Source organism: Arenibacter sp. S6351L, from assembly GCF_023016025.1.
GTDB classification, from domain to species: Bacteria; Bacteroidota; Bacteroidia; order Flavobacteriales; family Flavobacteriaceae; genus Arenibacter; species Arenibacter algicola_B.
Genome location: NZ_JALKBB010000017.1, coordinates 1 through 115,343 on the forward strand (window position 1 = coordinate 1; position 115,343 = coordinate 115,343).

The window sequence follows — 115,343 nt, forward strand, 5'->3', positions numbered from 1 at the left end:
ATAAATGGATTCACTGCGTGCATCCCAATTAGGCAATCCCGGGCAAGCATACAAACCATAACAAGCTGGCGCTTGTTGGTCTTTTGTTTCCTTCCGCCTCTTCGAAGTAAACTTCGGAGGCTACAGGAAACAAAAAACCCATAACTTTCGTTATGGGTTTCCTTTTGCGGAGAAAGAGGAACTGCAACCCATAACATAATATACTTGGTTTCAGTGTGTTACAAATTTAAAGAATACTAATACTCACCGATTTACGCACCTGGTAAATATTGATAAAAATTTGACATTCTATCAATTTACTAAAATCAATTTCAATTTTTGCAATCCTAGAAGTTCTATATTAGAATGGTTGATTATATTATGCTATCAGGAACTTCATTTGAAATATTCCGGTAATCTATGGGAAGCCAATGTGGATTAGAAAGGAATTCACAATAATCCATATTCATTGGTGCCAATACATTAAAGGAAGATAATACCTGTAACATTCACTTATGATATGTCTTCTTATGTCATAGAGATTGCCGTTAAAATCCGGACTGGATTTAATTCTAATGAAATTTATTTAAAAAACATTAGTTTTCTGAGGCTACATACGCAAAATGTAAAAGTATGTACACACGAAATAATTATTAGGGCTCGAAATTCTGTCCGTACAATGCCATCCAAGCAGTACGATAGATATTAAAAGGCAGATACTAATTGGCAAAAAAAAGGATATGGGAATTGAAGAAAGTAAAATCCTATCTGAGGAGGTATTTGTGGGGCCAATAGTCGAGTATTCTTTTAATTAAGATCAAAATTGTCTCTAACTTTGTATAAGATTATGAAGTATAAATTCCGGGTAAAACAATAAAGAATGTAGTCCTATTGATTATCTAGTTCTAGCGAAAATTGTGTGCGTGCATTGGTTATAGGTATCACAATCACTTTAGGGACATTTTAAACCACTTAATGCCCTTACTGCTACAAGACAATTTGAAACTTCTATTTACGATCTAACCTTATATACCAATGTCCTAAATACCATTATTATTCGTTGTTAAAAGATAAAACAATTAAATATTCTGATAATTTTGTCCGAAATATAAAAATGGAATATCTTTACCGTAAATTAAAAAAAAGAGTGTTTTCGAAAGCTTGTGAATATGGAATCAAAGCAACAGCTTATGTAGCCCAGCAATCATTGCAGAATAGAAGGGTAAGCTTAAAGGAAATAGCGGACGAAGTCGGTTCACCAATTGCATTTACGGCCAAGATACTTCATCAACTGGCAAAAAATAATATTTTAGATTCCACCAAGGGACCTTATGGTGGATTTCAGATTTCGAAGGAACGAATCGATGATATAAAATTGAGCGATGTAGTATATGCCATAGATGGTGATTCCGTATATATGAGCTGTGGATTAGGGCTTGAAAAATGTAATGCAAATAAACCTTGCCCTGTGCATAATAAGTTTGCGGCAGTCCGGGAAGGTCTTAAACAAATGTTGCAAGTTACAAGCTTATTTGAATTGGCAACGGGCCTGGAAAAGGGATTAACATTTTTAAAAAGGTGAAAATTTAATAATATTTAGGATAAAATGATCTTAATATCTGAAATAATAAAAGAATGGAAATTCCCCTCCGATTTCCTAACGACTGTCATTCCCAATTTTATCATAGTACAAGCCTCCCCTTTAAACTCCAATAACTGGGCTATGAGTCCCGGAATTATAGGGACATTGGTCTTGATCTTCATTGTACTGTTTGTTGCCTGTATTATATTCTTGGCAAAACTTAATGGTTATGTAGACTCTTTAAAAACGAAGCAGATTGAAAAGAAAAAACTAGCATTTAATGAAGAATTGTTAGCTCTGGAAGAAAGTGACATTGATCAAATCCTTGACAAACGCAAAAAGGCATTAAAGTATAAACTATCAGGAACCGAATTAGGAAGTCAGGAAAAGATTGTCGACGAAAAGGGCTTGGTCAATCGGGTTTCTCATGAACCAGAAAACCCCATGTTCGATGAGAAAAAAAAGACACCGCTAAGCATAGAGACACCAGAACGGCTTAAAAAAATTATTATATATTATCTGGGTGCAGCCGTATGCTGGCTTGTATTTGGTACATTGGTGGGCCAGTATGTGGGGATGAAATTTATTTGGCCAGAAATGGACAATTTATCCTGGCTTTCATTTGGCCGATTGCGTCCGGTACATACCAATGCCGTATTTTGGGGCTGGGCCTCGTTAGCAATGATAGGTCTCGGCTACTTTGTGATCGCACGTACCTCAAACACCATAATTCATAGTTATGCGATTGCATGGCGCGCATGGATATTGATCAACCTAACGGTATTATTGGGCACAATTTCATTAATGTCCGGTATAAACAACGGGGGAGGGGAATACCGGGAATATATCTGGCCGGTGATGCTACTTTTTGCTATAGGGCTGGTCATTACATTCTGGAATTTCTATAGAACAGTTGCCAGTCGCAAAATATCCGATATTTATGTTTCTAACTGGTATATCCTTGCGGCACTAATTTGGACGACCGTTCTAGCTATTATTGGATATCTACCTTTTTTTCAAAATGGGCTTGGGGAAACAATAATTCAAGGCTATTACATGCATCAAGGAGTAGGAATGTGGTTCATGACCTTTACCTTGGGGCTGGTCTACTACTACCTCCCGTCCGCTCTCAACAAACCTATATATTCCTATTCATTGGGAGTCTTGGCATTTTGGACGCAAATGCTGTTCTATACCATGATCGGTACTCACCATTTTGTATTCAGTCCATTGCCCTGGTGGCTACAGACCACCGCCATAGTATTTAGCGCTGGTATGTTTATTCCTGTAGTTGCGGGCACAACAAATTTTTTAATGACTATGAAAGGGAGCTGGAGCCATATTTCCAAGAGTTATGTACTGCCCTTTTTTTTGGTAGGGGTCATCTTCTATTTCGTGGGTTCTACACAAGGCAGTTTTCAAGCCTTCAGGTTCACGAACTATGTTTGGCATTTTACCGATTTTAATGTAGCACACTCACATATGACCATGTACGGTATAATCACCTTTATACTTTGGGCATGTTTTTATACTATTTTGCCGAAACTTACAGGAAAGGAACCTCCTCAGGTTTTTGTAGGAGCCCATTTTTGGCTGGCCTTTATCGGCCTCTTCGCATATATGATTTCTTTAATGGCGGGGGGTACCTATAAGGGCTTGAGTTGGATTGATGGCAATGCCTTTTTGGAATCGGTTATCTTAATGAAACCCTATTGGGTTTGGCGTGCCATAGGAGGTTCTCTGATGTTCATCTCCCATCTGGTCTTTGCATATAATTTTTATTATATGGTCCGGAAAAGGAAACCTATATTGACCTTGGATGCACCTATATTGGAACGTGTGAACAATTAATACCAAACAAAATGTTCGATTTTCATAAAAACCATAAAACCCTTGTTCTTGCAGCCTTTATAGGCTTTGTTACGCTGAGCTTGATCGTTGCCGTATTTCCCGCCTCGCAAATGCAGAATGTACAACCCTTGCCCAGTCAACCCTTGTTGACCGAGAACGAAAGGGAGGGCCTGAACATTTATATAAGTGAAGGTTGCGTTGCATGCCATACTCAACAAGTGCGAAATATAGAGATGGACAATGTTTGGGGAAATCGTCCATCCATACCTTCGGATTATTATTATAGTAAGAAACGTATGGATTTTTGGCGACAATCGCCCTCACTTTTAGGGAGTGAACGTACAGGCCCGGACCTCACGAATATAGGTGAGCGACAGTCAAGTAAAGATTGGCACTTGCTCCACCTTTACAATCCGCGTACTGTTGTTGGGGAATCAGTAATGCCCTCCTATCCTTGGCTGTTCGAGGTCGTTGACACCAACTCGGTAAAAGAAGGTGATGTGGTTGTCAATCTGCCCGAAATGTTTGCCACCACATCGGGCACAACAGTAATCGCCAAGAAGGAAGTATTGCAATTAGTAGCCTACCTGCAATCCTTAAAACAATTTGAGTTACCAAATGGAGAGAAAGGCCAATTTATTCCCCGTTTACGACAAATACAGACCGAGGGCTTTAATGGAGAGCAAAATAATACTGCTCTCAACGGGGGAAACCTTTACAAACAGACATGTGCCGTGTGCCATCAGGATAACGGAAAAGGAGTCGTTGGTGCTTTTCCTCCATTGGCGGGAAGTCCTATCGTCAATGACGAAAACCCTGAATTGATGATCAAAATAATCCTGCAAGGTTACGATGCCAGGAGCGAATTTGCTTCAATGCAACCTTTTGCCGATCAACTTTCAGACGCAGAAATAGCAGCTATCGCCACTCATGAACGTAACAGTTGGGGCAATAGTGCACCGGAAGTAAATGAAGAAGATGTAGCGAAAATTCGAGAATTCGTTGTCAACAACTTAAAACCTTGAGTAATGAAAAGAAACTTGTATTTGTATAGTATATTTTTTGCCTTAGGCCAAAAAGTTATGATGGCCTGCGATCTATGCAAAAAAAACCAGCCAAAAGGTTTCGAGAATATCACACACGGTGAAGGACCTTCCGGTAATATTGATTATTTTATCACATGGTCTGCCATTATATTAGTGGCAATTACCTTGTTTTTTAGCGTTAAATATTTGGTGCGCCCAAAAGAAAATCGTCCCGATCATATCAAGAACATTGTATGGGACAAAAATTTTAAAGAGCATGGAGGACAATAGAATCATAAAAGTGTATTTGGATGATGAGCCCAGACCCTTCGCCGAGTTTGCACCTCCTGTCAAATTTGTTTTGGACACTACCAAAATTCCTGATGGTAAGCACAAATTGAAAATTGTGGCCAGGTCATCTAGTAATGTAGAGGGAATGCGCACTATTCAATTTGAAGTGCGCAATGGACCTGCAATTTCCGTAGTTGGCCTCAAGGAAAATGAAGTTGTCGACACACAGATTCCTATTACCATCAATGCCTATGGCAGTGAGACCAAGGATTCTTTCGTAATAAGGGGCTCTGAGACCCCAAAAGCTATTCCGGCGTGGGTCTGGGCACTTATAATTGCTTTCGTGGGCTTTGCGATGTTCTATGTAATAATGTATTGGAATCCGGACCTTTATAAATCTTTTTTCTGATGCAAAGGGAATTACAAAATTTTGACGATATAATACTTTTGGTGGATGAATTCTATGCCAAAATACGTAACGATGAATTATTGGCACCTATTTTTAATAAAGTGATCCACGACCCTTGGCCCTTCCATCTAAACAAAATGTACACCTTTTGGCAAACGGTATTACTCGAAGAGCACACGTATTATGGCAATCCGTTTATGCCCCACGTCGATCTTCCTGTTGAAAAACAACATTTTGTACGTTGGATCGAGTTGTTTTATCAGACCTTGGATGAACATTTTGAAGGAGGAAAGGTTGATGAGGCAAAATGGCGGGCCGCGAAGATGGCCGAAATGTTCCTTTATAAAATTGAGCATTATAGAGACACCAATATTAGGCCTTTAATATGACCACAACTTTAAAATACCCGTTGGCATTGGCAGGCGTTTTCCTATGGATCGGTTTCGTGAGTGCCATCAGTTTTATGGAGGCATGGTTAAAATTTCGTGCACCAGGCGTAACTTTGACCTTGGGCTTAGGTATCGGCCGGTTGGTCTTTTCCGCCCTAAACAAAGTGGAGTGGATATTTGCTCTTCTTGTGATGGCCAATCTTCTAATGGGCAGGGAAAGTTTTTTGTCTTTAAGGACCGTCCTAATCCTTGTTCCATTATTCCTTCTCATTTTACAGACCTTTTGGCTTTTGCCTGCACTAGATGCTCGGGCCGAAATCCTTATCCAGGGAAGTGAACCTGCAAGCTCTAACCTACATTGGTATTACGTGGGTATGGAAATTGTAAAAGTTGTCTGTCTTTTTATATTAGGAATCCACCTCTTTAAAACATAGAATATGTTGAATAACAACAATAAAATAACATAAAAAAACCAAGAACTAGTTGGAAATTCGAAACTTACTTATTCCAACTCTATTACTTATTGGAGTTATATGTAAGTAGATACCCCACTTTTCTTTTAAAAACAGCGCACTCAATTTAGAGACAAAACTATCTTTATCACGTGCCTCCACGTCAAAGAACTGTAGCTTAATATGCGCAGCTCGAACTGGAATAGCTCTAAAAAGAAGATAACTTTACATAAGGCTTATTTGATACTATGTTAACTCAATTTATTTTTATAAAAAATGCAAACTCCCGAAACTGAAACACAAATTAAGCAAGAACTCGTAAACAGTATTATACATGGCTTTGGAATTATTTTTGGTATTACCGGTATTCCTATTCTAATTGCCTTTGCCATAAAAAGCGATAATACACCAGGTGTTATCGGTGCAGCTATCTATGGATTCTGTTTTATGCAACTTTTTACTTTTTCCACACTTTATCATGGCTTTCAACATGCACGGACAAAACGTGTATTGGAAATTCTCGACCATATCAGCATATATTTTCTGATATCTGGGACCTACACCCCATTTTTACTAGTTTATATGAATAATTCCTTTGGAATTACATTGTTATCGGTATTATGGAGCCTGACCGCATTGGGGATTGTTTTTAAGATATATTTTACAGGCAAATGGAAGGTTATATCTACACTGGTCTACACTGCTATGGGATGCATAATGGTGGTAGGCGGACGTACTTTTTTCGAAACTATTCCCGTCAGTGTAATGACCATGATTTTTATCGGAGGCACACTTTACCTCATGGGCATTATCTTTTATCTGTGGGAAAAATATCCGTACAACCATGCTGTTTGGCATTTTTTTGTATTGGCTGCTGCGGTCTGCCATTACGTTGCCATTTTGTTGGCGGTATAGCAGGTGGACATTATTTCACTGACCATCGTGTAAAATTTATAATTGAACCGACAATAAAATTCCTTTGGTATTGAGAATCTAAGTAGCACCTAACTGGTATTTAGACCAATACTTGAAGGAGGGAGTTGTAGTGTCCAAAGAGGTCACAAACGAAAATAATAATTTTGACCGATTTTAATTTCTGACAATTTTATCCGAATTAAAAAATTACGTATCTTTATGTACCAAAAAACGACAGAACAGGGAGTTATGGCCTGAGGAATCGATGATGGAAAAATTCAAAACAGAACCTTATATGGCTAATTAAACAAAAGTATAATAGTGGAAGTAGTGGCAAAAAGACCCAAACTCGTCCCCCTCGTCAAAGGAAATTCATTTAAGATATTACAAGTAAGGAGTTTGGCCGGAATGACAATGCCCAAGTATTACAGTATTAACGAAACCGTGATCCTGGTGCAGAAAAGTGAGGCACTATTGAAAAAGTCTAAGGGCGGAAATCTCCTAAAGTTGGGTTCTGTTTTAATCATAACCGGTGTAAGGAATATACCCTTACGATCCATGAAATCTTTAAGACCTTGGCCATTAAGGATGTCAATTCGCAAATCCAATTTGAATAAATAATATCATTATGAAACGTACAGCAAACGCCGTTTGGAGCGGCACATTAAAAGAAGGAGAAGGAAAAATAACAACCCAAAGTAAAGTTTTGGACCATTCACAATATTGTTTTAATTCGCGTTTTGGCAACGGAAAGAGCACAAACCCCGACGAACTCCTAGCCGCTGCACACGCCGGATGTTTTGCCATGGCCCTAAGCCTTATTTTGGGCGAGGAAGGATATACGGCGGATTCGCTAGATGTCACCGCAACCCTTGCCATGGATGTGGACAAGCTGGAACTTACCGATTCGCACCTGAAGCTTAAAGCTAAAATACCAAATATCAACAAAGCAAAATTCGAGGAATGTGCCAATACCGCCAAGGATAATTGTCCAGTTAGCAAGGCCTTGGGAATTAAGATAACCTTAAATGCAACACTTGAAGATATTTAAAGAAAAATTATAATATCAACGGCATGCACGATAAGATAATAGCACAAAAGAAAGCTGACTTGGCACCTAGGCAGATAGACGCTTGGCGAAATTTTAGTAAAGCGGTCTTTAAGGACGGGGTGTTGGACGAAAAGACGAAACAGCTCATCGCCGTGGCGGTGGCCCAAGTGACCCAATGTCCATGGTGCATCAAGGCGCATACCTCTTTGGCTATGCGCAAGGGCGCAAGCAAGGAGGAGATTATGGAGGCCATCTGGGTTGCTTCCGAAATGAGGGCTGGTGCAGCATATTCCCATGCCAACATTGCGTTGGAAGAGATGGAAAAACAGAGTTGATAAATCCAATTATGGACCTTACTGAAAAAATAGCGATCGTTACCGGTGCAGGAAAGGGATTGGGTACAGCAATTTCCACAGCCTTGGTTGCCAAGCGGGCCATAGTTTACGGATTGGGCCGTAATGGGGAAAAACTAAATGCACTTAAGTCGAAATTGGGCAAAAAGTTCGTGCCTATAACAATGGATGTTGGCGATCAAAAGGCGGTGGCTTCATGGGTGCAAGCCACTTTTTCCGATTCGTATATGCCCGATATTCTTATCAACAATGCGGGGGCGGGGTATTTTGGAAAGATTGACGAGTTGTCGTTGGATCAATGGCATGAGATGATCAATTCCAATGTGAACGGGCTTTTTTACGTTACCTCACAAATAGTGCCGTTTATGAAACTTAACAAAGACACTTGTCATATCCTCAACATAGGATCCATTCTGGGGAGAACGGGCAGATCCGAAGCATCGGCCTACTGCTTGACAAAATATGGTGTACAGGGATTTACCGAAGCTTTGTTTAGGGAATTGCGCACCAATAATATTAAGGTAAGTTGCATAAACCCGGGATCAATAGCCACTACATTTTTTGAGGAATCAGGTATCGAACCACATGACAACATGATCCAACCAAAGGACCTGTCGGATTTGATCGTGCATGTTCTGGAAACACCTGAAAATTTACTGATCGACGAAATTACGATACGGCCATTAAACCCAAAACCGCCACAATAAATGAGCTTTATTAATGAAAACAATAAAGATAAAACGCATTTACGAAGAGCCTTCTGGTGAGGACGGCTACCGAATCTTGATCGATCGCGTCTGGCCTAGAGGCGTTTCCAAAGAAGATGCCAAACTGGACGATTGGAAAAAAGAAATTGCTCCTTCAGAAAAACTCAGAAAATGGTTCAATCACGATCATGATAAGTTTGCCCGCTTTTCCCAAAAGTATCGTAAAGAACTTGAGGACAAAACAAAGGATCTTGATGCCATCCGTGTAAAAGCAAAACAAATGAGGGTTACGCTCTTGTATGGGGCGAAGGATACCGAACATAATCAGGCAGTGGTACTACAAGAAATTTTAATGAAATAGTGTTGGCTACCGGTTATGATCTGTCAGTACAAAAATGGATAACTTTAATAGCAAAGAGATGGACCACATTGAAAATTTAGTACAATTTTTCAAAAAATCCGAGAAGGAAACTAAGGGCAAGACACCTGAAGGCACATGCCCACTTTGTTGGGGCTATCAGGAATACGACCATAGAATACGTCGATTATTCAAGGATAGACAGATAGACGTGAACAATCATAGAGACAGTTATATGAAGATTCAAAAATTTATGGTAAAATATATTGATGGCATACGGTTAAAACAAGGAGAAATTGTCGAATGCCCGACCTGCGGCCATAAAGCAAAACCAGATAAGGATAAACATTCCGAAGTAAGTCCTGGGTCATGAAAGCTATAGTTGGCAAGAAATTAGAAAAATATATAAAATGAACGCTTTTAATGATTTCGGATACCACGAACAGGTGTCGGTTGGCCTAAGTACCTACGGACATCGATCCTGGCCATTTATTTGTTTAGGAATAGTAGCGACCAATTGATATTTAGCTGACATTTAAGATTAAAATTAATCAGTGATTAACCATTTTTTACTTCTTATTAAGGGTTTGTTTAAGCTACTTATTAAATGAATTTAAAGAGAATAATGATCAAAAAATAAGATTACAAACATGGGAAGACCGGCAACAAAGCCCACAAAATTAAGGGACGGATATTATATTGAAGTGCGGAACAGAAACCAAAGGTTCGGAATCAAGATTCACAGGGAAACCAAAGACAAATTGTTAATCGCTATTAGGGAATATGAAAAGAGTAAGGATGTAATCGTACTTGGTCATCTTAAAAATGGTACAATGGAAGAAATCGAGTTTTCTAACCTTTATTGAGAATGACAAGTTAATGGTGATTTGAATTTAAGCAGGCTTTATTATGATCTTCCATAGTTCTAGTTATTAATTAGGAAGTTTAATATGGAATTACATCTTATTGATTAAAAACAATTAAATATATACCAATGAATATAGCAATCAATGGAATGGGGCGTATAGGAAGAGCTGCCCTAAAAGTGATTTTTGAAACCGATGGTCTTGAATTGGTGGCTGTAAACGATATTGTGCCAATCGAAAATATCATATACCTGATAAAATACGATTCGGTATATGGAATTTATGATAGAGATGTCTCCCAAGACGGCCAGAGCATAATTGTTGATGGGTCTAAAATAAAATATTCGACCATTAGAAATCCCGAAGATCTGCCATGGAAAGAAATGGAGATTGACCTAGTTATTGAAAGTACCGGATTGTTTACTTCACAGCTGGATGCGGAAAAACATATCAAGGCTGGTGCCATAACGGTTGTTATTTCTGCACCTTCCAAAAGTAATGATACGCCCACCGTGGTCCACGGAGTAAATTCTGATGACGGTAAGGTTAGTGTGTTTTCCTGTGCAAGTTGTACCACTAATAATATAAGCCCTGTGGTGGAGATTTTGGGTCGTAGAATCGGTATCAAAAAAGCCATTATGACAACGGTACATGCCTATACGGCTTCCCAAACTATCGTAGACGGGCCATCCAAAAAGAACTTTCGCATGGGGCGTGCAGGTGCTACAAACCTTGTCCCTACGACCACGGGTGCAGCCATTGCAACGACCAGGGCCTTGCCTGAATACACAGGTAAATTCGATGGGGTAGCGATTCGCACGCCGATTCCAGTTGGTTCCATTTCGGACCTTGTTTTTGTGACGGAAAAACCTGTAACAGTAGAAGAGGTCAACGCTATTTTTGAAGAGGAGTCCAGAACCGATCGATATTCCAAGGTATTGACGACTACCCGGGATCCCCTTGTATCATCAGATATTGTAAAAAGTCCTTATGCCTCAACGATCGACCTAGGTATGACCCGTGTGGTCGATGGCGATCTACTTAAAGTAATGACCTGGTACGACAACGAATGGGGCTTTACCAACCAGATGATTCGTCAGATTCTTGAAATAAAGGGTAATTAAGGAGAATATACCAATTAATTTAAAAATCAAGTAAAATGGGGGAACATCTAGTTAAGATAAAAATGATGGAGCATGAAACACACAATGTTTTAAGAATCCAAACTGAAAAACCTAAAGATATGGACTTTGTGCCAGGGCAGGCCACCGAGGTTTCCATAGATAAAACAGGATGGGAAAATGAAGGTAGACCATTTACCTTTACCAGCCTTCCCAATCAAGATTTTCTTGAATTTATAATTAAGATCTATCCCGACCACAAAGGAGTCACCCATGAACTCTTGAAACTAAAAATAGGTGATAGGCTCATACTAAATGATATTTTTGGTGCTATCAATTATAAGGGAAAAGGAACTTTTATTGCCGGGGGAGCTGGAATCACCCCTTTTGTTTCAATCTTTAGGGATTTGAGGGCCAAGGGTGAGTTAGGTAACAATAAGCTCATATTTGCCAATAAGACCAAGGCAGATATTATTTTGGAAAAGGAATTTAGGGCAATGTTGGGCAATAATTTTATAAATATCTTATCGAATGAAAAAGTTGAAGATTATGCCCACGGATCAATCACCCAGGATTTTATCAAAAATAACAGCACTAAACTAAACAGTTATTTCTATGTTTGCGGTCCTCCACCAATGATGAAAGCCATTGACAAACAATTAACTAATTTGAAAATACCCAAAAAATTGATCGTTACAGAGGAATTTTGAGATTTAAAATACATAATTAGAATAATTCGCCTCCATTAAACAAATTGTCCGTTTCTAAACCCGCATACCATTCATAAGCCAAATATTAAAATTACGACTTTCCTAACTGGGACGTTTTTTCAAAATATTGTAATCAATGAAAAATAGACATCACTTATTAAATAAGCCCATTGGCCAAATAGTTGCAGAAGACTATCGTACGTCAGAAATCTTCAAAAAACATAACATTGATTTTTATTTCGAAGGAAATAGGAATATTCAGAAAGTCGCAGACCAACATAAACTGGATTTAAATTCACTTTTAAGTGAAATCGAAACTATCCTAGGCAGTGAAATAACAGAAAACATTTGTTTTCAAACATGGCCTCTGGATCTTTTAGTCGATTATATTGAGAAAAAGCATCATCGATATATTAAGAAAAAGGAATCTATTATAAAGACTCAATTAAGAAATCTTTGTACAATACATGGAGAAAATAATCCTGAATTATTTTTAATAATGGACGAATATAACGAATCTGTAAATAAACTTTCAAGTTATATGAAAAATGAAGAGTTATTTCTTTTTCCAACTGTTCGTGAAATGATTCGTGCTGAAAATGCTAGGGTTAAATTAACAAGAAGTATGTTTGGTAGTATTGAAAATCCAGTAAAAAAAATGATCGAGGGACATAAAATGGAAAGTCTTCGATTAAAAAGACTGGAACATTTAACCAATAACTATTCAATACCGGAAAATGCTAGTGTCACCTATATCACGACATTCAAAGCACTTCAAGAATTTATTGGGGATTTGAAGACACATATCCATCTGGAAAATAATATTCTGTTTATTAAAATAAAAAGTTTAGAAAAACAATTGAAAGATGAGTCATATATTTTGAATAAAAATTAAGGGTATCTTAGATTATCCATTCTAATTATTTTTGTTTTATTATAAATTCATACGGACCTATTTTTGAAAAGGCTTCCAAAAGGTCCATCTATCTATCTATCTATCTATCTATCTATCTATCTATGACATTTGCAAAAAAGTTTTAATTCCTTTAAATGATTGACATACATTAGACAACTACAAGACTGTTTACTATTTTTGTTGTCTACCTAACAAACGATCCTATGAAAGTCCGTGAACGTTTTATTCTTATCTCAACTTTAGGCGTTTTAGCCATCATCTGTTGTGCTCTTTTTTGGACACCTATTTTGTGGATTTTCATATTAGTTGGGCCATTAGTATTTATGGGCACTTATGACATCCTTCAAAAACGTCATACTATAAGGCGTAATTTTCCTTTAATAGGACGTTTTCGATATGTTTTGGAATCCATCCGACCCGAGATCATGCAATATTTTGTAGAGACAGATACAGAAGGGAGACCTCTAAACCGTATTTTAAGGTCAGTAATCTACAGAAGGGCAAAAGGTCAGACAGATACAGAACCTTTTGGTACACAGATGGATCTTTACCATTCGGGATATGAATGGATGGAACATTCCATGTATGCAAAGCACAATCCAAAGGATATAGGTGAGTTTCCCAGGTTGCTTATAGGGGGCAAGGATTGTAAACAACCATATTCTTCAAGCCTGTTGAATATTTCGGCCATGAGTTTTGGATCTTTGAGCAATAATGCTATAATGGCTCTTAACAAGGGTGCCAAAATGGGAAACTTTGCCCATAATACTGGCGAGGGAGGTATTAGTGACCATCATTTGAAATATGGTGGGGATTTGATATGGCAGATTGGTACCGGCTATTTTGGCTGTAGAAATGATGATGGTACTTTTAATGAAACCACGTTCCGTGAAAATGCCCTAAGACCTTCTGTAAAAATGATAGAAATCAAATTGTCGCAAGGGGCCAAACCAGGTCATGGAGGTATTTTACCTGCCATAAAAAATACCGAGGAAATCGCTAGGATAAGACATATAAAGCCAGGCATTGCAGTTCATTCCCCTCCATCGCATTCCGCATTTTCAGATCCGATTCAATTCATGTACTTTATTAAAAAACTGAGGGATTTGTCAGACGGGAAACCGATCGGATTCAAATTATGCATAGGTAGGAAACAGGAATTTATGGATTTCTGTGAGGCCATGATCCATACCGGGATAACCCCAGATTTTATTACCGTTGATGGGGGAGAAGGGGGTACAGGAGCAGCACCTGTAGAATTCTCCAACACAATGGGCATGCCCTTACGGGAAGGGCTAATTTTTGTTCATGACACCTTGGTCGGTTTCGGATTGAAAAAAGATATAAAGGTAATTGTGGCAGGAAAGATCATAACCGGGTTTCATATGGCACGAGCATTAGCACTGGGGGCAGATGGTTGCAACAGTGCCCGTGCCATGATGTTATCCATTGGGTGCATACAGGCCTTACAATGCAATATGAATACCTGTCCTACAGGTATAGCCACACAGAACAAATCACTTGTGAAAGGCTTGGTTGTTGACGACAAAGCGCCGAGGGCAAAAAATTATCACGAAGCCACTATCCATAGTTTTTTGGAATTAATAGCTGCAGCAGGCTTGGATGGTCCAGCAGATCTTAGAAGGGAACATATCAGCAAGAGGGTGGGTATGTATATTGTTAAGACTTATGATGAAATATATCCTTATATGAAAGAAGGTTGCCTTTTGGATATAGCGGACATCCCCGAAAACTATAACAAATATTTTCAGTTGACAAGAATTATGAAGTAGCAAATTTAGGTTCACTAATATAATAAATGTCACTAGATAACCGTCAAACCGTTCAATATTTCAAATTGGGTTGTTGGATACTGTTTACCGTTTCGTATCTAATCCTTTGGTACCGTTTGAAATAAAGGTGGGTTTGGTATCTACGACAATTAAACTTTTAGTGAAAAATACCTGTAATTCTTTTGGATACGATAAATATAGGTAAGTGTACTCTTTCACTGCTTATTGGGACGATAATGACCCATAGTGTTGGCCCACTTCAAAGGTTTGCCAAAAAGTGAATTTAACTGATCCAGAACATGGGGTCCAAGTTTGAACAATTTGCCGCTGCCATCAATGGGAGTCTCCGTGCTAGCTTTTTAACCAATTTTTAACGAATGCTGGTTTGGAAAGAAAACCTACAACTATTTAAAATATGAGAAGTGCATAGTAAACCCAACCAAAATCATATTCATTTAAAGATAATTTTCCGTTCTTTCTAACGGATTAATCGTGATTGGATTAGGCCCGCGGGAGTGTATTGGCTGTAAATTATATAACAAAAAACTAATCTGGTCCAATCCAAAATACAATTAATATTAAATTTTAGCTAAAAAATCTCTCAATCAGAAGATTATGGTTATGTTGCAGTAAATGTAATTAATCAAAACATTAAAAACCACCATTTCATGTTCAAAAGACTTGTAGGGATAGAACCTTTGGAATTGATTCCAACCGCAAATTTAAAATTAGAATCTTTTGCGGAAACGCTGATTTTATATACGGATCAGCCTTCCAGCGTGGATGAGATTGTGGAGCGTATTGGTGATGCTGATGCCGTTTTATTAAGTCATAGAACGAATTTAGGTCGCAATGTATTAGAGCGTTGCCCAAATGTGAAATATATAGGTATGTGTTGCTCATTATATTCTCCAGAAAGTGCCAATGTGGATATTAATTATGCAAATTCTCGTGGTATTACGGTTAAAGGAGTTCGTGATTATGGAGATGAGGGTGTTGTGGAATACGTTATTAGCGAATTAGTTAGATGTTTGCATGGTTTTGGAAACACACCCGATGGAAAACCAAGAAAACCATGGGATGGGATTCCAAGGGAAATTACTGGAATAAAAGCAGGTATTATCGGTTTAGGGAAATCTGGAGGCATGATAGCAGATGCCTTACACTTTTTTGGTGCTGAAATTTCTTATTTCGCCAGAAGTGAAAAAGAAGCGGCTAAGGCAAAAGGATATGAATTTTTGTCACTACAAGAATTACTTCTCAAAAATGAAGTTATCATTACTTGTTTGAATAAAAATACGATTCTATTACACGAGACTGAGTTTGAAATACTGGGCAACCGTAAAATATTATTCAACACTGGATTGTCTCCTGCCTGGGATGCGAAACCTTTTGAAAAATGGCTTAATTCAGGGAGTAACTTAGTGTATTGTGATACGTTAGGGGCCTTAGGTGACGAAAAATTATTAAAATATTCAAACGTAAATTGCTTGCAAGTATCTACTGGCAGAACCCAACAAGCATTTCGCAGATTAAGTGAAAAGGTTTTAGCCAACTTAAGAGAATATACTAAAAAGCAATTGGCGAAGTAATATTTCGCAATGTGTTAACCACACTCCAACCTGCGATTTGTGCTGTTTTGCTATATACATCAATTACGGCATGAATTTGAGCACTTTTAATTTCAATTCGATGGTCATCACCAACAAAATCAGGAATTGAGTCTATTGATACTTTAACATTTTCAGGACCCGTTGAGGCTAAAGAAGCTGCCACGGCAACGTTTACTTGTGTTGGAAAAAGCGCTATGGCTTCAATAGCATCACCTTCAAAAACCCTATGTGTTTCGGTTTGTAGTGCAGGGTGATAAACCACTGTGTTTTTTAAAGGATGTGGTCCTTTTTTAGTTTCAAAAGTTACATGGCTCTCCTCCATTAAGGATACGGTACGTAATACATCAAAGCCGCCAATGGCTCCTGAGGCAAGATGTACACGGGTACCATTTTCTAAAGCTGTTTTCTTTACCGTTTCATAAAATTCATTATCCGCAAAGGCACCTATAGAAAGTGTTACTATGGACGTCCCACTTTTTAAAGCTGGCAATGCCAATTCTCGCAACGAAGCCGGTGAGGCTGTTTCAACGATATAATTGGGTTCAAGCGCGAGCAATTGATCAATGGAACGGCAAGGTTCGCAAGAATAGCCCATGTTTGAACCATTAATATAATTTGCCATAGTTTGGGCTTTTTCAAAGGTTCTTGAATAGGTTCCAATAAGCTTATAATCGTTTAATAATCCTTTCGTAAAGGCTTCTGCAACAATTTTCCCAAGTTTTCCGCAGCCTACAATGGCAAGTGTTTTTGATTTCATAAGATGATATATGTAGAGAACATAATTTTAGACCGAATAGTCATGAAATAAGAGTTTCATTAGTGCGTTAAAATACGTAATTATTAAGCTGGAAATATGTTTTTTGCATCCCACGGCGACATGGTTACATTTTTATTAAATGTGGGATAGTGTCTTATTTCCCTCGGTGGCAAAATACTCAATCTGGTAGTATCAGTGAAACTGGATTAACATCAATTTACATTTACTTCGCAGTTTTTTAAGTTCCCTTGAATAAAATTATAGATCTCCGACTTAAGGCTTTTGAAATTATCTGTACAATCCAAAAGCTCCATTTCCAGGTCATCGTGTTTATGATAAAAATCGGTAACGACATTTTCAGTATTATTTTCCATAACCCTGCCAAGCTGCTTTTCATGGGTTGAAATTAGATGCATCAATTTATTTTTTCGTGACTTGTATGTCACCAGTCGATTTCGATAGTCATGCAGCTTTCCGAACAGGTCCGGTGTGTTCGATTCAAAAATAGGGGCGTTCAAAAGCCGTTCAATAAAGATAGTTTCATCTTTCATGAAATTCAAGTCTGATCTCCAATGCTGAACGTGCCAATGTAGCTTCTCAATTTTCTGAGGCCGGCTTAGGGTAGTGTTACTATTTTTCATTTTAATTAGATTATGTTTATAATTTGTATTGTTTCAATCAAAACAGATAACTAAGACTTAAAAAAGCACATTTTATTTCCGTTGACATACTACAACAACCTGAGCTTTATCTAAATAAAGTACCGTCAAAGGTATCCTGTCAACTTCATTTGCCCAGTGAAAACAAAAGGTACACTCGTTTCCAAATCAGACCCACTGTGTGCAAATGGCTTTGAAATCGTTCCTTGAAAATGGGCAAATAGTAATATCATTTTGTCCATAACGATTACTTTAGGTTAAAGGTCTAATTTAGGGTACTTTTATAAACTTTGAAATGACTATGGTCAGCCGCTAGCGGTACAAACATTAGAAAATAATTTTGTTACCTTGCCATTTCATTGTGGTCACTGAACTTGCCAAAGTGCACAAGGAAGATAATAGGAAGAACGATGGTATGGTACAAACCTGGTTGCGGGAATAGTGGAGTTTTTGTTTAAAAACTAAGTGCTTACGTCCATACTTCAAGAAGAACGTGTAAAATCTGAAATCACTCGAAACAACTTGAATGAACTATAATTGTACCATCTCCAAGAGGCACAATGTATTTTGCAACAATTACAATGTATGTTTTACTTAAGCGGTAAAATGTTGCGCCTGGCCGCATCAGTGAAACTGGGTTAATGCTAATCTACATTTACTATTATTTTTTCAATATTCCTAATAGAAGAACAGGAATATTTTTAGGCTAATGGACAATTACAAGTTTTCTATTTTTTAGTATATGATGGATAAGGAATGAATTCCGTTTCGTCTCCTTTAATTTTAGGAAATGATTGTGACTTCCATTTCTGCTTGGCTTGTTCAATTAGATCTTTGTTGGATGAAACAAAGTTCCAGTCAATAAATCGTTCTTCGGGAAAAGGCTCACCACCAAAAATATAAATGGTGCTATTTTCCTGAATTGTAAATTCGCAAAGGGTACTGTCTTTTGCCACTAATAACTGCTTAGGGTCATAAATGTTCCCTTCACTTTCAATGGCTCCTTCAAGAATGTATAAACCTGCTTCACCATAAAGCTCATTACCAATATTTACAACTTGTTTGGATCTGCTTTTTATTTCGAGCATAAACAATTTGCTAAAAACAGGCACTGGTGATTGTCTTCCAAACGCTTCTCCAGCCACCAGTTTAAATTGCAGGTCACCTTCTGTCCATCTTGGAATTTCTTTCTCTTCAATATGGGAAAATTGTGGTTCCATTTGTTCCAGAGCTTTTGGCAGTGCTACCCAGATTTGTAAACCGTGCATATATAGTTGGGATTTTCGCAAGTACTCAGGTGTTCGTTCTGAATGTACAATCCACTGTCCTGCTGTCATCCAGTTGACCGCACCTGGTTTTATTTCTACTTCGTTGCCCAAGGTATCCCTGTGCATAATACTGCCTTCAAATAAAAAAGTAAGGGTTGAAAGTCCAATGTGTGGATGAGGCAGCACATCAAAGTTGTCTCGTTCACTTAATTTAACTGGCCCCATGTGGTCTATATAAATGAAGGGTCCCACCATTCTTTTTTGTCTAAATGGCAATAAACGACCTACCATAAACTTCCCGATGCTTGCGGCTCTTTCTTCTATAATCAGTTTGATGTTTGACATAATTAAAATTACCTATTTGGTCTGTTTAGTTTTTGAACCAGTTTAAAAGATCTATAATCTGCATAAATACCGTATGCGTTTACTAAAAGCCCCTTTAAACCGCCTTCTTTTGAAGAAATGGCATATAAAACACTTTCATTGTCAACATCCGACATTTCTTGAAAACGGTGTTTTTTATCGATATTAAATTCTTTGGGCTGTAATTGATATTGATTTTCAGCACATTCAATACAATCTTCCTTCATATTAAAATTATAAGTAAAGCCTTTTTTTGTTAGGTCATTAATGGCTTCAGATAAAGTTGTGTATTTTCCCATTGTAAGATAGTTATATTTGTTATTGTGATATTATTTAATTGTCCAAATAGACCCGTTTTTTGTTGTCAACTTTTGTAATTTTCCTATACCGGAAAGTCCATTCAATATCTTTTCGCTTTCGATTCTTGGCGTTCCTGAAAGTTGAGCATACTCTTTTGCCGTGAGCGAATGATATATCGAGAAGAGTGTTTCCCAATTTTTACCGAACTCACTTTTATTAGCATTCGGATTGAGTTTGAGAATGGCCATTTCGTAAAAAGCATAAGGTTTTGTGCCGTAAACAATTTCTTTATTACCAGAATCATCTAAAAAGAACATTGTAGGAAATCCTCTTACCCCCAATTCACTTCCCAATTTTAAATCTTCTTCGAACAAAGACTTTGCATTAATTTCAAAGTCGGTTTTAAACAGCGCAATATTTAAACCTACTTTTTTAGCAGCAACTTCTAAATGTTCCCACTTTGCAATATTTTTCTTTTGTAGAAAAACCATTTCCCTAATCTCCCTAAGAAATAGAATTGCTTTTTCATTGTCTTGCATTTGTGCAGCTTTAAATGCTATGGATGGGGGATAAGAAGAGTCCAAAGGATCTTCCAGCCAGAGGTCTCCGTCAATAGGCATATCGTAATGCACGCTTACTTCGTCCCAATGCAAAGCTACGTCTGAAGGTTTGCCAATTCCACCGCTGTTATAACTCCAGTCTGGTAATAAGCCTCCCATTCTATATTCTATCTCAATAGCATTGCCATATTCCAATTTAAGTTTCCGCAATTGTGGTTCTATTCCCCAGCATGAGGAGCAAATTGGATCCGTATAATAAATTAGCTTTACAGATTTTTCTGTTGATTGGAAATTACTGTTGGATGTGATGTCTGTATTTTCAGCGGATGTTTCACACATTCCGGTTTCAATGTCGCATAAAAGCGGATTATTTTTTGATGTTTCGTTATTCATATTTTTTGTTTTTAATTACCTCTTATAATGTGTTATGTTTCCCAAAGAAATCAATGTTATTAAATTAACTTACTTCTTCCGAAGTTGCATACTCCTCCATTGTTGAAATTAAATCGTTTTTAAAGGTATATATCTGTACCCATTTTTGTTATAATCCCCTTCCATATTGTTTTACTTTTTGATGTTCTTTGGATAGTACAACAACCATATTCCCTTCAACGATATATTGTTGTGGCTCAAAATTGATGATTTTAATTCTTTCGATAATATTAGTAAAAAATGTTCTTACACCTTCCTTCTTTTCAAAAGTTCCTGCAGGAATAATTTGTGTACCGTGATAACTCCATACTGTGTCTTCGGCAACTGTTGCCACGAATTTTTCAACATCGCCACTACCAAACGCCACCAACATTTTTTCTATTACTGCTTTTGCTGAATTTTTCATATTACTTCGTTTTAATTTTTCAATCTAAATATCTTTACAAACATCAACTTAAAGTCTTCTTGGAAAAATAGGAAATGATTATACCTGGAATAGACAAAGCAATTGCAAAATAAACCAGGCTCATGGGAGAATAAATTCCGAGCAACAGGCCTGCAACCGATGATGCGATCATAATGGATAAGTTAAATACAGAGGACTGCAATGATGTGGCCACGTCTTTGGCAGTTTCAACCTGTCTGCTTACGGCTGCCTGTAACAAGGTTATCAACGGACCAAATGAAAGTCCACATAAAAAGAAAGCAAAATGTCCCATCCCTTTTGTTCCTCCATACCATATAAAAATAACCATGGAGATAATCAGCAAGGCAAACATTAATATAGTCAACAGTCTCAAGTGTTTATCGGTGTATTTTACAGCCAACAACACCGAAATCAATGATCCTATTCCAAAAAATAATAAGGCACTTTCAACACCTCCTGCAAGCTGAATTTCATCAACAAGGCTTGTGATATACACATAGACACCATAGTGTGCAATAACGCCAAGTAGCGTAAGCAGTAGCACAAGTAGAACTGCCGGTATTTTTAAGAGTGCAAATGGTGAGGAACTTTTAGTAAGTTTCTCTCCTGATATTGAGGGCAATGCAAAAAAACTGATCAAACCAATAAGGATAATAAAGCCTCCAAGTCCAATTAATTCTGTTCGCCAGCCATAATCATTACCAATGGAGGTCATGATAGGCATTCCAACACTAATTCCTAATGTTGTTCCTGCCATAATTACTGCGATAGCTTTTCCATGATTATTTTCATCTACCAGTCGCATTCCATAAGCAGCAATCATTGGCCACATTACCCCTGCACAAATTCCACCGATAACCCTAAGAACAATAATAATGTTATAATCGTAAACAAGTCCTGCTATGATGTTTGAAATAGCGAACCCACCAAGTAATATCATCAACAAATATTTGCGGTTGAATTGCATGGTCATTGAAATTAGAGGAATAGCAAAAATAGCGGAAGCAATGGCATAGTAACCCACCAGATTTCCTGTTTGTACCTCACTGATATTTAAATCGGCCATCATTAGAGGGAGCACACCCGAAGGCATCAACTCTGAAAGTATTCCCACAAAAGTTACCGATGACATCAAAATCATAATCAGCCATGGAAACACACTTTTTGCTTGTTCCGTGAAATTTTGTTGGCTCATAGTTTCATTTTTTATAAGTATTCAAAGTGACCGAAGCCTTTTTGGTTTTTATGTACTAAGAAAAGCACAAAACTAAAGAGGCCTCGGCCACAGTCTTTTTCTGATTTTTATGTTTTACTATTAATAAGAAAAACAGATTTATAGGTTCAAAGGAATATCATACGCCATTTCTTTATGACGGAATAAGAAATCACCATTGCGTACAGATGCTAATACATCTACTCTTTTACGGATAGACTCATAAACAGAACTTTCATTTAAAACGATGAAATTCGCTGATTTACCCACTTCTAAGCCATAGCTTTCCTGGATATTTAAACATCGTGCGCCGTTATACGTAATTAAATCAAAACTTGTTTTTATCTCTTCTGGAGACATAGTCTGAGCTAAGTGAATTCCATTGTCAAGAATATTCATCATGTTGCCATTACCCATTGGATACCATGGATCGTTTATTGAATCTTGTGCAAAAGCAACATTAATTCCTGATTCTTTAAATTCTTTCACTCTTGTTAATCCACGACGCTTAGGATAGGTATCTTGACGGCCTTGTAAATAGGCATTTTCAGTTGGACAAGAGATAAAGTTCATCTTGCTCTTTTGGAATAAGTCCATCATTCTAAAGGCATATGAATTATCCGCAGAACCAAAGGAACATGTATGACTTGCAGTAGTTCTGGTGCCGTAATCTTCCATAAGGACAAGAGCATTTAATAGCTCCACAAAACGTGAATGAGTATCATCTGTTTCATCACAATGTACATCAATCATTTTGTCGTATTTCAAAGCAAGATTAACAATATCATGAACGGATTTGTCTCCAAATTCTCTTGCAGGTTCATAATGTGGAATTCCTCCCACAACATCGGCACCCATTTTCAGCGCTTCTTCCACTAAATCACGTCCTCCCTTATACATGTACATACCTTGTTGTGGAAAGGCCACTATTTGAATATCCACGGTTTCTTTTAGATCTTCTTTGATTTCCAGCATCGCTTTTAGTGCCGTAAAGTTTGGATCTGTAACATCTATATGGGTACGAATGTGTTGCACCCCTTGGGATACCTCGTCCTTTATTCCCTTCATAGCAAGTCTTCTAACGCTTTCCACAGTCAAAGTTTCTTTGAATTTTGGCCATAATTCAATGGCTTCGAACAAAGTTCCTGAACCAGCTCCCTCTTGCCCAAGTTCAGATAATGTATATACATAATCTAAATGCAAATGCGGATCAACATAAGGAGGCAACACAAGTTTGTCTTGAAGGTCTATTTCTTCTACGCATTTCGGTAAATTGGTTTCGATCTGAATGATTCTTCCATTGTCTACCATTATTTCAGATGCTGTATCATTGCGATAAATATTCGCATTAAAGAACTTCTTTTTCATTTTACTTTCATTTTATATTAGTGCTACATACTATTTTCAGTAATTGTTTAAGTTTCCAATCCAAAATGGACTTCAATCAAGAAAACTTTCGTAGCATAAACTATCTACAGCCTTAATTTTCATGTTTTCTTGATATAATTAATAAACAGTCAGTTACTTAGATTTTCTGGAGCCTATTATGATAATAGATATTAAAAAAATACACTCATTATTACTTCGCATTCGTATCAATCCATTTTTCAAAAGCTTTATAAAGCTCTTCACGAAATCGTTGGTAGAGTAGTCCGCTTACAATTATCATCAAAAAGTGCTGCAGCTCCTCCAAGGTAAGCTTCTAGCTGGGCATGGTGTGTACATTTACGAAAGTTGGCGATTGCCTTAAATGGTGATTGGCTCCACATCCGCTGATATTTCCAATGGAAACACTTGTAATTGCCGCAGGTTTTCCATCCCATGAATTTTGTCGATACTTTAAAGCCTTTCAATTTTGATATAACTTCTACCCGTAAAAAACATTGCCACAAATATGCGATTCTCCGCTATCTATGGCAATGATCAATATCATGTCGAATAATTTGTAAGAAACCCTATCTCTAGGAAGGTCTCGGTGCCCATTTGTCATATGGGGTCATGTCGAAGCTGTTTACTTCATCCATGGTTAAATTAAGTGCTTTTGCCACACCTTTTCCATATTCAGGGTCAGCTTTAAAACAGTTTCTGATATGGCGGATCTGTATAAATTTATCTGCACCACCCACTTGGGCAGCTGTATTGTTAAATAACAAATCCGCTTTGCCATCGGCTTTGATGATGCGGAACAAATCGCCCGGCTGTGTGAAGTAATCCTCATCATCATTCCTGAAATTGTGAGCATAGGCACTACCATCCAATTCCAAAGGCGGTTCTTTTGCGTTTGGTTGGTCCTGCCATTCGCCGTAACTGTTTGGTTCGTAATGTAAAGTGCCCCCATGGTTTCCATCTACACGCATTGTTCCATCCCTATGATTGGAGTGATAAGGACAAGTAGGCTTGTTTACAGGTATCTGATAATGATTTACCCCCAATCTATAACGTTGTGCATCTCCATAAGAAAACAATCTTCCTTGAAGCATTTTATCTGGTGAAAAACCAATTCCAGGAACAATATTTGTCGGGTTAAAAGCAGCTTGCTCTACATCCTGAAAATAATTTTCTGGGTTTCTGTTCAACTCAAATTCACCGACAGGAATTAACGGAAAATCTTTTTTGTACCAAACTTTGGTCAAGTCAAAGGGATGGAAGCGGTACGTTTTCGCTTGCTTTTCCGTCATAACTTGAATAAACATTTTCCATTTCGGGAAATCTTTTTTTTCTATAGCATCAAAAAGATCTCTTTGTGATGATTCCCTGTCCGAACCAACTATTTTCATTGCCTCCCCGTCAGAAAGATTTTCAATTCCCTGCTGACTTACAAAATGAAATTTCACCCAGTGCCTTACATTGTTTTTGTTGATAAAGCTGAAGGTATGGCTTCCAAATCCGTGCATATGCCTATAGCCTTTTGGAATACCACGATCACTCATTGTTATGGTAACTTGATGTAATGATTCTGGAAGCAAAGTCCAGAAGTCCCAGTTATTGTTGGCACTTCTTAAGTTAGTTTTCGGGTCGCGTTTTACTGCACGATTCAAGTCTGGAAACTTCATAGGGTCACGAAAGAAAAATACCGGAGTATTATTTCCGACTAAATCCCAGATTCCTTCTTCGGTATAAAACTTAAGCGCAAAACCCCTGATATCCCTTTCGGCATCGGCAGCCCCTCTTTCTCCGGCAACGGTAGAAAAACGGCTAAACATTTTTGTTTTCTTTCCGATTTTGCCAAAAATATCGGCCTTGGTGTATTGTGAAATATCGTGTGTAACCGTAAAAGTACCGAAAGCACCTGAGCCTTTTGCGTGCATTCTTCTTTCGGGAATTACCTCTCTGTCAAAGTTTGCCATTTTTTCAAGAAACCAAGCATCCTGCATCAACATTGGCCCACGTGGCCCTGCCGTTTGTACGTTTTGATTATCCCCAACTGGAGCTCCAGTTTGTCTCGTAAGTTTTGATTTTTTTTCCTCCATTACTTTTTAGTTTTTAAAATGATGTATGCAACTAGTTACGCACAAGTTAAATGATAAAAACCAGTGCATCAACTTTTTAATTCCTCCAGCAACTGCCCACGTCACATTTTATCGGCATGCGGAATCACCATAAACGGTATTTCAATATGAAACCCAATTTTTTTGATGATAGGTTCAACGAACATACGTTCGAAAAAGGTATGCTTGTTGCGTACCATAACTAAAAAATCTATTTCTTTCTTAGCCTGAAATTGATTAATAGCTTCAATAACTCCTTGATCTGGAAGGTCGTTAAGAATGAGGTCGATAGGTACAAGGATATCTTTTAGTTTTTGTTTTTTCCTCAATTTCTCTTCCGATAATTCATAGCCTGAAGTTATATGAAGAACATCTATTGTCGACCCATACTTTTTGGAGATGTCCAACAATTGTTGCAAATTTTCCCTATCATAATTTATTTCATAATCCGTCGGAAATAGAATGGCCTCCGGGGTCCTATATCTAAATTCAGAGGGCACCGCAATAACAGGACAAAGGCTCTTGTTAATTACTTGGGTGGTATTGGTGCCCAATAGGATTTCTTTTGCTTTGGTGACCCCCTGGGTTCCCATAATGACCAAATCTACATTTTCGTTTTTCGTGATTAAAAGAATTTCGTCAGTCAATGTATTAAAGGCTGCCCGCATCCTAAAGATATGTCCCGGAGTTTTAAATTCGTCTTTTAACCGCTGTTTTAATGCTTCCAATTGCTTCATTGCCCTTGTTTGATAGAGGTCTTCGAGATTGCTTTGGCTTGGGCTCTGAAATACATACTCCACTTGAAAAATAGGTGGGGTATAGGTGTGGAGTAAATAGAAGGTTGTCTCCTCGTCCTTAAAAAGTTCAACGGCATAACGTATGGCATTATACGCGTTCTCGGAAAAATCGGTGGGCAGGATTATTTTTTTCATTTGTTCAATTTTTATGTTTTGTACTTCTAAAATCATTAATTAAGTATTGTTTCTGAGTACGAAAAAGGGTACCTTTAACTACATACCTTATTTTGTAATTAAGGTTTGTGCCAGGACAACAAAATAGATAGCATTCTATCTTGGTCAATTTTAATTCTTCAACAAAATCCCCTCAGAATATTGTTTGACATACTTTAATGGTATGGTCATTCACTATTAAAATTTTGCTAATCGCGTATTTCAATAATTGACAGGCATTATTTTAAATCGAAAATAACATTTGCCGAAAATGTGCAGGCAGTGAAACCGTTCGCATGGCGTTTTAATTTAATGCGAAAATAAGATTGATTTAATCCAAACGAAATGATATTGGTCACCTCAGATTATGGAAGGATACAAATCTTCATAGGGACTGATCGTAATCATTTCGCATCCGGAAAGAAGAGCCTAGTTTTGCCAATCAAAGAAATTTTTGGACGCCATTAAAGATTAAAGGTACGTGGTCATAATAGTTGTTAATCACAGGAAAATGGTCAATGCCATAAAATCATTAACAAAGAGAATTCGACCAAAATGTTTAATATAATTTCTCATACCCAAATAAATTCAACAGATATGAAAATGGATAAAAATTCTTTCAAAAACACATTAAAGATAGAAGGCAAAAAACTCGATATCATCAGTCTCGATAAGGTAGCCAAGATGCACCCGCAGGTAATGAAATTACCGTTCTCCATTCGTATTCTATTGGAGAACGCCTTGAGAAATTATGATGGATTCTTGGTAACAGATGCGCATATCGAAAACCTGATTAATTGGAATTCAAAGGGCAGCGATGCATCTATTCCATATAAACCGGCTCGAGTGCTCATGCAGGATTTTACAGGGGTACCGGCTGTGGTCGATATTGCAGCCATCCGTTCAGAAGCCATCCGCAAAGGAAAGGATGGCGCAAAGATTAATCCAAAAGTACCGGTAGATCTTGTTATTGATCATTCGGTTCAGGTCGATTTCTTTGGCACTGATTATGCTTATAAGAAGAATGTGGAGTTTGAATACAAGCGTAATAGTGAACGCTACGAACTATTAAAATGGGTACAGAACGCCTTTGAGGATTTTACTGTTGTTCCTCCAGGAATGGGGATATGCCATCAAGTGAATTTAGAATATCTGGCAAAGGGTGTTGTTTCGAGGGATGGTTGGGCCTATCCCGATACTTTGGTAGGCACTGATTCACATACCCCTATGGTCAATGGTATTGGAGTAGTAGGTTGGGGTGTTGGTGGTATTGAGGCGGAGGCGGCACTGTTAGGACAGCCCATTTATTTTTCAAGTCCCAAGGTTATAGGTTTAGAATTAAATGGCAAACTGCCAGAAGGTATTACGGCTACGGATATGGTACTCGAAATAACCAACCGACTCCGAAAATTTGGCGTTGTTGGGGACTTTGTGGAAGTTTTCGGTTCCGGTCTGGATCATTTGTCCGTTCCGGACCGTGCCACCATTGCCAATATGTCTCCGGAATTTGGATGTACCATTACTTATTTCCCGATCGACGATCAGACACTGCGGTATATGGAAAAGACCAATCGCGACCAAAAACAAATTGATTTGGTGGAGCAATACTGTAAAAACAACTTATTGTGGCGGACGGGCAAAGAAAATATCGAATATTCCGATGTAATTAGAGTGGACCTGTCCAAATTAGAACCATCGGTAGCAGGGCCTAAGCGGCCACAAGATAAAATTTTGGTCAAAGATTTAAAAAATCAATTCGGCAATCTGCTTAAGGAAATGCATGGCAGGGATTATGTACCCTTGGAGGAGCGTGAAACCTGGTATGCCGAGGGTGGCTCTGGCACCCGTTTCAACAAACGATTCCGAGATAAGGAAGTGGCCGATGACGTGGAAGTAGCGGTACAGAAAGATACAGCGTTGCATTCCGTCCGGATAAGTAAGGGAAATCAAGAATATGCTCTAAGCGATGGCTCCATTGTTGTGGCTGCCATTACATCCTGTACTAATACTTCCAACCCCTCGGTCATGTTGGGAGCAGGTCTGGTGGCAAAAAAAGCTATAGAAAAAGGGTTGGATGTAAAACCTTGGGTTAAGACATCCTTGGCGCCCGGTTCGAAGGTCGTAACTAATTATTTAAGGCGTGCAGGTCTTTTGCAACATCTTGAGGCCTTGAAATTCCATGTGGTGGGTTACGGCTGTACCACTTGTATAGGTAATTCAGGTCCCTTGCCACCCCATATTGAAAAAGCCATAGACGAATGTGATCTTGTGGCAGCTTCAGTGCTGAGCGGGAACCGGAATTTTGAGGCCAGGATCCATCCAAAAATACGGATGAACTTTTTAGCATCCCCTATGCTGGTAGTAGCTTATGCCATTGCAGGACGTGTGGATGTCAACCTGTTGGAGGAGCCTCTTACTCAAGACGTAAATGGACAGGACGTATATCTTAAGGATATTTGGCCCACCCAAGGAGAAATTCAGGAGGCCATCGAAAATGCTACGACCAAGGATGATTATGCTAAGGAATATGCGGTAATTTTTGATGGGGAAGAACAATGGAAAAACCTGGCAGCTCCCACTGGACTGGATTATGAATGGAAGGAAGATTCCACCTATATTAAGGAAATCCCATTCTTTAAGAACATTAGTGAAACACCCGTTCCGCTTGGGGACATTGCCAATGCCAGAGTACTGATAAAGTTGGGTGACTCGGTCACTACTGATCATATTTCACCAGCTGGCTCATTTTCCGAAGAAAGTCCAGCAGGACAATACCTAAAGTCAAAAGGTATCGAGCGAACCATGTTCAATTCCTATGGTTCTAGAAGGGGCAATCATGAAGTGATGATGCGTGGTACTTTTGCCAATGTGTTCATCAAGAATGAAATCGCTTCAAAACAGGGTGGTTTTACAACCTATTTTCCCGAAAATAAGGAAATGAGCGTATACGATGCGGCTATTAAGTATATGGAAAATAAAACGCCTTTAATTGTTCTGGCAGGCAGTGAATACGGTTCCGGATCCTCACGGGATTGGGCGGCCAAAGGTGCCAGCTTATTAGGAGTAAAAGCGGTGATTGCCAGTTCGTACGAACGAATCCATCGTTCCAATTTAGTGGGTATGGGCATACTACCCTTGAAGTTCAAAAAAGGGGAAGATGCCAGAAGCTTAAGATTGTCTGGGAATGAAACCATTACCATTACAGGGATAGAATCTGGCCTCAAACCGGGTAAAGAACTCGATGTAATTGCTAGGAGAACAGATGGCTCTGCAATCACATTCGAGGTGATCGTCCGATTGGATTCAGAAATCGAAATTGAATACGTCAAACACGGCGGTATTTTACAATATGTGCTTCGACAATTTTTGGAGGAATAGAGGCAACATTTTTATAGGCAAATCACAAACCTGCCTAATTTTAATCTATAAAATATCATTTATACAAAATAGTACAATGTAAATATGACTAAGTGGATTCTGAAAAATTAAGTGTCTGAACACGGATAATACCTAAAGACGACATCATAATAGGATGACATAAGGTTATCAATTTAATATAAAAAAATTATTAATTTAAATTCAAATAAGATGAAAACGAACATTGGAATTACAAAAGAGAATAGGGAAAAAGTAGCGGACGTACTGGCCAAATTATTGGCAGACGAATTTGTACTGTATACTAAAACATTGGGTGCACACTGGAATCTTGAAGGTCACGATTTTCATACGAAGCACCTATTCTTTGAGGAACACTACAACAGTATTAAAAAAACCATCGATAGCGTTGCGGAGCGAATGAGAAAAATTGGATCATACGCCCCTGCTACTTTAGAGCAATTTTTGGACTTGACCCATTTGACCGAAAAGTCGAACACTGGTAATTCAAGCCAAGATTATATAAAAATGCTATTGGGGGACCACGATGCGATAATCCAGTTCATAAGGGAGAATATTTCTCAGGTGGAGGAGGAATTCGGTGATGTTGGCACTGCCGATTTCTTGACTGGTATATTGCAGGAACACGAAGAAATGGCATGGATGCTTCGGGCAAGTATATCAAAGCAAACTACTGACAAGAAACCACTTGGAGTATAATCCAAAGTAGTGGAGTTTTGTTATTTATAAGCCACTCATCATTCAACTTTTTTGTAAAAAAAGGGAAAGGGGAGTGGCTTTTTTGCAATTGAATCAAGTCTGTTACTGGGCCTATTTCGTATAGGAAAATGAACTTTAACTTCCGCTTTCCAAACTTAATTTAATCGCTGGTCTATATTTTAGTTTAGTATCATTCCTTTTCCTTAATTACGATAGTCCGATAAGGAAATGGAATCTCGATACCTTCAGTATCAAAACGTTTTTTGACACTTTCATAAACATCACGTTTTATGGCAATGGAATCCCCAAAATTTTGTGCCCATGCCCATGCACGAAGTTTTACTGAAGAGTCATCAAATTGGACAAGGGCTACCTTGATCATTGGTATACCGTCTTGCTTTTCAAGCTCGGTACGGTTATCGTAAATCAGAGGGTGCTTCTCGCATTCTTCCTGCATGATTGCTTTAGCTAGGTCTACATTGCTATCGTAGGAGATGCTCATCTCTATATACTCACAACATTTTTGCTCACCAAGATCATAGTTGACCAATTTTTCTTTATTGATTATTGAATTAGGAATAACGATCATCCTATTCTTAAAATTGCGAATTACCGTATGCCGTAATGTAATATCGGTCACGGTACCTACCATAGTGTCGCTAATTTCAATGACATCACCCACCTTAAAAGGCTTAAAAGAAATAATGAACAAGCCACCGACAAGATTTGAAAGTGCCTCTTGTGAAGACACCCCTACTATAAGTGCAATGACCCCAGCTCCGCCGAGAATAGTCTGGGCAACCCCGTGAAGTGATGGGATAGCCAAAAGACCAAAAAGAGCTCCCGTAATATAAATACTATAGACCGATACATAACGCAAAAACTTAAAATTAGTAGGATCTTCTCCGTGTTGGGTCTTCCTTCTGATACTTCTTTTAAACCACATATTGGCGGAAGTTGCGGCAACTATAGTAAGAATAGTTACAAAACCTAAATACAGCACTAGTTTAAAATGCTCGTTCATAGCAGCGAATTCTTCTTCTTCCACAAAAATGAAGGTGAGAGCGATAAGGCCTAGGACAATCCATAGGGTATTTACTACCCGCTTTATAAGATTAATGGGTGTTGTATTCAGACTTGCAAACTTATTGAGTCTCCTTTTCAATAGCCATTTGTACAGCAAATTGGTCAATAGGTGCAATACAGCCACTATCAAAATAATTACTAATCCGTAGATCAGGTCCGAAATGTGGGTTTTGAAATATTCTATCATTGGTATTAAGGAATATAATTTCTACGCTTTATTGTTATTTCTCATTGGCTTTCCTTATTCATGCAGCACTAAAAACGGCACTTTGGTATGGTAACTAATTTCTTCAACTGCTGGCCGAAATAAAATCTTTTGGAAAAAATTGAGATTCTTGGCCACCATTGAAATCATATCGACATCTCTACTTTCTGTAAAACATTGCACGGCAGTTTCAAGTTTTGAACCTGTAAGCGAATGGAAACTATGGTCCACATCCAATAAGTATTCCTGTAGAAAATCCTTATTTTCACGTTGTTCCTGGCTAAGTTCTTCTCCCTTTTTTGAAATATGCAAAATCCTTAGTACAGCCTTATTCATATTTATCATTTCTATCAAGGAATCCAAAACTTTGAGGTCGTAGCCTAACTGATAATCCGTAGGGAAAACGATTTCTTTGGGCCGCGTATATTCCACATCTTCGGGTACGGCGAGCAGAGGGCATCTTACCCTAGTAATTACATCACCTGTATTACTGCCAATAGTTGCCTTTTTGAGTCCTGTAGCGCCTTTGGTCCCCATTATGATAAGATCTATTTTCTTGTGTTGTACTTCACTTTTTACCGTATCGATAAAATAGTTAAAATGGATGAGGGGAAAGAACATATGCTTTGTATTCACCGGAAGTTTTTCGATACGATCCATCCATGTGCGCAATTCCCCCATACTGGTATTCAAAAGGTTTTCTTTCAAGGTAAGAGACGTTTTTTGAATGGTAGAGCCTGTTCCGGAATATCCTGTTACCGGATTTACGTGCAACAAATAAAACGTACACTTAGTATTATGAAAAAGGTCAAGGCCATACTGGAGGGCATTCCATGCGTTTTCAGAGAAATCGGTGGGTACAAGGATTTGTTTCATCTGGATAGATTTATTAGTTTTTAGTTGAGGCACCCCGATAAACATTGGGAAACATCGCCATAAAGCTTCTCGAATTTATTCTAATCAGGATTATGACTCATTTTATTTCACATCTCGATTTAATGCTGTAAAATTAGGGTCTCAAAGCAAGATGCGAAATGATTATGGTCATGCTGGAAGCCCATACCAAGGTTCGTTCCCCTATACTTGGTAATAGACTAAAGTCAAGAAAAGTTGAATTGCGCGAATAGTAAGAATTTCATATTGAATTCGTGAAATGTCGTAAAAGAGTGAAAGTAAAGGAGCTTATTTTCGGTAATCCGTTCCGGATAATGAACTCTATCTTTTAATGCGAATCAAGATCAAATGGACCATTAACCCAAAAAATCTCAAAATAATCAATCCACTTGGCCAAGGCCGTCAACATCCACAATTCTAATACTATGGTTTTCAATATCAATAAGGCCTTCCTTTTTAAAGCTAGATAGCGTCCGTATCATAGTCTCGGTGGCCATGCCCGCAACACTGGCAAGATCGCTACGTAGGACAAGTATGTTTCCATTGGAGTCTTTTTGAAGTTTCTCTGCGAATTTTAAAAGTGTTCCTGCTGTCTTACGTCTAACTGATCCATAGGCCATTGCCAACAATTGTTCCTTGGCCTCCGTTAGGTTTTCTGATAAAATTTGCATCAGTTCCATCGTTAATTCATGATTTTCCCGCAACAATGGCTCCAGTTCCAAGGTAGGGATGCCCACCAAATGGGTGTTGGTCATGGCTGTTGCGTATTCTTTATGAACCGTGTTGCTTGCGAAGGAAGTGAAGCCAAAGAAATCATCGGCATTGTAAATTCCCGTAATCAATTCCTTCCCTTTTTGATCTAGAATATGGGTCTTTACAGTACCTTTAATAATAAGATAGACCGTGTTTGAATACGTGCCCTCTCGGTATATGTTTTCCTCTATTTCAAAATGGTACTCGGATCCGTTATCGTCTATATAGTTTTTAAGTTCATGAATAGTTTCCATTTTAATGCCAGAAAACTTCCTATTGGATTTGGTCTGAGCTTCAGAATCATTGAGTATTGCCATGCGTGCCAAACGGCTTTCAATTGCTCCAATAAGTTCTGTTTCCTTAAAAGGTTTGGTGAGATAATCGTCTGCACCTAGGTCCATGCCCTTGCGTACATCCTTTCGTTCAGTCTTGGCGGAGAGGAATATAAACGGGATGCTCTTGGTTTGATTATTTTGGGAAAGTGTTTTCAAAACTCCATAACCATCGATCTCTGGCATCATAATATCACAGACAATTACATCTGGCACATATTCTTTAGCCATTTGTAAACCATTTTTACCATCTGCAGCAGTACGGACTTGGAAACCCGAAAGCTCCAAAAGTTCGGCCGTAGTTTCCCGCAAAACAGTGTCGTCCTCGATCAATAGGATTTTTTTCATAGGAATTAAATTTTTTCTTGATAGTTACTTCAAACTATAATTACACAAATCAGTTAACAAACCTATAGGATGGCTTCAATTCTCATTAAAGGTTTTTGAATTAAGGATACCAACTGGTTTTGTTTTAAACTTATAACTTTTCATCTGCTTGCTCCAATTTTCCGCTGCCTAACTCTAAAGAGGCAATTCCACCGTAAATGTACTGCCTTCATTTTCTGCACTTTTAAAATAGATACGTCCTCCTAAATTTTCCAAATGTGTCTTTACAATGTTTAAGCCAATGCCTGTACCTTGGGTCAAAAGCACATTTTCGGATCTAAAATACCGATCAAAAATATGCTTATGCTCTTTTTTGGAAATACCTATGCCTTCATCCTTGATATGGAAAGTAATCTTGTCATTGGACAGATCGACATTTATGTCTATTTCGGTATCCTCAGGAGAGTATTTTATGGCATTGTGTAAAAGGTTGGTCAAAGTTAGGGCCACTATACGTTGGTCTTGATGTATGGTCACATCTTCTATATTGTTTGGATAGTTGATGCGTTGCCCGTTTTTGAGAAGCATATTTGCGTTGTAAACGACCTCGTTGACCAGTTTACTGAGTGAAAAATCTGAAAGGTAGTATACCTCCTTACCCTTTTCCATTCTTTCAATAGAAAGAAAATCATCCAAAATATTAGTTAGGTGCTGTACACCTCCCATTATGGTTTTTAAGTGCTTTTCCCTTTTATCTTGCTGGTCTTCCCTTTGATATTTGCCTACCAAGGTTGCAGAGTTAAGGATACCGCTCAAAGGAGTTTTGAATTCGTGGGAGACCAAGGACAAGAATTTGCTCTTTAATTCGTTCAGTTCTTTTTCCCTTTCAAGAGCTTTTTTTAATTGTTCAGTACGTTCCTCAACGGTTTTTTCCAGTTTTTGGGTATAATACTTACGGTCTGAAATGTCAAGAATTATTGCTACGATTACCTTTTGTTCACCCAAAGTAGACGATTGCAAATGTACCTCTACCGGATAACTTGTTCCGTTTTTGCGGCGATGTACTGCCTCGTATTCCACTTTTTCCTCTTTGCCATTGAGGAGGGGAGCTATTAACCCACGCAAATCTGCTTCCGAAAAGTCAGGTTTAAGATCCAAGGGCGTGAGTTGCAAAAATTCTTCCAAAGTATAGCCAGTGTTTTTTTGGGCTCCGTAATTGGCATTCAAAAACCGCAGCTTTTCGGCATCATAAACATAAAGTTCGTTCAAGGATTCATCAAATATTCTAATTAGATGTCCTATTTTTTGAAGTGCCAATTTCCGCTCGGTAATATCATTCTGTATTCCTACAAAATGGGTGATCGTTCCATCTTTATCGGTAATAGGATTGATGGAAACCTCGTTCCAGAACATGGTACCATCCTTTCTATAGTTTCTTAGTTGAACTTTACAGCTTTCACCACTGGCAATGGCACGGTGCATGTCCTTAACCCCTTGCTGCTCATTGTCACCTGCCTGAAGGAAACGACAATTTTTGTTTCGAATTTCGTCAGTGGAATATCCTGTCATTTGCTGAAATGCCTTGTTGAAATAAATTATAGGATTATCTTCCTTTTGGGCATCGGTAATGGTAATTCCATTGAGAGCGGCTTCCAGCGCCGCGGTTTTCATTTGATAGCTTTTTTCTATTTCCCGGCGTTCGGTAATGTCGATGACCAAAATTAAGGTGTAGATTTTACCATAAAGAGAAAAGTGGTTCAAGCTGACTTCTAGGGGAAACTGTTTGCCGTTCTTTTTGAGGCCAAAGAGGTTACGGTCCAAACCGATCCTTCTTTTTTTATGGTTGTAGAAATACTCTCTGAGGAACTTTTGGTGAATTTTTCTATGGGTTTCTGGCATCAAGATTTCCAATGGATGGCCCACTAGTTTTTTTGATTCGTATCCGAACAATTTGTGGGCAAAATGATTTGCGGCTACTATTTCCTGGCCCTCATTTACCACGATAATTCCTTCCGACACCGCCTCGGACAACATCATGAAGATATTACTGTTTTTTTCAAAAACATGCATGGGCTATAACCAATTCTTTTAGTTTTTACACGGCTTGGAATTCTAAAATACTGTGATAATCCCCAGATATACTTTTTAATTGTACACTGTTGATTCAATTTATTTATGGAACACTTTCTATTGCTAAAATAGAGAATATATCCCAGTTGAAAGAAGACTTTACTGCTATTCAGCAATTTGGATTCCTAGACCTAGCAGTAAGGACTATTGGAGTACAAATCTAAGTACATCATTTTTTTTGGGAACTGATATAAATCATATCGTCCAATGTCTGATGATATGTATCATGGCAGGTTTGAAAAGGTTCCCATAGTTTTGCAACATAACTAAAAATTGGAAATCATGAAGGATCTAGTTTACAGTACGGTTATGCCTATAGCCCAAAAATGGTGGATCAATCTTTTGATGGGACTACTTTTTGTTTCACTTGGTGTATGGGTTTTCATTGCGCCTTTGGCCAGTTATGTTTCTTTGACCATCTTCTTCAGTCTTGCCCTGGCCACGGCTGGGGCCTTTGAAATTTTGGCTTCCATTTTTTACAGAAAGGGAAGCAGAAATTGGGGATGGTACATGTCCGGAGGTATTTTGGACCTTCTAATTGGGGGGTATCTTATATTCAACCCTTTAATAACTATGACCGTTTTGCCATATATATTAGCTTTTTGGCTTTTGTTCAGGGGTTTGGTGGCGTTAGGAGTTTCCCTACAGTTGAGGACCTACGAAATTAAAGGCTGGGGATGGATGTTATTGTACGGAGCAGGGATACTGAGCTTCTCGGTTTTAATCATGTTCTACCCAGTCATTGGCGGTTTAAGCATTGTTTTTGCCACTGCCTTAGCCTTCTTGGCAATGGGGCTGTTCAATATCTCGGCCTCATACCATTTAAACAGGGCGCGAAAAAGAATTAGGAAAATTCAAGACCATCGCGAAAATTATGAACTAAAAGGGTATAGCAATGCAAAATTCTTTATATAACGTTGTGGCACCTATGTCCAAGAAATGGATGGTAAATTTCATACTAGGTCTATTATTTGTTTCACTCGGCACCTGGACATTTATGACTCCTTTGGAAGGGTTAGTTTCCTTCACCGGCTTCTTTGGTTTGGCTATGATAATAGCAGGACTATTTGAGATTGCAGGCACCTTAATTTATGAAAATAGCACAAAATATTGGGGATGGCATTTAATCAATGGAACGGTTGATATTTCAATTGGTATTCTATTAATACTCGAATCATCAACGGCCATGGAATTAGCACTCTATATTTTAGCCGTTTGGCTATTCTATAAAGGCTTGGTCGCCCTAGATTTATCCTGGAATGTGAAATCATGGAACCATAGAAGATGGGGCTGGATGTTTGTCCTGGGATGTTGGACCTTAGTATTCTCACTGTTAACAATGGCTTTCCCTATTATAGGTGGTCTGCATAATTTTTATACAATCGCATTAGGCTTTTTGGGTTTCGGCACCTTCAATATTTTGGTAGCTTACTACCTGAACAAAGTGCAAAAAAAAGCTAAGGCCGTTCAGATAACTCGATAAAATTTTAATTTTAAAAATGTATAACAATGGAAAATTCAATAATAACTATTTCGTATAAGATAAAAGGACCCATTGATCAAGAACACATTAATGAATTTTTTAAGCAAATGGCGGCGATCGGAAAAAAAGATCGTATGATTAATTTGGTGCTGGAAGTGTATCAAATAAATAGTTTACGGAATCTTAACAATTTCTTTTCGGATATAAAATTGAATAAGGGCGTTTTTAAATATCTAAGAAAAGTCGCCCTAATAGCCAATGCGGATTGGATAGAGGATCTTGGCGATTTTATCCATTTCGTGACTCCGTATGTAGATGTGGAAGTTTTTGATCTAGATGAAAAGGAAAGGGCCAACCTATGGGTATCGGCTCCAACAAAAAATGAGGACTTAAACTTAGAAGAAAGGGTCAAGCAGGGTTATGCCCATCTGGTGCACTTATAAAATAAAATCAATTTAATTAATAAAAACAATACCCGTTAATACCTCAAACCTGTGGTTTAACGGGTATAAAATTATCCAATAAAAGTATTGAATTTTAGAGCGATCCAGCCGTAGTATAGTTATTGATTCTAAAAATAGAATCAGAGACAACCCTAAGTTTTAAAACTTAATTTAGTTTGTGGGTGGATTCTAGTGTTCCACATTCCAAGCTAGTGCAGCTGGACCCAAAATGGCGTTCTCACTTGGGGTTTTTGAAATCAACACCTTAATCCTTCCTTTGTAAGCATTGAATAGTTTTCGTTCCATGGCGTCAATAGTCGGTTTAAGGAGGATATCACCTGCCTTACTGAGCCCTCCCAACAGGATAAAGGCTTCAGGGTCCAGATGTGCCGCGGTGTCTGCCAATTGTATACCCAGGGCTTCGGCTGTTTGTTCGAAAGCCCTTAGGGCAATGGTATCACCCTCAAGGGCGGCATCGGAAATAATTTCCCCTGTCATCTCATCAAAACTGATACTGCGCAAGGGAGAATCGTCCGTCATTTCAGCGATCAACTCAAAGATAGTGCGCCGAATTCCCGTTACTGAGACGTAGGTTTCCAGACATCCTTTAAGACCACAGTTACATTGTCTTGCATTGGGATTGGAGTCTACATTTACATGGCCTAACTCGGCTGCCATGCCATGTTCTCCTGTCAAAAGTTCACCATTATTAATAATGCCACCACCCAACCCAGTTCCCAAGGTAAGCACTACAAAATTTTTCATACCCTTGCCCAGACCATATTCCATTTCGCCCAAAGCGGCAGCATTGGCATCATTTGTCAACACCACTGGCAAGTCGAATATTTTCTCTACAGACTTTGCTAATGGAACCGACCGTCCCCACTTAAAGTTGGGTGGATTTTCCATGTTTCCCGACTGAGGATTGGCATTGGGTGCCCCAATTCCGATTCTGATCAACTGTTGTTCAGGCCCCAAATTCGACTTCAAGTCATTAACCTCAGATTCCAACTTTTTCAGAAAATCCTGGAACGGCATTCTCGCATTTGTATCAAACCTACTATTATTTAGAATACATCCAGTTTTAGTTACCAACCCTAATTTGGTGTAGGTACCTCCCAAATCGATCCCCAAGACCACTTCTTTTTTCATGTACGTTATTTTACACAAATGAACTAAAAATAATGAAAAGGCTGCATGACCGGGATCATTCCGCAACAGGTATATATGTCATATGTTTATGCCTTCAATAAAACACATGAATTATGAGAGCGTTGGCACAATTAAAAAATCTTAAAACAGATACTTGCAAGCATACAATCGTTCGAAACTTAAGTCGGATTATGGACATACGCATTTTGGATATCGATATCGAAACCAGAACGCTATCCTTCCTCTATCCAAATAATACGGCATTTGAAAAGACCAAGCGGGAACTGTACCATATTGGTTTCCCAATTAGGCAATGTGTTCATCAAAAATCAAAACAAAGTACGGATTATATAGAATATATAGAAAGCACGGTCACTTTTTAATAATCCAATATCAAAAATGATTAAGAAAGAAAACCCAAGGTGCCAACTGTACGATGCTATAGGCAAGCTTTTTTACGCCATTGCCATGGTCGATAAAAATGTTACCATTTACGAGGTGGAGCAATTAAAGAAAAATGTTCGTAGATACTGGGTATCCGATAATGGTATAGAAGAAGAATTAGAGATCGATGTGGCCAACCAAATCAACATGTTTTATGCCTGCTTACATCAGGAAGGCAAAGTAGCCCAGATCCATTTCGATGAATTCCTGGATTATTATCGGAAACATAGAAAGAAATTCCCACCGAATATCAAACAACTTATATTAAAAACGGCCGGTGGAATTACTTCGTCGTCTACAAGTAGGAATAAATCAGAACAGCTGTTGTTGGCAAAGCTGTGGATGCTGTTGAATTAAGTTTCAAACTAACCTTTATACCTTTTAAGTAATCACCGGCAGATCTTCACGCTTCGCCATATCTTCCCCAATGTTTCCCTTGCAAAAATGTGCTAGTTGGCTCCGTCCAATTGTAATAATGGTAGTTGCATCGGTATCAATTACGTGCGCATAGTTATATATTACATTTTTCACCGGGTAATTGCAGGTATAGTTTAGGACAGCCGTCAGAAATAATTCTTCCGTACTTGGTAAGCGATATTGAAGAAGGTATCTACCTTTTCCTTAATGTGGGTCGAGTGCATATATTTCAATCCCGGTGCATTAACATATACCAAATACAGATCACTTATAACAACTCCCAAAATGCCAGGACAGTTGGATAGGCTAGGAAACTTGGCCTCAAAATCAAAACCCAAGGCCATTTTCATAATCTAAAATCCCTGAGTCATTTTTATTATCAATACCGCTACATCCTAAGTCCTGACGATTTTTTCTGTGTTAAAGCCTGGCCGGTTCAAGAAAATGTCAAAACACTTATTGGCCAATCCCATGTAATACTGTGCTTTAGCCAACTTATATAATTCATCTTTGGCAAATACCGCTTTGGAAAGTCCCATCAAGTAAAGTACTACCTTTAAGTATAATGTTATTTGGCCAAGGTGGCAGCTATCTGTAGAGCGCATTCGGAATGCTTGAAAAATCTACAGGAATCAATATTTTATTCATCTATTACTGTCGTGATACTGGTTGTAGTCGTTGTTTTTGAAAAGCTGTTTTTCTCTTACGCAACTTTCTCTTTAAGTCTTTTAAAGATTCGTTCAAAGATTTTTCAAAATGATCCGAATATGATCGAACATAAAACCGTACCCCAGGGGCACTAACCTCTATACTACAGCTCTTGCCATTACCGGTAGGATTATTTTCTTGCTTAAAAGTAACCTCGGCCCTGACAATGGATTCAAACTTTTTTCCAAGTTTTTGCAACTTATTATGTACCCTATTATTCATAGTTGGGCTAACTGGCATTTGTATGTATTCAATTCTAACGATCATTTCAATAAGTTTTAATGTTTATAATCTATCAAAAAATAAGCTAATAGAGTCTCCCTTAGATTGTTATTAAGCTATTCCTTCTTGCAACCAAAAATTCTAAATATTTACAAAGAACTTTATCCTTTATTAATAGTGTAAACATACGATTGCTAATGGACGAATGAAATGATACTTATCAGTTGGCCACAAATTTCATCCGGGTAAAGTTGGCATACTTTCCTTCTAGTCTAAATATTAATTCTATTGATTGGTATTCCTTGTCAATTGCAAACGATAAACTGAAGACACCTTTTAGGTAAGTTTCAGACCAATAATTATTTTTAAAAAGAACGTCCCCAAACTACTTTTTGGGGACGTCTTCATAAACCTCTATCTATTTTAAACTCTCGACTTACGTCTTTGCATTATTTTTTGTTCTAATTTTTTTTGAATTTTTTCTTGTCTTTTAGCTTTTAACGCTGACTTGGAAAGCTTCTTTTTAGCTGTAGCCATGGTATATAATATTTAATATAATAATTAATAAATTGACCAACCAATGCACCCTACATTTGGTACCATTTTTTTTAGATGACGAGTAGCCCTGTCCGTAATATTTATACAGGGAAGTGATTTATATTAGAAGTATGTAGGTGTTTATGGGCACACTCGCTAGTGCCCCTTATTACAGAAAGACAATTTTCTCTTTACAAAATTCCATTATTAAATATATAAAACATTCAGTTGTGATTCAATTATTTACTGCAAACATGGCTTAAATGGCCGCATTAATGCCCATCAAAGGAATACCTATTCGGGTATCCAGCTTTTTAAACAGACATTTGTTGAACAGTTTTTGAAAGAACCCTTTTTCTTCCCTATAGGACAAGGCCAAGATATCAGCTTTTATATGCCGCGAATAGATCTTCAATTCTTCCTCGATATGGTCCGAAAGAATAACCTTGAATTCAATATGGTCATAATCTAGCTGTTTCTTGAGCGTTTCCTTGAACCATTTTATTTGATCCTTTCTGGAGTTTCTTGTTTCATTGGCGATATGTACAATGTGTATTTTCGCGTTAACCGACCTTGCCATTGGTACCAAACTTTTGATGGCTGAAATGCTTTCTGCTCCAACATCGGTGGCATAGAGCATAGTTTGAATTGGTGCGCCACTTAGATCTCTAGGAATGATCAGAATTGGAAAAGTAGATTTTTTCAAAAGTGCATGTGCGATATCACCGACCAGCAATCCTCTTTCCGAATATTTGGCCTTTCTACCTATCAGGGCCAAATCTGGGGATATTTGCTTGGATTTTTCAATGATACCATCCAAGACAGAGTCATTACTAACGACCTCTATCCGCATTCTGGAATGGTTGTATTTTTCCTTCAAATGTTTGGCGCAATAGGCTTTCAAAATTTCCTTTTGTTCTTGGATTACCTGAAGTTCCATCTGGTCGGACAGGCGTGCCATCGACAGGCGTATAGGAGGTTTTTGATGGACATACAACACAACTAGTTCAGCCCCTAATCTCTTGCTTAAATCATAGGCGTAGCGTAAAGCCGGTACCGATTTTTCAGTACGATTGGTAGCATAAAGTATCGTTTTCATTACTGTAAATCTTTAATGAACGAAGCTATAGCTTTTCCAAGAGGTACCAAATGATATTGATCATGGCAGCTTATTTTACCTGAGGAGTGTCAACAAATAAGATACTCGGATATTATGTTAAGCTAAATCGTGTAATGAGGTTATAAAGATTCATGGTAAACAAAGAAAATTAATGCAACTAACAGAAATTCATATTAATCTGCGTGGATACATTAGTGAGGTTTGCCTAATTTCGCAGTTCCAGTATCCCATCTTTATGTATTTGTAATGCCAAAACCCGAATCTTTTATTAACAATAAGCAATCTAGGCACGGGTATTTTTTATTGCTGGTAGGTATCTTGTTTATCGCCATCAATCTACGACCTTCACTTGCCGCAGTTGGGCCGTTGATAAACCATATAGGTGAGGCTACTGGCCTATCTAATTCAATGCTAGGTCTTTTGACAACCTTGCCATTGATTGGCTTCGGTGTAGTTTCTACTTTGACTCCCTTGTTCACTCGCCGTTTTGGTATTGAGGGCACGCTTCTTGGGGCAATGCTTATGTTGGTCATAGGTATTGGAATTCGGTCTTTGGGCGGAATATTTATGCTTTACTTCGGGACACTACTATTGGGTATCGCGATAGCCTTTGGCAATGTGCTTCTCCCCGGACTGACCAAACGTAATTTTTCATCGAATTCAGGGTTTATTACAAGTTTGTATTCCAGTATCATGGCAGTTGGTGCTTCCTTGGCGGCGGGTATCAGTGTTCCATTGGCCGACAACTATGGATTGGGTTGGAGGGTCTCGCTCGGTGTATGGGCAATTTTAGCTTTGATTGCTTTTTTTGTATGGTTGCCACAATTGTCCAGTTTAAAAAAATCCGAAGAAAAACGTAGTTTTTCAAAAGCAATGAAATCTTTGGGTCAATCCCCACTGGCATGGAAAATTGCGCTATTTATGGGCTTGCAATCATTGACTTTTTATGTAATCCTAGCTTGGTTACCGGCTATTTTGCAGAGTAGGGGATACGATGCGGAATATTCTGGCTGGATGCTTTCCCTATCTCAAGCTGCAGGAATTCTGGGATCTTTGATCGTCCCAACTTGGGGAGGCAAAAAAAATGACCAGCGCTCTATCGTGTGGTTATTGATCATGGTGGAGGTTATCGGCATTGTTGGCCTATTGTTTCCTCAATTGGGATTCGTTCCGGTATGGGTTTCGTTTATCGGTTTTGTATTGGGCGGAACATTCGGCTTGGCCCTGCTCTTTTTGGTACTTCGTTCCAAAGATACCGAATCCGCCACTGAACTGTCAGGTATGGCACAATCCATAGGTTATGTTATAGCCGCCACCGGACCAATTATATTTGGAAGTATCTTTGATTTTACCGGAAATTGGACATACTCCCTACTTCTTCTCATTTTTTTTGCCGCGTGCAAGCTGTATACTGGATTAGGTGCAGCTGCCTATGGGAAAGTGTAACCTACCGTACTTTAAATGTTGCTTAAGGATTATTTTTATGGCGTACAGGTTTTCCGACTGTAATGACATTGGATGCTTTTTTGATCTTATATTTCCCTAGTACTTATGCTAGGTAATTGTGTAGGGCTTTTAACGTTCCTTAGTCTAAAACTTGCGCTATTTCAAATTGTAGGCAGAAGTCGGGTATACTAAATCAATTTAGATGGGGAAATTGGCAATTAAAGGAAATTCTGTACTCATCCGATTCATTATATGGAGAAATACTCATAGAAGCAGCCCTTACTGAAATTGTTGGATTTAAAGTCTTGAAATGGCGTGGAGGGTAAAAAATGAAGCCATTGGTAACTTAGCAAAGTAATTGGATATTAATACCTATTCCCTTGACACTTTCTTAAATAAATCCAATGGTTTTAAAAATCCGATTTATTTTTTTAATTAGTCTTTAAAATTGAATTTAAGCACCCACTAAGATTAACCGTGCAATGTCAATACTGGAGTATGCTTAGAGTAGCCTATATTTCGAAGAGAGGGTTTGCGGAAGCCTAATCTTTCCCATAGAGACCGCTTTTCATTTATATAACTGATTATGTTATCTGATTTTACCTCGGTTAAACTGTTAAATACATCATCCATATTGGTATTAGGAAGACTATGAAAACTAAAGTCTACGCCCTCCAATTGTTTTTCCAAAAGTACTTTGTTCTTATTTTGATTGGGATTCAATGTCTCCATATCGACAGAGCTCAAAACTTTGATTTTAGCGTTGGTCAATCTGGCCATCTCCGCAAGTTGCTCCATTTCCAAAAAGTCATAATCGGAATAGAAGTCGATGGCCAGAACAATTTCTTTAGGTCGCCCAATAGTTCTACTATTGGGCACAATCATAACAGGACAATTTCTGATGTTTTGTATAATATCCAATGTGTTCTTTCCATACTTATTTTTCTGTTCGTTACCCGTGCCCTTGGCACCTATAAAAATCATATCAATTTGATGGTCCATGATGATTTCCTTTACGGCATCGATTAATAGGCCATGTTTGGATAATACGTAAAAGCGGTGATCGATATTCCGGTCTATTTTCGAAATACGTTGTAAAATGTCGCCCAGACCTTCTTGAGATCGATTTTCAGATAATTTATTAAAGGACTCTTCAGGATCTAAAGTTATATTGTCAAACCCAGTGCTATCCTTGATAAAGGTATTGAGGATATAAAAATCACAGGGATGATTTTCGTAAAGCATTATCGCATACTGAATGGCGTTCCATGAATTCATTGAAAAATCGGTAAGTAATAACATTTTTTTTCCCATGACCTTATCCTTTTTATTTTAATGTTTGGCCTCCAACAAAATGTTGGACAACAATTTTGATTTTACGTTCCTATATTTAATTTTATGATTTAGGTATAATTTGCGGTTCCTCTCATGCTTACTTAGGTAAAAGGAATCGCATTCAATCGTATCGCATTCTATGGCTCCTCGTATAGCCCCATTATATAGGTTGAGTGTTCTTAAGTTTAAGTTGTTTTCCCTTTGTAGGTCCTGCAGTTCTTTATATAGGGCGGCATTGTTTAACATGCGATCTTCAATTTCCAACAAATACTCAAGTTCCTCGTTGATATATTCCAAGTCATCCACCCAATTAATGACTTCGTCCATATCTTTTTTTATCATAATCTTGCTATCGGACTCATGGCTGTGAAATAAATTTGAAGTGTTCATAATATCATATTTACATTAATATATTTATTCTCTTGTTCTATTTTTTCAATTGTTAATCTTTGTTCACCATTGGGGAATTCCCATATTAGGGTATCTCCCTCGGCGTACCCAATTACTGCAGCCCCCATAGGGGTCAGGATCGATACTTTATCCCTTTTAACATCACTGTCGTTGGGCATGACCAATTGGAATTTTCTTGTCCAACCGTTTTCTGATCTAATGGTAATGGTAGAGTTGAACCGGATAACATCTTTTGGCATATCAACTTCATCGCATATTTTGGCCGACTCAAGTTCAGTCAATAATTTCTTTACCGATTTACCAAGGGTGACGTCCTTATAATATCCTGAAAGGTTCATGTACCGTTTTAGGAGGACAAACTCCTTTTTCTCTATAATTAGATTCTTGTATTTCATTTTATTCTTTTTATATCATGGGAATTTGCCCCGTTGAGTAATCTATACCCTCGCAACTTTTATGAATAACCCAATTTTAATTGCAAAATTGGTGCTATATTATTTTGAGTACACCAGATGCCGTAACTATTCTTTCAGGTGTATGATTTTACCATTAGGTTTATCTGAGCGCAAATTGTCTTTTTATTTGCCTAGGTGTTCGCTTTATTAACGGCTGTTCCGATCGGACCTTTCCTTTTGGAAGTTCCACAGTATGGTCGTACTCGCTACACGAGTAAATGTTGCTCTTGTCCTTGGTCAAACTACAATCGAATAGGAAATTGCATGTGGAGCATATACTCCGTTTATATTGCTGTCTCATAATTTTAAGTAATTTTAATATTATAATTTGTCTGACTTTCAATTGGTTATAAAACAATTCGGGGGTTCGAAAGCCAGACAAATCCGTCAATCAACTAATACATCAAACTAATTTATCTGAGCCTGTACCCGGTTTATATTGTCCTTCCCAATCTTGTTCGCGCAGTAATTTTCAGTTTGCACAACCTTTGTAATTTTAAGGGGAATAATACCTATAGGTGTAAAGTACCTTACTATATCGCCATTAGATCTGCCTAAAACAGAAGCTCCTAAGGCACATTGTACAGAAAATCTGTTGGCCCTGTCGCCATCATCAAAATGGAGCACTAATTGGAAGGTTTCACTCCATCCGGTTTTTGAGGTTACCGTTACGATGGAATTCAGGCGAATGATATCATCTGACATTTCGTCCTCATCCAGAACAATGGCTTTCGCCATGTTTTCGTCAAGCATTTCAAGAGCATCCTTATGTGAATAATCTTCGATATAGTAATTTACATGTTGATATCGTTTTATCATTGCGACATCTTTTTTTCCCATAATTAGTTTTTCGTACTTCATTTTTTCCACTTTTACGTTACGTGAATTTCAAACTACAACTAGCCATCATTTTTTTTACATTTATTAAACTTTTCTTATTGAAAAGATTTACTTTTGAACCGATGATGACGTTACTGAATTATAATAACTCGGTTATTACATTCGTGCCATATAGGGCAAAGTGCATGCCCAAAAAGAAATAATTGGCAACAACAACCATAACTACCTGATAATAAAGGGGTAGCAGAGATTAAGAAAAGACAGTGATCTTTAGTAATCGGGGAGAATTTCCTCGATATGGGAGTTTTACCTCAGTGGATTAGTTCAGCTTATCGCGTAAAGTCTTACGGTCTATTTGAAGGATTTCTGCCGCCTTGGTTTTATTACCGCCCACTTTTGCAAGTACTCGTTTTACATATTCCTTCTCCATTTCACGTAGTGGAAGGAATTCGGTATCAGGAAAATCGATCTGATATTTGAGGTTATTGGGAAGGTCTTTAACTTGTATATTTCCATCACACATAATGACCGCCCTTTGAATTACATTCTCCAATTCCCGAATATTACCTGGCCAATGATGGCGTTCCAAAACTTTTAAGACATCGGGAGAAATGCCCATAAGTCTGTCTTTGTATTCTATCCCATACTTTTGAACGAATTTATCCACCAGTAAAGGAATATCCAATTTGCGTTCCCGTAGTGGGGGTACATTAATTTCAACAACAGTCAGACGATAGTAAAGGTCTTCGCGGAAATCCTTTTTTTTGATGACCTGCAGCAAATCGGCATTGGTTGCAGCTATAATTCTAATATCGACTTTTTCAGCCTTTCGAGAACCTACTTTGGTAATTTCCTTTTCTTGAAGCGCCCTTAGCAATTTGGATTGAACCGAAAGGGGCGCCGTACCAATTTCGTCCAAAAAAAGCGTTCCCTTATCCGCAGCTTGAAAGAATCCGTCCCGGTTGTCATTGGCGCCTGTAAAGGCTCCTTTTACATAGCCAAAAAGTTCGGCTTCCAATAAATTTTCGGGAATAGCCCCACAGTTTACCGCTACAAAGGGCGCTCGGGAAAATTGACCTGAATAATGTATGGCCCTTGCCACCAATTCCTTGCCTGTACCGCTTTCTCCCTGAATCAAAACCGTGGCCTTGTTGTTCTTTACCCTATCGATAATGTCCGTAATTCTTTGAAACGCTTCCGAAGTGCCGATCATGTCGGCATACCCTCTGCCCTGAACGACACTCAATGGGAGTTGATTTCTTTTTCGTTTTATACCGCTTTTAAATGATTTTAGTACGGCTGTTTTTAATTCTTCCTTGGTAAAGGGTTTAGTTAAGTAATCAATTGCACCAGATTTGATGACCGCAAGAGCACCATCCACAGAAGGGTAGCCCGTAATGACCAACTTGGGTATTTCAGGATAATTTTCATCGGCGAACTTTACCAACTGCAACCCATCCACTTCGGGCATTTGTATATCTGTTATCAACAAGTCGATATAGGTATCCTTTAGAATATGAAGCGCTTCTTTGACCGATACAGCCTTATAGGTATGATAGTCCATAGATTGCAAATGCCGCTGCAAAAGTTCTAAAATATCTATATCGTCATCTACAAGTAGGATGTTTTCTTTATGCAAGGCCATTTTTACAAATTTGGAAAATATAGGGTAAAAATAGTTTCTTTTGGGATATTAGTACTATTGTTTATCGTTCCCTTATGACTATTAATTTTAACGTGAGCAACAACCTGTCCACAATTAGCTTTGGCCATAAGGGATGAAATTTTGGATTTTGAAAAGGCTGAAAAAAAATAATTCAAATATATGTGCTGACCTTAAGAGAAGGCCTCACTCTAGGCGTGAGAATTGGATTTCCTAATTGGGTTTGGCTGTTGACTATTTCAGACTAGCTTCATGTGGAATTGGGAATAGGACACAGATATACACCCATATGTGTTAATATTCACCTTTTTTATGATATTATATGGTGTTATATGATATTTTGGCAAATTAAAAAAGCCCGAAAACATAATGTTTACGGGCTTTTGGTGGAATTTGCGCAATTCCCAGCCGAGTTATTGGGGATACAACTTTTTACGTATTATATTCAATACCATATACTTACAATTTTAAAAATCATTAATACTCACCTAATAACGCACCGCCAATTAGAACCCCGTTCATTAGTTAAGAACATAAACAGGGCACTATGGAGATTTATATTATAGCAGTTCTATTTAATTTCTAATGATTACAAATCAAATTTTATCCCTTGGGCAATGGAAAGCTCTACTGTAATAAAGGGTACAAGTCTGTCCCCGCATATTGGCCTTACAAGAATCTGAGCCACTTTTAAGGCCTCCAAGATGGATAAGAAGGATTCTGGTTTTCTAATATTCAGTGAATATTGGACAATAAAAGAATATATCTTTAAATGGGAACCGAATAGGTATTTTTTATTTCGCCCATAACAAAAGTACTGTGGGCACTTCCTATATTTTCTATTTCACCTAGGTGATTTAGAACAAAGTCTTGATAATGCTTCATATCCTTTACCATTACTTTTAATAAAAAATCATAATCTCCGGATACATTGTAACATTCTGTAACTTCATTAATTGCTAAGATATCCTTTACGAACTTATGACCAATTTCACGGGTGTGCTGTTTTAGAGTAATATTACAAAACACAATTAGGCCCTTATCCAGTTTTTCCGCATCAAGGACAGCGACAAATTTTTTTATATAGCCATTTTTCTCCAAGCGCTTTACCCTCTCAAATACGGGAGTGGTGGATAAATTTACCTTATTCGACAATTCTTTGGTCGTTAAATTGGAATTGGTCTGTAATAATTTCAATATCTGATAATCAATCTTATCCAAATCGTGCATAGAATATTTTTCTGTTAAATGATTAATAATCAATTTCAAAGGATAAAAACACTAAAATATTTATAAAAAATAGTGATTTCACCTAAATATTAAAACAAATTTAGAATTTATAATCCAAAGTATAAGCTTTGTATGGAATTATAAAAAATCATTATTTATGAAAACAAACCTATTAGGTTACCCTAGAATTGGCGCTAAGAGAGAGTTAAAAAAAGCCTTGGAAAAATATTGGAAAGGGGAAATCACTGCAACAGAATTACATCAAGTCGGTCAAGCAATTCGTAAGGAAAACTGGTTAATGCACAAAGAAGCAGGAATAGATTTGATTCCATCCAATGATTTTTCTTTATACGACCAGGTATTGGATGCAACCATGGCCTACGGTAATATTCCCACTAGATACTCAGAAATTAAAAGAAGTAAATCGGATTTGGACCTTTATTTTGCCATGGCAAGGGGGCTACAAAAAGATAATTACGATGTAACCGCATTAGAAATGACCAAATGGTTTGATACCAATTATCATTATCTGGTCCCTGAGTTTTCAAAGGACCAATCCTTTGAACTGTACTCCACAAAAGCTGTTGATGAATTCATGGAAGCCCTATCCCTGGGAGTATTGACTAAGCCAGTCTTGATTTCACCTGTCACATATCTTTATCTTGGCAAGGAAAAGGAGGACGGGTTCCACCGAATGGACCTTTTGGATTCTTTGACACCTATCTTTTTTGAATTATTGGAACAATTGATCTCTGCCGGTGCAAAATACATTCAATTGGACGAACCCTGTTTAGCACTTGATCTTGATGACAGAGAAAGGAATGCAATAAAAAAATTATACTTAAATATTGCCAAGAAGTTCCCCCAACTTAATGTCATATTAACCAATTATTTTGATTGTTATGGCGACAATTTAGAAACAGTTCTGCAACTTCCGGTATATGCACTGCACTTGGATTTAGTAAGATGTCCATTACAATTGAATGATATCTTGGAGTCGGAACTGTACACAGGACAACAAATACTTTCCTTAGGGGTTGTCGACGGCAGAAACATTTGGAAGAACAATTTTGATAAAGCTTTGACCTTAATTGACAAAGCCAAAGAACATGTTGCCCATGATAAGATTTGGATAGCTGGTTCCTGTTCCTTTTTACATACCCCGTACGATTTGGACCTAGAGGAGGATGAGGAAAATCTACCGACAATAATTAAACAGTGGATGGCATTCTCCAAACAGAAACTTAGGGAGTTGGCAACCTTAAGCCAATTGGCTTCTGATCTTCCCTCAGAAAAAGCAGCTGTAGCATTGATAAATAATAGGCGGCAGTTTATAGAAAAACAAAACTCGTCACTAATTCATCATCCGCGGACCAAACAAAGGGTGCAATCATTGACAGAGATGGATAAGAAGCGAAAAAACAGCTTTGGTATTCGTCAAGAGAAACAGAAACAGGAATTGAATCTTCCTTTATTTCCCACGACCACCATTGGATCGTTTCCCCAAACTAAACCGGTAAGAGCTTGGCGGGGAAAATTGAAAAGAAACTCTATCACCCAAGAGGAATATGATGAATTCATTCGAAAAGAAACTGAAAACACCATCCGATTTCAAGAACATATTGGATTGGACGTCCTAGTTCATGGCGAATTTGAAAGAAACGACATGGTGGAGTATTTCGGGGAAAAGTTAAAGGGTTTTGTATTCTCAAGTAATGGTTGGGTACAAAGTTACGGCAGTCGATGTGTAAAACCTCCGATAATATATGGAGATATCCATAGGAATGAGCCTATGACGGTTAAATGGACAACATTTGCACAATCATTGACCAAAAAGCCAGTAAAAGGTATGCTTACAGGTCCTGTTACTATCTTACAGTGGTCTTTTGTAAGGGATGACCAACCTCGGTCCACGACCTGTAAACAAATAGCTTTGGCCATAAGGGACGAAGTTGCGGACTTGGAGAAAGCTGGAATAAAGATCATTCAAATTGACGAACCAGCCATAAGGGAAGGGTTGCCCCTAAGGCGCGAGCAATGGGCCTTCTATTTGGATTGGGCCGTTGACTGCTTCAGACTGGCGTCATGTGGAGTAGAGGATAGGACACAGATACACACCCATATGTGTTATTCAGAATTCAATGATATCATACAAAACATTTCGGATATGGATGCCGATGTGATAACCATAGAAACCTCAAGATCGGAGATGGAACTATTGGATGCATTTGTCCAGTTCAAATATCCGAATGAAATAGGGCCAGGTGTTTACGATATCCACTCTTCAAGGGTTCCCAACGAGGAGGAAATGGAATTTTTATTGCAAAAAGCAATGAAACTTTTGCCAATTGAAAATCTATGGGTTAATCCGGATTGCGGTTTAAAGACTCGGGAATGGCCTGAAACTGAATCCGCCTTGATCAATTTAGTAAAAGTTGCAAAAAAAATGCGGGCCAAATCAATAGCTACTCCTTTCGTAGAGTAGCATCCAAAAGATATTTAGCGGTAATCAAACTGGTAAATCCCCTAAAAAAAATTTAGGGGATTTAACTTTTATAGCCTATTCTAACCTGATTTTTCAAAGAATTCCAATACTAAAGCCAATTACGAATTAAAAAATATTCTCTAGGTTCATGGCGGTTGACTTTGGCAAGAACCATTGTAATGCAATAATGCAATAAAATATATTACACCCTTTTAAGAACATAAGTATCTTTTCTAGATCATTTCGATTAATTGGGGGCTAATCCGAAACCACTTATTTTCAAACCATTGATAAGTGGTGATTCTGATTATTTTGTTTCTAACAAAGGTTACTTATATTTACAACCCTTAAATCCCCCGAACCATGACCGAATTCTCTAGGAGAAGAGTACAACTTGTCCTTACACTTTCATTACTGACCACGATAATTTCCTTTGTTTGGTTATTAATAGCTCGGAGCCTTGATATGCATGAATTGAGTGTTTACCTCATTGCGGCCACTCCCTTTTTTATCCTTTCTGCCATTATTTCAAAAATGGGAAATCTCACCTTGGCCAGATGCATCTATCTAATCATTTTCAATTTAGGTGTAGCACTGACCTCTTCTTTTGTTGGTAAGGCCGGAAGTGCAGAATTTATTTTGTTATTTTCAATGGGATTGCCATTTCTATGGTTTTCGTTTAGGAGGGAAAAACCCCATATAGTTTTATTCTCAGGGCTTTCCTTGATTTTTTGGTTTTTACTGTACTTCACGAATTTTGATCTTTTCACCACTGACCATATGGATGTGGAAATGGCAGGATTGTATATTTACCCACTTTCCATTTTGACAACTATTTTCTTGGTTACATTTCAATTAATATATTTCTCCTTTATAAACAATGGATTTTATTCGAAAATACACCATCAAAGGGAAGAGGCCATAGAGGAGTCCAATGCCAAATCCAAGTTTTTGAGTATGATGAGCCATGAGATAAGGACTCCACTCAATGCTATTACCGGTCTCTCCCATATATTGGGCGATACTAATCCAAGGGAGGATCAAAAGGAGAATATAGATGCCTTGAATTATTCTGGAAAAATATTGCTGAACCTACTCAACAATGTTCTGGACTTCAGTAAAATGGAATCTACCAAAATTGAGCTAGACCCCATTCCTACCAACATAATGGCTGCAGTGAGGCAGATAAAAAAGATTCACGAGCCAAGTTGTTTGCGCAAAGGCATCCAAATGGATTTGGAAATTGATGAAGATTTACCGAATGTTTGGTTGGATATCGTACGTTTCAATCAGGTCATCAACAACCTCATTTCCAACGCTATAAAGTTTACTGACCAGGGACGTGTAATTTTAAAAATTGTAAACCATGGTGAATTCGATGGCAAGGTTATCATAGGAACTGAAATCGAAGATACTGGAATAGGTATTCCATTTGAGCTACAAGAAAAAATTTGGCAGGCTTTTACCCAGGCCTCAAGCAGTACGAACCGTTTATATGGAGGTACCGGTCTAGGTTTACCAATTGTAAAAAATATCGTTGAAGCTATGGGATCCACGGTAAAGGTTGAAAGTAAATCCGGAGTAGGAAGTCGTTTTTATTTTAATTTGGAATTAAAATTGGCTTCGAGTGTAGAGTTGGAACAAACTATCAATAAAAAGGTTCACGATTTAAAAGGCAAAAAAATATTGTTGGTGGAGGACAATCTAATCAACGTGATGGTTGCCAAACAGATACTGGAAAAAGCCAATTTGAATGTTGAAGTAGCTTATAACGGGCAAAATGCAGTCGATATGGTTATGGAGAACGACTACGATGCCGTTCTGAAGGACATACAAATGCCAGTAATGGATGGCTATACGGCTTCCAGGGAAATTAGAAAATTCAATACCTCAATCCCAATCATGGCCCTATCGGCATCTGTCTTCCTAGAGGTCAAAAACAAAATTATGCAAAGTGGTATGAACGGTTTTATATTCAAACCTTTTGATCCTGAAGACCTGCTCAATAAAATAGAGGAAGCTATAAGCACTTAGACATTGATAATAAATGGAATATCGAAGCCTAAAATGGATTAGAGTATTCATCTAATTATAATTTTGAAAATGGGTTGGGCAACCGATAAACTTCGTTTAAAAATAGAGCCTATATCAGAGCTTAGTCCAATAGAACCGATAATGACCTACTAAGTTAGAATTTATCGGGGGGTCTATGATTTTGATTAGAAATAACGGACTGGGATTTTTGTACAATTTCCTGAATTATGCCGTCCAATTCCGTGGCGGATTGGTATACATGATCAAGTAATTCATTCTTCTCCGTTTCATCCACCATATTTTCATTGAACAGGTCTATTATCCCCATCAATCGGGCCAATGGGGCACGTACGACATGGGATTGTGTCCATGCTATTTCCCGCAATTTATCATTTTGCTGTTCAACAGCAATTTGGCTTTCCTTCATTTCGGTAATATTCCTAATATAAAGCGAGTAAGTATTCTCCGAATGATAAACACTAATTTCCAGCCATTCATTCAATACAGAAAAATATTCTTGAAAATAGACAGATCCATCTGTCTTAATCGGTTTGTAATATTTTAAAAAGAAAACGGGGTCGACAATATTCCCAAGTGCTTTCCAGATATTGATGCCAATGATGTTTGCTCTTTGAACATTGAATAATTCCTCGGCCACCTTATTCCAATAGGTTACGTCCCAGTTATTATCGACAGAAATAAAGGCATCCCCGATACTTTCCAGAATACTATGTTTTTCATTATTGGCCAATTCCACTTTTAACTGTGACGTTTTAAGATCATTGATATCCTGGAAACTTCCAAAAATCCTTAGACAGTCGTCATCGATGAAATCAGGCTTTCCTATCATCCTGACCCATCGTTCATTTCCCTGGGCCGTAATTATTTCAATTTCCAAATCCCAAGATTCTCCCTTTTTTACTGCATTGTGCATATAGGATACAATGGTTTCCTTGGTTTCATTATCTCGGCAATATCCCAGTACGCTGTTAATGGTAGGAGAATAATTGTCATCCACTTCATGAATTTTTTTTGTCATTTCGGACCAATAGATATGACCGCTCTTTAAATTGAGCTCCCATGCACCAATAACCGCTAGATCCGTGACTTCATTAAGTATATTTTTAAGTTCCTTGTTCTCCGTAATATCTTTTGCGACTGCATAAATTGCATCCTCCTCAGGGATCGGTCTTGCCGTCCAACTAAGCCATATAGTTTCCCCGCTTTTGGTTATATAGCGGTTTTCAAAGTATTTATAGGAATTACCCTTATACAAAAACAATTGTTGGTTTCTTGTTTTTTCACGATCTTCAGGATGGACAAACTCAATAATTTTTTTAGAAAGCAATTCTTCCTCGGTATACCCTAAGAGTTTTGAAGTGGCAGGGTTAATTTTTTTGAAATATCCGTCATAACTGGCCTTACACAAAACATCGGGGGCAAAACTAAAAATTCGGTCGAGTTCATTTTCAAGGAGTTTACGATTTATTTCCGCGGCCAGATGATTCGAGAACTCCTGATGGTGACTTTCTTGTAAAATTAAGGGCTTTGATTCAGAGTCCAGACCTATAATAAGAACACCAAAAACATTTTCTTTGTGAATGAGTGGTATGCCGACGAGACTCAGTATTTGAGGATCTTCGCCAGGTAAACTTGTCATAGCTCCATTTAATTCCCTGACATCCCATATTTCCATAGCCATGTTTTGCCATACGGCATCTGCCAGCCTTTCTGAATATTGAAAAATAGCTTCATTTCGTTCGCCATTGGGCGACAAGTTCTTCAGGTTGCTTTTTAAATTATGAACTAAGAATTTTAATTGCGTGTTCTCGCTATTGGGCAGCCAGATTTCACCGAGGGCATATTCTCCAAAATCGGACAAGTAACTTAAAACACTTAATAAACAAGGTTTCAGTTCCTTTTCGTAACTGAACAATACACTTACATCTATTATTAATTTATTTAAAAGTTCCCTATTTTTTTGATCACTTACATCCCGCTCAATGGCTATCCAATGTGTGAACCACCCATTTTCATCGGCAACTGGATTTAAGGACATGTTGGCCCAGTATTCCTTACCATTTTTTTTATAATTTACAATAGTAATCTCACATGGCTCCCATCGTCTCATGGCCCTGCTCAATCTTTTCAATTCAGTCTTATCGGATTTTGGTCCCTGAAGAATCCTAGGTGATTTACCAATTACATCTTCAAAAGTATATCCTGTCATATTGGTAAAGGCGCTATTTACGTACAGAATCCTAGGTCCTGGACTATCGAATGGTTCTGCTTCCGTAATCAATACCGCGTCCTTTGTATTCGTTACTACCGATTCCAACAATTTTAAATGTTGTTCTTCCCTTTTTCGTTGGGTAATGTCCTGTACGGTGCCTTCGTATTTTTTATGTCCATTGTGCAAACTAATAATTGGCCGCCCAAGTTGATGTATCCATTTTAAAGAGTTGTTGGGCAATACAATTCTGTATACGAAATCATAATTTATATTCTCGGATATTGCCTTTTTGTTTTGATCAACAAAGGCTTCACGATCGTCCGGATGAACAGTATCCAAAAAGGAATCATAATCCAGTGCATTGGAATCCTTGTTTCTTTCCCAAATATTATACACTTCCTCTGAGAACGCTAAGGTTGAATCATCAAGGTTCCAATAGCCAAGTTTGGCAATGGCCGAGGCCCTTTTTAATTTTTGTTCCGATTGCTTTAGCTCTTCCAAATATTGTTCCCTCTCGCTTACATCGGTGCAATTGACCAGGATACATTTTACTCCATTAATGGTAACGTGCTGCCCGACAATCTCCATTTTCACCAGATCACCGTTCTTCTTTTTATGTAAATATATTCCAGAATTGAGGGTATCATCCTGCATTTGAAACTCCCTTATCCCTTGCAACAATTTAGAGATCTCATTCTTAGGTCTTAGGTCCATAGCGGTCATAGTCTTGAACTCTTCCCTTGAGTAACCATAAAAATTAAGCATGGCCTCATTTACATCCAAAATCAGTAAACTATCAATCTCTAGTATATATTTGGGATAGGGACTGGAATTGAAGAGCAAACGGTGCTTTTCCTCCGAAGCTTTAATCATTTTATTATGCAGGACCCTTTCTGTAATATCCCTGGCATTAATAACAATGCCTTGGATCATGGGGTCATTTTTCAAATTGATAAATAGAATTTCTATCCATTTCCATTTACCACTTTTATGTTTAAATCGGAAAGGTTTGGATACAAATGGTTCATTGGTCAAGAACTTTGAAAAATTATAGGCTACTTTCTCCTTTTCGGCCTCATGGACAAAACCAAAAAAGTTTTGGTCCATTAATTCTTCAGATGAATAACCCAATGCGGATTTCAATGTTGAGTTTACATAGGAATAATTTCCTTTTTGGTCCACTATGGCCATCCAATTATAACCGGCTTGAATAACCGAGGTATACTTCGGATTTATAAGTTCAATTTGTTGCCAGACCTTTTTCTGGGTCGTTATATCCTGTATATCCCCTTCAAAGAAAATAAGTTCGTTATCATCATTGACTTTAGAATTGCTGACTTCGATATTAATAAAAACGAGATCTCCTGATTTATGTACAACCCTGCATTCCAATTCATTGCGAAGAAAATTATTTTTGTTCCACTCCTGCCAAATGGCCATCAATTTATCTTGATCCAAGAAAAAGACCAAGTCGACCCAATTATCTATAGAGGACAATTTTAGCTCATCTGATTTAAAGCCAAGCATTTCAAAGAACAGTGGGCTTAACCAAAGATTATTGGTGGTAACATCAAATTTCCAACTGGCTGTACCATTGACTTCCGAGTAGTTACCAAGGTTGATATTAATATTGTCAAAAAAAGCTTGGTGGGATTTAGGTTTTACCTTCTCAACCGGTGCACTATTTAACGGAACCGTCTGATTCGCCAAAGCCTTGATCAGCTCTGATTGTTGTTTATTGAGCGTAATAGTCTTATCAGAAAAGAAACAAATAATTCCCACTGCCTTTTTATTGGCATCCACCAATGGAGCTATAATCAAATGCTCGTTAGGGGCCCTATGGTTGTTAGCGGGAAGTTCCGTTTGCCTTTCATCTTCAGTACCTTTTAATTCCAATAATTCGTCAGGCGAATTTTCCAGATGATCCAGAATTTGTTTTTCCAAATAGGTTCCTGCATACTTGCCATTATCATCCTTTCCTGAGGTAATCGGCAACTTCAAAATTTCCATTTCGATCGCAGTCGAGTCCAGTATAAAAGATGCCAATTGGCAAATCTCGTTATAGTTCCTTCGAGGAATTTCCAATATTGAAAACGTTGGGAGTGATTCTATTCTGTTCTTAAACACTACATATTGCTTTTTGATTTAAAGAAACCATTTAAATGAAACATCATTGATCAGTGTACTTTCAGATTACGAAATGCAAATTGCATTTTTAAATAACCTAAAAATTAATTCACCAGACTTAACCAATAATATTTGACTTCTTTAATAACTCGTAAAAACTCCTTTATCTCCAAGGGTTTGTTAAGGTAGCAGCAAGTATGTCTATTAAAGTGAGGTTGCAAATAGGACTCTGAAGAAGTCAATATAATCACAGGGATATAAAAATTATTTAGATCTCCAATTTTGGAAAGGAGGTTAACTCCATTGCATTTAATCAGCTCCTCGTTAGCAATTATTAAATCTGGGATTTCATTTTTATTATTCAGTAATATATTTTCGATATAGGTGATAGCTTCGGGCCCATCTTCGAATAAATTTATATTACAAAGCTTCCCATTTTGTTGAAGGGCATCTTTAATCAGTATGGCATCGACCATACTGTTCTCAATTAATAAAACATTTTTTGAATTCATTTCGGGGGAAAGGTTAAAATATAATTAGATTTAGGTACGATTCTTTAACTTCAAATATGACTATTTATTCTATTTATTTGATAATAATTTACCTTTTTTTCTATTTATACATCGGAAATAATTCAAAAACCGCATTGGCTGGTGTTATTCCGAATAAGTATACCCCAAGAATTAAGAAATATATGGACTCAATTCCCAATAAGGATGTGCTCATTTTGGGGTGGTCATATTTATGGCCAATTAAGGTTTTCAGCTACAAATTAATTAAAGGCTGCTATAGTATCGTGGTAGAATTTAAAATGGAATCGTTTCAAAACCAGCCTGTTTAAGACAAATCATGAAACGAGGGGGCATGAGAAAAAAAAGTAGACACCTTTGTGCATAGGTCAAATTCAAATATGACATATTATAATGTCACTAAGAATCTGCATCAGACAGGTCAAATTTTAGCAGGACTTCTACTAAATTCCCTGTTTCAAAAAATCCATTTCCATCAATCCCAAAATATCCTGTCTAGTAATAGGCTTCTCGAAGTATTTCAACACTTTGGGGTACTGAGCTGATTTAGCCTTATCCACACTACTACAGGAAGACGTTATCATAAAAACATGTGTTTTACTTTTTATCGAATTAAGATGAATGGCGTCCAGAAACTCCCAACCGTTCATAACGGGCATGTTGATATCCAAAAAAATGGCATAATGGGATTCGGGGTCACTTTCCTTGAGTAAGTGCTCCAGGGCCAATTCACCATTGGCAAAGGTTAGGGGGGAAGTATGAAAACCCGTAGAGACTATTATGCGCTTCGCTATCATGACGAATATGGGGTCGTCATCTACTATTAATGCTTCAAGTTTCATAAGTGTATCCATTATTCAAAGATAGTGCTTCAGCCTTCTGTACTACCTCCCTAACTATTTCATCCATTTCTTGGGTGGACTCTTTTATATATTGCAACAAGGTGGATCTTTCGTCCTCCTCCAAAATCTCATTATCCAGCATGTTCACAAGCCCAATGATTCTGGCCAATGGTGCCCTTACCACGTGCGACTCCAACCAAGCGATCTCTTTTAATTTCTTATTTTGTTTTTCAATAGCATCAATCCTTTTCAATTTATCCGTTATATCGTGTGCCAATACGAGCCTCACCCTACTTTTTTCAGCGTCCATTACGCTACTAAAAATTTCAACCTGGATCAATTCATTGCTCTTTTTTTTATGAGTTAGAATACCGTTGAAATTTTGGGATTTACTTTCCTTGATCTTGGCAATTAGTTCTTCCAAGTAATCCAACTCGGTCTCGGGCCTCAGGTCCTTAAGCGTCATGGACATAAATTCATCAAAATCATACCCATAGTTGTCCATTGCAGCCTGATTGACATCCAAAAACCTCAATGAATCGATATCGAAGAGCCACATGGGCAATGGACTAATGTGAAACAACTTACTGTACCTATCTTCGGATTCCTGTAAACTAATCAGTGTTTTTTTCTTTTCAATATTATAAACAATACTCTTGTAAAGAGAAATTGCTGAAAGGTCTTCTTTTAACAAATAATCCGAAATACCCAAAGACAGGGATTTTAGAGCAAACGGAAAACTGTCAAAACCCGTTAATACGATAATTGGTACTTTAATATCGTTACTGAGAATATCAATGATCAAGGCCTCCCCACTTTTATCGGGAAGGGTAAGGTCCAATAAAATACAGTGACAGACAAAATCCTCCTGTTCAAACAAAATTCTCGCCTCGTTGTAATTATGGGCCCTGATAATTGTCGGGTTCAAAATCCATTCTTCCAAAAAATCCTGAATTAAGATGATGTCACCAGGATTATCCTCTATGACCAAAATGTGGTATGGTGTTTTATCTTTAATCATGCAACTAATATTCTACAGCCGGAAGGGATCCAATATTAATCCAAAAATCTTCAATACCATTGATCGCTCTTAAAAAATCATCCACATCATTCGGTTTGGTTATAAAACAATTTGCACAATGATCATAGGATTCATTGATGTCCTTTTGAGAGGAGGAGGAGGTCAACATAATAATGGGGATTCTTTTTATATCCTTAGTTCTTTTTATTTCTTTGAGCACATCCAACCCATTGATCTTTGGTAGATTAATGTCCAAAATAATTAAATCCGGAGTCTCCGCGTTGGCATATTTTCCATCTTTATATATAAAATCCAGGGCTTGTTTTCCATCCTTCACCACAGAAATCCTGTCAATAAGATTGCGTTCCGCAAAGGCTTCCCTGATCAATATAATATCACCTAAGTTATCCTCGGCCAATAAAATATGTATTCTTTTCATAGTAGTCCTGTCAGTCTTCCAATGTAATATTAAACGCTTATAAACTTGTTAATATTACCGATGCTTATAAATATTACCACCCGCTATACAATAATAATTTCCTTAGGGATCGTGAAATAGAATTTACTTCCTTTATTTTCAATGGATTCAACCCATATTTGACCTCCAAAATTTTCCACTATTTTCTTGACAATGGACAGCCCGATACCGGTCCCTGAATAATCTTCACGACTGTGCAATCTTTGAAAAATAAGGAATATTTTCGGAAAGTAATTCTTATCGATACCTATACCATTATCCTGAACTGTAAATTCCCAATGCCCATTGAACTCTTTGTAGCCAATTTCTATTTTTGCGGGAACATCCTTTTTTCTGAATTTAATGGCATTACTTATCAAGTTATGAAAAACTTGAACAAGTGGAGCGTTAAAACCCTGTATGATGGGTAATTCCGCTACTTTCACTTCGATTTGATTTTCGTTTATAACTTGCTGTTGGGCAAAGAGGACGCCACTTACCACTTCGTTCAAATCTATCCTTTCCAAGTTTTGTATATCTTTACCGACCCTTGAATATTCAAGTAAATCCAGAATTATATTTCGCATTCTTTTGGCTCCGTCTACAGCGAAATAGATATATTGATGGGCTTTTTCGTCAAGTTTGTCATTATACTTCCTTTCCAGCTGTGTTAGAAAACTGGTGACCATTCGCAAGGGTTCTTGTAAATCATGCGAGGCCATATATGCAAATTGTTCCAACTCCTCATTCGAGATAGCCAATTTTTTGGCATGTTGTTCCAATTTTTGGTTTATTTCTTTTAATGACTTTTCGTAAAGCTTTTGTGCAGTTATATCGGACATGGCACCGACCATTCTGTTTGGCTTCCCATTTTCGTCCCGAATCAATATTCCTTTATCAATAACCTCACTATAGTTTCCATCCCCTTTTAAATATCGATATTCCTCACGCCAATGATTGTTGTCTTTACTTACCAACATTTCTTCCAAGCTGGCAATGACCCTTTCCCGATCATCGGGATGTAAATGGGAACTCCATGATTCCAATGTTGGACTTCCCTTTTCAGTATTATATCCGAACAAGGTAGTAAATCCCTTTCCCCAATACAGGGTATTCTCCACCATATCCCAATCCCAGATAGCATCGCTAGTAGCTTGTGTTACCTTTTCAAATCGCTCATAACCTTTCTTTATCTCAAGATCTGCTAATTTCCGATCGCTTACATCTTTAAAATAGACCGAGAGCCCAGTAATAGAGGGATGAGCGGAAATTTCGAACCATTTATCCAGTGGTTGAAAATAATCTTCAAAATGTACTGCTGTCCCTGTTTCCTTAGCCCGCATATATTGCGCATGGATACTTGTATCCAAGGCATCGGAAAAAATATCCCATAAGTTTTTCCCAATAATATCGTCCTTTCTGACTTCTGTCAATTGCTCAGCGGCCCTATTCCAATATTTGACCTGCCAATCATTATCCACCGCAAAAAATCCATCGCCTATCCTTTCCAATATTTCACTTTTCTCCTTGAGTGTACTTTTAAGTTGAAGTTCACTTTCCTTTAAAATATGTATATCTTGGATACTACCAAAAACCTTATGGGTCTTGCCATGCAAGTATTCCGCTTCCCCGATGACCCTGATCCACTTAATATTTCCTTTCCCAGTCTTGATCTCTACTTCCAAATCAAACTTTTTTCCATATTTGACCAGATCCCTTAATACCATTTCAAATTCCGAACTATCCGAACCGTGGTAAAATGAAAGGACATTTTGAAAGGTCAGCACATATTGATCATCCACCTCCAATAATTCCCTTGTCATAGGAGAACATATAAGGGTATTATCCAAATCGGTATCTATTTCCCAACTCCCTATCCTAGCCAGGTTGGTGGCGCGTTCCAAGCCTTGTTCCAGCACCTTCCTATCCGTAATATCTATTATAAGGGAATCCCACACTACGGTTCCGTCAGCCATTTTGGTGGGTTTCCCTTTCCCTTCGTTCCAACGGATTAAACCATCATCCGTTCTATGTCGCCACGTACATTGCCATGGCGTAAGATATTCGGCAGAATCAAGAATGGATTGTTTTAACAATTCGAGGTCACCAGCAGCCTCGATTCGCTCCCATATTTTTGCCGTACTGGCCATACATTCCTCTGGTGACAAACCCCAAACCTCAAAGGAACCATCACTTACAAAGCTTAGTTTATCAGATCCGTCAGGAAATAAATTGTACTTAAATATTACACCTGGAAGGTTGTTGGAAATGGCCTTCAAACGCAATTCAATAGTTTTACGAGAATCTATATCCTGGAAACTACCATGAATTCTGGTGCACTTACCATTATTAAATTCCGCTTTACCTATAGCCCTTACCCAAACTTCATTTCCTTTGGCCGTAATAATTGGTAATTCAAGATCCCATGGTGTTCCGTTTTTAATACTATTTTCAATATGGTTTTTTATAACGGGACGAGCATCATTCCTATAAAAATTTATTCCCTTTTCCAGGTTAGGCTCATAATTTTCCTCTACCTCGTGAATTTCCTTTGTTATTTTTGACCAATACACTTTATTACTTTCCAAATCAATTTCCCAACTTCCGATTCTCGCCATTTCCGTGGCCATGTCCAAGAGATTGGCAAGGGATTTTTCCTCTGTAATATTTTTAGCAACCCCATAGATTAGGCCTTCCTCTTTAGAAGGGTTATAAGTCCAAGAGAGCCATAAACTATTTCCAGATTTTGTGACATATCTGTTTTGTGTGGTCAAAATCCTATTCTCATTTTTCAATTTTATAAGGCATTCTTGAGCCTTATTAAAATCATCCGCATGCAGCAATGCATTGGGTTTAATTTGAAGAAGCTCTTCTTCACTATATCCCAACAGTTTGCAACCGGCCACGTTCATTCGTTTGAAGGTTCCCGTAAAATCCAATTGACATATAATATCCGGAGCGGTATCGACAAGCTGTTGAAGCTCAATTTCTACCTGTTTTCTTTTAATCTCAGTAGCCAGCAAAGTGGTAAAATCACCTATTATATCCGGCAATTCCTTAAAATTGTTTTTTAACTTGCTAGTACCCAATACCAATACTCCAATAATGTCATTGTTCTGGATCAATGGTAGACCGATCATATCAACGACTTGAGATTTTATCGCCGCCTCGCCTCTTTTAAATTCTTTCTTTTCCGCAACGGATTTCCAAAAAATATTTTTCTTGGTCTTCCATACTATTCCGGGCAAACCTTCCGCATAGTTCATGTTTTTAATTGAAGCACATTCTTTATAAAAAGTCTTACCGGGCTGATCATTTCCATAATGGGCAACAAAGTTCAATTTTGTATTGTCCATATCCACGAGCCAAATTTCAGTTGTGCTATAATTTCCCGTGGTCGCCAATAACTTGGCAATTTTCTTAAGGGATTTGGTCATGGTATAATTCTCCCCTAAAATTTGGTATATGGTCGCCCTTAATTTAATTAAAATGGATTCCGTTTCCTGTTGGGTTACATCATTTATCACACCAATCATTCTCATTCCCTTTCCTTTACTATCCCTGATTACAAATGCTTTGTCCTCAACGAAGCGATAAGTTCCATTAGAATTTTTAAAGCGGTACTGCACATTCAGTCGGTTCTCCTTACTATTGGTCAATAAATCCTTGATAGTGCAACGTATCCGTTTACGGTCCAGACCATGGATCAACCTTAGCCTTTCATTAAGGTTGGCTGGTTGGCTTTCTTGGGTATATCCGAACAACCTTGCAAAACTATGGCCCCATCGAATTTGATCGGTGGCAATGTCCCAATCATACGTAGCATCATTCGTAGCCTTATTTACATAATTATAAAGTTCATTACTGGCCATCAGATCCATGCTTTTACGGCGATTCTCCAGAATGATACCTAATAGGGATGCGGAACGGGAAAATAATTTCAATTCGGTATTGGTAGGTTCCTTGACTTCTTCATAATAATTGGCGAAAGTCGCCACAACCTCTTTATTTGCATTAAATATAGGTTCTGACCAACAGGCCCTTAAATTATTGGGAATTGCCAAAGTCCTATAGTCCACCCAAAGCGGATCATTATCAATATCCGTTACCACCACTCGTTTTTTCAAAAACGCTGCAGTCCCACATGATCCCACAGTTGGTCCAATTTCCTCTCCATTAATGGCCTTGACAAAAACTTTGGGCAGGGAAGGTGAAGCATAGTTATAAACCTTATGGCCGTCAACTTTAAGTATCGAAGCTCTCATACCTGGAAATATATCTTCCAGTCCTTTGGTAAAATCATATAAAAGATCGGTCAATACATAGTCCATATCCATGGAACGTTCCATAATGTCACGCTCTAGCCTGTCCAATGCATTAATCTGTTCTTTTTCGGTAACATCTGTTCCCGATACCAGAACACAGGGACTATTGTTGACAGGAATTTTCTGAGCCGTAAGTTCCATTTGCAGTATAGAACCGTCCTTCGTGATATGGGAGTGGACACCTACTTTTAAGGGCCCTGATGAATTCCTTATTTCCTCATTGGTCTCCATAAAACTTTTGACATCATTTTGGGGTAGAATTTTCCCGACCCCCAGATCTAAAAACTCTTCCAAATTGTATCCATAAGTGTCAATTGCTGTCTGGTTTGCATGAATAAATTTTAGTGTATCCTGATCATAGATCAAAACGGGTATAGGACTATAATCAAAAATGGAAAACATTTTTCCATCATTATCAATAATAAAACTATTGGTCCTATTATTTTGATTTGGGGAATTTCCAGGTAGGGTTTCCTTTTTAACTGAATTCATATATAAATATCACGATGAATGATTACCAAAAGTTAAGGTATTTCTTTCAAAAAATATGGAATCTCCCATAATTCTTCCAATTTATGGATTCTTCAACCCCAAATTACAGATGACAATAATAGCAATTTCAAGGGTTGGCCATCGCTGTCCTGGAATTATTAATTTAACGAATGGCACGCACCGATTTACGCACCTACAATCCCACAACTTCTCATTGAAGAAACTTAATATAATACATTAACTAATTCTCAATGATTACGAATAATCACTAATAAAATCAAATTAGCAATTTTCAATGAACACATAATGTTGGATCTGGAGCAATTGGTTTTAAAAATTACAACACCATAGGAGAATACACCAAGTCAAAATCAGAGTTCATCGGGTTTGTTATGGAGTTTGCACTAACAGAGAAAGGTCTGGTAAAATAAATGATCGTTTAAGTTCAAATAGGTACAAAAATGGATCCGCAATGTATTTGGGCAAAATGGATCTAAAAACCGCCAATGAAGTCATCGGTAACTAAATCAAAAAAAGAATACCAAATTGGCTATTTACTACTTATGAATTATTTTATGTTGACACGATTGCCAAAAATACTGGCAGATTACAAACCTAATACCTTTATAATACCAATGTTAAATCTGTATTTTTGGTAGTTGACCTTCACTATGAATATTTCTAGAATCCACTAAAATTCTTAAGTGGCCTAAGTACGGTTTAAGATTTCAAAATAGACTAAAGCAAAAACTACTATACTATTGTGTTGACCAGGGCCTAAATATGTGATTAATCATTAATTTTTATAAACCAATACCTTATTTTCCGTAGTAAGCTGATTTACAAACAATTACCGATTTACAATATTCCTGATAGATTAGCTCATATCTCAAATTCAACACGATATTACCCTATTTTCAGTCAAAAAACGACCCGAACTTGAAAACATATTATTCTAGTTTTACAAAAAAATTACTCAACGCTTACCATAATTATTGTGGTAGAATATTAAAATTTCAACCCAAATTGTATAAGACAATATGCTTAAAAGTTCTATTACCTTTGTGATATTATTAATAACCCAGATTTCCACCCCTTCTTTTGCTCAAGTCTTCTTTGACGATTTTAATGAACCAAAAATCAATGCGGACTATTGGAAAATCTTGAATACCAAGTGGGGGGAAAATCCCTCAAAAGGTACGCACGGAGGGGTTGTACCCGATAATGTATATGTACAGAATGGAAATTTAGTGATACGCGCACTAGGAGATTATTACAGGGGTGATGTTAAAGGGCATGGACAAAATACCAAAGTGGGTGGTGTAATCGCTACTAAAGAAAAATTTGCTTCTGGGAGTTATGAGGTTAGGGCCAAGATTTGCCCCCAATCAGGGGCTTTATCTGCATTTTGGACCTATTATTATGAGAACGAGGATTATAATCATGAAATCGATTTTGAGTTTCCAGGACGTAATCAACACCCCTACAAACCAGAAGATTCAGATTTAACATGGGGTCTTTTTTCAAACTGGAGAGGGGTTGGTGATGACCTTCATAGAACTGCCGATAAGTATTTAGGCAATCAGATCGACGGTGAGTTTCATTTGTATCGGTTCGACTGGTACGCTGGTACCAAAACGCAAAAACCCAAAATAGAATGGTACTATGACAATAAACTGATCCATCGATCACATGAGCAAATTCCGGACCACCCTTCCGAATTCTTTGTAGGAATATGGTTTCCATGGTGGATATCAGAAGCTAATTTTGATACGGACTATATGTATATCGATTGGGTCAAAATTACGCCTTACCAATAAAACAAATCAATTCATAACCTTATACAATATAGAATTCAAATGAAAGCATTATTTGATACATTTTACAGCATAACCATTATAACTACGTGTACTTTAACATTTTCCACCACATTTGCTCAAAATTTGAATTTACCTACAACTTATGAGCAACTTGAAATGAGGTCATCCCCATTTAAAGTTACAGATTCCTATCTCTCGAGGCACGATATTATTTTTCAGGCACCAACAGATTTGGAGGCAGAAGGTTTCCCTATGGGGAACGGCAATTTGGGTGGAATGATTTGGAACCATGACAATGGTATAGAAATTCAAATTAATAAAAATGACCTTTGGTCCGCTCCAATACCCGAAGAAAGTGATATGAGTATCTTAAAACATGCTGCGAGGTTAAAAATAGACTTTGGTGCTCCTGTGTTCAGTTGGATCCACCTTGGTGATTTTACAGGCAGACTTTCCCTTTCCAATGGAGAAGCGACCTATAAAGCAAGTTCTGGAATCGCATCTACCCAAATTAATACATGGCTTGCCCATGGCAAGAATGTGTGGGTAATTGAGTGTAAAAACCTGCCTCTTAAAGACTTTACAACAGACAAACTAACGACTACAATATCATTGGAACGCGTAGGGAGTAGGTCTTTCACAGGATGGTATGGCGGTGGGTTTCCGAAAAATGAAAAAATTAGCTTGGGCAATGCCAATACGATAATCCAGGAAGAGGATCTGATTTTACGAGAAAATACTGATGGATTGAATTTTGTAGTTGCCCTTCGGGTTATTGATGCATCTACAAGGCCTGCCATTATTGGAAGTCATAGGGGGGAACTTAAGACGGACAGTCCTGAACTGACCATACTGGTAAGTGTAGTTACATCTAAAGAGAGTAATAGCCCTCAAAGGGATGCCATAGCCCTTTTAGATAGTGTAGAAAAACAAACGATTGCCAATCTAAAACAGGAAAAAGACAATTGGTACCACAAATTTTGGTCCAATTCATTTGTCAAATTAGGCAATGACTACCTCGAAAATATATATTACATGCGCCGATATTTAATGGCGGCCGGTTCACAAGGGCCTTATCCGATTGCTTTTAACGGTGGGCTTTGGCGCTGGAATCGTGACGTGATTAACTGGGGAACCCCCCATCATTGGAATACCCAACAACAATATTGGGGCCTAGCAGCACAAAATGACCTTCAGTTAATGTCCCCTTATATTAATACCTATCTTAAAATGACCCCTTATTTAGAGGACCTGGCCAATGAAAAAGGAGGGGGTAGTAATGCCATATTACTTACAGAGGCCCATGACTTTGATGGAAAACAGGCCAGCAAGGATTGGGGGCCCATGGCCAAAAGTTATACCCAGGCCAGTCAAGTGGCCCAATTGTTTTGGGATTATTATCAATTTACGGGAGACATTAATTTTTTAAGAGACGAGGCTTATCCATTTATGAAAAAAGCCTCTAACTTTTATTTAAAAAAATTACAATGGGATAATCAAAAGAAACAGTACCATTTAGTATCCACCCTTTATGAATCTGAAAACATCAAAAAGGCCAAGAACGTACTTTCGGATAGGGTTGCCATCGAAGCCTTGTTCCGCACCTGTACTAGTGTGGCAAAGCAATTAAAAACTGATAGAAACAAAATAAGGGAATGGCAAAATGTGATTGACAACTTGTGGCCAATTGGCTTTGAAACAGATACAAACTGCGGAGAATTGGCAACAGCGGCTGAAGCTTATTTTACGGATAAGAGATATACTCCTTTTAATTGGGCCGTTGGTGGTGCACCGGCTTTCCCGTCAGGACTTATCGGTATTGACGATAGTGAAAGTCGGCTGGGTAAGGCAGTGATTAATTTCATAAAATGCAATGGTATGGTAAATGCCCATTATCCAACACCTATTATTGCTGCACGTATGGGCATGGGCGATGAGGCCCTTACGTACCTGTTAAACGGTATAAAAGAACATCAGAATTACCCCCAAGGATTGCTGACCAATGTAACGGGGTATCCTCATAACATATACAACCTGAAGTCCGTCCACGATCTTATAGGTGGCTACAAAATACGTTCTAAACCATTTTTCCAAATGGGAATGGAACCTATTAGCAACTATGCCACTACGGTAAATGAAATGTTGTTACAGAGCAATGAAGGTAAAATTAGGGTGTTTCCCGCCGTACCTTCAAGTTGGAAAGATTCAAGCGATGTTGCTTTCACACTACGTGCAAGGGGTGCCTTTATAGTTTCTTCGTACATGGACAAACAGGGGAAAATCAAACAAGTTGGCATAAAGAGTCTAAAGGGTAACACTTGTCTACTTCAAAACCCATGGCCTGGAGAAAAAGTCACTGTTTATTCAAACAATAAACTAGTTAAGTTCAAAAATCACGCTGGGGATGTCGTAAGCTTTGATACCAATACCGACAGTGAATATATAGTCCGTTTGAGTGATGAAGGTTCAGAATTTGAAAAAATCATTTATAAATCAGAACCTAACAAAAAGCCCAAGCAATTAGGTCCACGTACCCTAGGTAAGATAAGTGGCTGGAATGAAGATTTTTAACTATTCCCAAAATCCTGTATGCAAAATAAAAAGGCATTTAAGTTAAGGAAAGGCCATTAAATATAATGGATAAAGTAAGACATTTCACAAATGGAGAACGACGAAGTAGTCCTACTTAAAATTCAACATTAATTGCTTATCATCACAAATAAAAGTGGAATACGCCCCTAAAAATAACTTTAGGGGCATTTAATATATCGAATTATTAAATATAGAAATAGTACAATAGAGAATAGGAGGGTAGAAACAGCCTTGTCAAGAAAAGGTTCAGTAATATTCTATAAAACCATTTTCTGGGGAACGCTTAGGACTGGTATTAAATATAGATTGCGTTGCCCTCTATTGAATGGTCTGATCACAAATTGCTGTGGGGAGTTTTTCCGAACTCTGATGGGGTTTGTCCAAATTGTTCCTTAAAGCACAATCTAAAATACTTGGGTGAGGAAAATCCAACTTCATAAGCAATCTCAGAAATATTCTTATCACTTTTTGTTAGTAGTTGGACAGCGTGCTTCATTCGGACCATCCTTATAAATTCATTGGGGGAAAGCCCTGAAAGGTTTTTCAACCTTTTATAGAAAGGGCTTCTGCTCATTGCAATTTTGTTGGTTATATGTTCAACCTTAAAATTTGAATCCGATATATTATCCTTGATGATCTCTATAACTTGTTTGAGGAATTGTTCATCTGCCGAAGTTGAAGTGATAGCTTCAGGCTCCATTGCTATTTCAGTTTTAAAACGTGCAATTAATTTTATTCGGTTCTTGATTAAATTATGCACTTTGTGTATTAGCAGTTCGCTATTAAAAGGTTTGGTAATATAATCGTCAGCGCCTTTACCCATGCCTTCAATTTTTTGATTGTTGGATGTCAAAGCTGTTAAAAGAATTATAGGAATATGACTAGTTGAAAAATTTGATTTCAAATGTTGGCATAGTTCCAGTCCTGATAATTTTGGCATTAAGATATCAGATATTATGAGATTAGGATTCAAGTCTATTGCCATTTTATAACCATCTTCTCCATTTGAGGCCTCCCATACCTCAAAAAACTCTTTAAGGCTTTCTACAATATATTTCCGTAGGTCCTTTTCATCTTCGATGACAAGCACCGAATATTTATTGGACTCCAATTCAAGTTGATCACCTTGCAAATACGGTTCTTCTGTTTGTTTAAATACTAATGGGACATTCCCGTTTTCCATTTCTTCGTTGGAAGAGTCAATTTCCGGAATCTCCATATTGAAATGGCTGCTTCCAAGAGGTAATCGAACTGAAAAGGTACTTCCAGATCCTAATTTACTTTTTACCTGTATAGTTCCTTTGATCAATTTTACCATATCGTGGGTTAGGGCCAATCCGATTCCTGTACCAGTATTAGTATTACTCTTTACTTGATAAAAGCGCTTAAAGATATTGGAAAGTTCATTTTCCGGTATTCCCTTGCCCATATCTATTACATCAATTACCGCTTCATTCGTATGTTGATCCATGCTCAGATCGACTTCAATTTCATCATTTTCCGACGAGAATTTAATTGCATTTGCCAAAAGATTGAACATAATTTTTTCAATGGTGCCTGAATCAGACAGTACCTCAAGGTTGTCTATATGGGGTGTATATTGTATTGAAATAGATTTTTCATTCGCCATCTCTTTAAAAGAATCACATATTTCACCAATAAACAGGACTAAATTGATTCTGGATATATTAATATTAATCTCTCCTAATTCCAATTTTCTAAAATCAAGAATCTGGTTGATCAAAATTAGCAACCTATTCGTATTTTTTTTAATAAGGTGCAATTGCTTTCTTTGAGACAAATCTACCTTGGTATTCGTTATGAGTTTATCAATGGGACCGAGAATAAGGGTAAGGGGGGTTCTAAGTTCGTGGGTTATATTGGTAAAGAATTGAATTTTGTTTTCGTTGGCCTCTTCCTGCCGAAGTTTGTCCATACGCTCTGTCCGCAATGTTTCCTTTAATTTAATTTGTCTCCATATATACCTATTCACATAGAACAAGAACAGCAATGCCATGATTATCCATAAACTAATGGCCCAAACGGTATTATACCATGGCGGATTAATCCTAATTTTTAGAGTTTTTCCATCGTTGTTCCAGACCCCATCATTATTTGAAGCCTTAACTTGAAACACATATTCCCCAGGTGGCACATTCGTATATGTTGCTTTTCTTTGCCTATCGGTTTTATTCCAGAATTTATCAAATCCATGAAGGATGTGTCTATATTCATTTTTATTAGCCAAGGTGAAGTTAATACCTACAAAATCAATAGAGAAAATATTCTGGTCATAAGCCAACTCAATTTCGTTTTGATTAATAAGGTTTCTAGAATCAACTGAATTAATGGAATCCAAATGACTCTTATTTTGGTTGTATATTGAAATTTTAGAAATAACTATAGGTGGAATTTTGTGATTCTTTTTAATTTGGGTAGGAAAAAAACTATATACCCCGTTTGTACTGCCGAAATAAAGTTTACCATCGCTACCTTTTAAAGTGGCATTTTCGTTAAACTGGCCTTCAAATCCATCATCAAAACCAAAATTTCGGAATTTATTCCTTTTAATATCATATTGAAAAAGACCTTGTGTAGTAGCTAACCATAAATTACCCATGTCGTCGTTCAACAACCCATTAATTACCGTACAAGATAAGCCATCATCCGTTGTATATTTCCTTGTCGTACCATCTTTGGTTTCGTATTGGAATAATCCCGATTTCGTCCCTACCCAAACGACATCATCAACTTCAAGAATAGAGGTCACAATAGGATTGGAATCATCAAAATTCACTTTTTCCATGATACCCAGTGAGGGTAAATATCTTGCCAAAAGGTTATTGGTTCCAATCCAAATAGATGAATCGGCCATTTCTTGGATGCACATTACCAAACCTAGATCCTGGCGGTCTTCTTCGTCGGTTTTGTTAATATGCCTAATGAGCATTCCATCTGAATCGTGGACAAAAACACCGTTTGAAGTACCTATCCAAAGATTTTTTTTGCTGTCGATGTGCAGACTTTTTATCACTTCATTGTGTTTTGTGTCGGCTGTAGGATGGTCTATAAAAGAGAAAATCGAATTCTTCTCTCGAAACAGATTTAAACCATTTAAGTAGGTACCTACCCAAATATTGTTCTTATGATCTGCTATAATGGAATTTATTACATTCTTATCCTTTTGCGGATGCAAGTAGTGCTCAAATAAATTAGTTTCGGTGTTGTAAATATTAATGCCGCCACCATCCAATCCTACCAAAATACGGCCATCTAACGTTTCACTGAGACACAACACAGAATTACTGCTAAGTCCTGTTAGATTACCTTTTTCATAGCCCCAATGGGAAAATTTAGATTGGTGTGGATCAAAAACCTTTAAACCAGAATTGGTGGTGCCTATCCAAATTATTTCGTTCCTGTCCATAAAGAGCGAGCTAATGGCATAAATTGGAAACTCGCTTTCTAAATCTAAACCTTGAATTCTTTTGGATTTTCGATTATATCTCATTAGACCATGTCCATCTGTGGCTAACCAAATAATAGAATCATTGACCTTCAAAAGATCCGATATAAATAGGGCCTGTTTATTGTCTTTTGTGTTGGATATCGTCTCCAGCTCCGTCAACTTCTTATTTTGGCCCAATTGAAATAATCTTTTCCGTGACGCCAAAATAATCTCGTCGTTTTCACATTTTACGCCATTGTAAACAGGCTCATTCCCCAAATTCAACTTCTCAAGGTCCACATCCGAATTGAATGTCCTTTTGTCCGTATTGAATGTCTCAAACCGGGAATTTTCAAAGCTCAAGATCAATTCATTTTTAGTAAAAGGAACTATTGTTGTGATAGGGGAATCATGGGAGGATGGGTACGCAATCAAACCTTTATTCTCTGGTGTATAATAAAGCATTTCGCCTTCACTTGTCGAAAACCATAAATCCTCTCCTTCCCCTTGGTAAAATGATGAAATTGAATACTGATCAAACTCCAAAGGTGGCGCGATTATTTTTTGGGTAGTAAACTCGAAAATCCTGATGCCATTACTTGTGACAATCCAGATATTCCCGTAATTATCCATAAAGAGGTGTTCGATATAGAACAAGGAGTCCTTTTCTTCAAACAAGGACAAAGAATAAGTTGATTGCCCATCAAATTTGTAGAGCTCATTTGAGGTACCCACCCAGATATACCCTAAAGAATCTTGGATGATATGCCTAACATTGTCACTATTTAATCCACTAGAAAATTTAAAGGAAGTAATTGCGATATCCTTTTTTTCATCTTCCTGGGAAAACGTTTCCCAAGAAAAAGTAAAGATAATAAGTAAAATAATCACCCTGTTCATATATCGTTGCTTTGTCGTTGTTTATTTTGTTATTAAGGCCATAAAAAAATTATTTACTGCCTTATTTTTTTATCATAAATACAGTAATCTCATGAATACCTAACGGGAACAAAATTCCAGTTACTTACAAAAATAAGCAAGGGACCAAAACCTCTGTCAGGAAATACGATTTCACCCCTATTTAAGTCAATTCTTTCCGTTACAACAATACAATACTGCCTCTTCTTTAATCAAAAAGTAACCCTCGATTACTTAAGTATATGGCTAGTTTTACTCCTTTAAGAATCACAGTTCCTTATAAAAAAAGATATGGTTACGAACTCTTGAGACAGGACCACATTTTAAAAATAAGAATTTAAGAACGACGCAAATATTAACTAAATCAATTATCAACCTTAAAAATCAAATAGGCTTATGAGAAGATGTCATTTAATTGAATCCCTTCAGTTAAAAAAAAAAAAACTAAGAAGGGAAAAACCATAAAGATTAGTCTTAATAATCAACCAAGCTTGCCTACGATGGCGTAATATCAACTCAACGGAAACGGTGGGATTTGATATTAAAAGCATTTAATTCCAAAACTAAATACTTATTGTAAATGAAGAATTTATTATCACTATTACTCTTAATTTTCACGACCCAGACAATTATGGCGCAACAAATCCAAGTTACCGGAGAAGTACTGGATGCGGACGGAAATCCATTACCGGGCGTAAATATTATTGTTGAGGGTTCAACTAACGGTGTAATGTCCGATTTTGATGGTAAATATGCCATCGACGTGAACACTAATGACAAATTGGTTTTCTCATATATCGGAATGGCAAATCAAACTATAACTGTAGAAGATCAAACGGTTATCAATGTTACCATGACAGCTAGTCACGATGAGCTCGATGAGGTAACCGTTGTCGCCTTTGGAAAACAAAAAAAGGGTAGTCTTGTTTCTGCCATTACTACCATACGACCGGAAGAATTACGTATCCCCTCAAGCAACCTTACAACAACCTTGGCCGGTAGACTGGCCGGATTGATATCCTATCAACAAAGTGGAGCTCCTGGAGATGATAACTCGCGATTTTTTATCCGCGGAGTTACAACTTTTGGTTCGGGTGTTCCCGATCCCCTTATTTTGATAGACAATGTAGAATTGACTTCCCAAGATTTAGCGAATTTAAATCCGGACGATATTGCCAGTTTTTCAATTCTTAAGGATGCAACAGCAACAGCATTATACGGAGCTAAGGCAGCAAACGGAATAGTTCTTATTACCACTAAGGAAGGACGGGAAAGCAAACTTAGAATAAATGTAAGACAGGAACAATCCATTTCTTCCCCGACCAGAAAATTTGAAATGGCAGATCCAGTAACTTTTATGGAATTGCACAATGAGGCTGTTGCAACCAGAACGCCGTTGGCACACCGTCCATATTCACTTGAAAAAATTGATAAAACTAGGGAAGGAGTCAACCCATATGCCTATCCCGCTGTGGACTGGCTAGACTTGATGACAAAGGACGTAGCTTCGAATAGTCGAACTAGCATTAACCTATCGGGTGGGGGCAAGATTGCCAGTTATTATATTGCTGGTACAATTACAAACGACAATGGTATTTTAAATGTGCCTAAAAGTAACGGATTTGACAATAATATCAACCTAAAGAAGTATGGAGTTCGATCCAACATAAATGTAAACTTAACCAACACCACCTTAGCAAAAATAAAGGTTAGTGCACAGTTCGACAATTACAGAGGACCAATCCCTACAGGTAATGATGTATATAATAGTAGTTTAAATGCCAACCCAGTGTTGTTTCCAGCTACTTACGAGCCAGATTTGGCCTTTTCAAGTGCCTCACACATATTGTTTGGTAATGTTGGTAACGACTCCCCTCAATATTACAACCCTTACGCCGATTTGCATAGAGGTTACAGGGACACACGATCTTCAACAGTGATCGCTATTTTAGAGCTGACTCAAAAGTTGGATTTCATTACCAAAGGCTTGGATCTAAGAATGCTTATAAATTCCTCCACAAAATCAAACTTCTCAATATGGCGATCCTATAACCCATTGTACTATGAACTGAATTTATACAATAAACAAACCAATGAATATACTTTAAGGGAAATCAATCCAGCCACAGGTCGCCAAACTCTGGACTTGGAAGGTACTGCAACCGATGCAACCAATTTGGTGTACATGGAAGGTGCATTGAACTACAATAGGACATTCAACGAGAAGCATGCTTTAGGAGGAGTTCTAGTTTACACAATGAGGGAACAGTTGTCCGGCTCTGCAACGGATTTTCAATCATCATTACCGTTCCGTAATTTAGGTTTGGCAGGAAGATTTACATATGGTTATAACAATAAGTATAATTTAAATCTGAGTTTTGGTTATAACGGTTCAGAAAGGTTTAGCAGCAAGAACAGATATGGCTTCTTTCCTTCAGCTGGTTTAAGTTGGACCGTTTCAAGGGAAGACTTTTGGAAAAATTCGAAAATCAATGATATTATCACCAAGTTTAGGTTACGTGCCTCCTATGGTATAGTGGGTAATGATAGAATTGGGGATGAATCAGAGCGATTCTTTTACTTATCAGATGTAAACTTAAATGCAGGAAGCTATGGTAGGTTTGGAAACAATTTTGGAGAAAGTTCCCAAACGACAAGAATTAACAGATATGGCAATGAAGATATTACCTGGGAAAAAGCATATAAAACCGATATTGGCATCGAATTAGGTCTGTTTAATGACTTGGATGTAAGGTTGGATCTCTATCATCAAAAAAGAACAAACATTTTAATGTCACGAAGTGATATTCCAACGACCATGGGACTTACCTATATCCCAAAATCAAATATTGGAGAAGCGGCAAGTAAAGGGTTTGACCTATCCGCTGATTATAATTTCATAGGTAATGATAGATTCTGGGCTACATTAAGGGCGAATTTGACATATGCTAAAAGTAAGTTTCTAAAATATGAGGAGCCTTCATATCCAAATGCACCTTGGCTTTCCCGTGTCGGTCAACCAATAGGACAACAATTGGGGTATGTGGCAGAACGATTATTTATCGATGATTTGGAGGTAAGAAACTCCCCAACCCAAATGTTCTCAGGCCTTCCTGTACAAGGAGGGGATATCAAATACGTTGATTTGAACAATGACGGGGTAATTAACTTTTATGACCAGACCTTTATCGGTCATCCTACCACGCCTGAGTTAATTTATGGATTTGGTGCCTCGGTAGGCTATAAAGATTTCGACATATCGTTCTTCTTTCAAGGATCTGGACGTTCGAGCTTCTGGATTGATTACAATTCCATGTCTCCTTTTAAACAAGAATCAATAGGAGAGGAGGGAGCTATTGGAAACACGGCACTTTCCCAATTCATTGCCAATGATCATTGGTCTGAAGACAACCGAAATTTATATGCCACTTGGCCACGATTGGCAGCTTCACAAGATTTACTAAATAGCAATAATGCCCAGCCCAACACTTGGTTCTTAAGAAATGGCTCCTTTTTGCGCTTAAAATCGTTCGAGATTGGATATACGATCCCAAAAAAGTTAATCCCATGGAAATCTCGCCTGTATTTTAGTGGGATTAATTTGCTGACCTTCTCAAACTTTAAATTATGGGATGTTGAAATGGGGGGAAATGCTTTGAACTATCCCATACAGAAAGTTGTCAATTTAGGACTAGTCATAAACTTATAATTTTAAACTAACACCATGAAAAAAATAATTTTTCTAACCACTTTATTGATATCGCTTTCCTGTAATAAGGATTATTTGGATGTAGTTCCCGATAATGTGACGACTATAGCAGATGCGTTTCAGAATAGAAACTATACAATGAACTACCTCTATACCTGTTACAGTTATTTGCCAGAAGTATCCAACCCTGATCAAAATCCTGCGCTAGTGGCAGGAGAAGAAATATATTATGATGATCAATCAGTAAGGGTCAAATATCCGGGTAATGTAAATCCACAAAAAATTTCTAGAGGACTACAAAACTCAACATCACCTTATTCAAATTACTGGGATGGAGGATCTGGAGGAAAAAGTCTTTGGGAAGCCATACGAATCTGCAATACTTTTTTAGAGAATGTAGACAGGCCAACAGATTTGGATGAAAGTGAGAGAAATAGATGGATATCAGAAGTCACATTTCTAAAAGCCTATTATCACTATTATCTTTTTCAATTGTACGGACCAATTCCAATTATGGATACTAATTTACCTCTTAATGCCAATTCTGAAGAAGTTAGGGTATATCGTGAACCTGTAGACGAAGTAGTTGATTACATTGTAAGTAAAATAGACGAATCTCTGGAATATTTACCCAATAATATAACAAGTGCCATTAATGAAATGGGGCGTATTACAAAACCGATTGCCTTAGCCTTAAAGGCCAAGACACTAACATTAGCGGCAAGTCCCCTCTTTAATGGCAATCCTGATGTTGCTCATTTACAGGACGGTAGGGGAATTTCACTTTTCCCTTCTGGGGAGGATCCAACTAAATGGACAAGGGCACAGGTTGCCTTAAAGGAAGCCATCGACGCTGCCCATGAATACTCAAATGCCCGTTTATTTGATTATAGGGAAAATAGTCTATTGGATTCCGAGAGTTTATCTGATTCCGTCCTTCTTGTACTTAATATAAGGCAAGCAATTTGCGAAAGGTGGAATTCCGAAATCATATGGGGGAGTACTGAATCAACGAGACAAATTCAAATTAATTCTGCAGCCAAATTAACTAGCTCCGAAAGGATCAATGGAAGTTTTGCACAGTTTCATAGTCCCACAATGAGAATTGCTGAGCAGTTTTATTCAAGAAACGGGGTCCCTATCGGGGAGGATAGGGAATGGGTTGAGAATAATTGGTATGCCAACCGATTTACAAGTAGGTTGAACAATCCTGAGGATAATCATCAACCCTATCTCAAAGTGAATGACTATTCCCCCATTTTACATTTCAACAGGGAGTCTAGGTTTTATGGAACTTTAGGTTTTCATAACGGTCTTTGGATAAGATCTGAGGAAGAGCCTTATGTTTTAAATGGACTTGTCAGCGGAAATGCAGGTCCATACCAGAATGAAGACTTTTCGGCAACCGGATATTATTCAAAAAAATTGGTAAGCATTTATACCAAACCTGAAGCACCATATGGAATCATCACTGAAGATTATTCTTTCCCGAGGATAAGGCTGGCAGACCTGTACTTGTTATATGCGGAAGTATTGAATGAAGTTGGGGCTCCAGAAGGTGAGATATTCGAATATGTGGATAAAGTTAGGGAAAGAGCTGGACTTGAAGGAGTGGTTGATTCGTGGTCCATGTATTCGGTCAATCCCTCCAAATATACCTCCCAACAAGGTAGAAGGGAAATTATCCATCAAGAAAGATTAATTGAACTTGCACTTGAAGGCCAACGCTATTGGGATTTAAGAAGATGGAAAAAATTAAGTGACCAGATGAACAATCCCATTTGGAAGTGGAATATTTATGACGAAACCGTAACCGGGTATTTTGATCGGGTAGCTTTGGAATTTAGAGTATTTCAGGCAAAAGATTACTTCTGGCCTATTAAATTGTCATCAATAGATGTAAACAATAATTTAATCCAAAATCCCGGATGGTAATAAATCAATTGAATGTATTTCAATTCTAAAACTAAAATTATGAATATAAACTTAGAAGAATCAAAAAATATAACCAGGCCTATTTTATTTGGCTTACTATGCTTTTTAATTATAGGTACCCTATTTTCATGTGAAGGCGAAATAAATGCTTTGGATTTAAAATCTGGGGATGGTACCTCTCCTTCCGATCCGGTAGTCGACAAAGTTATTAATATGAGTGGTTCGGCAACGATTGAGTGTTTACTTCCTCCTGATGAAGATGTACTTTATTTGATGGCAGAGATAACACTCAATGGTGAACTTCGCAAAGTAAAATCTTCATTTTACAATCCAGTATTGAAAATTGAAGGTTTTCCAGAGGCCGGAGACTATGAGGTGATTATAAAATCGGTCGATAGAAATGAAAATGTATCCAAAGGTATTACTACGATTGTATCTCCAACTACACCTTCATATATATCTACCGGAGATAATATTTCAATGGAAGCCACTTTTTCGGGTGTTTACGTTCGTTGGCAGGAAAATGTGTCTAAGGATAATTTAATTCTTCAATTACTAGGTTACGATGAAGATAACGAAGTAGTAGTACTGGATGATCATTATACCAATTTTGAAGAAGGTAGTTTTTTGTCCACGGATCCGTCTTATGGCTATGAAGAAAGGGCTTTCGGATTAAAAGTATCAAATCGTTGGGGCTATTCTTCAGATACTACTTGGGTCAATATAAAGCCGAAGTTTGATGAGCAGTTGGATAATACCATAATGTCCCCGGTATTGGATTGGGCAAAACCCAATACCGATGATATTGCCGAAGGTCCTTGTGAGGATGTTGGCCCTAATTTTAGAAATCCACAAACCCAGTTCAGTCATCTTTTCGATGGTGAAATCAATACCTACTATGAAACAGGAGAAGGGGTTCCTCCTTTTACTTTCACCTTTGATCTTGGAGTAACAGCCAATTTAAGTCGATTTAGGTATTATCAAAGAAGAGGCCCTGAATTTTCCTTTTTACACAATACTATAAAAAGATGGCGAGTATATGGATCTGAAACAAAGGAACCATGTATCGATGACCCGGCATGGAAACTACTTGGGACTTACGAAATGACCAGGCCATCCGGAGAAGATTACACTACCTCTGAGGATATTGAGGCATCGCAAGCTGGACTTGATTATTTTATTGATATCGAAGCCACTAGTACTCCGGTCAGGTATATAAGATTCGCAATTGATGAAAACTGGTCAAATGGTACAATGGCCCATTTCGGTGAATTGATGCTTTGGGGCGTTAAAGTTGAATAATTAAAATGAAAAAAATGAAAAACTTATATATATATGTAATTTTGGGGATAGGTCTTGTATTTTCCTGTTCCAAAATAGAAGATAACTTTAAGGATTATTTAGGTCGAGAGGACAAAATATATGCTGGCAAAGTAGATAGTGTATCTTTAAGGACGGGTTACAATCGAGTCCAGTTCGATATTTCGACTAGTGTCCGTAACTTAGAAGTCGTGCGAGTATTTTGGAACGACTTTGCTGACTCTCTTGATGTAGGTATCAGTGGTGAACCTGGAATCACTACCCAAATTTTAGATGGGATTTCTGAAAAGGACTACAATTTTAATTTTGTTAGCATTGATACCCATGGAAATAAATCGTTACCATTTACTGTGCCTGGAAAGGTATATGGTGAAAAATATATTGCTGTCCGTTCCATAAGACCAATAAAAGAAATTCAATTAATAGATACTGAAAATTTAATAGTTGTTTGGAATGGTATTGTGGATGACGGGGTTTTTTGTGATATAACTTACACCGACATTAATGATCAAGAGGTAAGTTTAAGAGTACCTATGTCTGATACCGAAACAGAAATTAATGATATCAATGCAAAGCTAGGGTTTAGTTATACTACCGTTTATATGCCCGAAGAGGATGCCATTGACGAATTCTTTTCCGATGTCGTTCAGGTTCAGCCCGAAATTGCCTTTGAGCTCGGTAAAGAAACTTGGTCCTTGGTCAGCCTACCCACAGACGTTAGAGGTGATTGTTATGGCGGAAGTATAGCAGGTTTATGGAACGGTAAAACCAATGATTATTATCATAGTGGCTGCTATGGTGATGTTGAGGACCTTATTCCACATCATTTTACATTTGATTTGGGGGTTGATGCAAATTTGGTCAAGGTTCGACTTGACCCTAGAACTGGATGTTGCCAGGGAAGAAACCCAAAACGTTTTCAAATATGGGGAATTTCCGATTTAACGGATGCGGAAACTACCCTGGATTCAAACGACCCCAATTGGGAACAAGAAATGATCGATAAAGGTTGGGTCCAATTACTTGATCACGAAACCGCACCTAGTTGGAATGGGTCGGCCGAAGGATATATCACGAATTTAACGGACAACACAAGTGTTAGATTTATTCGCTACAGAATTCTTGAAAATTGGAATGGGGAACCATACACGGCATTGTCTGAATTAACATTTTGGTATGGGGAGTGATATAAGTCCAAATCCATAAAGAAAAAATTGTCTTTTCTTTACCATGGCAATACCATAAGAAGGGTTGTTCAATTTAAGCCGAGGGGACATTGTCCCCTTGGTTTTTTTTATCTCCAAATGTTAACACATAATGTACACAATAGAATTTAAGGTGACTCCGATCGGATAAGCTTCTAACTAGTTCCAGGGAATTAAAGCGGATACAATTCTAATAATAATTCTGATTGATATAGATCAATTAAAATTGTACTTTTTAATCAAATGGCCATATTCATTAAGTCCGGGTTCTGTCAGGTATGTCATAATTAATTGCCATAAAAGCTTAGTCATTTCACCATTTTCCTTAAATCTGAAATTGTCTAGAACCTCTCGTTGTAATATCCCATGGTTCAAGTTTATATCGGGATTACTGACCCCGTTCATATATTGGTGTATTCTGCCACAGGGGTTGTTTCCTGTTTATTGGTAGGATATTTTTCCAGTTTCATATTCGTCAAGGATTGAGGACACCTTTATGTTATTGATATTCTAAAAAAATGGCCAATTGTATTAACCACATAAACTTAAATGATATACCAATTATGGCGGAATACAAAATAGAGGGCTGATTTAAAAACTGTAATATCCTAACAGCTATGTGCCAATACCAGTTATAGTATTAACCTCTCTATAAATCCTTTCAAAATTCATTCTCAAATCTTCCTGGGTAAAGTAATTGGTTTTGGGCGGAACTTCTTTTTTAATGTTCTGTAATTTGAACCGCAGTTTTTTGTCCCTTCCATCGGCAAAGGCAATAAACTCGCCTTGTTGTAGCCTAAAGAATAGATCTGCTCGTCGTTTTGCCACTTCCTTTTCGCCGGTGGTAATGCGCGTATCAAAATTCAGATTATGTCCACGGTTGACACTGGTGGTCTCTTTTCTTACAATTTCAAAAAAGCGTTCGTAGTATTTGGCGGTATCCGGGTCATTGACCTTGCCAAAAAACTGATAGGATAGGTTGCTCAAAATGGCCTTACCCACTTTATCGCCATAAAGAATTTCATTTTGCACCTTATCCTGCATAACGTAAACCGTAGCAATATCATAACTACGTAGGGTAGCGGGGATACGGTGCATATTGGGCAATCTTATGGTCGGGGCCTCTTCCATGAGTAGGAAGGACGGTCGCTGGCGTCTTACACTCATTTCTTTGATTACGGTATGAATTACTGCCGCGATGATAGGGGAAAAGGCCGATTCATATTTGGGGTGGTTCACTAGGGAAATCACGGCCGGGTTTGCATTGTTGTTTATATTGAGAGGCACTTCATCCTTGGACAGTACCATAAACAATTGTTGTGAACTGATTTTTTTTAAGGCATTGGCCAAGGTACTCCTTACTCCGGCCGTCTGCCTTTCGGAATCCAACCCATTGACAAAGGCACTGGCCATAGCTTTTGAAGTCAAGTCTGAGTTTAGGAAAGCCGCCATGGTTCTGTTATCCATGGACTGAAAAATAGCTATTAAGTGTGGCAGGCTACAAAACTTAGGATAGGTCGTTTTTAGCTTCCAGATCAAACCAGCCATAAGACCTTCCACGGCATCGTTAAAAAATCTAGTTGTGCTGTTGGTATTTGATTCGTTCATTTCCAACAGGTTTTCCATAAGTACTTTTGAAATTTCGTTAACACATTCCTCATTATGTAGATATTTGGGTGCAATGGGATTCACCCGATAATGGATCTGATCGAAAGCTATGGTATAGAACTTTATTTTTCTGATATCCTTGAATAGGGGATAGGCCATTTCGGTAAGTTCGAAATTCTTGTAATCGTGAAGGATTCCACAAAAGTTCTGTGCGCTAAAATGCTGCAGAAAATTGTAGATGACGCTTTCCGTTTTACCGCTTCCCGCAGCACCGATTACGGAGGCACCACGTTTTATATTATCGATTTTGAACTTGCCCCGCTGCAGTTTAAAATGAACCTGGTACCTTTTGTCCTTAGGGCCGGACCCTTTGTCACTATATGCATAGATCAGGGTAGAAATAAATAAAAGTGGCACAATTACTCCGAGAACGATATTTGGCCAAGCGGCAGTCATATACCAATGGAAGCGGATTGGACTGCCCTATCAAGGCCACGTTTTAACCTTTGAATAGTCTTAAGGGCCAGTTGGACCTTATTGGTCGGTATGTTCAACATAGAATAGTCCAAACCAGTTTTGCGCATGATAGTGAAAGCGATAAGTTTTTCGTGGGTAGGAAGTCCCGATATCATGGTAAAATATTGTTTTGGATCGTTTAGAAATGTTTTTCTCGCGTGATAAGTTTCGGCATAGTTGCGCTTATATACAAAAAGTTTGTCAAAAGTCTTTTCCGAGGCAGAAAAAAAACTATCCCTATCAAACCCACGTTTTACGGACTTTCCATTAAAGATGGTGTCCGAATGCCGGTATTTGCTCCCTGGGGACAAGCTATATTTGTTGGACATATCCTTACGGCTTACGATAATATGTATATGGGTTTGGGGACCTTCCTTGGCCATCCCCTGAACGATACGTTTTCCGTTCTGTTGGTGGGGAGCCTCCTTTTCCAGACGCGCAATCCTGTTTCTTAGTTTAGTAATATTACCTTGGGTTTTACCTTGTTCGATCCTTCCTATCCGGTTCTTGAGGTCCAATATTTTGGTAGCATAGGGTTGATTTTGCCGGACCTGCCAGTCCGTACCCATAAACGTACGCTGATGTTCAATTTTCGCAAAGAATTTAATATCGTTTAGGGATACTGGTCTACCGTCTATTTCGCGATTAAAGCAAGCCGCATAGTCCTTCATCACTTCAATGGTATAGCGTTTAAGGTCCTCGGATGGATTTTGTAGGCGTTTGAGTTCATAGGCACTAGGATTAACGGTAATGGAATAGAATTTGGGCTCTGTCCTTTTAAGTTTTGCCGTATTCCCATCAATTTCCCGTACTACTTCATCTGTGGGAACGTCCGTACTAAATTGATTGAAAAAGTGTTCATGATCCTCAAGGGACCTTTGTTCGTTCTCCTTTTCCAGGTATGCCACAAAATCGGCCACACTCTGGCCAAAATTACCGTCCATTTTTTGTTTCGTTATGGTGATGTACATGGGTTGAATTATTAATAATATTCTTGAATTCCTCCTGGGTTAAATTAATTTTTAAGTAACCTCCTCCAAAATTGCCCTTGACAAAAGTGACGCTATCACAAAGCCTTTGCAGATCAGATTTAATGAAATGTAATTGTTGCTTCACAACATCATATTGATTGCGGTAAAATTGAATTTCTTCGTTTTCGGTGATGAGCGGTTGCGCTTCAAAAATGGGATCTACTCGGCTGGATTCTTCTTTGCCCTTATCTTCTTGGAACAGGAGTTGAAGCATGGTGTTGGTAGGTTTGGTCTGGTTCTTTTCAATGTTCTTTATAATGGCCACCAGGGCGTTAATACGTTTTTTGAGCCTGTTCTCCATTGTGGTCATATTTGGCCCCAGTGATTCATTGGGTGAGATTTGGTTTCCTTCAAAAAAGTTCATCATGGATTCGAGGGTTTCGGTATGGGAACGCCCCACCTTTTTGGAAAACTTCCTGAAATGGTCTGCAACAGGGCTTTTGATACTTATTGCTGAAAAGTTGTATGTCTTAGTATAAAGCGGTTTCATTTACTGTAATAAATTGCACCAATACAAGGTCTCTGAAAGGATTTACATTAAATATTGAAATTATGATTTAAATTAATATACTTATATTACTGAATATCAATTTAATAAAGTTAATAACATCGCCTTGGCGTGTTATCCTCTTGCTTCTCCTTTTTGTACGCCGAGGGTACAAAAATTCCGAACCACTGGTAAACAGTTGCTTAAAAAAAAGAACACTTTCAGTGGTAATATCAGCACAACCAATACCGATTATTGGTGTATAAAAGTTAAGTCATTTACCATGAAAACAGAAACGAGGATTAGGTGCAAAACACTGGCTTTGATATCAAAAAAAATGAAATAAAAAAAGGGTAGATAATAAAAGGCGGTCATAAAAAGGACCCTATACAAAAATGTACGGGTCCTTATGTTTTTGTTGGGGCGGATTGGAAGGTTTCCATCCCTTATCAAATGGATTTAGATTAGGCCATTATCAGAAAAGCTAAAGTACTGTCCATCTGGCGCGATTATCAAATGGTCAAGGACTTTAATATCCAAAAGTGCTGCCGCCTTTTTGATTTTATCGGTCAATTGAATATCCGCCTCGCTCGCCTTTAATTTTCCACTTGGGTGGTTATGGCAAAGTATTATAGCCACCGATAGGGATTTGAGTACTGCGGCAAAAAGTATCCTTACATCCACCAAGGTTCCTGTAATTCCACCTTGGGACAGGTTAAGGATTCCTTTTACCTTATTGCTGTTGTTCAACAAAACCACTTTGAAGCATTCTTGGAGTGCTATGGTATTTTTGTTCCATTGGTCAAACAATATGTTCGCTGCATCCTGTGAGCAACCAATGATGTGCCAGAAAGGAGAACGTATTTGTTCTTTGTAACTTATCTTTATTTCATTAACTTTGTAGTTCATTATCAAGTATTTATAAATTAATGAGTTAAAAGAGGGATCGATAATTCGGGCGATACCCTCTTTTTTTTGTTATTTACTGCCCATAAGGAGTATTTCACGAGCTTCCACTTCGGTAACAAAGCGTTGAATGCCATCATCGGTGGAAAAGGAACGGGTTTTCAATTTTCCTGTTACTGCAATTTCCTTTCCTTTGGAGGCGTACTTTTCCACGATTTCGGCGGTCTTGCCCCAGGCCACTATATAGTGCCAATTGGTTTCCTTTTGTTTTTCACCTTTCGAGTTTTTAAAGAACACATTGGTGGCCAAGGAAAACCTAGCTACTTTTTTACCGTTTTCAAGATTGGTAACTGTTGGTTCCTGTCCCACATTACCGATTAACTGAACATTGTTTTTAATAATTCCCATGATTAAAAAAATTAAGGTTAAACATTTGATTTACATTATTTTGATTAACTGATTTACTTATTATATCCGGAGTGTTTTCCTTTCCTGATGCATGCAGGCTTTTTTGGCCAAGCCGGCTTACTCTTATTGGGTATTGACCACTTCCATTTGAGGATAATCGGTATGATTCCATAGTTCCAATTTTTGATTTACTTTCCATAGAGCCGTCGTTGTTACCTTTTTTTGTTGCTTGATGGTCCACAATATTTTTGGAAGGAAACACTTATAAACAGTAGGGGATGGGAGCGCTGGCTTTATGCAGTTTTCCTTCCAAAAATGTTGTTGTTTTGCCTTCAAAAAAAGAAACGGCGACAACTGTGGCAGTGAAAAAGGAGATCTTGGAAAATACCTATATCCGGAAGTGGTCGATACGCCCTCCTTAACGAGAAGTCTTCAGCAGAATAGTATAAGGGAGCCTACACCCATTTTATAAGTCCAAATCCCAACCCCTGTATGAACATCAACTTGGTATTCGATTCGTCCATCACTAAAGTGGGAACCAGGATGACATTACTGTTATGAAACGATACTATAAATTGGACTGCAGTACCAAGGTTCTACCTCCGTTGAGTTCCCTTAACTCAATGGCCAATTTTTCCGATGCTGCCAAAACAAACTTTGGCAGCACATATACGAACTGCCTGCTCTGCCCTTTTTTGAAAAGCTTTGGAAGGTTATGGGCATAAACGGTGTTTAATGGCAAACTTTGAAAGGAAGATTGGCGTCGATCGGTACCATTTAAGGTATACACATTAAGATAATCGATTTCAAAATCGACTCCCGATGCATTTTTTACCTCCATCTTCAGAAACACCTCCGAGCCATAATAGACCGGTTGAAATAATTTTAAATACAAGTCCTTTTCACGGATCAATGCCACCTTTTCAGATGCCGACTTCAAAACGGACTCCGAGGCTCTTTTGAGATAGTCCATTGTTCGGCCCAAGGAATCCACCTTTTGCTTCTTTTTATCGATGTTATCCATTTTAGGGGTTTCATTTCCAATACTTTCTTGCTCGGTAAAAAAGTAATTGTGCTGGGTCAAATCGGGTCTGTATTTTAAAATATAGGAATACACCTGCCCATTGGTAGTCACCACCAACAGATTACTGTCAGGACCGGGTTGTGCCTGCAAGAGCCCGAAATGCCGCTGTGTTTCGCGGTTATAGGTAAAAACAAAATGGGCCGCACCCGTGATCCCTTGGCGAACGGGTTCTGGAAAAAAAAGGGCCACATTTTTAAGTTCATTGGCATAAAGTGTATCCAAGGGTTGCTGCGCGGACAATCCAAGACTGATGAAGCATATTGCTAAGATGATTATGGTTTTCATTGCAGATTAATTTTAAAATTGTTCTTGTCGTATTTTAAGATGAGCTTATAGTTGTCTGATATGCTCGCCCGAAAGCTCCTTCGGTTGCGTTGGAACACCTTTCGAACTCCCTTAATTTGTGGCATTCCGGTAATATTTATATCGTCGACGATATCGTTCACCACTTCATTGGTTGCTTCGGCCCTAAAATTGTTCCTCAAATAAATTCCTTCAGATCCATCCTCAAGGTCGTAGGCTTTGAACTTGACCGGTAGGTGATCAATATTTTCAATACGTATCAATGTCCTGTTCGGCTTAAAACTGACAAATCCGTAGATACGTGTATTTTTGGGAATCAATACATTGTTGATCTTGGCATCCCTTAGTAGACGCATTCTTAAACGTTGGTCCGCCTTAACAGTTTGGTCGCCGTCCACTCGGACCATGATAATTGGATCGGAATTCCCAGAGCCAACTGTCTCAATGGGGTGGGAAGCAAAAAAAAGCTGGTGCTCCAGGGCAAGAGTCTGGGAGGCCACCTCGGTTTCCTTCGCCCCAATATATTCCTCTGTCTTCTCGGTCTTTATATGCCTGGACTGGGATCGGGAAAGCGTATCACCATTCAGGGTTTTACCTGTCCTTTTTGAATATCGCATCTGTCCCTGTTTATAAATACTGTCCACCAATTGCATTTTTTTCTTGTCCAGCAATTCAGGGTCGTACAGGCCAGTAGAGTCCAACAGGTCTTCATCGTAGACACTAGGAGCGAGGGTAGGTCTCGCCGTCTTCATATCATTTATGGCATCCAATTTGGATTCATATATCTTCTGTTCGTTCATGATTTCAGGAACAGGTATTTGATCGGCCTCCAGTTCCTGTCCTTGTTCGCTGTCCAAAACGAGTACTGCATATGCCGTAATAAAAAGTAGTATACAGAGGAGAATGGAGGTAAACACAATTTTGTTCTTTTCAATTTTCATATTTATCCAATTTTCGTAGTGTATTTTCAAAGAAATCGGTAATCATGAACCCATGGGTGTTTTTGGGAAAGTTCCTGTCCACCCTAAGGAGTTTACCGGTAGTGGTCAATTCATAGATGTCAGTGGATAAGCCCCTATTAATCTCAAATATTGTTGTAGTTTCAAAAAGATATGGTTCCCTGTCCAAGACAATTTTGGATTTTATGCCCAGCACCTTTTGTACCAGGGAATATTGCAGCAATCGGTTATATACGCCGTCTACTTTTTTCTGACGGTACAAATCAGCTACACTGCTATTTCCCAACCAGAGGGCTTTTTCCAAATTGCTCTCATAGTTACTCGGATCGATGCCGTAGAAATAGTCATGGAACAATTCCAAATGGGCTAGGGCCTCTACCTCGAGATTCTCCTTTTGATCGACCAATTTCAGGGGAATGACCTGGCCATCAGCATTGACCATAAATGCCTTGTTCAATACATCATTATGGAGTTTCAGCACCAAGAGGAGCGCAATGGCACTTATGGTAGTTGCCGCAATAATAATGGAGAGGACTATAAATCGATTCTGTCCTAGTACCTTGTAGATGTTGTTATAAGGTGTTTTCATATTGTTCTTGGGATTAAAGGGTTAAGAGACACTAAAGAGCTTAAGGGTAAAGGTTATTGCCCTACGGTACAAAGTGAATTTTAATAGGACAATGAACCCGATGGAACCCAGTTGAATAACAGGTGCGAAAGTTTGACTGCCCCAATCGGTACCAAAAAGGTTGGACCAAAAATTAAGGTTTACCTCAGTATAGAAATTATTGATAAATACATTGACCAGAAAAAATGCCGGGACCAGCATATAGACCCCTGCATACAATCTAAAAAAATTATAGGCCATGGAGCGAAACTTTTCAAACACGGCCAAGCTGATGACCAATGGAAAAAAGGCCTGCATGATTCCCAACAAAAAGAATCGCTGGGCCAAAAAAAGAGGATAGATAAAGAGGTCCAACAGCCAAAGGATCAAGCCTATGATAAACGACAATATTTTCAGTCCGAACAGTGGAGTTACCAAGGCCTCGTAGAGTAGGGCCAACGCTTTTTTGGCAGCGTCGATGGCGCCCACATCCTGTTCGATATCCAAATCCTGTAGCTGTAAGGGTAGGAGTGCCGGAGCAGTATCCCTAAACTGGGTTTCTATAGCTACTAGAATGGTATCGAATGCGGATAGCACCTCCGTAGAAAAAATGGCCAGCACGACTACCGCAAAGTTCTTGGCCAATTCACCAGGGGTCAATCCCCAAGAATAACCTTCATTGTTGGCCACGCCCTCATTGTATTTCTTAATGACATTGATCAGAAATAGGACGACGGCCAGGGCCTTCATCCCGGTAATGGCCGTCTGTGAAAAGCTACTGTTTTTAATGGTCTGAAAGACCGTATCCACATATTCAAGCCCTATTCCCAAAAATATCCCCGACATTAGTAGTTGATTTCCCTGTTATTGATTTTATCCTGCATTTGCCTAAAGGCGATTATCTCCCTATATCGCCTGGTCTTGGCCTCGATCTCGGCCACCATTTCTATGGATTGCAGTTCCTTTTCCTTGAGAATGGCCGTGCGTTCGGCATCGGTCATTTTCAAATTATCACTGGACAGTACTTGATCGATATAGTCCATGGACATCATGGAATTTTCAATTATTCCCTGAAAGGAATCTGAGATTCGGCCAACTTCTTCGGGCCGTATATATGGGGAATTTAGGATCTGCCTTAGATCCTCCTGCACCATATCATAAAGACGCTGATTGTTCTTGGCCAATTCCTTTACCGCATTCAATTGTTTGATTACGCTATTGACCTTATCGATATTCTCCTTCTGTTCCTTTAAGAATTTTACAGTCTTCAACAGTTCTGCGGTCTGTTTCCCGGATTCCAGCAGCGATTTCATAAAGGAGATGAAATTGGTATTGTCATATACCGGCATGCCCTGAGCCATCGCGTTGCTTTCAACAACCAAGGACAAAGTCAGGGCCAACAATAATTTATAATTAAAAAGTTTCATAGTATATAGGTTTAAATGTTGTTTTTATTGGAAGGATTAGTTTGTTGCGCTACAAACTGCGTAATGGCGGTCTCCATATCCCCGTATTTTCTATAGAGGGCCATAATGGTTTCATTCTCTTCACCATCGGTTAGGTAAGCGGCATGGACTTCTGGCGGAACTTCCAATCGAAAAATGTTGCTATCCTTCCCGATTTTGATAAACATTTCCGTGTATTTACGTTCCCCTTTCAGCTGGTTCCTTATGGATTTTAATTGGTTAAGATCATGTGAGGAAAGATGGAGCCTGTTGACCAGTTCATCATATCCCTTTTCATTCCTCAGACTATAGATGACCTGAGTATTTTCAAGGATACTTGCGGATGTCGAATTATTGGGCAGTTGGTTGATGGATTGAAGGATGATACCTATAGCCCCGTTTTGTTTACGTATGGCCTGGTAATAGAATTCCACACTTTCCAGAACGTTCTTAAATTTTAACTGTTTGGCAAACTCATCAAATAGGATGATGCCCTTTTCCGCCTTGTTCCTCCAAATCGTTCTTTGAATGGCCGATTTGATCAATTTCAACATAACGGAGAGAATTTCCTTATTATCCTTTACCTCGTCAAGTTCAAAAACGATAAGTCGTTTGTCCTCCAATTTATAGGTTTGGTCCGTGTTTGTATTGAACAGAAAACTATATATACCATTTTCCACATATTCCGAAAGAATGTGAAGGAAGTCATAGACGCTAAAATGCGTTTCACGGATCTGGAGGTCTGTGACCAATGAATCTTTATGGTCATCTACATACTGGTACAGTGACGCCAGTGAATGCCCAGTTGTGCACTTGGAATAATAAGACAACAGGACCTTTTTAACGGCGACCTCCTGTGCCTTGGACGATTCATTACCTGTGGCCAAAAGCTCCAAAATAAAAATGGTAAGATCTTCAAGCCGTTCTGGAGTAAGGTCGGCTTTATCACTAATGTAGAAGGGGTTTATACCCAGGTTTTTCCCTTGTTCATACCTAAGTACAATATGGTCATTGGGGTAGAGCTTGGCAAATTTATCATAGGAACCTCCTAGGTCGATGACCACTAGGCGTACCCCACTTTCAAAATATTGGCGCAGAATGTTATTGGCCAAAAAGGATTTACCTTCCCCAGTAGGTGCAAAAATAGCAAAGTTGCGTGCCTTTATGCGCTTTCTGGCTTCATCCCAAACATCCTTTAAAATTGGGATGTTGTATTGCCTATCGTTAAAGACAACACCCTTACTATCGGAAATATATACACTATTGTTAATGTACAGGCAAAGGGCATGCTTTAGATCGGCTACGTACAGATCCCCGTTGGAGAAGTTGGAGGTAAAGCAACAATAGCTGTTAAGAAAATAATGCTTCCGTTCTTCACCTTTAGGATAATAAGGAACGATGTCCAATTCCTTGAACTCTGTTTTGATCTTGGCGGCAATCCTGCCCAATTCTTGTGTCCCATCTCCCCAAAAAACTATATTGAGATGTCCCCGGACTATTCTAGAACTTTCATCATCATTGATCTTTGCCAGAATATCCTCTATTTTTTTTAGAACGACCTTATTTTGAGTTCCAAAATTGGAACTCTTATTAAGTTCCTCAATACTTTTCTCTAGATATTTCCGCCATTTATATTTATCGTCCAGATATATGATCTGATTGACAATATGGTTTTCATGTAAGTTGAGTCCCAAACCATCTATAAATCCTTGATGAAATACAAAATCATCGGAGGTGAACCTGTCATTGGGCCTACTGCTTTGTAGCATATCGCCAAAGCAGAGTTCGCTATTGATGGCCATAACGTCAAAATCATGGTCACCGATCTCCAAACACCTTTTATTCATTTGGATATCCGTGTCAAATCCATGGTTATAACCATTGAAGTAATTATTGGTCGATTCCAGGATACTATCCTCGCACATTGGTACAAGGGTTATTTTTCTGCTATTATTAATAAAGGACACGGCATCATTTACCGCATTGACAAATTCGCGGGCATAATGGTCCATTTGCCTATGAATACCCTTTTCCACTTTGCGAAAGGGGTTGACGTATTTTGAAGTATTGAACGTTTTCTTTAGCGGAAGAACAAAAAAGAGAAAGGAGGAGTGGTCCAAATATTCCCGTCCCTTAAAGTAGTGGTAAGTGGCTTGCTGAAGAAAACTTTCATTGGGCAAATTTTCGGCTGAATATCCGGCCTTTCTATAAACATCTTGTTTATGCACGATAGTACCCACGGGAAGGGCCTTAAAGGCTTGAAACCAAGACCCATGAATTTCCTCAAAATCCTTCTCCGACAAGGAATAGATCTCCGGATACCCCACGGAATAGCATTGGACCAAGTTGCCATTATTGGCAAAAATGACATTTCCTTGAATATCCATTATAGGATAAAATTCGGATAAGTTAATTGTCTTCATAGTGCAGGTGACTTGCTCTTTTATTGTTAATAGTGTTTGGAAACACTTTTTTAATGTGGAATACGGTCGGGTTGTTATGGCAAAAGGAGAGACATACAAAAAGCAGAATGTTGAAAATGATAGCCGAAATAATCGCCCCTAAACTGAAAGAAAAGATGATGAACATCAAGGAACCTATAACGGAAGTCATCTGAAGTGCGAACATCATAAGGGGGAGTCCCATTATCATGGCCTTTTTACGAATGTTCCTATATACCATGTACTTTTTCATTAGACAACAATTCCGATGAGATAGGTGAAGATTCCAACAACTGCACCGGCAATAAGTACAAATACAAGAACACGCGTAATACCTTTTTTGAGATCGGCGTTTTCCCCAAAAAAGTGTCCCGCGTTAAAAAGAAAACCTATAAGAAAAATCACTCCCAGAATAATGGGGAAAACGGTACGGATGGTATCGGATACGTCATTGACCGATTCTTCGATTCCACCAATTTGAGCGAAAGCAGGATTGTAAATCAGTAGGGTAAGGCCAACCTGATAGTATAATTTTTTCATGTTGTTCAGATTTAGTTTTTAGACTTTTTAGCTACATGAAAAATAGTTTATATTTATATATAAAATGCTGATAATCACTAATTTGTGAATAAAATATTAAATGATTAGTTTTAATGTGTTTTGATGTCAATTAACATGAATTTGAATTATAATTTGAAACTGATATGTTGATAACCTTGAAAATCGGGAGTAGGGCAAGTTGCAAAACCGTCATATTTTGGCTCTTGATATTAAAAATGTGCTTCAGTTTTTGTCAAGTAGAGCAGCCAAAAAAGATTGTGGTCATCGATCCCGGCCACGGAGGTAAGGATACCGGTGCCATAGGTGTCCATGGAGTCCTTGAAAAAGAGGTAATTTTAAAAATTGCCAAGGAAATCCTAAACCACAACCACATAATATTGGATGACAGGATAGAGGTTTATCTGACCAGGTACAAGGACACATTGATATCATTGTCTGATAGGGCGATGTTGGCCAGGGAATTAAAGAGTGATTTGTTCATTTCTTTACATTGTAATGCGGCCATCACAGGAGCCAGTGGAATGGAAATTTTTGTAGCAGATAAGGATAATCCGCACATGGAATCCTCGGTGCAGTTGGCCACGTCCGTTTTAGGTGAGAGCGGACGCAAACTGGGCATTAGGGAAAGAGGGGTAAAGGTGGGCAATTTTCAAGTACAAAGGGAAACGATGGGCTTTTGCCCGACAATTTTAATAGAAACAGGTTTTGTTACCCATGTTGATGAAGGGGATTATTACCAAAAACCTAGAAATATCAAGGCAGTGGCTTTAGCCATATTGCTTGGAATTTATAATTATTTAAAAAGTGAGGACTGAATTTTACCAAAAACAAATGACATCAAGGTGTAGTATATGTCTTATCAATAAAGACGTACCTAAATTCTCTTATCCATACTATCTTCCTTAAAGGCGATCAAATTAAACAATTGCCTCATTCTAGAGCGAACACGGGGACCATAGCGTTCCTCGAGTTCCTGGGCATTGAGATTGGTAGTGGCGTGGGTATGGATATTATGGTTCAACAATAGTTCGTATCTGGAAAGAAGTATTTCCCCCATTACATTGCAATCTTTGCCAAAATATCGTCCCGTAGGCTCCACTCCCAGATCATCAAAACAATAGGATTTCCCCTCACCGTAGTCTTCCACAATTTTAAAACCGATATTATTAAATGCAAAAGTGATATTTCGTGCCGGTATCACCTCATAAGTTCGGCCGTAAGGAGTCAGATAGCGCAGTAACTTCATTAAACTGCTCTTACCACAACCTACGGGCCCAGAAAGTAAAATACCTTTGTTAAGGTCGATATCCAGTTTCTTGCAATTCAAAGGATCCTTGATATAATAGTTACAGAGTTTGTAAATGACGTCGCGGTCCTGTTCCAATATTCTAAAATTCTTGCCGAACATTGCTTGTCCTTTGGCATTGAGGTATAACAATATTTTATTGAAATCATAGCAGATCTGATTATCCTTAAGACTACCTAGGACGTATTGTTTATGACCTACAAAGCGTATATGTGGATTCATAGGGGCTGATTAAAATTTTTCATGGAACTGGACTTCAGGTTGTCCGTATTCTGGCTGACCGGGACCACTGTTTTATCCTCCTTTATCTCCATGGACTTAAAAATCCATTTTTGCGCCAGAGCATGCCAATCCACAATTTCGGCCGTACCTCCAACTTTCCATCCAATGCTTTTGTAATGACAGTAAAACTTCTTCGCTTCCGTTATGGGCCAGTTTTTATTATTAAAAAAATCAACAACTTCTTTTTCATTTTGGGGTCGGTCCCGTTTGCCCCCATTTGATTTGTTTTTTATAGTTTCTATATGTTTATTTATAGGTACCACTACTTGTCCATTGCTTGTCCCTGATTTGGTCTGGTGTGGGTACACTACTTGTCCATCAGTTGTCCCAAAATTGAACATCTTGATCGTACTCCCCTGGAAGGGGTTATGGGAGGGTCGGTAATACAAATAATTCCAGTGGTGCAATTCCTTCAAACAGCGATGATAAGTTGATTTGGAGCCTATTTTTGCATAGGCCATTACTTCTTCCCGGTTAATATGGAAGCTATCACGAAAATGGTAACTGTTCCATAATTGAAAAAGTCCCACATAAAGGCTAATGTGGGTGGGGTTTAGTCGATTATCCTTTGAGAACTGGAGGAAGACCCCGTTCAGGTGTTTGATATAGTTCATAGTAAAGGTGTTAAAATTCGTAATCCACCCTGTTCTTCTTCATAATAGCTTGGATATCCTCGGTATCATAAAATAGGATTCCGCCCATTTTTGTGTACGGCAAAGTACCATTGATCCTTAAGTTTTGAAGGGTACCTGAACTAATATTGAGCAACTCCATCACTTCGGAGGAGCGAAGGTACCTTTTAAGTGTTCCATTGGCCTGTTTAGAGAGCAACTCCCTAAAGCCCTCCATCAATTCGATCTTAAAATCCCTCAGATCATCTGTAGTAATTACATGTGTTGGCATAATTTGAAAGTTTTGGGAAGGGAACCAGCGTGTATTAAAATGAAGACTCCAGGTTCCGATCACGATTAGACAATGAGCCGTAAATTTGACATGTTTTTACAGGAAATATTCACCATATATTACGTAATGGGGTTAAATTTTAACATCATTACAATCATTTACATTTATGGGCAAAGTGAATAAAATAAAATTCAAATAATAACTAAAACCCCCTTAAAGAGAGGCAAATTTACTTGGTAGGGGATGCACCGGATGCGATACGTAATTACGATACCACGACCCAATTTTTGAAACACTGGAATCGTGGCCCATACCAAACCGTTATTTATAAATGTTTGTTATTGAGTTCTACGTACTCGTTCCTGATTAGGTCATATAGTAATCCCATTCTTTCGTGTAGTTCCTTGGTCATTACAATTTGAAACTCCCTAATGCCTATCTGCAATTTAAAGTCCGCGTCGATTTTTCCGTAGATAAAATCCAAGGGGTAAACTCCATCCTGACCCGGTTCCATCGGTTTGGCCCTAAAAAACAAATTGCTACAATCATGGGCCTTATAATTGAACGAAACCATGAAAGAAATTGACTTGTACTGCTTAGTGTATTGAAATGAACCAGGGGCGTCCATAAGTAAGATTGAATATAATGTGAATTAAACAATTAGAAATTTATTACATAATGACCTAATAATCAATACTTATTCGATGTGATTCTACTATCATAGACCTATGACGCTTTGAATACACACTAGTTAGCTGTTAGACCATGGATAAAGATTTTTCCATATGTGCTATTCAAGCCTTGTTGGTCGTAACCACTAAATTCCTATACAATTGATAAAGTGTAGGAGCATTTGTACAAACCTACCACAAGCTTAATTGTCCACTATCCAACCGAATTATTTTCTTCCAGAATATTTTAATCTGAAAAGTAAAACCCATAAAATGATAAATCATGAGTATTTAAAAAACAGGGGTAATTACCATTAAAAATAAGTTCATTACATCTTTAAAAAACTATAAATACGGACTTCAAGAATCTTGTTTAACAAGGTAGTTCATGTATCTAGGTCATGGTTGATAACTGATATATTTTGGAATACCATAGAATGTAATCCTGTGAAATGTTTGATATTGCCATAGGAGGATAAGTCGCGATAATTTAAATGCTATTCGCAACACTGTACCTGATTTTTATAACAATCTTTTGACAAATGCAACAATTGTTGACTAAAATTGTAATATTCTGAACCCAAGCCGATTTAATCGTTAATAATTTAGGTGATAAGTATCAGGGACATTTTACCATTCAGCATAGAAATGATGTAGTTTTGACATTATGAAACGTGTCGGAAATACCTTGAATACCACTACCGAAACCTATGAAGGGCCGCTGGAAAATACCTTACCAAGCGTAAGAGGGGTGCCTCTGTGCTCGTTTTCCGGTAAGCCGGCACATTTTTATATTGGCTTATCAGGGCCTGGATACAATGATGAAATCAGGATGATGGGGGCCATTTGTTCTGAATTTGTGGAAACGGCCATTGTCAATGTATTGGGGCAGGGAGTGGACAACATACAATGGCCGGTTATTTTGGATTTGAAAAAGAATATATACTATCATTCCCATGATGCCCATTTAAAAGGGCATTCCGCAATCATGGGTTGGAAGAATCGGATAATTTCCAAAGCAAAGGAATAATCGTTGTAGGAATCAAATAGCTTTTTTACCAAGTCTTAAAACTTCATCATTCAATATCCCTCTAATATTCGGATTTCCTTATAATAAGTATATTGCCATTGGTCTAGTTAATTAATTCAAAGTAAATGAAAAGAAAACTTGAAACCATAGGACTTACAATAGGGTGGTTTGCAATTATTGGTCAATTTATCCTATTGATTATGAATAGGCAAGCAGGGTTATTTGAAACCATTATTCGTTTTTTTAGTTTTTTCACCATTTTGACCAATATATTGGTCGCACTATACTTTACAATGTCATATTTAGATTCCAAGAAGAATCCTTTAAACCTAATTCTGTCCAATGGAGCCATGACTGCCTTAACTACATTTATATTAATTGTAGGCTTGGTATATCAGGTTAGTTTAAGACACATATGGAACCCTACCGGCTTACAATTTGTGGTGGATGAATTACTACATACGGTTATCCCGATCTACATGTTAATATATTGGTTCATCTATTCGAAAACAACTGAATTGAAGACCAAATCAGTTCTAAACTGGTTACTATATCCATTGATCTATGTTGTGTTCATAGTTTCAAGAGGATATATTTCAAATTATTATCCCTATCCATTTCTAAATATACCTGAAATAGGCCTCGAACGTTCCCTGTTTAATATTGGCATAATTTTGGGTGTATCCATCCTGATGATGACATTGCTCATAATCACTGGAAAATTTCGTAAAAACTTGATCAAAGAATAATTATATGAAAAAGAATTACATTTTAGTTTCAACCCTTTTGTTTATGGTGGTTATCGTTTCATGTACCGCAACTAAGAATGGGAGTAATAATAACCTTTACAATTCCATATGGGAATTGGAGTATATATCAGGAAAGCGGATTGCTTTTGATGGCCTATATCCGGACAAGAAGCCGGTAATTTCATTTAACCAAACCACAGGGAAGATTACGGGCAATAACAGCTGTAACGGTTATTCCGCCGATTTTAAAATTGATGGTAATAGTATCACCATAGGCGAACCTGGTCCTTCCACAATGATGTATTGTGGTGATGGCGAACCACAGTTTTTGAATATGATGAAAAAAATTAATGCCTTTAGCCTTGACAAGGAGGGTAGGCTAAATTTAATGATTGGAGAAATACCAATGATGAGATTCAAAAAAATAAAAGACTAGACCATTGCGTTCAAATCTTCTGGGTTATTTACTGCTTTCAATACCTAAAGCTCTTGATAATTTTTATTCTTATAAGCAGATTTTTATTTTTCCAACTTTCCATACTGAAAAATATGAGTAATATTGTAAATGTTCGATTTCCGTTTAAAGGTTTTTCATACGGTCGCTAGAAGGCTAAATTTTACCAAAGCCGCAGAGGAATTATTAATATCCCAACCTGCTGTGACCAAACATATAAAAGAGTTGGAAAGTCAATTTAACCTGGCACTTTTTGATCGAAGGGGAAACAAGGTAATACTATCCAGGGCAGGAGAAGTTCTTCTAAAACATACAGAAAACATTCAAGAAATCTATAGGCAAATCGAGTTTGATCTAAACCAGTTCAACGAGGCGTTCAAAGGGGTTTTACATGTGGGTTCCAGTACATCCATTACGCAATATATATTACCTCCATTATTGGCCCGGTTCCATGCTATGCACCAAGATGTGAAGGTAGAGCTGTTCAGTGGCAATTCGGAACAAATTGAGATGGCCCTTCTAAATAAGAGCATAGAACTTGGCGTAGTTGAGGGCAAATCCAAAAGGCGTGAAATTCACTATTCCCCTTTCTTAAAAGATGAGATCGTACTGGTTTGCGGGAGTAAAAATCCTATGTCAACCAAAGAAGAGATAAGACCCGAAAACCTGAAGAACATTCCTTTGCTATTACGGGAGCCCGGATCGGGGACCTTGGAAGTCATTGCCGATGCTTTAAAGCAAAAAGGAATCCGACTTGGAGACCTAAAAATAGAAATGCAATTGGGCAGCACGGAAGCCATAAAATCCTACCTACAACACTCTGATTGTATGGCATTCGTTTCCTTACATGCCATATTTAAAGAACTTAAAAGCGGCGTCTTAAAGGTAATAGAGATTAAAAAACTGCCGATCCACAGGCAATTTTATTTTATAACGCCCCAAGGTCCTGAAGGAGGGTTGTCCTTATTACTAATGAATTTTTTAAGGAGAAACCATAATTTTTAGTTGTCATTGGTTATTGAATTGAGAATCGATAGAAGCATCTATTCACTAATATTACATTAAACTCTATTATAACATCCACTCATCAAGGTCGACAATCGTCATAACCTTAGGTTATCATAAATTAATATTTGCAATTGGCTATTGGGAATAAACCCTCGTAAATTTGAATCTGAAAGGCTTCATTAATTTTGAAGTTGCCTAATAGTATAATTTATAAATATAAGATATGAGTTTGAGAATTGGAGACGATGCGCCAAACTTTAAGGCGCGGACGACGGAAGGTGAAATAGATTTTCACCAATGGCTGGGCAATAGTTGGGGAATTTTATATTCACACCCTGCAGACTATACCCCTGTGTGTACAACAGAACTTGGCAGAACCGCCCAGTTAAAGGAAGATTTTGCAAAAAGAAAGACTAAGGTACTCGCTGTTAGTGTTGACGACTTGGATTCACATTATGGCTGGGTAAAGGACATCAACGAAACCCAAAACTGCAATGTGGATTTCCCTATTATAGCGGATAATGACAAAAATGTGGCAACCCTTTATAATATGATACATCCCAACGCATCTACTTCTGCCACAGTTAGATCTGTTTATTTTATCAGTCCCGACAAAAAGGTACAGGCCATTATTACGTATCCCGCTTCTACGGGAAGAAACTTTTCCGAAATTCTCCGGGTTGTCGACTCACTAAAACTTACAGCGGAACATAATGTGGCCACTCCAGTGGATTGGGAAGATGGCCAGGATGTAATTATTCCACCAGGAGTGAAGAAGGAAGATGTAGAAGCCAAATATCCTAAAGGTCATCGAGTTATAAAGTCATACTTGAGGTATACTCCCCAGCCCAATAAATAATTACTTATTATCTGAAAACATGGAACTAAAAAGAGGATTGGACAGAGGACCGTTCAACGATGAGCAAGTGGACAAACTCAATATAGCTTTGTCCGGACTTGACTCCGGTCAGCTTCAATGGCTAAGTGGTTATTTCGAAGGGCTCATTCATACGTCTTTGAACAAACCCTCTACTGGAAATCTACCATTGGATTCGGGCCACAATACTAAAAATGAGCTTAAACACGAAAAAGTGCATATTCTTTTCGGGAGCCATACAGGTAATTCTGAAAGTTTGGCCAAAGACCTACATTCCAAGGTAAAGGATTTGGGAATTGATGCAGTAATTTCAGACATGGCCTCTTTTAAAACCAGGGAACTCAAGGGCATCAAAAAATTGGCCATAATCGTAAGCACCCATGGATTGGGAGAACCCCCGGTACAAGCTGAAGATTTCTATCGATACCTGCACAGCAATAAGGCACCAAACCTGGCGCATTTGCAATTCTCGGTTTTAAGCCTAGGAGATAGTAGTTATATTGACTTTTGCCAGACTGGCAAAGATTTTGATACCGTACTTGAAAAACTTGGAGCTCAAAGAATTGTTCCGCGTGAGGACTGCGATGTAGATTACGCAGAACAGGCAGAGGCTTGGCAAAGCACGTTTCTTAGTGCCGTAGTGCAGACAAATGGCCAAACTTCCCCGGTCAAAGCGGAGAACATTCCCGATAATCCGGCTAATAAGTCCCAATATTCCAGAAATAATCTTTTTGAAGCCACCATTCTCGAGAAAATCAATCTAAACGGACAGGGATCTTCCAAAGAGACCGTTCACCTTGAATTGGATCTGGAAGGATCTGGAATAAAATATGAGCCTGGGGATGCCTTAGGGGTGTACGGTTCCAATTCCCATGAACTGGTAGAGTCAGTTTTGCATACCACAAAGTTAGCGGGCGAAAAGGAGGTAGAAACCTATGAAGGTACCAAAACGCTACATGATGCACTTACATATAACTATGAACTTACTCCACTTTCAAGGAACACGCTTTCCGGATATGCAGAACTAACAGACAATAAGGGGTTAAAGAAAATCCTTGAGGATAAAATTGCACTTCAGGAGTATCTTTCCGGACGTGATTTTTTAGATCTGATAAACGAGGTGCCGTACGAGTTGACTTCTGACGAACTGATTTCCATTTTGCGCAAAAATACCCCACGGATGTATTCCATAGCCTCGGCGCAAGATGTAGTTGATGAAGAAGTACATCTGTTGGTGTCGGTTGTCCGATATAGTGCATTAGGCAGAAACAAGGAAGGGCATTGTTCATCTACCCTGGCAGACAGGCTTGATATTGGCGATAAAGTAAAGGTCTTTGTTGATCGGAATACACGCTTTAAGCTTCCCAAAAATCCTGAAGTGCCTATTATTATGGTTGGTCCGGGAACTGGAGTGGCGCCATTTAGGGCATTTATGCAACAACGGGAAGTATTGGACAAAAAGGGACCTTCCTGGCTTTTCTTTGGCGATCGGAATTTTACTACAGATTTCCTTTATCAGACAGAATGGCAACAATATTTGAAGGAGGGGGTACTGACCAAAGCAGATGTTGCCTTTTCAAGAGATCAGGATCAAAAGCACTATGTACAACATAGAATGTTGGAAAACGGTAAGGAGTTATATGAATGGTTGGAGAAAGGAGCGCATTTTTACGTGTGCGGTGACGCTAAAAAAATGGCCAAAGATGTTGATGTTACCTTAAAGCAGATTATACAACAACAAGGGGGGATAACTATTGAAAAGGCAGAAGAGTATGTAAAAAATCTTCAAATTGCGAACCGTTACCAAGCAGATATCTATTAAGGCCGATTCAGGTGAGCTAAAATACCAAGGAAATATTTTTATGGGAAAACAATTGGATTACAAGGAATTATCGGAAGATGAACATATCAAGGACAAGAGCGATTTCCTCAGAGGGAGTATAAAGGACAGCCTAAAAAACCCTTTGACCGGAGCTTTATTTCCCGACGATGTCAAGCTTATAAAATACCACGGTTCTTATCAGCAGTACGACAGGGATTTGGAGAGTGAACGAAGGCAGAAGAAATTGGAGCCATTGTACCAGTTTATGGTTCGAGTTAGAGCTGCTGGTGGTGTTACTACTCCTAAGCAATGGTTGGCCCTCGATGAACTTTCTGAGCAATATGGAAATGGCACCCTTAAATTGACCACTAGACAATCTTTCCAATTTCATGGCATATTAAAAAGGAATTTAAAACCTACGATTCAGAAGGTTAACGAAGTTTTGTTAAGTACGCTTGCGACCTGCGGGGATGTGAATAGGAACGTAATGTGCAATCCAAACCCTTACCAATCCCATATACACGAAGAGGTATACCAATTTGCAAAAGAAATAAGCGATTATTTTCTTCCAAAGACAACTGCCTATCATGAAATTTGGTTGGACCAGGAAAAAGTAGCGGGAACCCCAGATTTTGAACCATTGTATCATCAACACTACCTTCCAAGAAAATTCAAAATAGCATTGGCAATTCCACCAAACAATGCCATCGATGTTTTTGCGAATGACCTTGGACTTATTGCTATTGAGGAAAACAATAACATAGCAGGATATAATATATGTGTTGGTGGTGGATTGGGAAGTACCTTTAGTAATGACGCCACTTATCCGCGATTAGCCGACGTTATTGGTTTCGCGCCGAAGGAAAAAGTGATTGATGTAGCCGAAACAGTAATAGCCATCCAAAGGGATTACGGCAACCGATCTGACCGTAAGTTATCGAGATTAAAACATACCATAGACGACAGGGGGTTGGAATGGTTTGTAGCGGAACTTCAAAACCGATTGGGATGGAATCTGGCCAAACCAAAATCCTATCGATTCAAATCAAACGGAGATGAATATGGGTGGCTAAAAGGCACCAACAATAAATGGTTTTACACCTTATTTGTGGAACATGGTAGAGTTAGGGATGAAAATGATTATCAGCTAAAAACGGCTTTAAGGGAAATTGCCAAAATTCATACAGGAGATTTTCGATTGACAGGTAACCAAAATCTCATTATTGGAAACATAGAGGAAGGTAAAAAGCCGGGCATTGATGCTATTTTGGAATTGTATGGTGTTGGTAACCATCCTAAACTAACGGGCCTGCGCAAGAGTTCCATGGCCTGTGTCGCATTGAACACATGTGGATTGGCTTTTGCCGAAGCAGAGCGTTACCTTCCTTCCTTAATAGATAAGCTGGAGGTAATTATGAAAAATAATGGCCTGGAGAAGGATGAAATTAATATTCGGATGACAGGTTGTCCAAATAACTGTGCTCGATCATCACTAGGGGAAATAGGTTTTGTGGGTAGGGCCATTGGTAGATATAACATGTACTTGGGTGCAAGCCATAACGGTGACCGATTAAATACCCTATATCAGGAAATGTTATCCGAGGAAAACATTTTAGAGGAATTAGAGCCAATTATTAAAGCCTATGCCCAGGATAGGTTAGGAGGGGAGCATTTTGGAGATTTCGTAATCAGAAAGAAAATTGTTGAACCAACAGAGAGGCCAATACGGATACTAACTTAGTCCCTTAATTATTAATGTTTCATTTGATTAACCTTGCCTTTAAAACTTACATGTTAACTTTACCTGTCATAACATTACTCAGTAGGTTACATACTTGATTCGTGCATTATCAAATTCCAAGTGGCCTTAATGCTAATTGCTTTGTCTATATTATAAAAGTAGTTGGACCAATTAATGATATCATGTTGTTAAGGTGCATTTTGAAGCAACCATTTAAAATGAGTTGAATCTAATTGAAAAAGGGAAAAATGAAAGTAAATATCTTGATATTATTTATTGGAATTTTAACAATAATCGGTTGTGATTACGATGATGTTCAAAGGGATATTGAAGGACAATACATCGGGACTTTTCAGAGAGGCGAGAATAGCTCAACTGTAGAATTGACGTTGAACAATTCCAATTTTGCCGGGGAAAGTGAAATCGTAAAATTCCCAGCAATTTGTAATGGTAATTACGCAATTTCAAATAGGACTATAAAGTTTGAAAACCAATGTCTTTGGACTGCCGAATTTGATTGGAGTTTGATATTGAGTGATACTTGGGATTTTAGTTTTACCAATGATACTCTAAGATTAACCAATTCAATCGGAGATGTTTATACTCTAACGAAACAGAAATAATAATGCCCTACGACACAACCCATACACAAATCGGATTTCGTGCTTGGTCGAAAGGCTATTGTATTTTTATGTAGTCCGCAAAATCTATAGAATTTTGCTTAATAAAAGGAAAAGAAAACCAAAACCCGCCAGAACGTAACCGTTCGGTACGGGCGGGCTTAAAGATTTCCTTATATGCGTGATGGAAAGCAAACATCAGTTTCCTCCAGTACTGTTCAAACTAAATCGATAAGTCAAAAAAGGTTTAAAGAATTTCATCCCTTTCTGTGATTTTATATCAGTTTGAAAAATAATTGGTTCGGTTATTTGATTTTTGGGAATTCGTCCTTGGGACATAACACCAGGATATACTTAAAGTTTATCCCAACATCGCTAAAATTAGTCTCGGCTTATTGATAGAATCTCATGAAAATCCAACTATTATCAGTTTTCTGCGTCTTAGAACTTTTTAATCGGTAATGGACAAATCTTGGCAAATAAAGCATGTCTTGTCCATTTAATCATTGTAAAGTGCCTGTTCCAATTCATTTTTTTTGTTTCTACTTAATGGCACCTGTTTTCCAGCTACTTCAACTGTTTTACTATTGAACTTTTCAACTTTTTCCAGATTAACGATATAGGATTTGTGGATTCTTAGGAATTTTTCCTTGGGCAATTTTTGTTCAAAGGATTTCATAGTAGAAAGAATGACCACATTGCCTTCATTCGTCACCAACTTAACGTAATCGCCAAGAGCTTCGACCCAATTTATGTCGTTAAGAACTACTTTACGCTGCCGTAGGTTGCTTTTTACAAAGATGTACTCCTCTTCTTCGTTCTGTTTATTAATTTGCTCATATTTGGCCACGGCCCTTTTTACGGAGGCATCAAACCGAGCCAGAGATATGGGCTTATAAAGATAATCGGTTACGTTGTAATCGAAAGCCTTGAGTGCATAATCGGGATTCCCGGTAATCAAAATTACCTGAGGTGGATCGTCCAGGGATTCCAAAAGGTCAAAACCATTGATGATAGGCATTTCCACATCCAGGAAAATTAGATCGATCTCCTTATTCTTAAGACCGTTATTAGCTTCAATGGCATTGCTGTATTCAGCCACCATTGTCAAGTTTGGATGATTGTCCACTAATCTGGCTATGGTGGTTCTCTGCATGAACGAATCGTCCACTATTATACATCTCAATTTCATAATCGAGGGGATAAATTGATTAATAAAAAGTTCAAGTTACCCAAATGACATACCTGACCACAATAAATGATGACAACCCTCTATATTATGTTGTGAAATGATACTTATGGGTAGTTAATTATCGGGTTGCTGTCTATTCAAATACTTGATTTAATTAAATAATTGAAAAAACTAAAAAATTGAATGGTCCGGTGTAATCGATGAATTGTGCTAAATTTGATATTATATCAACCTATTAAAATGCAAAAACTGTTCGAACATATTAACAAATACACTTCAGTTGACAATAATGAGTTTCAGGAGATTGCCAAATACTTTGATTTGAAAACTGTCAAAAAAAAAGAACTGCTTTACGAACCCGGTAACAAATCCCTGGACCACTATTTTGTTTTAAGCGGGTGTCTTCAATTGTATATTATTGATGAGAAGGGAACCGAGCATACTTTACAATTTGCCATAGAGAATTGGTGGATTACGGATTATTTGGCCTATCACAACAATATGCGTTCAGAGTGTTATATCCAAGGAGTTAAAGCTTCGGCCATACTTCACTTAACACATAATAACGAAAGAGAATTACTTAGACGGTTTCCTAAAATGGAAACTTATTTCAGAAAGATATATCAAACAGCTTATGGTGCCTCACTTAATCGGATAAAGTATCTTTTTATTTATTCAAAAGAAGAAATCTATTTTAGGTTTAAAGAGGCCTTTCCTGATTTTGTTAACAATGTACCTCAATATCTAGTGGCAAGTTTTTTAGGCTTATCGCCAGAATATGTAAGCAAATTAAATAAAAAAGATATTTCTTGAACCAGTTCAAGAATATTTATGGTGAAATCCAGGACCTTTGAACCCTAAATGGAATACTATGAAAAAGTCGATAATAGTAGTAGGGGGAGGTTTTGCTGGCTTGGAATTGATAAAAAGGATCGGAAATTCACCAAAGTACCAAACCATATTGGTAGATGCCAATAATTATAATTTCTTTCCGCCGTTGATCTATCAGGTCTCTACCGGGTTTATGGAACCATCGGCCATTAGTTACCCCTATAGAAAAATATTGAGGAACTTTAAGAATGTTCGCTTTAGGCTTGGAAGTTTATTGGAAGTGGTTCCCAATGAAAACAAAGTAATGTTGAGCAATGGAGAGTTGCACTATGATATATTGGTTATGGCCACAGGTACTGAAAGTAATTACTTCGGTAATAAGAACATTGAAAAGTATAGTTTACCAATGAAAACCATAAGTGATGCGTTAACTCTTAGAAACACCATTCTTACTAGGCTGGACAGGGCAACAAGACACGATGACAAAGAAGAACGAAAAAAATTATTGACATTTGTTATCGCTGGAGCCGGACCTACAGGAGTTGAACTCTCAGGCATTTTAGCAGAGATGAAGACCTCTATTTTGAAGAAAGATTATCCGGAATTGAGTGAAAGTGATTTAGGAAAAATATATTTAATAGATGGTCAAAGTACAGTTTTGAATACCATGTCAAAAAACTCCCAAAGCTATACCTACTCCAAGCTAAATGAATTGGGTGTAGTAATAAGGCTGAACTGTTTGGTTAATGATTTTAAGGAAGACATTGTTTTACTGTCAGATGGTACTACAATAGAATCCAAAAATCTAATCTGGGCGGCCGGGGTAACTGCCAAGGCTTTCAATGGTTTCTCCATGGACAGTTTTGGAAAGGGAAAAAGGTTAAAAACCAACTCTTCCAATTTGGTCAACGGCTACGATAATATTTATGCATTGGGCGATTGTGCGTTGGTCCAAGGAGATATTGGCTATCCTGAAGGCCATCCCCAATTGGCCCAACCCGCAATTCAACAGGCCAAGAACTTGACCCTTAATTTAGAGAGGGACAAAAGCCCATGGACTCCTTTCAAGTATAAGGACAAAGGGTCATTGGCAATTATTGGAAGAAATAAGGCAGTTTTTGATTTGCCAAAAGAAAGGTTTTTTATAAAAGGATTTATAGCCTGGTTAATTTGGATTTTCGTGCATATTATGGGGTTGGTTAATTTTAAAAATAGGTTTCGCACATTCATTAACTGGATCGGGTACTACCTGTATAAGGATCAGTATTTTAGAATGATCATCAAACCAAACGATAAAAAATAATACCTTAAGGACTTATGGAAAAGTATAATCTAATATTAGTTGCATTGTTGGTTTTTTTCGGAAGTTGCAAAATGGACCAATCAAAAAATAGTGCCAAAACTGGACATTTACCAGACCTGAGCATTACCACGGACACTTTGACGAAACACTTAAAGCCCTTCAAAAAGGAGTTGCCAACGATAGGACTGCTGATGTTCAATGGCGTCCTGCAGAGTGAAGTCATTGCCACTTCTGATGTTTTTGCCAAACCAAGTATAGAAGGAAATCAGCTGTATAATGTAATAACCATTGCTGAAAATGCCGACCCAATAACATCAGAGGAAGGGATACGGTTTTTACCAGATTACACCTTTGAAAACTGCCCACAACTTACGGCCTTGTTTGTTCCAAGTGCCTATGACATGTACACTCAAGTTCATAATGAAAAAATTATAAGTTTTATAAAGGAAAAAAATAGGGAAACGCTATATACCGTAAGCAATTGTGCTGGAGCACAATTGATCGGCAAATCGGGTATTGCAGATGGACATAAAATTGTTACCTGGATCGGAGGGGGCACACAATTGCAGAAGGATTACCCTAATCTAAAGGTACAGAACGACAGTTTGGTGACCTTTGTAGAGGACGGAAAATTCAGCTCCTCGAACGGTAATTTGGCAAGCTACATTTCGGCCTTAAATCTTTTGGAGAAAATGTCCGGTCCAGAGCATAGAGAGTTTGTTGAAGGATATCTATATCTTGATCGACTTCAAAATTGGAAAGATTAGGTATTACTTTTGTCTCCATGGTAAACAGCATAACCTAATCCATGATCGTGCTACCTCGACATAAATATTTGGTCTACGGCAAAGTTATCCAACGGTTTTTCAAAATAGCCCTTGACCAAAGAATGATCTTTAGCGCGCTTACGGTCCATGGAATTGGAAAATGCGGAAACGATATAAATTTCGAACGGGGCAATATTTCCCTGAATTTTTTCCAGTTCCTGCAGAAAGTGCCACCCTGTAAGTACTGGCAAGCCTAAGTCCAATAAAACCTTTTCCGGAAACTCCAATTTACCATCCATACATTCCTTTATGGCGGTCAAAGCCTCCTGAACGGAATAGTAAGTACTGACCCTATTGTTGGGGTAAGCTTGCCCTATCTTATACTTAATGGCAAATTGTGATACCATATCATCATCAATTATCCACAAGGTTTCTTCTCTCATATTAATCCAAAAATAACTTAATATATGTCATCAACAATTAACATCCGGATATAAGATATGTTTTTACCAAATTAATTTCCGATTTCATTTAATAATCCAAAATAATCCCTGAAATAATAGCTACTTATTTATTTGTCTAAAAATAAGGACTGTCTAGCCTCAACTCAATAGAAATTCGCTGAACTGTTTTAGTATCTGGTTTATTGGTTCATGACAAGTAGATTTTTAAAATGGCACAATTCTAAACTTAAAAATTGTGAAGTCATCCCAAAAAATTAGAGGGGATTTGGGCGCTATATATGGAAAGTCCATGATATTGGAAAGAACCAAAATATGGTCTGGAACAAGAATTAGATTATAAGTAATTTGACCAAGTTTAATGCCATTATTTATTCGGTATTTTTTATTTGACCCTTTATTCCCATTAATACTGCAGAACCTTTTCCCTAAAATGCCCATTACAAGTTTCCATTTATTTAAAATTAACTATTTTGGGTACTATTAGGGAACAAGATCAAGGAAAGGTTAGATTGGGACTATGATCTAGAATAGCTGCAAGCTACAACAGATATTTATTTATGGTCTTAAGGCAACTTTAAAATGAATTGATTTCTGACATCAGAAACATGTAAAAATCATAAAAATGGACTTTAATAAGGAAATGAATGAAAAGGATAATTCAGACAATACAAATCCATTTGAAGAATTTCTACAAGTTAAAATAACCAATGACATTTACAAACAAGTTTTCAAGTACTCCATTTTTCCAAAAATCATCCATAATATGGACATGCGTATCATTGAGGCGAATGACAGTGCCATCAAAGAATTTGGTTACCCCAAGAATGAACTACTCAGAAAGAAACTAATAGACTTACAATACAAAGTTGATCAAGAGCCTTCAATTCGATTTGGTGGGAACAAGATACCTACGCAAAAGTTAACTGTTGAAAGAACCTTTAAACGTAAGGACGGGTCCGTTTTTTTTGCAGATATCACGCCCTGTATGTATATAATTGACGATAGGCCGGTAGTACATGTCCACATTCAAAACATCACCGAACGCAAGCAGGCGGAAGAAAAAATGCAGAAGTTAAATACAGCTTTGGAAGAAGAGGTAAGCAAAGCGGAATTGAACGCCAAACAAATTGAAACAAAAAATAGAGAATTGGAAGAGTTGGCCTATGTTGCCGCTCACGATTTGAAAGCTCCAATCACCAATCTCAATGTGTTAATTGAAATGATAAATACGCAAAGTATTCGTGGTGACAAGGATATTGAATTATTCAATAAATTGAAAAATAACATTGAACAAGTTTATAAAAAGGTATTCGCTCTGAACGATGTCATCAATTTTAAAACAACTCTAAATGACCAGAAAAAACACCTGGAATTCGAAAAGGTATTTGATGAAGTTAAACAGAATATTCCTGACCGTCTTAAATCTACAAACGCCAACATCGACGTAGACTTTTCCGAATGCTCTGAAATTGAATATCCACCCTTGCATTTAATAAGTATCCTACAAAATCTGCTAAGCAATTCGATGAAATTCAAAAGCCCGGATCGGTTACTAAAAATCGAAGTAAAAACCAGAAAGCGCAACGAAAGTGTTTATCTCCTCATAAAAGATAATGGACTTGGTTTTGACGCTGAAAAACATGGTGAAAAAGTGTTCGGCCTATTTAAACGCTTGCATATCCATGAAGAAGGAGTAGGGGTTGGCCTGTACATTGTTAAATCCATTGTTGAGACACATGGTGGAAAGATCGAAGTCAAAAGCAGGCCTAATGAAGGGGCATTGTTCACCATACATTTGAACAATGAAAAAATGCATAAAATATAATTGATCGGTTTTGATAAGAGATCAAAAATAAATCTGGGTTAATTTAAGTATATGCCGATTTAGAATTTGGGCTAAACAATAAAGTATTGAATTTTGAAAAGTAAAATATTAAAATATCTCTCAAAATACACTGAGATTACAGAGCAGTTGGAGAATGCAATAAACGAAAGTGCATATTTCACAAGCTATAAAAAAGGGGATATCCTACTTAAAGAAGGAGATTTTTCAAATGAATGTTATTTCATATTGGAAGGTTGTATTAGAAGCTATTTTATTAAAGATGGAGAAGAAAAAACTATAGAGTTTTATACTGAGGAAGAAGTTGTTACTCCTTCCAATATAGGTAAATCAACGCCTTCCCAATATTTCTTGGAATGTTTGGAAGATACAGTTGTAAATGTAGGCAATCCTGCCTTGGAAAATGAAATGTATCAAAAGTATCCACAATTGGAATCCCTATCCAGAGTGATCGCTGAAGTAATATTAACAAAGCAACAAGAATCATACACTGCATTTAAATCTTCTACACCGGAGGAGCGCTATTTACAATTGCTAAAAACAAGGCCCAATTTGCTCCAAAGAGCCTCTCAACATCAAATCGCTAGCTACTTAGGTATAAGACCGGAGTCATTAAGCCGAATTAGAAAAAGATTAATTAACAAATAATTGACTTCTTAACTTAAGTCAACGAGTTAAAATCAACGTCATCATATTTTTGTGCAAATTTTAATAAATAAAAATATGACGAACGTATTCAGAAAAAAATCAATATTCGTTGGTGTATTATTAATTTCAAGCATAGCTGTAGGTATTCTAAGTATAGACCCGGTCATTGATGGGATGGACAACCTTGTGAATATTTCCCACCAATCAAAACCGATCCTTATTAGAGCATTCATGCAGTTTATCTTGGCTCTTATTTATGCGAGCATACCTATTATACTTTATTCATTATTTAAGACATTCAATACTGGACTGACAATTGGATTTCTAGTTTTTAGAATTATAACTGTGGTTTTCATTTTAATCGGCTGGATGAGCATACTGCTGCTATTGACCTTGAGTCAGGAATTCATACAAGCTGGAAGTCCTGACTTGTGTTATTTTCATACGTTGGATAACT

The 115,343-nt window shown here is 37.9% G+C and carries 101 protein-coding genes (1 of these 101 running past the window's edge); 49 read left to right on the plus strand and 52 right to left on the minus strand.

The features are described from left to right. The coding region (locus MWU82_RS14100) for a hypothetical protein (RefSeq protein WP_247096853.1) at positions 1 to 197 on the minus strand (197 nt) is incomplete at its 3' end. A gap of 929 nt (positions 198 to 1,126) precedes the next feature. Between MWU82_RS14100 and MWU82_RS14105 the strand changes: the two genes are divergently transcribed. The 6 genes from MWU82_RS14105 (at position 1,127) to MWU82_RS14130 (ending at position 5,526) form a co-directional block, all read left to right on the plus strand. Beyond that, entirely contained in the window at positions 1,127 to 1,561 is a 435-nt protein-coding gene (locus MWU82_RS14105) for an Rrf2 family transcriptional regulator (RefSeq protein WP_247096951.1), read from the plus strand. A gap of 141 nt (positions 1,562 to 1,702) precedes the next feature. Beyond that, the gene (locus MWU82_RS14110) at positions 1,703 to 3,412 is read left to right on the plus strand and encodes a cbb3-type cytochrome c oxidase subunit I (RefSeq protein ID WP_247096952.1); all 1,710 of its coding nucleotides are present in this window, start codon (positions 1,703 to 1,705) and stop codon (positions 3,410 to 3,412) included. Between the two features lie 11 nt (positions 3,413 to 3,423). Then, positions 3,424 to 4,437, plus strand: a complete 1,014-nt coding sequence (locus tag MWU82_RS14115) for a cbb3-type cytochrome c oxidase subunit II (protein WP_247096854.1) — start codon at positions 3,424 to 3,426, stop codon at positions 4,435 to 4,437. 3 nt (positions 4,438 to 4,440) lie between these two features. Further along, positions 4,441 to 4,728, plus strand: coding sequence for a hypothetical protein (locus MWU82_RS14120; protein ID WP_247096855.1), 288 nt, complete (start codon positions 4,441 to 4,443; stop codon positions 4,726 to 4,728). Then, on the plus strand, positions 4,715 to 5,137 hold the full coding sequence (locus tag MWU82_RS14125) for a cytochrome C (RefSeq protein ID WP_247096856.1): 423 nt from the start codon (positions 4,715 to 4,717) through the stop codon (positions 5,135 to 5,137). Before MWU82_RS14120 ends, MWU82_RS14125 begins: the two co-directional genes overlap by 14 nt. Beyond that, complete coding sequence (locus MWU82_RS14130) at positions 5,137 to 5,526, plus strand: group III truncated hemoglobin (RefSeq protein WP_247096857.1); 390 nt, start codon at positions 5,137 to 5,139, stop codon at positions 5,524 to 5,526. Before MWU82_RS14125 ends, MWU82_RS14130 begins: the two co-directional genes overlap by 1 nt. Here the strand turns inward: MWU82_RS14130 and MWU82_RS14135 are convergent. After that, on the minus strand, positions 5,510 to 5,797 hold the full coding sequence (locus MWU82_RS14135) for a hypothetical protein (protein WP_247096858.1): 288 nt from the start codon (positions 5,795 to 5,797) through the stop codon (positions 5,510 to 5,512). The two genes, MWU82_RS14130 and MWU82_RS14135, sit on opposite strands and share 17 nt — an antisense overlap. Positions 5,798 to 6,254: 457 nt before the next feature. On the opposite strand from MWU82_RS14135, the gene MWU82_RS14140 reads away from it, so the two are divergent. The 12 genes from MWU82_RS14140 to MWU82_RS14195 all read left to right on the plus strand — a co-directional run bounded on the left by MWU82_RS14140 (position 6,255) and on the right by MWU82_RS14195 (position 16,360). After that, a complete protein-coding gene (locus MWU82_RS14140; protein ID WP_247096859.1) occupies positions 6,255 to 6,893 on the plus strand; it encodes a hemolysin III family protein in 639 nt (212 codons plus the stop codon). Between the two features lie 628 nt (positions 6,894 to 7,521). After that, positions 7,522 to 7,944 carry an OsmC family protein gene (locus MWU82_RS14145; protein WP_247096860.1) on the plus strand — a complete coding sequence of 141 codons (423 nt, stop codon included), beginning with the start codon at positions 7,522 to 7,524 and terminating at the stop codon, positions 7,942 to 7,944. Between the two features lie 23 nt (positions 7,945 to 7,967). Further along, a complete protein-coding gene (locus tag MWU82_RS14150; RefSeq protein ID WP_247096861.1) occupies positions 7,968 to 8,279 on the plus strand; it encodes a carboxymuconolactone decarboxylase family protein in 312 nt (103 codons plus the stop codon). An 11-nt stretch (positions 8,280 to 8,290) separates the two neighbouring features. Beyond that, a complete protein-coding gene (locus MWU82_RS14155; protein ID WP_247096862.1) occupies positions 8,291 to 9,004 on the plus strand; it encodes an SDR family NAD(P)-dependent oxidoreductase in 714 nt (237 codons plus the stop codon). Positions 9,005 to 9,017: 13 nt separating this feature from the next. Continuing rightward, on the plus strand, positions 9,018 to 9,365 hold the full coding sequence (locus MWU82_RS14160) for a DUF488 domain-containing protein (RefSeq protein WP_247096863.1): 348 nt from the start codon (positions 9,018 to 9,020) through the stop codon (positions 9,363 to 9,365). A 58-nt stretch (positions 9,366 to 9,423) separates the two neighbouring features. Then, complete coding sequence (locus MWU82_RS14165; RefSeq protein ID WP_247096864.1) at positions 9,424 to 9,735, plus strand: hypothetical protein; 312 nt, start codon at positions 9,424 to 9,426, stop codon at positions 9,733 to 9,735. 277 nt (positions 9,736 to 10,012) lie between these two features. After that, complete coding sequence (locus tag MWU82_RS14170; RefSeq protein ID WP_247096865.1) at positions 10,013 to 10,228, plus strand: hypothetical protein; 216 nt, start codon at positions 10,013 to 10,015, stop codon at positions 10,226 to 10,228. Positions 10,229 to 10,356: 128 nt separating this feature from the next. Then, a complete protein-coding gene (locus MWU82_RS14175; RefSeq protein ID WP_247096866.1) occupies positions 10,357 to 11,352 on the plus strand; it encodes a glyceraldehyde 3-phosphate dehydrogenase NAD-binding domain-containing protein in 996 nt (331 codons plus the stop codon). A 35-nt stretch (positions 11,353 to 11,387) separates the two neighbouring features. Next, positions 11,388 to 12,059, plus strand: coding sequence for an FAD-binding oxidoreductase (locus MWU82_RS14180; protein WP_247096867.1), 672 nt, complete (start codon positions 11,388 to 11,390; stop codon positions 12,057 to 12,059). A gap of 136 nt (positions 12,060 to 12,195) precedes the next feature. Further along, a complete protein-coding gene (locus tag MWU82_RS14185) occupies positions 12,196 to 12,954 on the plus strand; it encodes a DUF542 domain-containing protein (RefSeq protein ID WP_247096868.1) in 759 nt (252 codons plus the stop codon). Between the two features lie 224 nt (positions 12,955 to 13,178). Further along, the gene (locus tag MWU82_RS14190) at positions 13,179 to 14,768 is read left to right on the plus strand and encodes an FMN-binding glutamate synthase family protein (protein WP_247096869.1); all 1,590 of its coding nucleotides are present in this window, start codon (positions 13,179 to 13,181) and stop codon (positions 14,766 to 14,768) included. A gap of 668 nt (positions 14,769 to 15,436) precedes the next feature. Next, positions 15,437 to 16,360, plus strand: coding sequence for an NAD(P)-dependent oxidoreductase (locus MWU82_RS14195; RefSeq protein ID WP_247096870.1), 924 nt, complete (start codon positions 15,437 to 15,439; stop codon positions 16,358 to 16,360). On the opposite strand, the gene MWU82_RS14200 is transcribed toward MWU82_RS14195, so the two are convergent. From MWU82_RS14200 to MWU82_RS14245, 10 genes are all read right to left on the minus strand, one after another. Beyond that, positions 16,338 to 17,138 carry an aspartate dehydrogenase domain-containing protein gene (locus MWU82_RS14200; protein ID WP_247096871.1) on the minus strand — a complete coding sequence of 267 codons (801 nt, stop codon included), beginning with the start codon at positions 17,136 to 17,138 and terminating at the stop codon, positions 16,338 to 16,340. The two genes, MWU82_RS14195 and MWU82_RS14200, sit on opposite strands and share 23 nt — an antisense overlap. A 212-nt stretch (positions 17,139 to 17,350) precedes the next feature. Then, positions 17,351 to 17,779, minus strand: a complete 429-nt coding sequence (locus MWU82_RS14205; RefSeq protein WP_247096872.1) for a hypothetical protein — start codon at positions 17,777 to 17,779, stop codon at positions 17,351 to 17,353. A 746-nt stretch (positions 17,780 to 18,525) separates the two neighbouring features. Continuing rightward, the gene (locus MWU82_RS14210) at positions 18,526 to 19,410 is read right to left on the minus strand and encodes a pirin family protein (protein WP_247096873.1); all 885 of its coding nucleotides are present in this window, start codon (positions 19,408 to 19,410) and stop codon (positions 18,526 to 18,528) included. An 8-nt stretch (positions 19,411 to 19,418) separates the two neighbouring features. Further along, entirely contained in the window at positions 19,419 to 19,727 is a 309-nt protein-coding gene (locus tag MWU82_RS14215) for a phosphoribosylpyrophosphate synthetase (RefSeq protein WP_247096874.1), read from the minus strand. Positions 19,728 to 19,757: 30 nt separating this feature from the next. Next, complete coding sequence (locus MWU82_RS14220; RefSeq protein WP_247096875.1) at positions 19,758 to 20,681, minus strand: ClpXP adapter SpxH family protein; 924 nt, start codon at positions 20,679 to 20,681, stop codon at positions 19,758 to 19,760. A gap of 148 nt (positions 20,682 to 20,829) precedes the next feature. Further along, positions 20,830 to 21,126, minus strand: coding sequence for a nuclear transport factor 2 family protein (locus tag MWU82_RS14225; protein ID WP_247096876.1), 297 nt, complete (start codon positions 21,124 to 21,126; stop codon positions 20,830 to 20,832). Positions 21,127 to 21,169: 43 nt separating this feature from the next. Then, positions 21,170 to 22,342, minus strand: a complete 1,173-nt coding sequence (locus tag MWU82_RS14230) for an MFS transporter (RefSeq protein WP_247096877.1) — start codon at positions 22,340 to 22,342, stop codon at positions 21,170 to 21,172. 138 nt (positions 22,343 to 22,480) lie between these two features. After that, positions 22,481 to 23,728, minus strand: a complete 1,248-nt coding sequence (locus MWU82_RS14235) for an amidohydrolase family protein (RefSeq protein WP_247096878.1) — start codon at positions 23,726 to 23,728, stop codon at positions 22,481 to 22,483. 593 nt (positions 23,729 to 24,321) lie between these two features. After that, a complete protein-coding gene (locus MWU82_RS14240; protein ID WP_247096879.1) occupies positions 24,322 to 25,830 on the minus strand; it encodes a catalase in 1,509 nt (502 codons plus the stop codon). Positions 25,831 to 25,931: 101 nt separating this feature from the next. Next, positions 25,932 to 26,780, minus strand: a complete 849-nt coding sequence (locus tag MWU82_RS14245) for a universal stress protein (RefSeq protein ID WP_247096880.1) — start codon at positions 26,778 to 26,780, stop codon at positions 25,932 to 25,934. Positions 26,781 to 27,401: 621 nt separating this feature from the next. Here MWU82_RS14245 and acnA point away from each other — a divergent pair. Together acnA and MWU82_RS14255 are read left to right on the plus strand one after the other, a co-directional pair. Next, positions 27,402 to 30,176, plus strand: coding sequence for an aconitate hydratase AcnA (acnA, locus tag MWU82_RS14250; protein WP_281502438.1), 2,775 nt, complete (start codon positions 27,402 to 27,404; stop codon positions 30,174 to 30,176). Between the two features lie 210 nt (positions 30,177 to 30,386). Next, a complete protein-coding gene (locus MWU82_RS14255) occupies positions 30,387 to 30,893 on the plus strand; it encodes a DNA starvation/stationary phase protection protein (RefSeq protein ID WP_247096882.1) in 507 nt (168 codons plus the stop codon). 190 nt (positions 30,894 to 31,083) lie between these two features. Here MWU82_RS14255 and MWU82_RS14260 read toward each other — a convergent pair whose 3' ends face one another. The 4 genes from MWU82_RS14260 to MWU82_RS14275 form a co-directional block, all read right to left on the minus strand. Continuing rightward, complete coding sequence (locus MWU82_RS14260) at positions 31,084 to 32,166, minus strand: mechanosensitive ion channel family protein (protein ID WP_247096883.1); 1,083 nt, start codon at positions 32,164 to 32,166, stop codon at positions 31,084 to 31,086. Positions 32,167 to 32,220: 54 nt separating this feature from the next. Next, a complete protein-coding gene (locus tag MWU82_RS14265) occupies positions 32,221 to 33,060 on the minus strand; it encodes a universal stress protein (protein ID WP_247096884.1) in 840 nt (279 codons plus the stop codon). A gap of 398 nt (positions 33,061 to 33,458) precedes the next feature. Beyond that, a complete protein-coding gene (locus MWU82_RS14270) occupies positions 33,459 to 34,511 on the minus strand; it encodes a response regulator (protein ID WP_247096885.1) in 1,053 nt (350 codons plus the stop codon). 174 nt (positions 34,512 to 34,685) lie between these two features. Next, positions 34,686 to 36,560 carry a PAS domain S-box protein gene (locus MWU82_RS14275; RefSeq protein WP_247096886.1) on the minus strand — a complete coding sequence of 625 codons (1,875 nt, stop codon included), beginning with the start codon at positions 36,558 to 36,560 and terminating at the stop codon, positions 34,686 to 34,688. A 342-nt stretch (positions 36,561 to 36,902) separates the two neighbouring features. Here MWU82_RS14275 and MWU82_RS14280 point away from each other — a divergent pair, with 342 nt between their 5' ends. From MWU82_RS14280 to MWU82_RS14290, 3 genes are read left to right on the plus strand one after another with little or no spacing between them, the layout of a single operon-like run. Next, complete coding sequence (locus tag MWU82_RS14280; RefSeq protein ID WP_247096887.1) at positions 36,903 to 37,535, plus strand: DUF308 domain-containing protein; 633 nt, start codon at positions 36,903 to 36,905, stop codon at positions 37,533 to 37,535. After that, positions 37,516 to 38,103, plus strand: coding sequence for a DUF308 domain-containing protein (locus MWU82_RS14285; protein WP_247096888.1), 588 nt, complete (start codon positions 37,516 to 37,518; stop codon positions 38,101 to 38,103). Before MWU82_RS14280 ends, MWU82_RS14285 begins: the two co-directional genes overlap by 20 nt. A 26-nt stretch (positions 38,104 to 38,129) precedes the next feature. Beyond that, positions 38,130 to 38,546, plus strand: coding sequence for an STAS/SEC14 domain-containing protein (locus MWU82_RS14290; protein ID WP_247096889.1), 417 nt, complete (start codon positions 38,130 to 38,132; stop codon positions 38,544 to 38,546). Between the two features lie 189 nt (positions 38,547 to 38,735). Here MWU82_RS14290 and MWU82_RS14295 read toward each other — a convergent pair whose 3' ends face one another. Further along, positions 38,736 to 39,698: an ROK family protein gene (locus tag MWU82_RS14295; protein WP_247096890.1), complete on the minus strand. Its 963-nt coding sequence runs from the start codon at positions 39,696 to 39,698 to the stop codon at positions 38,736 to 38,738. Positions 39,699 to 39,889: 191 nt separating this feature from the next. Here MWU82_RS14295 and MWU82_RS14300 point away from each other — a divergent pair, with 191 nt between their 5' ends. Together MWU82_RS14300 and MWU82_RS14305 are read left to right on the plus strand one after the other, a co-directional pair. After that, the gene (locus MWU82_RS14300; RefSeq protein ID WP_247096891.1) at positions 39,890 to 40,081 is read left to right on the plus strand and encodes a hypothetical protein; all 192 of its coding nucleotides are present in this window, start codon (positions 39,890 to 39,892) and stop codon (positions 40,079 to 40,081) included. 16 nt (positions 40,082 to 40,097) lie between these two features. Continuing rightward, on the plus strand, positions 40,098 to 40,499 hold the full coding sequence (locus MWU82_RS14305) for a hypothetical protein (RefSeq protein ID WP_247096892.1): 402 nt from the start codon (positions 40,098 to 40,100) through the stop codon (positions 40,497 to 40,499). A gap of 206 nt (positions 40,500 to 40,705) precedes the next feature. Here MWU82_RS14305 and MWU82_RS14310 read toward each other — a convergent pair whose 3' ends face one another. The 3 genes from MWU82_RS14310 to MWU82_RS14320 form a co-directional block, all read right to left on the minus strand. Then, positions 40,706 to 40,909 carry a hypothetical protein gene (locus MWU82_RS14310; RefSeq protein ID WP_247096893.1) on the minus strand — a complete coding sequence of 68 codons (204 nt, stop codon included), beginning with the start codon at positions 40,907 to 40,909 and terminating at the stop codon, positions 40,706 to 40,708. 301 nt (positions 40,910 to 41,210) lie between these two features. Continuing rightward, positions 41,211 to 41,534 carry an HPF/RaiA family ribosome-associated protein gene (locus MWU82_RS14315; RefSeq protein ID WP_247096894.1) on the minus strand — a complete coding sequence of 108 codons (324 nt, stop codon included), beginning with the start codon at positions 41,532 to 41,534 and terminating at the stop codon, positions 41,211 to 41,213. A gap of 751 nt (positions 41,535 to 42,285) precedes the next feature. Further along, positions 42,286 to 43,125 carry a universal stress protein gene (locus MWU82_RS14320; protein ID WP_247096895.1) on the minus strand — a complete coding sequence of 280 codons (840 nt, stop codon included), beginning with the start codon at positions 43,123 to 43,125 and terminating at the stop codon, positions 42,286 to 42,288. A 267-nt stretch (positions 43,126 to 43,392) separates the two neighbouring features. Here MWU82_RS14320 and MWU82_RS14325 point away from each other — a divergent pair, with 267 nt between their 5' ends. Further along, entirely contained in the window at positions 43,393 to 44,592 is a 1,200-nt protein-coding gene (locus MWU82_RS14325) for an MFS transporter (protein WP_247096896.1), read from the plus strand. A gap of 471 nt (positions 44,593 to 45,063) precedes the next feature. Here the strand turns inward: MWU82_RS14325 and MWU82_RS14330 are convergent, their stop codons facing one another. The 6 genes from MWU82_RS14330 to MWU82_RS14355 all read right to left on the minus strand — a co-directional run bounded on the left by MWU82_RS14330 (position 45,064) and on the right by MWU82_RS14355 (position 50,526). Then, entirely contained in the window at positions 45,064 to 45,906 is an 843-nt protein-coding gene (locus MWU82_RS14330; RefSeq protein ID WP_247096897.1) for a universal stress protein, read from the minus strand. 18 nt (positions 45,907 to 45,924) lie between these two features. Next, a complete protein-coding gene (locus MWU82_RS14335) occupies positions 45,925 to 46,317 on the minus strand; it encodes a hypothetical protein (RefSeq protein WP_247096898.1) in 393 nt (130 codons plus the stop codon). Continuing rightward, the gene (locus MWU82_RS14340) at positions 46,314 to 46,733 is read right to left on the minus strand and encodes a GreA/GreB family elongation factor (protein ID WP_247096899.1); all 420 of its coding nucleotides are present in this window, start codon (positions 46,731 to 46,733) and stop codon (positions 46,314 to 46,316) included. The genes MWU82_RS14335 and MWU82_RS14340 overlap by 4 nt, the downstream gene beginning before the upstream one ends. Positions 46,734 to 47,201: 468 nt before the next feature. Then, the gene (locus MWU82_RS14345) at positions 47,202 to 47,654 is read right to left on the minus strand and encodes a GreA/GreB family elongation factor (protein ID WP_247096900.1); all 453 of its coding nucleotides are present in this window, start codon (positions 47,652 to 47,654) and stop codon (positions 47,202 to 47,204) included. Positions 47,655 to 47,952: 298 nt separating this feature from the next. Beyond that, the gene (locus tag MWU82_RS14350) at positions 47,953 to 49,278 is read right to left on the minus strand and encodes a sigma-54 dependent transcriptional regulator (RefSeq protein WP_247096901.1); all 1,326 of its coding nucleotides are present in this window, start codon (positions 49,276 to 49,278) and stop codon (positions 47,953 to 47,955) included. Positions 49,279 to 50,064: 786 nt separating this feature from the next. Next, positions 50,065 to 50,526: an Lrp/AsnC family transcriptional regulator gene (locus MWU82_RS14355; protein WP_247096902.1), complete on the minus strand. Its 462-nt coding sequence runs from the start codon at positions 50,524 to 50,526 to the stop codon at positions 50,065 to 50,067. A 157-nt stretch (positions 50,527 to 50,683) separates the two neighbouring features. Here MWU82_RS14355 and metE point away from each other — a divergent pair, with 157 nt between their 5' ends. Continuing rightward, a complete protein-coding gene (gene metE, locus MWU82_RS14360; protein ID WP_247096903.1) occupies positions 50,684 to 53,011 on the plus strand; it encodes a 5-methyltetrahydropteroyltriglutamate--homocysteine S-methyltransferase in 2,328 nt (775 codons plus the stop codon). Between the two features lie 363 nt (positions 53,012 to 53,374). Continuing rightward, a complete protein-coding gene (locus tag MWU82_RS14365; RefSeq protein WP_247096904.1) occupies positions 53,375 to 55,045 on the plus strand; it encodes a response regulator in 1,671 nt (556 codons plus the stop codon). A 154-nt stretch (positions 55,046 to 55,199) separates the two neighbouring features. Here MWU82_RS14365 and MWU82_RS14370 read toward each other — a convergent pair whose 3' ends face one another. From MWU82_RS14370 to MWU82_RS14395, 6 genes are all read right to left on the minus strand, one after another. Further along, positions 55,200 to 59,288 (minus strand): PAS domain S-box protein, encoded by a 4,089-nt coding sequence (locus MWU82_RS14370; protein ID WP_247096905.1) that lies wholly within the window; start codon positions 59,286 to 59,288, stop codon positions 55,200 to 55,202. Positions 59,289 to 59,509: 221 nt separating this feature from the next. Next, positions 59,510 to 59,917, minus strand: a complete 408-nt coding sequence (locus MWU82_RS14375) for a response regulator (protein ID WP_085500867.1) — start codon at positions 59,915 to 59,917, stop codon at positions 59,510 to 59,512. Positions 59,918 to 60,378: 461 nt separating this feature from the next. Then, positions 60,379 to 60,777 carry a response regulator gene (locus MWU82_RS14380; protein ID WP_247096906.1) on the minus strand — a complete coding sequence of 133 codons (399 nt, stop codon included), beginning with the start codon at positions 60,775 to 60,777 and terminating at the stop codon, positions 60,379 to 60,381. Next, a complete protein-coding gene (locus tag MWU82_RS14385; protein WP_247096907.1) occupies positions 60,767 to 61,798 on the minus strand; it encodes a PAS domain S-box protein in 1,032 nt (343 codons plus the stop codon). Before MWU82_RS14385 ends, MWU82_RS14380 begins: the two co-directional genes overlap by 11 nt. Positions 61,799 to 61,802: 4 nt before the next feature. Further along, the gene (locus MWU82_RS14390) at positions 61,803 to 62,237 is read right to left on the minus strand and encodes a response regulator (RefSeq protein ID WP_247096908.1); all 435 of its coding nucleotides are present in this window, start codon (positions 62,235 to 62,237) and stop codon (positions 61,803 to 61,805) included. An 83-nt stretch (positions 62,238 to 62,320) separates the two neighbouring features. Beyond that, complete coding sequence (locus MWU82_RS14395; RefSeq protein WP_247096909.1) at positions 62,321 to 67,072, minus strand: PAS domain-containing protein; 4,752 nt, start codon at positions 67,070 to 67,072, stop codon at positions 62,321 to 62,323. A 1,040-nt stretch (positions 67,073 to 68,112) separates the two neighbouring features. Here MWU82_RS14395 and MWU82_RS14400 point away from each other — a divergent pair. Then, positions 68,113 to 68,892: a glycoside hydrolase family 16 protein gene (locus tag MWU82_RS14400; RefSeq protein ID WP_247096910.1), complete on the plus strand. Its 780-nt coding sequence runs from the start codon at positions 68,113 to 68,115 to the stop codon at positions 68,890 to 68,892. A gap of 39 nt (positions 68,893 to 68,931) precedes the next feature. After that, positions 68,932 to 71,463 (plus strand): glycoside hydrolase family 95-like protein, encoded by a 2,532-nt coding sequence (locus MWU82_RS14405; protein ID WP_247096911.1) that lies wholly within the window; start codon positions 68,932 to 68,934, stop codon positions 71,461 to 71,463. A gap of 355 nt (positions 71,464 to 71,818) precedes the next feature. Here MWU82_RS14405 and MWU82_RS14410 read toward each other — a convergent pair whose 3' ends face one another. Then, on the minus strand, positions 71,819 to 75,832 hold the full coding sequence (locus tag MWU82_RS14410; protein WP_247096912.1) for a hybrid sensor histidine kinase/response regulator transcription factor: 4,014 nt from the start codon (positions 75,830 to 75,832) through the stop codon (positions 71,819 to 71,821). A 598-nt stretch (positions 75,833 to 76,430) separates the two neighbouring features. Between MWU82_RS14410 and MWU82_RS14415 the strand changes: the two genes are divergently transcribed. From MWU82_RS14415 to MWU82_RS14430, 4 genes are read left to right on the plus strand one after another with little or no spacing between them, the layout of a single operon-like run. Next, the gene (locus MWU82_RS14415; RefSeq protein WP_247096913.1) at positions 76,431 to 79,559 is read left to right on the plus strand and encodes a TonB-dependent receptor; all 3,129 of its coding nucleotides are present in this window, start codon (positions 76,431 to 76,433) and stop codon (positions 79,557 to 79,559) included. A 15-nt stretch (positions 79,560 to 79,574) separates the two neighbouring features. Beyond that, positions 79,575 to 81,494 carry a RagB/SusD family nutrient uptake outer membrane protein gene (locus MWU82_RS14420; protein WP_085500875.1) on the plus strand — a complete coding sequence of 640 codons (1,920 nt, stop codon included), beginning with the start codon at positions 79,575 to 79,577 and terminating at the stop codon, positions 81,492 to 81,494. A 39-nt stretch (positions 81,495 to 81,533) separates the two neighbouring features. After that, entirely contained in the window at positions 81,534 to 82,796 is a 1,263-nt protein-coding gene (locus MWU82_RS14425; RefSeq protein WP_176225697.1) for a DUF5000 domain-containing lipoprotein, read from the plus strand. Between the two features lie 14 nt (positions 82,797 to 82,810). Beyond that, positions 82,811 to 84,001 carry a DUF4998 domain-containing protein gene (locus MWU82_RS14430; RefSeq protein ID WP_247096914.1) on the plus strand — a complete coding sequence of 397 codons (1,191 nt, stop codon included), beginning with the start codon at positions 82,811 to 82,813 and terminating at the stop codon, positions 83,999 to 84,001. A 633-nt stretch (positions 84,002 to 84,634) separates the two neighbouring features. Here MWU82_RS14430 and MWU82_RS14435 read toward each other — a convergent pair. The 13 genes from MWU82_RS14435 to MWU82_RS14495 all read right to left on the minus strand — a co-directional run bounded on the left by MWU82_RS14435 (position 84,635) and on the right by MWU82_RS14495 (position 96,354). Continuing rightward, entirely contained in the window at positions 84,635 to 86,083 is a 1,449-nt protein-coding gene (locus MWU82_RS14435) for a type IV secretion system DNA-binding domain-containing protein (RefSeq protein WP_247096915.1), read from the minus strand. Continuing rightward, positions 86,080 to 87,114, minus strand: a complete 1,035-nt coding sequence (gene mobB, locus MWU82_RS14440; RefSeq protein WP_247096916.1) for a MobB family relaxase — start codon at positions 87,112 to 87,114, stop codon at positions 86,080 to 86,082. The genes MWU82_RS14435 and mobB overlap by 4 nt, the downstream gene beginning before the upstream one ends. Continuing rightward, the gene (locus tag MWU82_RS14445) at positions 87,077 to 87,664 is read right to left on the minus strand and encodes a BfmA/BtgA family mobilization protein (protein ID WP_247096917.1); all 588 of its coding nucleotides are present in this window, start codon (positions 87,662 to 87,664) and stop codon (positions 87,077 to 87,079) included. The genes mobB and MWU82_RS14445 overlap by 38 nt, the downstream gene beginning before the upstream one ends. Before the next feature lie 456 nt (positions 87,665 to 88,120). After that, positions 88,121 to 88,570 carry a JAB domain-containing protein gene (locus MWU82_RS14450; protein WP_085500883.1) on the minus strand — a complete coding sequence of 150 codons (450 nt, stop codon included), beginning with the start codon at positions 88,568 to 88,570 and terminating at the stop codon, positions 88,121 to 88,123. Positions 88,571 to 88,639: 69 nt separating this feature from the next. Beyond that, positions 88,640 to 88,975 carry a single-stranded DNA-binding protein gene (gene ssb, locus MWU82_RS14455; RefSeq protein ID WP_085500884.1) on the minus strand — a complete coding sequence of 112 codons (336 nt, stop codon included), beginning with the start codon at positions 88,973 to 88,975 and terminating at the stop codon, positions 88,640 to 88,642. 568 nt (positions 88,976 to 89,543) lie between these two features. Next, the gene (locus MWU82_RS14460) at positions 89,544 to 90,344 is read right to left on the minus strand and encodes a DUF4138 domain-containing protein (protein ID WP_247096918.1); all 801 of its coding nucleotides are present in this window, start codon (positions 90,342 to 90,344) and stop codon (positions 89,544 to 89,546) included. Next, entirely contained in the window at positions 90,341 to 91,303 is a 963-nt protein-coding gene (gene traM / locus MWU82_RS14465) for a conjugative transposon protein TraM (RefSeq protein WP_247096919.1), read from the minus strand. Before traM ends, MWU82_RS14460 begins: the two co-directional genes overlap by 4 nt. Then, positions 91,293 to 91,910, minus strand: coding sequence for a conjugal transfer protein TraK (locus MWU82_RS14470; RefSeq protein WP_247096920.1), 618 nt, complete (start codon positions 91,908 to 91,910; stop codon positions 91,293 to 91,295). Before MWU82_RS14470 ends, traM begins: the two co-directional genes overlap by 11 nt. A gap of 21 nt (positions 91,911 to 91,931) precedes the next feature. Beyond that, positions 91,932 to 92,774: a hypothetical protein gene (locus MWU82_RS14475; RefSeq protein WP_247096921.1), complete on the minus strand. Its 843-nt coding sequence runs from the start codon at positions 92,772 to 92,774 to the stop codon at positions 91,932 to 91,934. Then, positions 92,774 to 93,355 carry a conjugal transfer protein gene (locus tag MWU82_RS14480; RefSeq protein ID WP_247096922.1) on the minus strand — a complete coding sequence of 194 codons (582 nt, stop codon included), beginning with the start codon at positions 93,353 to 93,355 and terminating at the stop codon, positions 92,774 to 92,776. Before MWU82_RS14480 ends, MWU82_RS14475 begins: the two co-directional genes overlap by 1 nt. A gap of 11 nt (positions 93,356 to 93,366) precedes the next feature. Beyond that, the gene (locus MWU82_RS14485) at positions 93,367 to 95,796 is read right to left on the minus strand and encodes a TraG family conjugative transposon ATPase (RefSeq protein ID WP_247096923.1); all 2,430 of its coding nucleotides are present in this window, start codon (positions 95,794 to 95,796) and stop codon (positions 93,367 to 93,369) included. After that, on the minus strand, positions 95,783 to 96,067 hold the full coding sequence (locus MWU82_RS14490; RefSeq protein WP_247096924.1) for a hypothetical protein: 285 nt from the start codon (positions 96,065 to 96,067) through the stop codon (positions 95,783 to 95,785). Before MWU82_RS14490 ends, MWU82_RS14485 begins: the two co-directional genes overlap by 14 nt. Further along, entirely contained in the window at positions 96,067 to 96,354 is a 288-nt protein-coding gene (locus MWU82_RS14495; protein ID WP_072861138.1) for a hypothetical protein, read from the minus strand. Before MWU82_RS14495 ends, MWU82_RS14490 begins: the two co-directional genes overlap by 1 nt. Before the next feature lie 236 nt (positions 96,355 to 96,590). Between MWU82_RS14495 and MWU82_RS14500 the strand changes: the two genes are divergently transcribed. Further along, the gene (locus MWU82_RS14500) at positions 96,591 to 97,190 is read left to right on the plus strand and encodes an N-acetylmuramoyl-L-alanine amidase (RefSeq protein ID WP_247096925.1); all 600 of its coding nucleotides are present in this window, start codon (positions 96,591 to 96,593) and stop codon (positions 97,188 to 97,190) included. Positions 97,191 to 97,249: 59 nt separating this feature from the next. Here MWU82_RS14500 and MWU82_RS14505 read toward each other — a convergent pair whose 3' ends face one another. From MWU82_RS14505 to MWU82_RS14520, 4 genes are all read right to left on the minus strand, one after another. Beyond that, positions 97,250 to 97,903: an ATPase gene (locus tag MWU82_RS14505; protein ID WP_247096926.1), complete on the minus strand. Its 654-nt coding sequence runs from the start codon at positions 97,901 to 97,903 to the stop codon at positions 97,250 to 97,252. Further along, positions 97,900 to 98,577, minus strand: a complete 678-nt coding sequence (locus tag MWU82_RS14510; protein ID WP_247096927.1) for a hypothetical protein — start codon at positions 98,575 to 98,577, stop codon at positions 97,900 to 97,902. The genes MWU82_RS14505 and MWU82_RS14510 overlap by 4 nt, the downstream gene beginning before the upstream one ends. A 10-nt stretch (positions 98,578 to 98,587) precedes the next feature. Next, on the minus strand, positions 98,588 to 98,866 hold the full coding sequence (locus MWU82_RS14515) for a helix-turn-helix domain-containing protein (protein WP_247096928.1): 279 nt from the start codon (positions 98,864 to 98,866) through the stop codon (positions 98,588 to 98,590). Between the two features lie 325 nt (positions 98,867 to 99,191). Then, positions 99,192 to 99,380: a hypothetical protein gene (locus MWU82_RS14520; RefSeq protein WP_247096929.1), complete on the minus strand. Its 189-nt coding sequence runs from the start codon at positions 99,378 to 99,380 to the stop codon at positions 99,192 to 99,194. A gap of 824 nt (positions 99,381 to 100,204) precedes the next feature. Between MWU82_RS14520 and MWU82_RS14525 the strand changes: the two genes are divergently transcribed. The 8 genes from MWU82_RS14525 (at position 100,205) to MWU82_RS14560 (ending at position 107,841) form a co-directional block, all read left to right on the plus strand. Beyond that, positions 100,205 to 100,567 (plus strand): hypothetical protein, encoded by a 363-nt coding sequence (locus MWU82_RS14525; RefSeq protein WP_247096930.1) that lies wholly within the window; start codon positions 100,205 to 100,207, stop codon positions 100,565 to 100,567. Positions 100,568 to 100,692: 125 nt separating this feature from the next. Further along, complete coding sequence (locus MWU82_RS14530) at positions 100,693 to 101,316, plus strand: Pr6Pr family membrane protein (RefSeq protein ID WP_247096931.1); 624 nt, start codon at positions 100,693 to 100,695, stop codon at positions 101,314 to 101,316. A 4-nt stretch (positions 101,317 to 101,320) separates the two neighbouring features. Then, entirely contained in the window at positions 101,321 to 101,752 is a 432-nt protein-coding gene (locus MWU82_RS14535) for an META domain-containing protein (protein WP_247096932.1), read from the plus strand. A 129-nt stretch (positions 101,753 to 101,881) separates the two neighbouring features. Continuing rightward, a complete protein-coding gene (locus MWU82_RS14540; RefSeq protein ID WP_247096933.1) occupies positions 101,882 to 102,775 on the plus strand; it encodes a LysR family transcriptional regulator in 894 nt (297 codons plus the stop codon). A gap of 226 nt (positions 102,776 to 103,001) precedes the next feature. Next, positions 103,002 to 103,637 carry a peroxiredoxin gene (locus MWU82_RS14545; RefSeq protein WP_247096934.1) on the plus strand — a complete coding sequence of 212 codons (636 nt, stop codon included), beginning with the start codon at positions 103,002 to 103,004 and terminating at the stop codon, positions 103,635 to 103,637. A 19-nt stretch (positions 103,638 to 103,656) separates the two neighbouring features. Continuing rightward, positions 103,657 to 105,477, plus strand: coding sequence for an assimilatory sulfite reductase (NADPH) flavoprotein subunit (locus MWU82_RS14550; RefSeq protein ID WP_247096935.1), 1,821 nt, complete (start codon positions 103,657 to 103,659; stop codon positions 105,475 to 105,477). Next, positions 105,446 to 107,218 (plus strand): assimilatory sulfite reductase (NADPH) hemoprotein subunit, encoded by a 1,773-nt coding sequence (gene cysI, locus MWU82_RS14555; protein ID WP_348646994.1) that lies wholly within the window; start codon positions 105,446 to 105,448, stop codon positions 107,216 to 107,218. The genes MWU82_RS14550 and cysI overlap by 32 nt, the downstream gene beginning before the upstream one ends. Positions 107,219 to 107,466: 248 nt before the next feature. Next, positions 107,467 to 107,841, plus strand: a complete 375-nt coding sequence (locus MWU82_RS14560; protein WP_247096936.1) for a hypothetical protein — start codon at positions 107,467 to 107,469, stop codon at positions 107,839 to 107,841. Between the two features lie 496 nt (positions 107,842 to 108,337). On the opposite strand, the gene MWU82_RS14565 is transcribed toward MWU82_RS14560, so the two are convergent. Further along, positions 108,338 to 109,030, minus strand: a complete 693-nt coding sequence (locus MWU82_RS14565; RefSeq protein ID WP_247096937.1) for a LytTR family DNA-binding domain-containing protein — start codon at positions 109,028 to 109,030, stop codon at positions 108,338 to 108,340. Positions 109,031 to 109,270: 240 nt separating this feature from the next. Between MWU82_RS14565 and MWU82_RS14570 the strand changes: the two genes are divergently transcribed. The 3 genes from MWU82_RS14570 to MWU82_RS14580 all read left to right on the plus strand — a co-directional run bounded on the left by MWU82_RS14570 (position 109,271) and on the right by MWU82_RS14580 (position 111,931). Next, entirely contained in the window at positions 109,271 to 109,843 is a 573-nt protein-coding gene (locus tag MWU82_RS14570) for a Crp/Fnr family transcriptional regulator (protein ID WP_247096938.1), read from the plus strand. A 58-nt stretch (positions 109,844 to 109,901) separates the two neighbouring features. Beyond that, positions 109,902 to 111,164, plus strand: a complete 1,263-nt coding sequence (locus tag MWU82_RS14575) for an NAD(P)/FAD-dependent oxidoreductase (protein WP_247096939.1) — start codon at positions 109,902 to 109,904, stop codon at positions 111,162 to 111,164. Between the two features lie 71 nt (positions 111,165 to 111,235). Beyond that, positions 111,236 to 111,931 (plus strand): DJ-1/PfpI family protein, encoded by a 696-nt coding sequence (locus tag MWU82_RS14580; protein ID WP_247096940.1) that lies wholly within the window; start codon positions 111,236 to 111,238, stop codon positions 111,929 to 111,931. A 50-nt stretch (positions 111,932 to 111,981) separates the two neighbouring features. Here the strand turns inward: MWU82_RS14580 and MWU82_RS14585 are convergent, their stop codons facing one another. Further along, positions 111,982 to 112,374 (minus strand): response regulator, encoded by a 393-nt coding sequence (locus MWU82_RS14585; RefSeq protein WP_247096941.1) that lies wholly within the window; start codon positions 112,372 to 112,374, stop codon positions 111,982 to 111,984. A 643-nt stretch (positions 112,375 to 113,017) separates the two neighbouring features. On the opposite strand from MWU82_RS14585, the gene MWU82_RS14590 reads away from it, so the two are divergent. From MWU82_RS14590 to MWU82_RS14600, 3 genes are all read left to right on the plus strand, one after another. Further along, complete coding sequence (locus tag MWU82_RS14590) at positions 113,018 to 114,220, plus strand: PAS domain-containing sensor histidine kinase (RefSeq protein WP_247096942.1); 1,203 nt, start codon at positions 113,018 to 113,020, stop codon at positions 114,218 to 114,220. Positions 114,221 to 114,313: 93 nt separating this feature from the next. Next, entirely contained in the window at positions 114,314 to 114,886 is a 573-nt protein-coding gene (locus tag MWU82_RS14595) for a Crp/Fnr family transcriptional regulator (RefSeq protein ID WP_247096943.1), read from the plus strand. A gap of 75 nt (positions 114,887 to 114,961) precedes the next feature. Beyond that, positions 114,962 to 115,343, plus strand: partial view of a DUF4386 domain-containing protein gene (locus MWU82_RS14600; RefSeq protein ID WP_247096944.1) — the 5' portion only. Its footprint extends 308 nt past the window's final position; only the first 382 of its 690 coding nucleotides appear in the window; it begins with the start codon at positions 114,962 to 114,964; its stop codon lies beyond the right edge, outside the window.

Excerpts from the sequence above, each read along its gene's own strand:
- MWU82_RS14110 (WP_247096952.1), top strand. The coding sequence starts at position 1,703 with ATGAGTCCCGGAATTATAGGGACATTGGTCTTGATCTTCATTGTACTG.
- MWU82_RS14115 (WP_247096854.1), top strand. The coding sequence starts at position 3,424 with ATGTTCGATTTTCATAAAAACCATAAAACCCTTGTTCTTGCAGCCTTT.
- MWU82_RS14120 (WP_247096855.1), top strand. The coding sequence starts at position 4,441 with ATGAAAAGAAACTTGTATTTGTATAGTATATTTTTTGCCTTAGGCCAA.
- MWU82_RS14125 (WP_247096856.1), top strand. The coding sequence starts at position 4,715 with ATGGAGGACAATAGAATCATAAAAGTGTATTTGGATGATGAGCCCAGA.
- MWU82_RS14130 (WP_247096857.1), top strand. The coding sequence starts at position 5,137 with ATGCAAAGGGAATTACAAAATTTTGACGATATAATACTTTTGGTGGAT.
- MWU82_RS14135 (WP_247096858.1), bottom strand. The coding sequence starts at position 5,797 with ATGAGAAGGAATAATGGAACAAGGATTAGGACGGTCCTTAAAGACAAA.
- MWU82_RS14140 (WP_247096859.1), top strand. The coding sequence starts at position 6,255 with ATGCAAACTCCCGAAACTGAAACACAAATTAAGCAAGAACTCGTAAAC.
- MWU82_RS14145 (WP_247096860.1), top strand. The coding sequence starts at position 7,522 with ATGAAACGTACAGCAAACGCCGTTTGGAGCGGCACATTAAAAGAAGGA.
- MWU82_RS14150 (WP_247096861.1), top strand. The coding sequence starts at position 7,968 with ATGCACGATAAGATAATAGCACAAAAGAAAGCTGACTTGGCACCTAGG.
- MWU82_RS14155 (WP_247096862.1), top strand. The coding sequence starts at position 8,291 with ATGGACCTTACTGAAAAAATAGCGATCGTTACCGGTGCAGGAAAGGGA.
- MWU82_RS14160 (WP_247096863.1), top strand. The coding sequence starts at position 9,018 with ATGAAAACAATAAAGATAAAACGCATTTACGAAGAGCCTTCTGGTGAG.
- MWU82_RS14165 (WP_247096864.1), top strand. The coding sequence starts at position 9,424 with ATGGACCACATTGAAAATTTAGTACAATTTTTCAAAAAATCCGAGAAG.
- MWU82_RS14170 (WP_247096865.1), top strand. The coding sequence starts at position 10,013 with ATGGGAAGACCGGCAACAAAGCCCACAAAATTAAGGGACGGATATTAT.
- MWU82_RS14175 (WP_247096866.1), top strand. The coding sequence starts at position 10,357 with ATGAATATAGCAATCAATGGAATGGGGCGTATAGGAAGAGCTGCCCTA.
- MWU82_RS14180 (WP_247096867.1), top strand. The coding sequence starts at position 11,388 with ATGGGGGAACATCTAGTTAAGATAAAAATGATGGAGCATGAAACACAC.
- MWU82_RS14185 (WP_247096868.1), top strand. The coding sequence starts at position 12,196 with ATGAAAAATAGACATCACTTATTAAATAAGCCCATTGGCCAAATAGTT.
- MWU82_RS14190 (WP_247096869.1), top strand. The coding sequence starts at position 13,179 with ATGAAAGTCCGTGAACGTTTTATTCTTATCTCAACTTTAGGCGTTTTA.
- MWU82_RS14195 (WP_247096870.1), top strand. The coding sequence starts at position 15,437 with ATGTTCAAAAGACTTGTAGGGATAGAACCTTTGGAATTGATTCCAACC.
- MWU82_RS14200 (WP_247096871.1), bottom strand. The coding sequence starts at position 17,138 with ATGAAATCAAAAACACTTGCCATTGTAGGCTGCGGAAAACTTGGGAAA.
- MWU82_RS14205 (WP_247096872.1), bottom strand. The coding sequence starts at position 17,779 with ATGAAAAATAGTAACACTACCCTAAGCCGGCCTCAGAAAATTGAGAAG.
- MWU82_RS14210 (WP_247096873.1), bottom strand. The coding sequence starts at position 19,410 with ATGTCAAACATCAAACTGATTATAGAAGAAAGAGCCGCAAGCATCGGG.
- MWU82_RS14215 (WP_247096874.1), bottom strand. The coding sequence starts at position 19,727 with ATGGGAAAATACACAACTTTATCTGAAGCCATTAATGACCTAACAAAA.
- MWU82_RS14220 (WP_247096875.1), bottom strand. The coding sequence starts at position 20,681 with ATGAATAACGAAACATCAAAAAATAATCCGCTTTTATGCGACATTGAA.
- MWU82_RS14225 (WP_247096876.1), bottom strand. The coding sequence starts at position 21,126 with ATGAAAAATTCAGCAAAAGCAGTAATAGAAAAAATGTTGGTGGCGTTT.
- MWU82_RS14230 (WP_247096877.1), bottom strand. The coding sequence starts at position 22,342 with ATGAGCCAACAAAATTTCACGGAACAAGCAAAAAGTGTGTTTCCATGG.
- MWU82_RS14235 (WP_247096878.1), bottom strand. The coding sequence starts at position 23,728 with ATGAAAAAGAAGTTCTTTAATGCGAATATTTATCGCAATGATACAGCA.
- MWU82_RS14240 (WP_247096879.1), bottom strand. The coding sequence starts at position 25,830 with ATGGAGGAAAAAAAATCAAAACTTACGAGACAAACTGGAGCTCCAGTT.
- MWU82_RS14245 (WP_247096880.1), bottom strand. The coding sequence starts at position 26,780 with ATGAAAAAAATAATCCTGCCCACCGATTTTTCCGAGAACGCGTATAAT.
- acnA (WP_281502438.1), top strand. The coding sequence starts at position 27,402 with ATGGATAAAAATTCTTTCAAAAACACATTAAAGATAGAAGGCAAAAAA.
- MWU82_RS14255 (WP_247096882.1), top strand. The coding sequence starts at position 30,387 with ATGAAAACGAACATTGGAATTACAAAAGAGAATAGGGAAAAAGTAGCG.
- MWU82_RS14260 (WP_247096883.1), bottom strand. The coding sequence starts at position 32,166 with ATGATAGAATATTTCAAAACCCACATTTCGGACCTGATCTACGGATTA.
- MWU82_RS14265 (WP_247096884.1), bottom strand. The coding sequence starts at position 33,060 with ATGAAACAAATCCTTGTACCCACCGATTTCTCTGAAAACGCATGGAAT.
- MWU82_RS14270 (WP_247096885.1), bottom strand. The coding sequence starts at position 34,511 with ATGAAAAAAATCCTATTGATCGAGGACGACACTGTTTTGCGGGAAACT.
- MWU82_RS14275 (WP_247096886.1), bottom strand. The coding sequence starts at position 36,560 with ATGCATGTTTTTGAAAAAAACAGTAATATCTTCATGATGTTGTCCGAG.
- MWU82_RS14280 (WP_247096887.1), top strand. The coding sequence starts at position 36,903 with ATGAAGGATCTAGTTTACAGTACGGTTATGCCTATAGCCCAAAAATGG.
- MWU82_RS14285 (WP_247096888.1), top strand. The coding sequence starts at position 37,516 with ATGCAAAATTCTTTATATAACGTTGTGGCACCTATGTCCAAGAAATGG.
- MWU82_RS14290 (WP_247096889.1), top strand. The coding sequence starts at position 38,130 with ATGGAAAATTCAATAATAACTATTTCGTATAAGATAAAAGGACCCATT.
- MWU82_RS14295 (WP_247096890.1), bottom strand. The coding sequence starts at position 39,698 with ATGAAAAAAGAAGTGGTCTTGGGGATCGATTTGGGAGGTACCTACACC.
- MWU82_RS14300 (WP_247096891.1), top strand. The coding sequence starts at position 39,890 with ATGGACATACGCATTTTGGATATCGATATCGAAACCAGAACGCTATCC.
- MWU82_RS14305 (WP_247096892.1), top strand. The coding sequence starts at position 40,098 with ATGATTAAGAAAGAAAACCCAAGGTGCCAACTGTACGATGCTATAGGC.
- MWU82_RS14310 (WP_247096893.1), bottom strand. The coding sequence starts at position 40,909 with ATGAAAATGGCCTTGGGTTTTGATTTTGAGGCCAAGTTTCCTAGCCTA.
- MWU82_RS14315 (WP_247096894.1), bottom strand. The coding sequence starts at position 41,534 with ATGATCGTTAGAATTGAATACATACAAATGCCAGTTAGCCCAACTATG.
- MWU82_RS14320 (WP_247096895.1), bottom strand. The coding sequence starts at position 43,125 with ATGAAAACGATACTTTATGCTACCAATCGTACTGAAAAATCGGTACCG.
- MWU82_RS14325 (WP_247096896.1), top strand. The coding sequence starts at position 43,393 with ATGCCAAAACCCGAATCTTTTATTAACAATAAGCAATCTAGGCACGGG.
- MWU82_RS14330 (WP_247096897.1), bottom strand. The coding sequence starts at position 45,906 with ATGGGAAAAAAAATGTTATTACTTACCGATTTTTCAATGAATTCATGG.
- MWU82_RS14335 (WP_247096898.1), bottom strand. The coding sequence starts at position 46,317 with ATGAACACTTCAAATTTATTTCACAGCCATGAGTCCGATAGCAAGATT.
- MWU82_RS14340 (WP_247096899.1), bottom strand. The coding sequence starts at position 46,733 with ATGAAATACAAGAATCTAATTATAGAGAAAAAGGAGTTTGTCCTCCTA.
- MWU82_RS14345 (WP_247096900.1), bottom strand. The coding sequence starts at position 47,654 with ATGAAGTACGAAAAACTAATTATGGGAAAAAAAGATGTCGCAATGATA.
- MWU82_RS14350 (WP_247096901.1), bottom strand. The coding sequence starts at position 49,278 with ATGGCCTTGCATAAAGAAAACATCCTACTTGTAGATGACGATATAGAT.
- MWU82_RS14355 (WP_247096902.1), bottom strand. The coding sequence starts at position 50,526 with ATGCACGATTTGGATAAGATTGATTATCAGATATTGAAATTATTACAG.
- metE (WP_247096903.1), top strand. The coding sequence starts at position 50,684 with ATGAAAACAAACCTATTAGGTTACCCTAGAATTGGCGCTAAGAGAGAG.
- MWU82_RS14365 (WP_247096904.1), top strand. The coding sequence starts at position 53,375 with ATGACCGAATTCTCTAGGAGAAGAGTACAACTTGTCCTTACACTTTCA.
- MWU82_RS14370 (WP_247096905.1), bottom strand. The coding sequence starts at position 59,288 with ATGGAAATTTTGAAGTTGCCGATTACCTCAGGAAAGGATGATAATGGC.
- MWU82_RS14375 (WP_085500867.1), bottom strand. The coding sequence starts at position 59,917 with ATGAATTCAAAAAATGTTTTATTAATTGAGAACAGTATGGTCGATGCC.
- MWU82_RS14380 (WP_247096906.1), bottom strand. The coding sequence starts at position 60,777 with ATGAAACTTGAAGCATTAATAGTAGATGACGACCCCATATTCGTCATG.
- MWU82_RS14385 (WP_247096907.1), bottom strand. The coding sequence starts at position 61,798 with ATGATTAAAGATAAAACACCATACCACATTTTGGTCATAGAGGATAAT.
- MWU82_RS14390 (WP_247096908.1), bottom strand. The coding sequence starts at position 62,237 with ATGAAAAGAATACATATTTTATTGGCCGAGGATAACTTAGGTGATATT.
- MWU82_RS14395 (WP_247096909.1), bottom strand. The coding sequence starts at position 67,072 with ATGAATTCAGTTAAAAAGGAAACCCTACCTGGAAATTCCCCAAATCAA.
- MWU82_RS14400 (WP_247096910.1), top strand. The coding sequence starts at position 68,113 with ATGCTTAAAAGTTCTATTACCTTTGTGATATTATTAATAACCCAGATT.
- MWU82_RS14405 (WP_247096911.1), top strand. The coding sequence starts at position 68,932 with ATGAAAGCATTATTTGATACATTTTACAGCATAACCATTATAACTACG.
- MWU82_RS14410 (WP_247096912.1), bottom strand. The coding sequence starts at position 75,832 with ATGAACAGGGTGATTATTTTACTTATTATCTTTACTTTTTCTTGGGAA.
- MWU82_RS14415 (WP_247096913.1), top strand. The coding sequence starts at position 76,431 with ATGAAGAATTTATTATCACTATTACTCTTAATTTTCACGACCCAGACA.
- MWU82_RS14420 (WP_085500875.1), top strand. The coding sequence starts at position 79,575 with ATGAAAAAAATAATTTTTCTAACCACTTTATTGATATCGCTTTCCTGT.
- MWU82_RS14425 (WP_176225697.1), top strand. The coding sequence starts at position 81,534 with ATGAATATAAACTTAGAAGAATCAAAAAATATAACCAGGCCTATTTTA.
- MWU82_RS14430 (WP_247096914.1), top strand. The coding sequence starts at position 82,811 with ATGAAAAACTTATATATATATGTAATTTTGGGGATAGGTCTTGTATTT.
- MWU82_RS14435 (WP_247096915.1), bottom strand. The coding sequence starts at position 86,083 with ATGACTGCCGCTTGGCCAAATATCGTTCTCGGAGTAATTGTGCCACTT.
- mobB (WP_247096916.1), bottom strand. The coding sequence starts at position 87,114 with ATGTACATCACCATAACGAAACAAAAAATGGACGGTAATTTTGGCCAG.
- MWU82_RS14445 (WP_247096917.1), bottom strand. The coding sequence starts at position 87,664 with ATGAAACCGCTTTATACTAAGACATACAACTTTTCAGCAATAAGTATC.
- MWU82_RS14450 (WP_085500883.1), bottom strand. The coding sequence starts at position 88,570 with ATGAACTACAAAGTTAATGAAATAAAGATAAGTTACAAAGAACAAATA.
- ssb (WP_085500884.1), bottom strand. The coding sequence starts at position 88,975 with ATGGGAATTATTAAAAACAATGTTCAGTTAATCGGTAATGTGGGACAG.
- MWU82_RS14460 (WP_247096918.1), bottom strand. The coding sequence starts at position 90,344 with ATGAAAACCATAATCATCTTAGCAATATGCTTCATCAGTCTTGGATTG.
- traM (WP_247096919.1), bottom strand. The coding sequence starts at position 91,303 with ATGAAAATTGAAAAGAACAAAATTGTGTTTACCTCCATTCTCCTCTGT.
- MWU82_RS14470 (WP_247096920.1), bottom strand. The coding sequence starts at position 91,910 with ATGAAAACACCTTATAACAACATCTACAAGGTACTAGGACAGAATCGA.
- MWU82_RS14475 (WP_247096921.1), bottom strand. The coding sequence starts at position 92,774 with ATGTCGGGGATATTTTTGGGAATAGGGCTTGAATATGTGGATACGGTC.
- MWU82_RS14480 (WP_247096922.1), bottom strand. The coding sequence starts at position 93,355 with ATGAAACTTTTTAATTATAAATTATTGTTGGCCCTGACTTTGTCCTTG.
- MWU82_RS14485 (WP_247096923.1), bottom strand. The coding sequence starts at position 95,796 with ATGAAGACAATTAACTTATCCGAATTTTATCCTATAATGGATATTCAA.
- MWU82_RS14490 (WP_247096924.1), bottom strand. The coding sequence starts at position 96,067 with ATGAAAAAGTACATGGTATATAGGAACATTCGTAAAAAGGCCATGATA.
- MWU82_RS14495 (WP_072861138.1), bottom strand. The coding sequence starts at position 96,354 with ATGAAAAAATTATACTATCAGGTTGGCCTTACCCTACTGATTTACAAT.
- MWU82_RS14500 (WP_247096925.1), top strand. The coding sequence starts at position 96,591 with ATGTGCTTCAGTTTTTGTCAAGTAGAGCAGCCAAAAAAGATTGTGGTC.
- MWU82_RS14505 (WP_247096926.1), bottom strand. The coding sequence starts at position 97,903 with ATGAATCCACATATACGCTTTGTAGGTCATAAACAATACGTCCTAGGT.
- MWU82_RS14510 (WP_247096927.1), bottom strand. The coding sequence starts at position 98,577 with ATGAACTATATCAAACACCTGAACGGGGTCTTCCTCCAGTTCTCAAAG.
- MWU82_RS14515 (WP_247096928.1), bottom strand. The coding sequence starts at position 98,866 with ATGCCAACACATGTAATTACTACAGATGATCTGAGGGATTTTAAGATC.
- MWU82_RS14520 (WP_247096929.1), bottom strand. The coding sequence starts at position 99,380 with ATGGAACCGGGTCAGGATGGAGTTTACCCCTTGGATTTTATCTACGGA.
- MWU82_RS14525 (WP_247096930.1), top strand. The coding sequence starts at position 100,205 with ATGAAACGTGTCGGAAATACCTTGAATACCACTACCGAAACCTATGAA.
- MWU82_RS14530 (WP_247096931.1), top strand. The coding sequence starts at position 100,693 with ATGAAAAGAAAACTTGAAACCATAGGACTTACAATAGGGTGGTTTGCA.
- MWU82_RS14535 (WP_247096932.1), top strand. The coding sequence starts at position 101,321 with ATGAAAAAGAATTACATTTTAGTTTCAACCCTTTTGTTTATGGTGGTT.
- MWU82_RS14540 (WP_247096933.1), top strand. The coding sequence starts at position 101,882 with ATGTTCGATTTCCGTTTAAAGGTTTTTCATACGGTCGCTAGAAGGCTA.
- MWU82_RS14545 (WP_247096934.1), top strand. The coding sequence starts at position 103,002 with ATGAGTTTGAGAATTGGAGACGATGCGCCAAACTTTAAGGCGCGGACG.
- MWU82_RS14550 (WP_247096935.1), top strand. The coding sequence starts at position 103,657 with ATGGAACTAAAAAGAGGATTGGACAGAGGACCGTTCAACGATGAGCAA.
- MWU82_RS14560 (WP_247096936.1), top strand. The coding sequence starts at position 107,467 with ATGAAAGTAAATATCTTGATATTATTTATTGGAATTTTAACAATAATC.
- MWU82_RS14565 (WP_247096937.1), bottom strand. The coding sequence starts at position 109,030 with ATGAAATTGAGATGTATAATAGTGGACGATTCGTTCATGCAGAGAACC.
- MWU82_RS14570 (WP_247096938.1), top strand. The coding sequence starts at position 109,271 with ATGCAAAAACTGTTCGAACATATTAACAAATACACTTCAGTTGACAAT.
- MWU82_RS14575 (WP_247096939.1), top strand. The coding sequence starts at position 109,902 with ATGAAAAAGTCGATAATAGTAGTAGGGGGAGGTTTTGCTGGCTTGGAA.
- MWU82_RS14580 (WP_247096940.1), top strand. The coding sequence starts at position 111,236 with ATGGACCAATCAAAAAATAGTGCCAAAACTGGACATTTACCAGACCTG.
- MWU82_RS14585 (WP_247096941.1), bottom strand. The coding sequence starts at position 112,374 with ATGAGAGAAGAAACCTTGTGGATAATTGATGATGATATGGTATCACAA.
- MWU82_RS14590 (WP_247096942.1), top strand. The coding sequence starts at position 113,018 with ATGGACTTTAATAAGGAAATGAATGAAAAGGATAATTCAGACAATACA.